The organism is Microbulbifer mixtoriginis (SeqCode), assembly GCF_052468275.1.
Window position 1 is genome coordinate 756,885 of record NZ_CP174341.1, and the last position, 114,285, is coordinate 871,169.

A 114,285-nucleotide genomic window follows, 5' to 3' on the forward strand; every position below is an offset into this window, starting at 1 on the left:
CGGACAGATAGGCCGGGGCCGCCATGGGTGCCGGGGCCTCTTCACGATCTGGCTGGTCGAGAATGCTCGCATCAACCAGGCCCTCTTCGATTTCACGCAGGGCGATAACCGTGGGTTTGTCGTTCTCTTCTGGAACCATCGGATCCTGTCCGCCGGTGGCAATCTGGCGGGCGCGCTTACTACCCACGATAACGAGTTCGAAGCGGTTGTCGACGTGCTCCAGGCAATCTTCAACGGTGATACGTGCCATAAACTTTCGGTTCCATTCACTGTGCCCGGGTGGGCGAATTCTGTTCGGGGGACCGGTTATTTTACCGGACCGGGGAGTGTACGCAATTCGATCAACCGGCTCAATGGCGCAACAGTGCCTGCAACAGTTCACCGTGGCGTTTCTGTTGCTTTTCCAGGCGTTGGCGCTGGGCGGTGAAGATGGAGCCAAGCTCTATTAGGGCCTGCTCGAAATCGTCGTTAATCACCAGATAGTCGGCTTCCACGTAGTGGGTCATTTCATCAATGGCCTGATCCATACGACGCTCGATCACACTTTCGTCGTCCTGGCCTCGACCTGTGAGGCGTTCGCGCAGGGCCTCCTGAGAGGGCGGCAAAATAAAAATACCGACGGTCTTTGGGTGCAGACGGCGCACTTGAGCGGCACCCTGCCAGTCAATTTCCAGGACTACATCGCGGCCACCAGCGAGAATTTCCTCGATACTGCCTTTGGAAGTACCGTAGTAATTATCACCGTATACCTGAGCGTGCTCGAAGAAGGCATCTTGCTCAAGCATTGCCAGAAACTCCTCGCGCGACACGAAGTGGTAATCGACACCGTTGACCTCGCCCGGACGCATGGAACGGGTGGTATGGGAGATAGAAACGGTGACCTGACTGTCGCTATCCACCAGTGCTTTGACGAGACTGGTTTTCCCTGCGCCGGAGGGGGCGGATACGGTATAGAGGGTTCCTGTTTGCACAACTGATCCTGTTCGGGGGCAAAGCGCGCATTATAACCGAAGCCGTTACCTGAGCGGTGACTGGCAATTGCGCAATTCCAGGAGAAAGGAGGAGGAAAAGGCTAAACCCCGGCCGGAATTGGGGGGTAAGTGTTGGGAGTTTCAGGAGGCGCTATAAACTGCCTTCTGAGCCCGGCCGGGATCGCCCAGCGGGAGATCACTCGATCACCACCAACATCCTGTAATCGAGGTTCACTCCTTGTTGCTAATCGCAAACGACAGCGACTGTATCCTCTTTGCAAGTGATTGCCAACCACCCCCAGGCCAGAGCGCTGATCGCAATATAAGCGCTAAAAATTGGGACAAATTGTGTGTTTAACAGCGGCAGCACCCCGCAGTAGAGGGCCAGGCGTAAGGGTTCCAGATATTTGGTCAGTGGATGGTTATCGAGAATTCGCCCATTGACTACCAGGCCAAAAACCAACAGTGCTACTGCCCCCAGCAGTAAGGGAATCTCCAGGCTCTGGTAGTACCACAGGAGTGCCAGGGTGGCAGCGGAATAGCACAGGTGCTGGCCCAGCGCGTAGTTGCGCCGGGCCCGATGAATCTGTGGGTTGTAACGCTGGAAAGATTTCAGGTTGGTGGAGGGGACTGGCATTGCCGCTTCGGCATCTGCGGGACGATAGCCGGTGGGGCGGAACCAAAGGGTAAATTTGTCCCACCAGTTTTTTGTATACCAGGCGTCTTGCGCCATGCGTTTCAGATGTTGCAGGTTTGCCGCCAGAGGATCGAAGGTATTAAGGGGTTTGCGCACACCGTAAATACAGGGCTCCCCCTCCAGCTCCTCTTGATAGGTACCAAATAGGCGGTCCCATAAGATCAGGATTCCGCCGTAGTTTTTATCTACGTACACCTTGTTCTGCGCATGGTGTACTCGGTGGTTAGAGGGGGTAATCAGCAGCCATTCCATCCAGCGGATTTTGGGAATTTTTTGCGTGTGTACCCAGAATTGGTAAATCAGATCTATGGCTCCGGCCACGATCACCATTTCCGCTGGCAAGCCAATCAGCAGCAGGGGTAAATAGAATACCCAATCCAACTGCAACCCACCGCTAGACTGGCGCAAGGCAGTGGTGAGGTTGTAATCCTCGCTTTGGTGATGCACCAAGTGTTCCGCCCAGAACACGTTGACCTCATGGCAGATGCGGTGCTTCCAGTAGTAACAAAAATCGTAGGCGAGTACAGCTAGTGCCAGGTGCCAGCCATTACTCATGGACCAGTCGAAGCCGACTGCTTGGTAGTAAGGCTGCAGCAGCTGGTATAGCGGGATATAAATGACTAGAAATAGGCTTTTATAAGTAAGCCCAAGTATGCGGCTTAGGATACCCGTACTCAAATTTCCCAGGGCATCGTTGAGGCGGTAAAGCCCCCAACCTTTCCAGCGGTCCAGTGCGAGTTCTGTGAGTACGGCGATCAGGAAAAAAGGGATGGCGAAGGTAATCAGATCCACGGTGACCTCTTATTGTTATTACTCGATACCGTTTCTCCTGAATGTGCCATAGGGGCTGCGCTGGTCAAATAACCGCAGGGGCTGGATTCCGAAATCCGTCAGCGTTTGTATAAGAGGCCGCTTATAATCGCCTTTTTCTCAACTTGTGGTCTGCACGCAGGCTGGGTCAAACAACTGTTCGATCATTTGCTCAACCGCAGCGCGGTCCGAGGTGGCGCGGAGATAAGTTCGCAGCCCAATCATTTGAACCTGCAACTGGCGAGCGAGCAGCGCCGAGTCTGTCTGTTTTGAAAGCTCTCCAGCATTCACCGCACTCTCCAGATACTGACGGAACTTTGCCCCATGTGCAGCCAGTAAAGCGCGGGCCTCGGCCAATAGTGCTTCTTCTCCTTCATCCAGCTCTGAGATGGCTTTAGCTAAAAGGCAGAGCTCGTTTGGGGCATCAACATCGTCACCTAGCAATATGTAATGGAAATAGGCACGCAAGCCTCCAAGGTTGCTGCCTTCGTCATTTATGCATTGAAGGAGTAATTGGTCACGATTTTGCGCGTAATAGCTTAGAACCTCTTTGAAAAGTCCAGATTTACTACCAAAAGCGGCATAAATACTACCAGGACGAAGATTGGTGGCCTGTTGTAGGTCACGAGTCGATGTGGCGTGAAACCCTTTTTGCCAGAAAAGCCAGGTTGCCCGCTGCAATACTTCCTGGCGGTCAAATTTCGCGGTATTCGCCATGTTGCCTCCACTTGAGCAATTGCTCAAATTTTACCCTTTCAAGAGATATCCGCCAATTACTCTTTATTGTTGATCGGTCGCTCAATATTGGTTAGTCTCACAATGCTTGATCGATCGCTCAAGTATTTAACCCAAACATTAAAGGTGAGTTCAGCGATGAAAGAGTTCCAGATTTACGATCTTGAAAGTGCACCGCAAGACAGCACACCCCTCCTCCAGAAATCTATCAAGGCCTTTGGCTCTATCCCCAACTTGCACGGGGTTATGGCAGAGTCGCCCCAAGCCCTGGCGGCTTACCAGGATTTACATCAGTACTTCCTGGACACCTCATTCAATGCCGAAGAAATGACCGTGATCTGGCAGAGCATCAATGTGGAGCATAACTGTCACTACTGTGTACCGGCACACAGCGCTATTGCCAAGGCGATGAAAGTAGCGGACGAAGTGAATGAGGCCCTTCGCAATAAGACGCCCCTACCTAGTGAAAAACTTGAAGTACTGCGGGATACCACCCTGGCGATTGTGCGTGAGCGCGGTGTGATTTCAGATGAGGTATCAGAGCGGTTTTACGCAGTGGGCTATAACCGCCAAAACCTGTTGGAGATTATTGTTGGGGTTGCGCAGAAAGTGATGAGCAATTACATCAATCATCTTGCAGATACGCCGGTTGACCGCCAATTTGCCGCGTTTGTTCGTTAGATTGCGTGGGCCGGCATGGGAAAGCTATAAGGCCGGCACTTGCCGGCCTTTCTATAAGATCCACAAGCGGTGGGGATATCAGTTACTGGCCGCTGCCACTGCCGCAGCAGCGTCGACAATGCCAGAGCCACAGCGCGAGCAAGAGGACGGGAAACTGCGCGCGGTGCTGGTGAGAATAGACTCTACCTGATCGGGTGTCACATTGGGGTTCACCGAATAGATCAGAGCTGCGGCACCGGCTACATGGGGGGTGGCCATGCTGGTACCGGGATAGTAAGCATAGGAATCCGTACCGGCTACAGTGTTGCCGCTGTTGAGAGTGGATAGCACACCATCACTGCTTATTACATTGGTCTCACCACCCGGTGCGGCTACGTCGACCACATTACCGTAATTAGAGTAGTAGGCGCGACCACCGGAGCGATCTGTGGCGGCAACAGTAATAACCCCCGAGCAGCTTGCCGGCGTGTAACGGCGAGCGTTGCGAGCGGAGTTGCCGGCGGCAACCACGACGGTGGCACCGAGGCTGCGTGCAGTATTGATGGCATTCTGCGTTGTGGTAGCGCAGCTGCCGCTCCCACCCAGGCTCAAGTTCAGTACCTGGGCGGGGTTGGCGTTGGTTGGGACACCGCTGACAGAACCGCCGGCGCTCCAGATGATGCCGTCGGCAATATCTGAAGTGTAACCGCCACAGCGGCCGAGTACTCGCACGGGTACGATCTTCGCTTTGGAGGCCACACCGGCTACGCCCATATTATTGTTGGTCACTGCCGCTATGGTGCCGGCGACATGGGTACCGTGCCAGCTGCTGTCCGCTTCCGGATATCGGGGGTCACCACAGTAGGTATTGGTATACCAGTCGCCGGGGTCGGTGGCATCGCTGTCGCGGCCGTCGCCATCCACAGAGACATCGGTATCGGAAATCATGTCGTAACCGGGCAGCAGGTTAGCAGCCAGATCTGCGTGGGGCAGGAAGCCGGTATCGATAACTGCAACGACCACACCCTCGCCCTGAGTGGTATCCCAGGCTGCCGGCAGATTAAGGCCACCGGTAGACTCAAAATAGTGCCACTGATCGTAATAGCTGGGGTCATTGGGTACGGCCATGGCCTTCATCATCAAGTCGGGCTCTGCATACTCGACATCGGGGTCCTGTTTAAGGCGGCTGATAATAGCCTCGAGCTCTGCTTTGTTTTTGCGTCCCTCCAGGCGCATCACCTGAGCACCTGTGGCCATACGGCGCAGGTGACGCATTTTATGGCCGGCGCGGCGGGAGGCTTTATCTACGGTTTCTGGAGCCAGTCTGGCCGCCTGCCCTATTTTAGCGCCCTGCTTGTATTTGACGATAATGCGGTCGGTGATTTGAGCGTTGCTGGTATCTTCGGCCTGGGCGGCGAAGGGGCTTGCACACAGCAGTGAAAATACGCCGGCCAGTGCGGACTTATGCAATAGATTTTTCAGTGGTGTTTTCATTATTGTTATCTCTCCGTGATGGATGGTTATCACCCTGGTCAATATTTAGCTGACAAGAGGGGAAATCCGGGTGCTTGGCTTTCGGTAGAACTGCAAAAAAGCGTGGCACCGTTAGAACACAGGCAAAATATGTGCCCGAAAAAAGTGCATTAAGGAATTTTGTCGATACAGCTGGCAAAGTTCGGGGTTGGTGCAGGGGTGCAGAGGCATGGCCTCTTACTTAGCCGCGTAACGCACAGCTCGTTATTTCCCTTTCCCGCGCCCCAATTGGGTGAGGTACTTTGGTTCTTTATTGCTAATCCGCACCAAAATACCTCTTCCGTGGCCGGAGCTTATGGCGCCGGCCTATGTCGTCAATTAGGGAGTGGTTTCAGCCTTAAGGGTGACGCCGCTGTAGGAGTCGTAACCGTAAACACTGACATACCAGGTACCCGAGTCAGGGTTGCTAATAGTACAGCTCTCTTCATTGCCCCAGAGGTAGGGGCGGCAATCGTACCGGCGCAGAGTGGGGTAGTTGGCATGGCGGACATAGAGGTCGACTTCGCCACTGCCGCCAGACATCTCTATATTCAAGCTTGTGGTACCCGCAGCGACTTCGATGGTGAAGTCGTTCCAACTGCCGGAGCTGCCGGAAAGGTTGGATTCGGTCCAGCTGACACCGCCGCCATTTCCGTTATCGCCACCGTTGTCTCCATCGCTACCGCCGCTCGCCATGGCCACAGCTGCTGTAGCATCGACAATACCGGCACCACAGCCGCTGCATGAAGATGGGAAACTGCGTGCGGTGGTGGTGAGTATCGATTCGATGTCGTCCGGGCCCAGGTCAGGGTTTACCGAATACAGTAGTGCGGCAGCACCGGCAACATGTGGGGCAGCCATACTGGTGCCTTGCATATAGACATAGCTATCGCTGCCCGCGACGGTACTGCCACTATTGTGGGTGGAGAGAATGCCGTTCGGGTCGTTAGCAAAACTCTGCGCTCCCCCCGGTGCCGCAACATCCACTACGTTGCCGTAGTTGGAGAAGTAAGAGCGGCCGCCATCGCGGTTCGTTGAGGCAGTAGTTATTACGCCATCGCAGCTGGCGGGAGTGTATTGGCTGGCGTTATCGGATTCATTACCGGCAGCGACTACGATAGTGGCGCCGAGGCTGCGTGCGGTGTTGATAGCATTCTGAGTTGTCGTGGCACAGCTGCCACCACCACCAAGACTCAGGTTGAGTACTTGTGCGGGGTTGGGGTTGGATGGCAGGCCGCTGACAGAGCCGCCGGCGCCCCAGATGATGCCATCGGCGATATCTGAGGTATAGCCACCACAGCGGCCGAGCACGCGTATCGGTACAATCTTGGCTTTGTAGGCGACACCGGCGATACCCATATTGTTATTGGTGACGCCCGCGATGGTGCCGGCGACATGGGTGCCGTGCCAGCTACTGTCGCTTTCCGAGGGGATGCGAGGATCATCGCCACAGGCTTTGTCCGTATACCAGTCGCCTGGGTCTGTGGCATCGCTATCACGGCCATCGCCGTCTACAGACACGAAAGTGTCAGAAATCATGTCGTAGCCCGGCAGAATATTGCCCACCAGATCAGGGTGTGGGCGGTAACCGGTGTCGAGCACCGCGACAACCGCTCCCTCACCCTGAGTGACATCCCAGGCCGATGGCAGGTTCAGACCGCCGGTGGACTCAAAGTAGTGCCACTGGTTGAGATAGCTAGAGTCATTGGGCACAGCCATTGCGCGCATCATCAGATCCGGCTCAGCGTACTCCACATCCGGATCCTGTTTCAGACGGTTGATAATCGCGTTCATTTCCGTTCTGTTTTTGCGACCTTCCAGGCGCATTACCTGAGCACCAGTGGCCATACGGCGCAGGTGACGCATTTTGTGGCCGGCGCGACGGGAGGCCTTTTCCACCGTTTCCCTGGCCATGCTGGCAGCCCGGCCAACCTTGGCACTTTCCTTGTATTTAACGATGATGCGGTCCGTCAGCAGAGCGTTGTCCGCTTGTTGTGCCTGGGCAGTGAAGGGTGCAGTGCATAGCAGTGTAAAAACGCTCGCTAGAGCCGTCTTCTGCCGAAGGTTCTTGAGTGGTGAAGTCATTATTATTTGCTCTTCGAAATTATTGTTATCCGACAGCCAGCCAATCAGCTGGTCTATCGGTCACTCCTGAAAAGATCTTTCACTGACAGAAATATATCTGCCAATAGAAAGTCCCGAATAGCCGCCAGAATAGGCATTTGGCGGTTAAAAAGACCAAAATTAGTACCAAAGTTTCACATTGGCACAGATATATAACGACTTTGAGATTATTGTCCTCAGCTGAGGAACCTGAAATTGTGTGGCTTATGACGACAAATTTATAATTTTTTAGAAAAAAGTCAGGTAATGAGAACTTGGTCAGTGAGAAGGTGTGTCTTAGTTCACGAGCTCAGTTGGCGAGGGGTGGTTATCGGTTTTGCAGAAAAAAACAGTAAATCACTGTTTGGCAGCAAATGATTTTATGCCTTTCTGGTGCGAGGTAATTTTAAGTATTTTTGTCACAGCGCATGCATTAATCCCCAGTGGTAGCTTCTTTCAGAGTTCGCGCTGAATACTGACTGGTAACTTTTCTGACATCACAATTACTTCAAAACAGCATTCAGCCGTCTGTACGAACTATGGCCGGAAACTTGTTTTTATTTTTTTGAGTGCACACAGAGAGCGGTCATCCGGCTCCCTGTGTGCCTGCTGTGAATTTGCTAGAGAAAAACTATGAATTTTTAGATACAGCTTGTCGGTCCGTAATAGGGTTGGGTGTGTGGGCCCATATTTTTGCAGCCATTATGCCAAAGAGAAAACCGAATAGATGCGATTCCCAGGAAATATACATTCCTTGTGGCAGCACACCAAAAATAAGCCCGCCATAAACCAATCCGACAAAAATGGATATCATTAGTCGAACAAACTGCTTGCTGATAAAGCCGGCCAGCAATAAGAATCCAAAATAGCCATAAATTACTGAACTTGCGCCCAGATGATTCCCGCCTCTAGCAAATAGCCAAACGGCAAGGCCAGTGGTGACAATAATCGTCAGAGTGACTTTTAGGTAGGTTTTCACTCCATATTGCAACAGCAAAAAACTGAAAACGCACAGGGTTACTATATTGGATAGAAAATGCCAGATGCTTCCGTGTAGCAATGGAGCGGTAAAAATATGGGGCAGATGATCGATGGATCTAGGAACTAGGCCGAAGTAATTCAATGAGCGGCCGGATAATATATTAATAATTTCAATAATGGTTACAGCTAAGAATATAGCCCCAACCCATTTAATATTATTTCGCATATAAAATGTATTTTAATGTTAGCTGGGTAAAGCAGCAGATAGTTTTTTAGCAGAACGTGAATACGGGGCTCTTATTTTGGTTTTAAAAAGCCCCACAATATGCTTACTCAATATTTTGTACTTGCTCACGCATTTGTTCGATCAAGACCTTCAGCTCTACTGCAGCCTGGGTGGTGTCGGTTACCACGGACTTGGAGGATAGAGTGTTGGCCTCGCGGTTAAATTCCTGCATAAGAAAATCCAAGCGCCGACCTATAGCGCCGCCTCCAGCGAGTACCCGGCGGGTTTCTACAGTGTGGGCATTTAGGCGATCGAGTTCTTCATCGACGTCGGCTTTTTGAGCGAGCAGTACAATTTCCTGTTCCAAGCGCTCCTTATCCAATTCTATAGAGAGCTCTTCCAGGCGGTTGCGCAGTTTTTCCCGCTGTGCCTCTAGAATCTGTGGTAGCAGTTCCCGCACTAGGGCGACTTGTTCTTCAATGCCTTTTAAGCGAGCTTCAATAAATTTGGCTAACTCCGCACCCTCACGCTCACGATTCGCGCGCAGTTGTTCTAGCGCTTCGCGAAACGCCTGCAAAATAGTGGCGGATTGCTGCTCAGTATCGGCTTCCGGTTCGCTAATAACACCGGGCCATTGGAGAATCTGCAGGGGGTTGAGTGGTTGGGCGCCTTCACCGCCGGTCACTTGTTTGGCGGCGTTAATCAATGCTTGTGCCAGCGGCTGATTAATTTCAAGCCCACTCGTTTCCACACTGTTGGGTTTTACTGTAAGCGTGAGTTCCACTTTTCCACGGGATAAACTTTTCCGCAAAATATCTCGTAACTGCGCTTCCAGAGGGCGGGCGACCTCGGGCAGACGGAAGTGCGGCTCCAGATAGCGATGGTTGACCGAGCGCAGCTCCCAAATGGCGTTTCCTGTGGCATAAGCGGCTTCGGCGCGACCGAAGGCTGTCATGCTTCGCACTTTGTTCTGTTCCCGGTTATTGGCCATTGCTCATCCCCTGCAGGCGTATTTATCGGCTCGGCATCATAGCACAGCGTTCGGATATCCATGTGGGGGTATATAATGCAGGGCTTTCATTCATTGACCGAGGTGAGCTATGCAGCGTCCCAGTGGCCGCGCGGCGGCGCAGATGCGCCAGATAAAAATTACCCGAAACTACACCCGCCACGCCGAGGGCTCTGTGTTGGTAGAATTTGGCGACACAAAAGTTCTGTGTAATGCCTCAGTGTCGAGTGAAGTACCGCGCTTCCTGCGCGGTCAGGGCAGCGGTTGGATCACCGCGGAGTATGGCATGCTGCCGCGCTCTACAGGTTCCCGCATGCCGCGTGAGGCAGCCAAGGGTAAACAGAGCGGCCGCACTGTAGAGATCCAGCGTCTGATTGGCCGCTCCCTGCGCGCAGCGGTGGATCTGGAAAAGCTTGGAGAGAATCAGATCACCCTGGATTGCGATGTTATCCAGGCCGATGGCGGCACACGCACGGCGGCTATTACCGGCGCTTGTGTAGCCTTGGTGGATGCGCTGCGCCATATGCAGCGGGAAAAAATTCTCGCTGAGGATCCGTTGCTCAACCTTGTCGCGGCGGTCTCTGTCGGAATTTATGACGGCGAGCCGGTTTTGGATCTGGACTATCCAGAGGACAGCGCGGCTGATACGGATATGAATCTGGTGATGGCGGCAGACGGAGGTATGATCGAAGTACAGGGTACCGCTGAAGGTAAGCCTTTTTCCGAGAAAGAGTTCGCGCAGATGCTGGGCTTGGGTAAAGCGGGAATCGATGAACTGATCGAGATACAGCAAAAAGCCTTGGATGAGTGAGGCTTTGTATTTTGCTGAGTTAGGACCGCTCCCGCTGTAAAGCGGGTCGGTTCGCGACAGGACTCGGCTCCCCTACTCTCAGCCGAAATGGGCCGAGTCCTCAACGGTTTATACTTCCAGGTCGTAATCCATCATTAGTGGTAGGTGGCTGGAGAAATTCACATTCTTGTTAATCGCACCGTACTCAATACGATTTTTCAACCCGTGTGAAACGATCTGCATGTCGGTACGCCAGCCATCACCTTCGCCTACGGTGCCACTCGGCCACCAGGTAAATTCATCGGTGTCTTTGACCACGCGGCGAAAGGCATCGACATAGCCAATTTCATTGAACAGCTGGTCCAACCAGCGCTGTTCGTGACGCATGAAACCAGGGTTATCCTGGTGGTCCTGCCAGTTCTGCACATCGGCACGGCGGTGTGCCATGCCCCAATTACCGCAGAAAATAAAATCGCGGCGCTTGCGGCTGATTTTGTGCAGGTGCGCTTGCATGTCGTCGAAAAACTGGACCTTTTTTTCCAGTGAAGCCTCGTCAGTGGCTATTGGCGCTAACAGAGAACCCACACTCAGGCGTTCAAAATCTGCCTGTAAATAGCGCCCATACATATCCTCGCCGTTGGCGAAACCCATACCGAAAATAATGGCTTTGGGCTGGTTGCGTGTATAGATCGCCACGCCGTTTTCATGGGGCGTTCCCGAATCGAAGAAGTAGCTGTAATAGCCATCGGGGTGGAATATGGGGTGGTCTAGCTCCGGCTCCAGAGAGCGCAGGTCTTGAAGGCAGATAATGTCTGCATCCTGCTCAGCTAACCAATCGTAGAGACCGCGCTGTGCGGCCTGATGAACGCCGTCTACAGACAAGCTTACTATTCGCATTATTAGCCCCTTACCAGCGGACTGTGTATCATTAGAAACATTATTTGCATGCCTATCCCCGGAAGAAATGCTACGGGGAGGTCTCCCTTCACCTTAGCTAATAGTTAACAATTTTCCATGCAGCAATATCAGCGCAATTTTATCCAATTGGCCCTGGATCATCAGGTGTTGTGTTTTGGTGACTTCACTCTGAAGTCAGGCCGTCAAAGCCCCTATTTTTTCAATGCTGGCCGCTTCCACACCGGTGCGGCACTAGCCGCACTGGGACAGGCTTACGCCGAGGCGATTATCGCTTCGGGAGTGGAGTTTGATGTCATTTTCGGACCGGCTTACAAGGGTATCCCGCTGGGTGCGGTGACTGCCGTGGCACTGGCTCAGAAAGGTATCGATAAGCCTTTCTGCTACAACCGCAAAGAGGCCAAGGATCACGGCGAAGGCGGAACCTTAGTGGGTGCGCCGCTTAATGGCAAGGTTTTGATCATTGATGATGTGATTACGGCTGGTACCGCGGTGCGTGAGGTGATGCAAATCATCGAATCTCACGGTGCCGAAGCGGCTGGTGTGGTCATCGGTTTAAATCGCCAGGAAAAGGCCAGCGAAGATTGTGAATTCTCCGCTATTCAGAAGGTCGAACAGCAGTTTAATATCCCAGTCATTAGCATTGTACAGCTGGATGATATAGTCAGTTTCCTCGAGCAGGAGTCTCAGGATAGTGAAACCCTGCAAAAAATTGTCGATTACCGGCAGCGTTACGGCGTAACGGGTTAAGTGAGAGGCCCGCTCGTTATAGCGGGCCGCATCAATTTAGTGAGAAGAGCGATGGCAATCGCCCCCATAAAATGTTTCCTGGTTCCTGCCATTTCGTTGTTTTGTACCCTGGCGAGTGCTGCCAGCGGTGAGCAGTTGCTCTATCGCTATACCGATGAGCAGGGCATCATGGTACTCAATGAAATGGTGCCGCCGGAGTACGTGGCTAAGGGCTACGAAATTCTCAACCTTTCTGGCCGTGTTATAGAAGTGGTTCCACCGCAGTTGAGTCCCGAGGAGTTCGAAGCGCAGCGCCGACAGGAAGCACGCGAAGAAGCGGACCGCAAGCTGCTCAAACGCTATAACAGCCTCGCCGATATCGAAAGTGCTCGCAAACGCAAGCTGGCAATTGTCGAGCAGGATATGGCGATCATGCACTCGAATATCACCAGTCTCACTCGTCAAATTACCCAGGAAGAGACACAGGCGGCGCGCACCCAGCGCGGTGGGCGCGAGGTGGCTCCGGAGCTCCTGAAGCGTATTGCCGATTTGCAAAAAGAAGTGGCAGTACTGCGCGAGCGCCTCAAACGGCGCGCTGACGAGGCCAGTTCTATCGGTGAGGAATTCGATAAAGCCGCCACGCGCTACGCAGAAATTACTAACAGATCCTGATAGTGCAGGACCATTAGCGCCTTTCTGGCTTCGTTACACGTGCGTCCTTCCAGTTATCTTTCACTTTCCATACCGCACAGCCAGTTACCTGGCTGCGGCGACGGTCTCGCGGAAAAAGCCGGAGGTCAAAACCGGCCATTGCTCGGCCCAGTACTCGGTGGGCTTGCGCTTAAAGCCGCTGCGTACATATTGCACGATACGGCCCTCGGCACTGGCCAATAACAAGTTGGCGGCACCGCCCAGGGGCAGGGTTGGACGCAGGTGTTCACGCAGTTCCGCTTCACGCAAAATCTGACGGATTTGGGTTTCCAGGCGATCGAACAACTGCAGGATACGCCCGTGCAAACGCTCGGTTTCGCCGGTCAACGCATCGCCAGTGAGAAGTCGGGTAATACCCGGATTGCGCTCACAAAAAGCCAGCAGAAGGTGCAGGATTCTCTGGCATCGCTCCAAAGCAGAGGGTTCTTCCTGAAGGATCAGCGCTATGCGACTGAAAATAGTCTCCTCGATAAACTCGATCAGGCCTTCGAACATTTTTGACTTACTGGGGAAGTGGCGGTATAGCGCCGCTTCAGAAAAGCCAACTTCCTTGGCCAGGGCTGCAGTTGTAATACGTGCGCCAGGACTGGCTTCCAGCATATGTGCCAGAGATTCCAGAATTTGCTGGCGCCGATTGATTTTTTCGCTGCTCATTGATTGCCTTTAGTCCACTTGGGGGGTGGACGGTGATTTTTGCTCTTGTCGCCTTAATATTTCGGCGGCGGAATCCTACCGATTCGTACGTCTGTCTTCAATTGCCAAGCGCTACAGTGCGATGGCTTTATGTCTCACTATTGGTAATCAAGGTGCCGACGCCGGTGTCGGTAAATATTTCCAGCAGGACCGCGTGAGGTACCCGGCCGTCGATAATATGGGCAGAAGTGACCCCGTCTTTTACCGCGTCGAGTGCACAACTGATTTTCGGCAGCATGCCGCCATGAATGGTGCCATCTTCAATCAACCCTTCCACCTGAGGCGTCGTCAGGCCGGTGAGTACCTCGCCCTGCTTATCTTGCAGGCCCGCAACATTGGTGAGCAGCATCAGCTTTTCTGCCTGCAAGCACTCGGCGACCTTACCGGCCACCAGATCGGCATTGATATTGTAAGAAACCCCCTCTTTGTCGACGCCGATAGGGGCGATTACCGGAATAAAGCCGCCCTGGATCAGCATATTGATGACATCGGTATTGACCTTTTCCACCTCGCCTACCTGGCCGATATCAATAATTTCTGAGGCGTGCAGGCCGGCGCTCTCATTTTTGCGGCTCAGTTTGCGCGCTTCGATTAACAAGCCATCCTTGCCGGTAACGCCCACTGCGCGGCCTCCGTTCTGATTGATCAGATTGACAATTTGCTTGTTGACCGTGCCCCCCAATACCATTTCCACCACATCCATGGTCTCGCTATCGGTTACGCGCATACCGTCGACAAAGTGAGATTCGATATTGAGTTTGTTCAACAGCAGGCCTATTTGCGGGCCGCCGCCGTGTACCACTACCGGGTTCATGCCCACCAGCTTCATCAGGATAATGTCGCGGGCAAAGTCGTTTTGCAGCTCGTGATCCACCATGGCATTACCGCCAAACTTTACCACCACGGTTTTATTGGTGAATTGCTGGATATAGGGCAAGGCTTCATTCAAAACCTGAGCAATACGCAGAGCGGACTTCTTATCGAGGGACATGGCAATTCCTTTATGGTGGGATGCGGCTGGATAGCTTTCCCGCTGTCCAGCCGCTGCTGTAGATACTGCGCGGTCGAGATTTTTTTGATTAAAGCACGGAGCGCTAGTCGGTTGCGGCACCTGCCTGTGCCGCACAGGTTTAAAATTGGTGCGCTAGTTGAGCAGTTCCCAATTGGGAACGACAACTGTGGGAGCAATTTTCTTGATCTGCGCCATGACTACTTTGCGAATACGCTCCAGAGCCTCTTTATTTTCGGCCTCGAAGCGCAGGGTCAACGCGCTGGTGGTATTGGAGGCGCGCACCAGCCCCCAGCCATCAGAAAATTCTATGCGCAGACCGTCGGTAGTATTGATATCGGCATTGTCAAAATTGCCTTGTTCGCGCAACTGCTCAATCAGGGAGAACTTCTCCTGCTCCTCTACGGGCAACAATATTTCCGGGGTGCTCTCCATTTGCGGCAGTGAGTCGAGGAGTTCATCTAGGCTCTGTTCCCGCAGGGCCATAATCTCCAGGAGCCGCGCCGCTGCGTAGATACCATCGTCGAAACCAAACCAGCGATCCCGAATAAAAATATGGCCGGATAACTCACCGCCAAGAATTGCCTTGGTTTCTAGCATTTTGTTTTTCATCGGCGCGTGGCCGGTCTTCCACATCACCGGGCGGCCGCCGTACTGGTTTATCAATTGAGCAAGGCTACGGCTGCTTTTCACATCGAAGACGATCGTCTCCCCTGGGTTGCGTGCCAGGATGTCTCTCGCCAGTAGCATAACCAGCTGATCGGCCCAGGCGATGCGCCCGCTGCTGGAAATCAGAGTGACACGATCACCATCGCCATCCAGAGCTATGCCCAGGTCTGCGCCGGTTTCCGCCACTTTGTCGATCAATGCTTGCAGGTTTTCCGGGCGCGTGGGATCGGGTGGATGGTTGGGGAAGTCCCCATCCACTTCACAAAACAGCGGAGTGACTGCGCAGCCCAGCTGCTCAAACAACCGGGGTGCCAAAACGGAAGTGGCTCCATTGCCCGCATCCACTACCAGGTGCGGTTGTCCGGCGAGGGCGACGTTGTTAAAGATCTCGTCGATATATTTGTCTTTAATATCCTGCTCGCGGTTACTGCCTTCCCCGCTTTTGAAGGGCCCCTGCTGCATAAGCTGGTGCAGGCCCTGTAGCTTTTCTTCAGAGAGGGGGCGGCCCTTGAGCACAATCTTGAAGCCATTGTATTCCGCCGGATTGTGGCTCGCGGTCACCATAACACCGCTGCTGGTGTTCTTGCCCTTGGCGCAGGCGTAGTAAAGCAGTGGTGATGGGATCAGGCCCAGATCGATACTGTTACAGCCGCTATCGAGAATCCCCTCCATCAGGCAGTTGCTGAGCAGTGCACTACTGTTGCGGCCATCGCGCCCCACTAGCAGGATTTGCTCTCCGGCGTGCTGTGCCAGGGTACCGAGGGCCTTTCCCAGCTGGTAAGCAAAGGGCTCATCAATTTCCTCACCGGCGATGCCGCGGATATCGTATGCGCGAAACACATGAGGGGGAAACTCGGTAGTTAGCGGATGTTGGGGCTTACCTGATTTGGTCGCAGACCTTGCCTCAGCGCGATTTGTCATATTCTGTTGTAAAGCTTCGGGAGCGATGCTGGGTGCCGATGCGAGCCCTTGGGGTAAAGCTTCATCCGCCAGCAGAGCATCCTGCTGCGACTCGGGCGCAGGGAATTTTTCACTTTCGCTTCTACCACCTTTCTCACCTTTCTGACTGCGCTCCCAGGGGGCACGGTTGTCTCGGGGCAGGAAGCGCAGAAGTACCAGCAAGGAGAACAGCAGGCCGGCGCCGGCTGTGAGATAGATCCACAGAAGTGGCAAGCTGTGTTGCTGGATAAATGCAGGGGAGGGGCTGAACTGCACCTGCAGGTAGCTATCCGGAATTGCTTCAGAATGGCTGAAGCCACTGCCCTGCCCGCCGCGCCAAAGGGGCTGTGCAATCGAATCGGGAAATTTTTGAAGCAGCTGAATCTGTCCCTGGTTTTTATCGAGCGTTTCCAGGGATGTTTGCAAAACAGCGAAGGGCTGGCTGATCAGAAGTTGTTGCCCCGCCAGGTTAACAGCATTGTGAAGCTGCCAGCTGTTGTCGGGGCCGGTACGCAGTATCTCTAGGGGCTGTTGACTGTCTTGTCGGGTACGCTTGAGCAGATCTACTAGCGCGAAGTTCAGGGTTGGCTTTTCACCTGCGCCCACGCGGATTTGTGCCTCTGAAAAGACCTGAATTCGCGATTGTTTCGGTAGTTGTGCTGTTTTTAGCTGTTCTTCAAGGGGTTGTCCATTGCGTTCAATTTGTTGCAGCTGCCGCGTGCGTTCGGCTAACAGAGACTCTACATCTTGCGCGAAGATTTTCCCCTGCGCCCGGGCTGCCTGTTGTACTTGCGCTTGATTGTGGGGGGTGACTATATGCTCAACGATTAGATAGGCCCCGCAGAGCCAGGCGACGGCCGCCAGCAACGAAGGCAGCAGCAACCCCTTGTGCAATAGTCCTTGGCTCTGATTTTTCTTGTTGAAAACCACTGATTTTCCTGCCTGTTAATCTTTATTTCTGCGCTTTGACGGCAATAATTTCTATTAACTGTCGCGCTAGGTCGGCCTTTAGAGCCTCGGGCAGTTGTGTATTGCCGTGGCGATCTATCACCGTGACGGCATTGCGGTCACTATTGAAGCCGGTTTCACTGCCACTGACGTCGTTGGCGATAATCATATCGAGGTTTTTCCGTTGCAGTTTGCTTTGCGCATACTGTTCGACTTGCTGTGTCTCAGCGGCAAAGCCCACGGTAAAGGGGCGTCGCTCGCTGCGCGCGGCGATGCCGGCGACGATATCCGGGTTTTTAACCAGGGTAATAGCGCTCTCGTCGCAGCCCTCGCGTTTCTTGATTTTTTGTTCCGCCACCGAGGTGGGGCGAAAATCGGCAACAGCGGCAGCGCTGATAAAAATATCGCAGAGGTCAGCCGCACGCTCGGCGGCATCGCGCATATCCCGCGCATCGATGACATCGACACGCTTCACATGTGCGGGAGTGGCTAAATTTACCGGCCCGGCGATTAGTGTGACCTCGGCGCCGGCCCTCCGGGCGGCCTCGGCCAGGGCGAACCCCATCTTGCCGGAGCTGTGGTTGCTCAGGTAGCGTACCGGGTCCAGGGCCTCGCGGGTTGGGCCGGCGGTAATCGCCACGCGCTTGCCGCGCAGACAGTCGTTAGAGCCGAACTGTGACTCGGCCTGCAGGGCCAAGTCAGCGGGCTCCAGCATGCGGCCGGGTCCCACGTCACCACAGGCCTGGCTGCCAGCCGCCGGTCCCCACAGCTGTACCCCGCGGTCACGCAGAGTTTTGGCATTGGCAGTGGTGGCTGGGTGGCGCCACATGGCCTGATTCATGGCGGGGGCCAGGGCCACTGGTGCTTCGCTGGCGAGACACAAGGTGGTGAGCAGGTCGTCGGCCATGCCGCAGGCCAGTTTCGCCATCACCTGGGCACTGGCGGGGGCAATCAGGATCAGGTCGGCCCACTTGGCCAGCTCGATATGCCCCATGGCGGCTTCAGCGGCTGGGTCCAGCAGATCGGTGTGTACAGGGTTGCCGGATAGGGCCTGGAAAGTCAGCGGCTGCACAAACTCGCGCGCGCCGGCGCTCATTACCACTCTCACCTGGGCACCGCGTTCTTTTAGGCGGCGTACCAGGTCGGCGCTCTTGTAGGCGGCAATACCGCCACTGATTCCCAAAAGTATGCGTTTATCGGCCAGTGAGGACATAGATACAGTTTCCGAATATATGCGAGCGGGTTAGATTAGCATTTCTGCGTCTGGACTTATAAGGCGCAGAATAGACGCGAAAATCGTGCTTGTGGTGAGTTGGGGAGAGAGTTCACAAAAAAAAGACAGTCAGGGAAGGCGAGAAACGATTATGAAGATCAAGGATTGGCCGGCGGCTGAGAGGCCCCGGGAGAAGCTGTTGGCGCAGGGTGCCGCGGCGCTGTCGGATGCAGAGTTGTTGGCGATATTTTTGCGGGTGGGGCTGCCGGGCGTTTCCGCAGTGGATTTGGCGCGGGGTCTACTCAGTGAGTTTGGCGGCTTGCGTGCCCTGTTGGAGGCCGGTAGGGAGCAGTTTTGTCGCGCTCGTGGATTGGGGGATGCCAAGTTTGTACAGCTGCAAGCGGCGCTGGAGATAGCGCGACGACACCTGGCAGAAACGGTGCGGAAGGGCAGTGCTTTGTGCAGTCCGGCGGCAGTGCGAGACTACCTGGCTATGCAGTTGCGCCATCGCCGCCGCGAGGTCTTTTGCTGCCTTTTCCTGGATACCCAGCACCGTGTTATCAGTTTTGAGGAATTGTTCGAGGGCACTCTGAATGCCGCCAGTGTTTATCCTCGTGAGGTGGTGCAGGCTGCTTTACAGCGGGGTGCGGCGGCAGTGATTCTGGCGCATAATCACCCATCGGGCATTTGCGAGCCTAGCCAGGCGGACATCTGGATTACCGAGCGTTTGGTACAGGCCCTGGAGCTTGTGGATATCAAGGTGCTGGATCATCTGATAGTGGGCGAGGGCCAGGCCCTATCCTTTGCAGAGCAGGGGCTGCTGTAGGCACTGCAATTGAGAAGCTGCGATTGGCGCAGAAGTACTGTACAAAACTTGCTCCCTACGGGCTCTTTTGGTATAAAACGCCGCTCTTTGCGGCCGGGCCAGATTCTGCACAGGTTCCGCCGCCATCCAGGAACCGGATTAGAATCCCGATTTTTATGTTCCCGCACACCCTTTTCCTCTTCAGGATTGGCGCCATGCGGGCACAAGCGTTTTGAAGAGGCCAACAGATGTCCAAGGTATGTCAGGTAACCGGTAAGCGTCCGGTAACCGGAAACAATGTATCCCACGCTAAGAACCGCACCAAGCGTCGCTTCGTGCCGAACCTGCACAGCCACCGTTTCTGGGTTGAGTCCGAGAAGCGTTTTGTGAAACTGCGTGTTTCCGCAAAAGGCATGCGCGTTATCGATAAGAAAGGTATCGACGCTGTCCTGACTGAGCTGCGCGCCCGCGGCGAAAAAGTTTAATTAGCTGTATTCAGCTAACTGATTGGAGATTGAGCAATGCGTGAGAAGATTCGTCTGAATTCCAGCGCCGGTACTGGCCACTTCTACACCACTACCAAGAACAAGCGCAACATGCCTGAGAAAATGGAGATCAAAAAGTACGATCCCGTTGTTCGCAAGCACGTTATGTACAAAGAAGGCAAAATCAAGTAATTGCCTTCCGCGTACTCGCAGAAGAGCCCGGTTCTTGCCGGGCTTTTTTGTGTCCGCTCCTCGGCTACAGCCATCGTGAGATGAGAAATGCCTGAACTCCCAGAAGTAGAAACCACCTGCCGTGGCCTCGCTCCTTATCTAGAGGGACAGTGGGTGCGATCGGTTGTGGTACGACAGGCGCGACTGCGCTGGCCTGTAGACCCGGACTTCGCCAAGCACATTAAAAATGCCCGTATTCTGAAGCTGGAGCGTCGCGCCAAATACTTACTGGTGCATACAGATAAGGGATGTGCCATCTGGCATTTGGGGATGTCTGGAAGCCTGCGCCTGGTCGAGCAGGAAGAATCCCCTGAGAAGCACGACCATATCGACTGGCGACTCGATAGTGGCCTGACCCTGCGCTACAGGGATCCACGCCGGTTTGGCGCTCTTCTGTGGACCGCAACAGACCCCCTGGCCCACGATCTACTCAGTCATTTAGGGCCGGAGCCGCTGTCGGAGAGTTTTAATGGTGACTACCTGTTCGCCGCTTCCCGCAAGCGTAAACAGTCGGTGAAAACGTTCATTATGGATGGGCGGATCGTGGTGGGGGTGGGGAATATTTATGCCAGTGAATCGCTATTCCTGGCAGGTATCCGCCCGGATCGTGAAGCGGGCTCTATTTCAAAAGCCCGCTATCTGCGCCTTGCAGAGGCGATCAAAAAGGTATTGAGTCGTGCCATTGCCCAAGGTGGCACTACCCTGAGGGACTTTATCGGTGGTGATGGTAAGCCAGGATATTTCGCCCAGGAACTCAATGTCTACGGCCGCGCGGGAGCACCTTGCCCCAGTTGTGGGAGCCTGGTGCGGGATATGGTTCTGGGCCAGCGCAGTACCTTCTTTTGCACTCGTTGCCAGCGTTGAGCTTACTTTGCGGTAGGGCATTGGCGGGAATTTACTACTAATATCAGAGTATTGCTGTCTGTGGAGATGGCCCGTGGTATTGGTACTGCCTTTTCTCACCGTTCTGATTGCAGCCTGGTATATATGGAAGCGCCGCCAGCGCGCGGCCACCGTGTGGTGGTTGTTGACTATGGTGATTTACATCATCTGGTTGATTTATCACTCGAACACAACGCTGGACCTCTCCTTCTAGCCGGGGTGCCGCTATGGTGTATATGGTCCGAAGGCTCGATGCCCTGGCTCTTCTCGGCCTCTCTGCGGTTCTCTGGGCGGCTTTTATCATCGAGCTTTACGAGCACCAACTGCCCTGCCCCATATGCCTGCTTCAGCGTGTAGCCTTTACCATGGCTGGCTTGGGCTTGCTGATGAACCTGCGATTTGGTGTACGTCCCGCTCACTACGGAATTGTTATCCTCTCGAGTATTGCCGGGCTGGCTGCTGCCGGGCGCCAGGTGTTGTTGCATATTCTGCCCAATAACCCCGGATTTGGAGAGCCCTTTCTCGGCTTGCATCTCTATACCTGGGCGGCCGTGGCTTTTTTTGGGCTGCTTACTTATTGCGGGGTCGCAATGATGTTGGGTTTCTTGCGGCGCAACCTGTCACCGCGTCGATTCACCTTTCCCGAGAAATTTATCGCGGTGCTGTTTCTCACCATTGCCATGGCGAACCTGGCCAGCACCCTATTGGAGTGCGGGCTAGGTCCCTGTACGAGAGGCTCTTTCGGCTATCACTGGCTGTGGCCTTGAGAGAATCATTGAATTGCTAGTCTCGCTGAATTTTTTCACAGTGGAAAATTGAGGGGATAGGGCAAATCCGTGGGAAGCTATATGCGTTTATTCAGTTTGCTATCGGTTCTTTTGCTCCTCTCCTGTGATCCTCTAGAAAAGAGCGTGGGCTTCATTCCCACAGCCAATCCCACCCCAAGCAAGCCCGCTCAGTTAATTGTCCGCAACGCCACTATTTATACCGCGGATAAAGCCCGATCTATTGCTGCGGCGATGGCAATCAGGGATGGGCGAATTGTCTTTGTCGGCACTGAGACAGGTGTTGAGGCTTATATTGGCGGGGATACTGAAATTGTAGATCTGAATGGTAAGCTGGTTTTACCTGGCTTTTTCCAAAGGGCAAAAATTCGAGGGGCGGCATCCAGAATCAACTTATTTTCTGGAGGCTCCATTGAAGATTACCGTTTTGCGGTAGCGCGTTATATTCTAGAGAATCCGCAACAGCAAGTAATTGTGGGTGATGGTTGGAATTTGCAGACATTTTCTGCTGAGACTCCGCATAAAGGAATTCTCGATCAAATTAATGACCTGATCCCGATTATTTTATTTTCTTCAGACCGAAACAATATCTGGACAAATTCAGAAGGTCTGGCTGCCGCAGGAATTAATAATGAAAGTGTGAATCCTCCTAATGGATTTATAGAAAAAAACGAACACGGCATTGCTACTGGTTGGTTGCGGGGTCCTGGCGCTGTCGCACTAATAGAGAAATTGATCCCGCAGGACATAAACGGAGATTACCGAAAAGACTTGCTCAGTATGCAAGATTTAGCGGTTAGTAATGGTGTGACAAGTCTCTATGATTCCGTTGTTGTATTAAAAGATGAGGAAGGCCAAAAGCGTTATTTTGATCAAATATCCAAAATTGAACCCATGGGTTTTCGCGTGCTGGCCTCAATGGCGGTTAGTACAGATTTTGCCGACAGAGATTTTAGTTCGTTGCAGCAAAAGGTTAGTCAAATAGCAATCGATGACTTTAGGCTGACTTCGATAAGTTATATTGGATGGTTGCCGGAAAATTTAAGGGTGTGGATCACTACAGAACCAATCTCAAGGACTTCTGGTTCGATTAAAGAGGTTATTAGCTTGGCGCAAAGGGCTAATGCTCACCAATTTCCCATACAGATTTTAGTCTCTGGAGAAGAGGAAACTGATAAAGCTTTAAATATACTGGAAAAGTTGGAGGGGGACGACACCAAAATACGCAATGCAATTGTTAATGCTTTTTTAGATAAAGAGTCCACTCTGGATCAGCTTTCCCAGATGCATAGTGCTGTATTTATGCAACCAAAAAATATTTTCCTCTTGCATAGGGGCCGAGAAGGTTCAACGGAGGGCAGAAGTTTAAAGGGCGGAGAAAAATATATTCCCATGAGTGTATCTTTATTATCTTCTGACCCCTCTCAGATTAGTGGCATGTTGGATCCAATGGCGGTTATTTATCGGGGGTTAAATCTAGGAATTTCTATTTATGACCTAGTTGAGGCTTTTACAATTAATGCTGCCTATTCCGGGGGCTTGGAAAAGGAAACGGGCAGTATCGAAAAGGGTAAGTGGGCTGATTTTATTGTTTTAGATAGAAATATATTTAATTTTTCTAAAGATCAGGTTGATGAAGCCAAAGTGATAAAGACTTTTTATAAGGGACGCTTGGTATTTGATCGAAAATATTTTAGAAATTCAGGCAGTGAACCAAGATCAATACAACTAGACACCTTCTGACCTTTGTTGTATTGAGTTAAATTCAAATATAAGAAAGATATTCAGCTTTATAAGTATGTTTTTCTATAAATTCTAAAAAATCTTTTGGCGGTTCCATTGCGCTGAGCCCAAGTTCAAAGATTTTCTTGCTGACTTTTGCGGCTGTATTTTGGGATATTTCTAAAATTTTTGATTGTGGCGGAAACAGACAGCCCTGCTGCAGCAGATCTTGACCGACTTGCTCAGCAACTCCACGGGCGGCCTCAATAAATAGTGAGTCGGGCACACGTTTAGCACTTGTTGCATAAATTGCCATTGCTACCGCGGGGAAGATATATAAATTATTCGCTTGGCCTGGCAAATAGGTTTTTCCATGCAGTGTGACCTTGGGGAATTGTACGCCGGCGGCATAGATGGCTCGGCCTTGGCTCCAACTGTAGGCCTGCTCCGCACTGCATTCGGCATGTTCGGTTGGGTTGGACAGAGCAAAAATAATGGGTCGCGGGTTGTGTGCGGCCATAGTTTCCACGACTTCCTGGGTAAATAATTGACCAACGGTACTGACGCCAATCAAGGTAGTTGGCTTGTGAGTTTTTATGGCCTCCAATAATTGTGAAGTTGGGGAGTGGTCGTGTGCGTAGGGGCGCTGGAAGTCGAAAAGGTCTTCGCGACTTTTTACCAGTAGTCCCTTTTCATCGAACATAATAATGCGGGCTTGGGCCTCTTCCCTACTGAGCCCCTCATTGACCAGTTCACTCACAAATAAATCCGCAAGCCCTATGCCGGCAGAGCCGGCACCGGCGAAGAAGATTTTTTCATCCTTTAACGAGCCCTGTTTGATTTTCAGGGCGTTGATCATGCCGGCCAGGGCAATGCCCGCAGTGCCTTGGATATCATCGTTATAGCAGCAGGCCCTGTCTCGATATCGTTGCAGCAGGTGGACGGCGTCACTACCGGTCCAGTCCTCAAAGTGCAGACAGCAGTGTGGATAGCGCTGCTGAACAGTGTCCACAAATTCATCCACAAAACGGTAAAGCGTCTCAGTATCCGGGCGTTTACGACGCAGGCCTACATAAAGAGGGTCTGTGAGTACTTGTTCATTATCGGTGCCGGCATCTAAAAAGAGTGGCAGTAAATGCTCTGGCGGTACGCCCCCGGCGGCGGTGTAAAGCTGCAGTTTACCAATGGGGATACCCATGCCATTCGCGCCGATATCCCCGAGCCCCAGAATTCGTCCGCCATTGGTGACACAAATAAATCGAATGTCCCGGTCCGGCCAGTGAGACAGGGAGTCGGCGATACTGCCCTTCTGTGCAATAGACAGATAGACACCCCTGACCCTGCGCATGATATGGCTGAACTTGGTGCAGGCTTCACCGATAGTGGGGTCGTAAATGATCGGAAGGAAGCGCACCGGATCGGACATCACCACTCGGTAAAAGAGCGTCTCGTTGGTATCCAGTAGACCGGTCAGGTAGACAAATCGATCAATATCCGAATGTTTGTGGCTCAGCTGCATCATCACCCGCTCTACCTGGGTTTCGATGGTTTCCAGAGCGTAGGGAATCAGGCCGTTAAGGCCAAACTTGTTGCGTTCCGCTTCTGTAAAAGCAGTGCCCTTATTGGTGCTGGGGTCGTGCAGGAGTTCGATGCCAGTAGCATCTACTTTGCGGTGGTCCAAGAGGGGCCCTCCAGTTGCGTTTTGGCTTACGCTAGTTAGGAGGAAGTATGGACCACTCTAAAGAAGGGGCACGCTATCCGGAAAGCTGGTTTATGAATGGCAGCTTTCTAGGGGGGATGGTTTTGAGGAGGCATATGCAATATGCCTCCTCCAGAAAATCAGTGCCCCAGCGCACTGCCTTCCCGGCGGGGGTCGGCACCGCCGTGGAGTGTATTGTTTTTTACCGCGATTGCATGAATGCCGCTGTTGAGATCGCGCTCGACGACCTCGTGCCCGCGAGCCCTGAGTTTATTGATGGTGTCCTGGCTAAAGAAACCGGGTTCAAGTTCGACACGCCGCCCGATAGCGCCAATGTTGCCGGCTGCGATGGCATCGGCAATGGGCATATTCAGCCCCAGGTGGTAGAGAATGGTGCGGGCGGTGTAGTCGATAATACGTGACCCCCCGGGTGAGCCCACCAGTAGGCGCAGGCTGCCATCTTTATTAAATACCACCGTTGGCGACATGGAAGAGCGAGGTCGTTTGCCGGCCTGGATACGATTCGCCACCAACTGCCCTTCGGCCGTTTTTGGGGTAAAGGAAAAATCGGTCAACTGGTTATTCAGCAGAAAACCCTTTACCAGCAGGCGAGAGCCAAAGCCCGTTTCGATGCTGCTGGTCATGCTGACGCCATTGCCGTAGCGATCCACAACGACCAAATGGCTGGTGTTGGGCATCTCAGGTGATTGGGCCGTGAGGCGCTTGGTCGCCCCAGTGTTCGGATTGCCGGGCTTGGCTATGCTGGCGCTGTCAGGGTCAATGAGTGTCGCACGTTCGCTCAAGTAAGCGGGGGATACCAAAGCCTTACTGGGCACACTGATGAAATCCGAGTCGGCCGAATAGGTGTTGCGATCGGCAAAGGCCAGTTCTGAGGCTTCGATAAACAAATGGGTGAGCAGGTCGTCCCCGGCTTCCATTTCAGCGATGGGAAAAGCTTGCAGCATGCCCAAAATACCGCCCACGGTGGTGCCGCCCGATGAGGGGGCATCCGCACCACAGACCTGGTATTCGAGAAAAGCGGAACAGAGAGGCTGGCGCAGTTTGGCCCGATAATTAGCCATATCCTCAAGGTTGAGCAGACCGGGGTTTTCAGTGTCGCCGCGAACGGCCTTGACGACCGCCTCGGCGATCTCTCCTTTATAAAAAGCGTTCGCACCATCGCTGGCAATCATGCGCAGGGTGCGGGCATATTCCGGATTCTTCAGCCGGTGGCCCACCGGCAGGGGCCTGCCGTCGCTGTCAAAGAAATAACTGGCGATCGCCGGTCTTGCATCTACATGGGGTAGCCTGCTCAACAATTTGTGCAGACGTGGAGAGACTTCAAAGCCGCTTTCGGCTAGCTGGATGGCTGGCTGGAATAAAACTTCCCATGGCAGTTTGCCATCGCGCTGGTGCGCCATTTCCAACATGCGGATGACGCCAGGGACGCCCACTGAGTAGCCGCCAATAACCGCCTGCATAAATGAACGCGGTCTACCGTCGTGCATAAAGTAGTTTTCATCCACCTCTGCCGGAGCGGTTTCCCGGCCATCGTAATAGCGCAGCTGTTTATCTTTGGCGTCGTAGCTCAGCATAAAGGCGCCACCACCAATACCTGATGACTGGGGCTCCACCAGCCCGAGCACCAACTGAGCGGTGATGGCTGCATCCACGGCACTACCGCCCTGCGCGAGGATTTGTTCGGCGGCGCGACTCGCGTGGGGGTTGGCGGTCACCGCCATATAGGATTTGGCCGTGGCAGACTTGATGGCACTGCGGCCGGTATCGACTTCCGGTTGCGGCTCATCGGCCATGGCCGGAGATAGAACAAGGGCGAGAGCGAGGAGAATGTGACGCACGAAACACTCCGCGGATTGTGGAAAAATCCGCTCGAGTGTATCAGAAATAACCAATTCGGGAGTTAGCGGAATTTCTCTTCCAGTGCCGCTTGTACAGCACTTGGAACAAATTTTGTGACATCTCCACCGAGAGAGGCAATTTCTCTAACCAAAGAGGAAGAAATATAGGACAAATGTTCTGCTGGGGTCAGGAACAGGCTTTCCATATTCGGCGCCAGTTGGCGGTTCATATTAGCCAGCTGAAACTCGTATTCGAAGTCGGATACTGCGCGCAGGCCGCGTAGAACCCCATAGGCATCCACCTGGCGCACCAGGTCAGCCAGCAGGATATCGAAGCCGATGACTTCCACATTGGGCAGGTGGCCGAGTACGCGCTGGGAGAGCTCCACCCGCTCATCCAGTGTAAATAAAGGATTCTTTCGATTACTGGCGGCTACGGCCACGATGACGTGGTCAAACAGGCGACAGGCCCGCTCCACCAAATCGAGATGACCATTGGTGATTGGGTCGAAAGTTCCGGGGTAGACAACTTTTTTCATACGCCAAGGATAAATGCGGGCTGAAAGGGATGCGAATGGTAAACAATTTACGGCTAAGGCTCAAAACCGAATGCGTTAACCTGATCCGTTGACCGGTCAGTGTTCAGTGGTTGCATCGGAGTTATTACTAAACAGTCGCATACAGACCTGACCAGCGCGCTTTTCCTTGATTAACGACCAGTCGTTCGCAGTAGAAATAACAGTGTCTCGGGGTGTCTCGATATAAATCAAAGCGCCTTCTGAGAGCCTGCCAGTGAGAGCGCCGAGACTCTCCTGCCACAAATCGTCTGCAAAGGGCGGATCGATAAAGACAATATCGTAAGGCTTGCCGCCACCGACCAAAAAATCTGCTGCCCGGCAGTTATGCACCTCGCCATCTGTGGCTTCGAGTAGCTGGAGTTGCTGGTTTAGGGTGCGTGCAGCCTGGGGATTCAGTTCGACGAAATCCACTGAGGCCGCGCCACGGGATAGAGATTCCAGACCCAGGGCGCCGGAGCCGGCGAAGAGGTCGAGGCATTGTGCGCCAGGCAGGTGAAACTGCAACCAGTTGAACAGGGTTTCGCGCAGGCGATCGCCGGTAGGTCTCAATCCCTCAACCGGGGCAAATTGCAATTTGCGCCCGCGCCACTGCCCTCCGATGATGCGCAATTGGGAAAGAGGCTGTGTGCTTTGCTTGCGCGATGAACTTCTGGCCAAGGTAACTCTCTACTGGGGGCTTAGCGATGCTAAGATTAGCGTCTTTCTGCAAGCGGTACACCCGGATAAACGAATGATCTTTGATTTCCTGCGCAAAAAGAAAAAGCGCAAGCCCGAACAAAGCGAGCCCCAAGGGGAGCAGGCCGAAGCGGTTGGCTCACCAGAGGAGGCCCCGGCGGAAGAGTGGCAGGAGCCATCTGTCACCGATAAAGAGCCCGCTCCAGAGATGGAACAAGCGACTGCTGATGTGCAGGAACCTTCCACAGAAGCTGTTGAGCCGTCGCCCGCTAGTACAGCCAATGCGCAGCCCGAAATTCCGTCTAGCCCTGAATCTGAGTTGCCAGCCGATACTGAAGCAGCAGCGCCAGAACCGGCTCCTCGGGTTCAGGAGCCAGCGCCCAAGCCCACCCCCGTGCAGGAAAAACCCGTAGCGAAAAAGAAAGAGGGTTTCTTTGCACGTATTCGCCGCGGGCTCAGCCGCACCAGCAATCAGTTTGTCGAGGGCATGGGCAACCTGTTCCTCGGAGCCAAAGAAATCGATGAAGATCTGCTGGAAGAGCTGGAAACCCAGCTGCTGATGGCAGATGTGGGTGTCGAGGCCACCAGTGAAATTGTTGAGCGCCTCACTGAGCGCGTCTCACGCCGTGAGCTGGCCGATGGGGATGCGCTCTATAAAGCGCTGCAGCAAGAGTTGGCAGAGCTGCTCGACAGTGTCGACGCGCCTTTAGTGTTGGATACCAGTAAAAAGCCCTATGTGATTTTGGTAGTCGGCGTTAACGGCGTTGGTAAGACCACCACTATCGGCAAGCTGGCGCACCGTTTCCTCGGCGAAGGCAAATCGGTGATGCTTGCCGCCGGCGACACTTTCCGCGCCGCTGCGGTAGAGCAGTTACAGGTTTGGGGACAGCGCCACGATGTGCCGGTGGTGGCTCAGCATACCGGTGCGGACAGCGCTTCGGTAATTTTTGATGCCGTGCAGTCGGCCCAGGCCCGTGGTATTGACGTGGTAATCGCCGATACAGCCGGCCGCCTGCACACCAAGTCCAACCTGATGGAAGAGTTGACCAAGGTGCGCCGTGTAATGGGCAAGCTGGATCCCAGTGCTCCCCACGAGGTGCTATTGGTGCTGGATGCCGGTACCGGCCAGAATGCAATTAACCAGGCTGCGCAATTCCGCGAGGCGGCCGGTGTCACCGGCCTGGTACTCACTAAGCTTGACGGCACCGCCAAGGGTGGCGTGATCTTTGCCCTGGCGCGGCGTTTCGGTATTCCTGTGCGCTTTATAGGTGTGGGTGAACAGGCTGAGGATCTGCAGCCGTTCCGCGCGCGCGAATTTGTCTCGGCGCTGTTTGGCCGTGATACCGCTTGATCGCCACTAAACCCTCTTAGGGAATAACAAGAACAAAATCGTGATCACCTTTGACAATGTGAATAAGCGCTATGCATCGGGGCAGGACGCCCTGGTGCGTATCAGCTTGGAAGTCCCTCGAGGCGATATGGTGTTTCTCACCGGTCATTCAGGTGCGGGTAAGAGCACACTTTTGCGGCTGTTGACTGCCATCGAGCGCCCCACTAAAGGCTCGATTTTGGTCGCAGGGCAGAATCTCAACCGCCTGCGCAATAGCCAGATCCCCTATTACCGCCGCAACCTGGGTATCGTTTTTCAAAACCACCAGCTGCTGTTTGATCGCAGTGTGTTCGACAATATCGCTCTACCGCTGGCAGTGGCCGGTTGCAGCAAACGCGAAGTGGGCCGCCGGGTGCGTGCCGCTCTAGACAAAGTAGGTCTTCTGGACAAGGAGAAACACAATCCCATTACCCTGTCTGGAGGGGAGCAGCAGCGGGTGGGTATCGCCCGCGCAGTAGTGAACAAGCCGGCGATCCTTGTAGCGGATGAGCCTACAGGTAATCTGGACCCTCAGCTGTCACAGGAGATCATGCAACTGTTTTCCGACTTTAATGCTGTGGGCGTCACTGTATTGGTGGCAAGCCACGACCTGGAATTGATAGCGCGCATGCGCCGGCGGGTATTGACCCTGCAAGCCGGTCAGTTGATCTACGACGGAGTCCCAAGCCGTGAAGCACACCCAGTCTAGAGTCCAGCGCCCGGCGAGCAGTGGCATTGAAAAGCGCCCGCGTAGCAGTGGCGCGGTGGCTGCTCGCACCGGTATTTCGGATCGCTGGCAGTCCTGGCTCGACCACCATCGCCAGGTAGCACGGGAATCCCTGCGCCGTTTTTTCGCTACGCCCATGGCTAGTGCTATGACCGCCCTGGTGATTGCTATCGCCCTGGCCCTGCCCGCCGCATTGCAACTTGGGTTGGCAAATTTTCAGCGCGCTGTGGCCGGCTGGGATGGTCAGCCGCAGATTTCAGTATTTCTCAATAAGAGAGCGCAGAAAACGGCAGTAGACTCCTTCGCCGCCAAACTGCGCAGCGACCCGGCCATCGCAGAGGTGACTTATATTTCTCCGGAAGCGGCGCTGGCGGAATTCGAGCAGGCATCCGGGCTCGGCGATCTCCTGGTGGGGCTCGATGCCAACCCTCTGCCGGCAGTATTGCTGCTGCGCCCGCGAGATACCCATAACAGCGAAAAATTGCAGCGCATTGTGGATAACCTACAGGAGCACGCCCTGAGTGACTCGGTGGTGCTCGATCTGGCCTGGGTGCAGCGCCTAACCCAGCTGACGGAGCTGGGGCAACGGATGTCCGCAGGGCTCGCGCTGCTGTTGGCGCTGGGGGTTATCCTGGTGGTGGTCAATACGATTCGCCTGCACATTGAGAGCCGTCGGGAGGAAATCCTGGTGGTAAAGCTTGTGGGTGGCACAAATGCTTTTGTGCGCAGACCTTTCCTCTACAGTGGTCTCTGTTATGGGGCTTTTGGCGGACTGCTGGCATGGGCTCTGTTACTGGGGGCGGTGTTGCTATTGTCCGGGCCGATCTCAGGCCTCTCCTCTAGCTACGGTAGTAATTACAGCCTAGTGGGGCCCGGTTTCAGCTATTTTGTTGGCCTTATCGGTGGCGCTGCTTTGCTTGGGCTGCTGGGGGCCTGGCTGGCGGCGGGCCGTCACTTGCGCGAGATCGAACCCTGCTGAGAAGAGTGTTTACACGCCTTGGTTTAGCCAAGAAGCGTAAAGCTGTAGCGAATTGGGGAACCTAGTCGGGATTTGGTCCCTCTAAACGGCTGCAATACAAGGGAATACGGCAGTTGGCGGCGGACTTTCTTAACCGCTCGTGCAAGTGCTACACTGAGTCCAGCCTGTTGCCGGATAAAGTGTCCGACGACAGCGGCCGCTGGAATCGGCCGACTAATAATGAGAGGAGAAACCTGAATGGGAACCAGCCTACAGCCAGTGCATACGCTGTCTCCGGGCGCCAACCTGGGAGCTTACATCCAGACCGTCAGCAGCTTCGATGTGCTGTCCGCGGAGGAAGAAAAGCGCCTGGCAGAAGACCTCTATTATCGCGAAGATATTAACGCGGCCCGCCAACTGGTCATGTCCCACCTGCGCTTTGTCGTACATATTGCCAAGTCTTATTCTGGCTATGGACTCAACCAGTCGGATCTGGTGCAGGAAGGCAATGTTGGTCTGATGAAGGCGGTTAAACGCTTTAACCCCGAGAAAGGGGTACGTTTGGTCTCCTTTGCGGTGCACTGGATCAAAGCGGAAATTCACGAATTTATCCTGCGCAACTGGCGCATCGTGAAGATCGCTACCACCAAGGCACAGCGCAAGTTGTTCTTCAACCTGCGTGGTCAGAAGAAGAAACTGGCCTGGCTGAGCAATGATGAAGCCAAGGCGGTGGCTAAAGATTTGAATGTGGATGTCGCCCAGGTCCATGAGATGGAGGGCCGCCTTGCCGCTCATGATGCCGCATTTGATGCGGGGGTGGACGACGATGACGACACCGCCTGGCAAGCGCCGGCACACTACCTGGAAGACCGCAGTTATGATCCGGCAGCTCAGTTGGAGCGGGATAACTGGCAGGAAACCAGCTTCAACAGTCTGGCCAATGCTATGGAGCAGCTCGACGAGCGCAGCCGCGATATTATCCAGGCACGCTGGCTGAGCGAGGAGAAATCCACTCTGCACGAGTTGGCAGATAAATACGGAGTCTCCGCCGAACGTATCCGTCAGCTGGAGAAGAACGCCATGAAAAAAGTGCGTGCGGCTATGGAGGCCTGATAGCGCACTTTGGCAGTTCGGAAAAAACCGCGCAGCAGCGCGGTTTTTTTATTTCTGCGATGCATGGACCCGCTTCGTCGGGCGCAAAAAAATGGGATAAGCCATGGTTAAAGTTTACCTTCTACTCGCCGCATTATTTGGCGCCAGTGGCGTTGCTCTCGGTGCCTTTGGCGCACACGGCCTGCGTGGCAAGGTCGCCGAGCCGCTATTGGAAGCCTACAAGACCGGTGTGCAGTACCAGATGATCCACGCCCTGGCGCTATTGGCTGTGGCGCTGCTGATACAGAATTGGGGAGAACGTCTGTCACTCACTCTGAGCGGCGCTTTCTTTGTATTTGGCTTGGTGTTTTTTTCCGGTAGTCTCTACGCCCTTACCCTGGGTGGGCCGCGTTGGCTGGGGCCGATTACACCGATTGGTGGGTTATTGATGATCGCCGGCTGGGTGACACTGTTTATTGCCGCCGTGAATACCCCCAAATAGCCGGGCTGTCGCCTATCAAAACCCGAATAAGAGAAAACCGTTTCGCATAAGAGGTCGCGAACAATGCAAGACGAATCCGCGGAAGAGTTTCCCTACCGCACCGAGTACAAGAAAAAATCTATCCGCAGCTACGTGATTCGTGCGGGGCGGATGACTGAGGGGCAGCGCCGCGCCTTTGATACTTACTGGGGAAAATATGGTCTGTCGCTCTTCGATGGCCCTCTGAATCCAGTTGAGGCATTTGGCCGTGAGGCTCCGCTTGTGTTGGAGATCGGTTTTGGTATGGGCGACTCACTGCTTGCCATGGCCCAGGCCGAACCGGATAAGAATTTTATTGGTATTGAGGTGCATCCTCCCGGTGTGGGTCGGCTGATTAACAATGCCGGTAAAGCCGGGGTTGAGAATCTCAAAATTTATATGGCCGATGCGGTGGATGTTTTGAATGACTGCATTGGGGATGGCATTTTGGACAGGTTCCAATTGTATTTTCCCGATCCCTGGCATAAGAAGAAGCACCATAAGCGCCGCATCGTGCAGCCGCAGTTTGTGCGCCTGATTTGCAGCAAGCTGAAAACCGGCGGTGTCATGCATATGGCTACGGACTGGCAGAATTATGCCGAGCATATGCTGGAAGTGTTGCAAGCGGAGTCACTGCTGGAGAATACCTCCTCCAATGATGACTATGTCGAGCGTCCAGAGTGGCGCTCGGAAACCAAGTTTGAGCGCCGCGGCCAGCGCCTTGGGCACGGTGTCTGGGATCTGGTGTACCGCCGCCTGCCCGGAGAAGCTCCCGCCCTGGCGTCGAGCGAAGAGACAGTTGAAAAGCCTTCCAAGCCGGCACCGGAGGTCGAATAACATCCAATTTTCCACTTGGAGAGTTTTAGCAATAAGCGCCGACTGTAAGTCGGCGTTCTCCCCCACCTACGGCAGTACCCCACCCTTTCTTTAAACGTACAGCTGCCAGTTCTTCTTGAAAGATTCCCAGCGCTGTTTGTCTGCGGTGATACGGATATTTCTTACCGAGTTTTCGTTGTAGTACATCCAATCCGATAACACGATATTGTTTTGGCTGCCGGCATAGTAGCGCATGCGGAAGCGGCGAATATATTGGTTGGGTATTGCCAGGAAGGCTACCTCACGACCGGGGGTGACGTTGGCGACCTCAACGCATTCATGTCCAGTTTTGTCGAACTCATAGACAAATCCGGCGATGGCTTTATCCACCCTGTCGGTTTGGTGCAGGTAGTAGTAACGCACCGGACAGTAAGTTTTGTTGTGCCAGGCAAAGCGCGCTACCACGTTGGGATCGTCAGTGCTGGATATCACCTGGCAGGAAGCGCCGCTACCGAGATGGGGGTCGTGGCGGTTGTTGTTATCCATTTTTGGAAAAAATCCCCCTGACTGCCACAGCATTTGCGGCGGCCGGGTATCCCCCCGGTACAGGCGCCCCGGTGTCATATGCAGGTTAAAACCCGAGCGGCTAAAACGATAACGATACAGATTGAAAGGGATGTCATTGTGGTTCTGAATATTGCCCAGAGCCAAAGGTTCTGACAATGCGGCTTCACTGGCCTGGCGATACCAGCAATAGGCGCCGCCCAGCAATGTGGTAATGGCGTTTTGACGTCGCTGTATTCCATCCGAGGTGAGCTGTTGTACCGGGTTGGAGGGATTGAAGCCGGTCAACCAGGTATACATTGCCTCTATAAGGCTTTGGGATGTGTTGGATATGCGGGTGTAATCCAGAGTCTGGATCAGTGCAGCCTGAGTCACTAACTGATCAATTCGGGTTAGTCCATCTTTACTGCGGCTGTACTTCCAACTGCAGCGAGAATTTTGTTGAAAATCGGTGGCGTATTCTCGAATAGTTTTTGGTGGGCGGCACGAAGTTTGAATCAACTCTGGGCGAACCAGGTTTCTTACGTAGTTATCTATGTTTGGCGCCAGCATCGGTTAACTCTCCGCTGTTTATAAGTATATTTTTTATTTCCCGTCTATGATTTTCATATTGGGCGCGGCATTAAATAGTAGTTTTATTAAAAATGCAGAACAAATAACACAAAGATAATCGAATTAATTTGAATTTAAAGTAGTTAATCAAATTAATAAAAATTGAAAGGGGGATGGTTTTAAAAAGATTTCGGTGTCAGTAATGGGTAAATGCCATACTTCAATTTCAATCCTCTGCGGTGCTGTGTTGCTTTTTTCTGTCAGCAATGTTTCGGCCGATTTTGTCGGTACCCTCAATCTCTATGCCAATGGCGGTAAATACTGGTTTAACAGTGACCGTTTAAACGGAACCCCTTTTCACGGATTGACTTTGCAGGATACCACCGGTGGTGGTGGTGGCCTGGGATTTAATATGACCAACTACTGGGCGATGGAGGGGGTGGTCGATTACTTTATTGTTGGAGTGGATGATTTTCCCGAAAAGCTCGAGATTTACAATTACCACCTGGACCTCCTCTACCAATTTGGTGGGCAATTCTGTGGTGATTTTTGTTGGCAGCCATATGTGGCTTTTGGCGTTGGCGAGATGCGTATTAATTATGATAAGGCGCCGAAAAAACGTTACAGGAGATATTACACGGACGAGGATGGGATAGAACGTTACGACTGTAAATATCGGTATAAACATGGTTATAAATATCCTGACTGGCACCCCTACCGGAGATATCTGTGCAACTGGCATGATCGCCAAACCATGGTCAATCTCGGTCTGGGGATAAAATACAGCCTCGGTCCCCGCTGGCAGGCCCGTGCGGATGTGCGACTTTTTCAGGGGGTGGATCACGGTGGGTTGGATGGTTTTGCCAGCGTTGCGATTGGCTACCAGTGGATCGAGTACCCGGACTTTTGGTACGACGAGGATGCGGACGGGATTATCGATGCAACCGATCAGTGCCCACAGACCCCGGTAGGTGTGGATGTTGGCCCCGATGGCTGCCCCATGGATATCGACTTTGATGGAGTGCCGGCCTATATCGATCAGTGCCCGAATACACCGGTCGGCACCGCCGTGGATGAATATGGCTGTATTCGCAGATAGCTAATGCCTTTTTAAGGCTTCCGGGGTAGCTCCTGGAGGGCGATAAAGATGCCCTCCAGGAGCTACTTTGATAGACAAACGGTCGAGTTACTCCCCGCGCAATTGCTCAAGTTGCTCAGAAATTTCCAACCACTCCATTTCCAGAAGGTCGAGAGCTTCGCGATATTCGGTTTGCTCTTTATTGAGGCGTGCAATTTCATCTTGCTGACCTCCCATGTAGAGTTGCTCATCGGCCAACTTGCCTTGAACTTTTTGAAGTTTTTCCTCTGTTGCGGCCATTTGCCGCTCAATATTTTTTAATTTATTGGTCAGGGGTTTTAGTTGTTCTCGCAGGGCGGCAGCGGCACGGCGTTGGGCCTTTTTATCTTCTGCAGGTTTTTCCTGATTATCACCGCTTTCTACTGATTTTTCCTCACGCCGCTTTTCCCGGTTAAAACCCAGTAGCCACTGTTTGTAGTCCTCGAGGTCACCGCTATAGGGTTCCGCACGACCATTTGCGACCAGAATAAATTCATCGGCGGTATTGGCGAGTAGATGGCGATCATGGGATACCAAAATAACCGCACCGGGGAACTCAGCCAGGGCCATGGTAAGAGCATGGCGCATTTCCAGGTCTAGGTGGTTGGTGGGCTCATCGAGCAGTAGTAGGTTGGGTTTTTGCCAGGCGAGGATCGCCAATGCCAGGCGGGCCTTCTCTCCACCAGAAAAGCCGGCTACGGTTTCAAAGACCCGGTCGCCAATAAAGCCGTATCCGCCGAGGAAGTCGCGCAGAGACTGCTCACTGGCCTCGGGACTCAGTCGTTGCAGGTGTAATAAAGGAGAGGCCTTGCCATCCAGAGCTTCGAGCTGGTGTTGGGCAAAATAGCCAATAGCCAGGTGTTCGCCACACTGGCGCTCCCCGCTCTTGGGGGCAAGCTCGCCGGCAAGGGTTTTAATTAGCGATGACTTACCCGCGCCATTGGGACCGAGCAGGCCGATACGGCGGCCGGGCTGAATACCCAGTTGTACTTTCCTCACGACCACTTTGTCGGCATAGCCGATATCAGTTTCGCGCAGATCGATCAGCGGATTGGAAGTTTTATCCGCAGATGGCAGGGTGAAGTGAAAGGGTGAGTCCACATGGGCTGGGGCGATTTGTGCCATGCGGTCCAATGCCTTTAAACGACTCTGCGCCTGTTTGGCCTTGCTGGCTTTGGCACGAAAGCGCCGCACAAAGTCTTCCATGTGGGCGCGTTCGGATTGCTGTTTTTCGTATTGTATTTGTTGCTGGGCTAAGCGCTCGGCGCGTGTGCGTTCGAAGGCGCTGTAGTTGCCGCTATAAAGCACGAGCTTTTGCTGTTCAAAACTGACAATGCCATCAACCACTGCATCGAGGAAATCGCGATCATGGGAAATAATTAACAGGGTGCCGGGGAAACGCTGTAGCCACTGTTCCAGCCAGAGGGTCGCGTCTAGATCCAGGTGATTGGTGGGTTCGTCCAGCAGCATCAAATCCGCGGGGCACATCAATGCTCTAGCCAAATTGAGGCGAATGCGCCAGCCACCGGAAAAGCTGCGCACCGGGCGCTGTTGTTCCGCGTGCGCAAAACCCAGGCCGTCGAGTAACTGTGCGGCACGCGCGGGCCCGCTATAGCCGTCGATGCTGGCCATACGCTCGTGCAGCTCGGCCAGTTTGTGGCCATCGGATTCCCCGCTGGTTTCAGCCTTTTTGAGCTGGTCTTGCAGGTTGCGCAGTTCCCGATCGCCGTCGAGTACATAGTCGAGGGCCGACTGATCGCTAGCCTCCACTTCCTGGGCCATATGGGCAATTCGCCAGCCGCCGGGGATATCCACCTGTCCAGCGTCGCTTTCCAGTTGACCCAGTAGCAACTTAAACAGTGTTGACTTACCACAGCCATTCGCGCCGATAATTCCCACCTTGTGGCCGGGGAATATACGGCAGTCTGCACCGTTTAGCAGGTCGCGCTCGCCTCGATGCAGGGAGACACCTTGCAAATTAATCACTGGAAAAAACCTCTTATGAACAGGCCGATGAATGCTAGGCTATTCGACGTATTTGTACGTATTCGCCGCCGCTTGAGCGCGCCGAACCGCAAAGGGCCTGGATTTTAACGTGACAGATAGCACACCTCCATCCTCTTCCAAGGAAAACCCACTGTGGCAGTTCAGTCTGGACTTCTATCGTCATCAAGGGGTTGAAGACTTCTTGCTCGACTGCCAGGACACGAAGGGGGCCGACGTGTGTTTAATGCTTTGGGCTAGCTATGCAGCGGTTTGTGGACACCAGTTGAGTGAGGAGGGGTGGCGTGTGGCTGATCGCGGTTTGGCACCGCGTCGTAGAATGATTATCAGTGTACGCCACCTGCGTCGCTTACTGGGGCGCTTTCGCCCTCATACAGTGCGTGTGTACGAAATGTGTAAGCGTTATGAATTGAACTTGGAACGCTTGCAGCTGGCGGCACTTTGGAAAATTTGCCTGGAGGCATGGCCGGGAGATAAGCCTGCGCTACAGCTTGCGGGGCAGCAATATGGGCTTTTACAAAAAGATCAGGTTCACTGGGCAGGTCTGATTGAGAGTTTTATGGCTTCGGTCGAAAATCTGGATGCCGTCTGAATTTTTCAGGCAGCGGCTTTAGCAAACACAGTGTGCTGCCAATAAAATTGGAAGGTTTCTACCTATAACCTACTAGCAATCCCATACTTCCAATAAATTACACCGTAATGGACTGGCTACTTGGCACCCACTTTAATAGAACTGGCCGGGTGCCAATGTTTACAAAATATTAGGAGTGCCTATTCGCCACGGTGACCCTCTGTGGAAAACAGGCTATTGGCCGGTGTAGTTGGCGTAATCGATGGTGCTGGTGGAGTTTGCTCCAGTGGTTTTTGCTGCTCATCAGAGGCCAGGTTCTTTGCTTCTTCAGTGGGTTTTTCCTGAATTTTGCCTTCACTGGGTGCGGCTTGCTTGAGTTTTTCCTGTTGCGGCTTTCCTTCTTTGGCCTTTACCTGCTCAGGTTTAGCAACTTCAGAAGTTTTTGTCGCTGTTGCGGCTTTAGTTGGGGTAGCTTTCTTGCTGGCGGGTTTTGCTACTTTTTGCTTGCTCGCGGTGGTAGTTTTTGCCGGCTTGGTAGCGGTTTTCTTTGTGCTACTAACAGCTGCCTTCTTTGATGGTTTAGCAGTGCTCGTCTTTTTCGCAGCAGCTTTCTTTTCGCTGGCCTTTGCTGCTACCGTCTTTCTCGTAGATTTTGCCGTGCCAGCTTTTACAGACTTAGCAGAGGTTTTACTGGTGGCTTGCTTAGTGGCGGTGGGTTTTTTCGCCTTAGGTTGAGTCTTAAGCAGCTCTTTTTCCGTTTTAGCTGCGACTTTACGTACGGTTTCCGCCGCTTTGAGCTCTGCTTTGGCTCTGGCTTGCAGATACTTGGCATCGGCAGCAGCTTGCTTAGCCTGTTGAAATACCTCGTTAAATTTCTCTACATTGCTTTTAGCGGTTTCCACACGCTTTAGAGCTGCGGGCGTCTTGGTGGTTTTCGCCTTAGCGCGGGCTTCACCCAGCTTGTCCTTTGCCTTACTCAGCTTGTCTTTTGCTGAGGTCAGGTTTTTTCCGGCCTTGAGTACCGCTTTGCCGGCATCGGTGATTTTCTTATTGCGGGCTTTGTCCAGTTTTGCGGCGAGTTTGGAAATTTGTGCTTCCAGCTCTGCAACCGGATTGACAGCTTTTGGTTTGGCAGCCATGAGTAAATGTCCTGACGTTTATTATCGATTGGCACTTCCGGATAGTGCGCTCTTCTTCCTTTAAATACGATGGATACCGCTCTAGCAAGAGATATGCGCACCGCGCACTGCCCCAAACTGAAAAGCACTTCAAACAGTCCAGAACAATAACCGGTTACTGGCCGATAATAGCGCTGTTTTTAAAAAAAATGTATGCCGTGTACTGCGAAAAAAGCGTTGTCTGCAGATTTTTTGTGAAGCGGCTGGAACCTGCAAGGGGAATGTGGTGTCCTGCACAGTGTGCGCGTCATCAGTATGCACTGGGAGTCGCCTTGGGTTAGACTTGGGCGCACTGGCGGAAACTGTGCGCCTGGTGGCTTAGGGCCGGAACAGAGTTGCTTGAAATACCGCTGTTGGCGTTGGACCAAGGTCAAGCGCGAATCTATAAACGCAATACGGACAAAGAGACAACACCCATGAATAAATACCCTTTGGCTGCAGCAATTGCCCTTGGCCTGGCGCTGACCGGCTGTAACGAACAGGGACAGAAGCAGGAAAAAGAAGTTGCCCTGGACACTCAGGAGAAGAAGGTCAGCTACATCATTGCCGAAGACATGGCTAAGCGCCTAAAGGCTCAAGATGTGCAGCTGGATCCCAAAGTGGTTGCGATGGCACTGAACGACGTTGCCAGTGGCCGCGAGGATCGCTTGTCCGATGAAGAAAAGCAGCAGACTATTGCCGCTTTCCAGGAGCAGATGCAGAAGAAACAGCAGGAAATGCTGGCTCAGCAGGAGAAAGAATTTAAAGAGAGCGCCGACAAAAATATGCAGGAAGGCAAGACTTTCCTCGAAGAGAACGCGAAGAAAGATGGTGTAGTCACCACTGATTCTGGCCTGCAGTATAAAGTGATTAAAGAAGGTAGCGGCAGCAAGCCAAGCGCTACCAGCACCGTTGAAGTTGATTACAAGGGCACCCTGATTAACGGTGAGGAGTTCGACAGCTCTTACGCGCGCGGTGAGCCGGTTCAGTTTCCGGTAAACGGGGTAATCAAGGGCTGGACAGAAGCTCTGCAACTGATGAAAGAAGGCTCCAAGTGGGAACTTTATATCCCCTCTGAGCTTGCTTACGGTCCCGGTGGTGCAGGCGGTAAAATTGGCCCCAATGCCACTCTGATTTTTGAAGTGGAACTGCACAAAGCAAATGTTGCTGGTGATGAGGGTTCCGAGAAAAAAGAAGAAAAGAAAGAAGAAGCTCCATCTGAATAATCTGACTTTTCGAACTTTACTGAAAAAGGGCGCCAATAGGCGCCCTTTTTTTGTGCTTGAATTTATTTCGCTTGGCTACCTGGTTTTATTTAAAGATTAAATGCATTCGCAGATATATTCCGGCTAACTGGTCGTCAGCCGGCGAGTGAAGGCGAGCAAAAAATAGGAGTCCCTGGGCAACGAAAAATTGCATGCAACAAGAGGCGGCTGTGCTAGGCGATCCGATTTTTGTGAGCGGTGTGTAACAGGGCGATCATTCTATCTTCGGAGCTAAAGCGGGTTTCTAGCGCCTCTCCCAGTTCGGACAGATCCGGTGCCAGGCTGGAAAGGTCGTCCGTCTCCAGATATTTATCGTTGAAATCAACGGCGATATCTGTAGTCCTATCGATATCATCGTAGAGTTCACAGGCTTTTTGCAGACCTTGTTTATCATCGAAGGCCTGCCCCTCACGCATCAGTTGTTCATAGACCTCAAAATGACCGGCTGACACATAGTCCACCAGCAGCTGGCACAGCTGACGGACACGGTCTTCAGTTTCGGGATCATCCTCACTGAATTCCTTTTTTTCGGATAGGTGGTAGAAACTCACTAATAGGTTTTGTCGTGACTGAAGCCAGCGGTCAATAATTTCGCTGACACCACCCCAGCGCTCCCGCGCCGACTTGCAATTTTCCAGCATCGCCAAGATGTCCTTTTGTTACTGTTGCTGCAGTGGCAGCTTATTAGCTTTTTGCTGATCTCGAAGGCCCTTAGGAAGATAGGAGATTCCCCCGCCGGCAGCAAGGAGTCAGGCGCAAAGTACGTCAGAATGCTGTGACGGCTGTGTAAATTTCACTGCTCGCGTCGGCAGGTGACTCAGGGGGCGATAATTAGCGGTAACAATAGCGCGCTTAAGGCGCCACAGAGTCCCATAGCGAGGGCGGCACAGGCGCCACACAGCGCACTGATTTCCAGTGCGCGCGCCGTGCCCACGGCGTGGGCATTGATACCGAGCACCACGCCGAGAATCCGCTCGTCGCGAATACCTAGGTGGCGCACCAGCGGTGGTCCGGCCAGGGCTCCTACCACGCCGGTGAGCACCACGATTGCTGCGGTCAGGCTTAAGCTCGCGTGAACTTTTTCGGCAATTGCAAGTGCGATGGGTGTGGTAATGGATTTTCCGCTAAGGGCGAGTAGTACAGACTTCCCCACTCCGAGTAAAAGTGCGATCCCCACAGCAATTGCTGGGGCCAACAGGGCTCCGACGGTGATGGTTACCAGCAGGGGCCAGCCAGCGCGGCGAATCACTGTCAGGTTTTGTTTCAGCGGTACGGCCAGCGCGACTACGGCCGGACCTAGTAAGGCGTAGAGTAGACCGCTGGCATCCTGGTAGTCGCGGTAGGGAATATCCAGGCTATAGAGAGCTGCGAAAACTAGCAGACTTGCGGTGATTATCGGGTGTAACAGTACCGTACCCGTGCGTCGGTACAGCAGTACCCCAAACCAGAAGGCACCGCAGCTCAATGGCAGGGCAAACAGCGGGCTGTGTAGTAACTCACTGTTCATTGTTGTGCACTATATCGGTTTTTCTGAGTAGGCGGCGCAGCAACAGAGTACACAGCGTAAGGCTGATCAGGGTGCCAAAAAGAATTGCGGCGAGCAGGCCCAGCCAATCGGATAAGGAGAGATCGCGCAGAAAGAAGACCCCAGTGGCGGCGGGTAAAAATAGCAGTGGCAATAAAAAGAGCAGCTGTGCACTGACTTTTGCCAGGCCGCGGGGCACGCTGCCGTAGACCATTAGGCCCACCAGTAGCAGCAACATCCCAACTACAGCACCCGGCACCGGTAGGGCGAGCGCCTTTCCGATCAGGCTACCGAGCCGTTCGCAGCCAAACAGGATTGCGATACCGAGCACCCAATGGGCTAGCTCGCGTGGGGATGGTGCTGTCATTGGCAAAGGGCGGCTCCGCTGAGCCGCGGTTTAGTGTCCGGTTGATTCAGGCTTTGCGAAATGCCTGCCAGCCGCCAAATAGGATCAGTCCGGCAAAACCGATAGCGGACCAGCCGGGGATACTGAGGCCCATCATGGTCCATTGGACCTCGGCGCAGTTGCCGTCGCCGGTGAGCAGTGCCTTAAGTACATCGGCCATAGGAAAGACCTCCATCATGTAGCTGACACTGGGTCCGCAGGCGGGCACCTGGCCCTCCGGCAGGCTCTGCAGCCACAGCTGGCGCCCGGCAAAATAGAGGCCGCCCAGAGCCCAAATGGAAACCAGCAACCCATAAACGCGCCGGCCGATCGTTGCAGGATTGTGTAGGAAGGCTATGAGAGAGACCAGTCCAATGCCAAGTAACATCACCCGCTGGGTAATACACAGCTTGCAGGGCTCCAGGCCCCGAGCGTACTCCAGATAAAAGGCGGAGCCGAGCAAAAAGACGACAATTAGAAATACCAACAGAAAGGTAATGCGCGGGTTGGGTAAGGTCATGGTTTATCGGATCCTGAATAGTGCTGCCGAAAGCGCTGGGCTTCGAGATTCAAGTCGGTTAGTAGTTTATTGAAATTGTTTTCCAGTTTTGCCCGCCCGCTACTGAGCTCAGGCAGTATTTCCTGCAGCGCAACCGGTTGGCGCAGGCGCTGTCCTACCCGCTCCAGGGTAAGGCCGATGATGCGTTCCTCGCGGTAACTCTGCAGTAATTTAATTTGCTCGGCACGGGCCATAAATGCCCGTGCCTGCGGCGGAATATACCGGCTGTGGCTGCGAAAGTCTCTCCAGCACTGGTCGCAAAATTCTTCCAGGCTCTGTGGATGCCACTCCTGCCAATGCTGTGCCAACAGATGGTCGAACCAGATATCCAGTGCGATACCGGCATAGCGGCGCCAGCTGGGGTCCAACTGCGCCAGGGCCTCACGATAAGAGGCATTGCTGTCGGTGCTGGCATCAATGCGGCGGTGCAGTTTGATACCGGCCTCAATGGCCTCCGGTCGCTCGCCTTTGAGTGGACCCTTCACAAAATCTCCGAGTAGCCCACCCAGGCGCCAGCGGGTGTCGGGACCAGAAAGCAGCAGGTGGGCGAGATAGTTCATGCGCTCAATCCCTATGGGCGGATATCCGGACCCTGCGCCGGTGCTCTGTGTTGCCAGGGCTAGCCCTGGCAACACATATATTGCGCGTAGTAGTGGCTGAGGAATTCCTCGAAGGAGCCCTTGTCTTCCGCTTCCACGCGCTTTTGTCTGAGCAGGGACTCCTCGGCTTCACGAGAGAAATCCCGCACCGACTCGCTGTCGAGAGGACGCTCGAGAAAGTAGCGGCGATGTTGCTCGGCTTTGTGCATAGCCCAATGGTAGAAGTTCAGGTTTTGCTCCTGCATTTCCGCCAGGATCTGCTGGGCTGGGGTGGGTATTTCCCCTTTGACCTTGGCGCGCTGAACTCCTACGGCACTGCGGTACTGGTCGCCGCCCCAAGCGCTGTCGAGTAACTCGGCTACAGTATCCACCTCCCCGAGTAGCTGGGAAGCCCACTCACTGAGCTCCCGTTCGCTTCCGTTGCTGCGCAGCTTGAGGCCGGGCTCGTGGCCGCGATAGACGATACGCTGTTGGTTTTCCTGGGTCGAACGGTAATCGACCTCATCGGTCTCCGGGCTCTCTGTCAGCAGGCAGTGCAGCAGGAAGCTGTCGATAAAGCGCATTTGTTGCGCATCGATGCCCAGCGGCATAAACGGGTTTAGGTCTAGGCAGCGCACCTCGATATATTCGACCCCGCGATTATCCAGTGCCGCCAGGGCGGTCTCACCGCGTTTGGCGGGATTTTTTGGCCTGATCGGTGAATAGAATTCATTTTCGATTTGCAGCACGCCGGCGGAAAGCTGCTGATACTGTCCATCGCTATCCTTGACTCCGAGCTCGTTGTAGGGGCCATAGGGCCGGCTAATCGCTGAACAGAGCGTGGACAGGTAGCTACGCAAGTTGTTGTAGCAAACCACCAGAGACTGCTGCACTTCGCTGTTGTAGCCCAGGTCGCCCATGCGCAGGGAGGTGGCGAAGGGAGCGTGTAGGGTGTGACCGTCGCCGTTAAAAGCTTCGAGCTTATGCTGGCGTCCTTCGACAAAAGAGGAACACACCGCAGGTGCGGCTCCAAACAGGTAGATCAGCAGCCAGTAGTTGCGGCGGAAATTACGGATCAGGTCGAAGTAGCGGCGGGTCTTGAATTCGCACAGGGCTTCACTGCTGCCTTCGAACTCGTGCAGCCACAGCCAGAATTCATCCGGCAGAGAAAAATTGTAGTGGATACCGGCGATGGTCTGCATGGCGCGGCCGTAGCGCAGGCCGAGTCCCAGCCGATAAATGGTCTTCATAGTGCCGCTATGGGAATCTCCGTAGCGGGCCACCGGGATATCGCTATCGGCGCCGATAACACAGGGCATGCTGTTGACCCACAGGCGTTCGTCTCCGATCTGGCTGTAGGTAAAGCGATGAATGCGGTCGAGAATCCGAAGGGCTTCCTCCGGGGTAGCCACCGGAGGGGTAATAAATTCCAGCAGCGCCTCAGAAAAATCGGTGGTGATGCTCTCGTGGGTCAGCGCGGAGCCCAGTGTCTGCGCGTGTGGCGTTTGCGCCAGGGTGCCGTCGTGGGCGACCCGCAGACTCTCTTTTTCCAGGCCGCGACGTATGCCCTTGAGCAGTTGCACGGGTTTGGCCTGGGATAGGGCAGCCAGGTGGGGAATAGGCACTCGAATCTCCTTGGTACTACCGGAACTCTTTCTTGTTGTCGCCGTTGGGGCTACTTGTGCCGGTGCTAAAAGAATCTCCGCTCAGGCGGCAGACTCCGATTCCGATTTGTGCTCGCCGGGTTGTGCGGGCGTCTCATCCGGGGTTTGTGCTGGCGCGACCTCAGGAGCCTGTTCCGGGGCCACTTCCGGCTCTGGCTGTGGTTCCAGCTCGGTGGGCTCTGCAGCCGGGATCTCCTCTGGTACACCGGGCTCGATCTCCGGATCCTCGGGCGCCGAAGATTGCTCAGCGAGAGCTTCTTCCGGTATCAGTGGCTGGGCCTTGGGGTTCAGCGCACACTGCAGCAATTCGATACGCAAGCCGACATCACGGGTATTGGCCTCGAACATCTGGTTGATGGCGACATCTTTATGCTCGCTGCGAAACAGTTTGTTGGGCTCGCGGCCATCAAGCCATTCGCCGCTTTTGCTCAGGAACTGCTGGTGCTGGTTTGTCAGCACATACACGTGACTCATTGTGTTGGGCAACTTTGATGCTGTGACAGAAAGGCAGTTTAGCGACGGGTGCTTTATGGCTCAAGAAGTCTGTGGGGGTGAAAGCGGCAAACGCCCGCCCCGAGAGGATAAGGCGGGCTTCTAGGGATGAATTAACCGGCCCTAGAGTGTTTGCAGCGGGTAGTTTTCGGGGTAAGGCAGGCGGGCACAGCCGCTGTCTACCGCTGCGCGCGCTACTGCGGCGGCAACTTCCGGAAGCAGGCGTGGATCCGTGGGTTTGGGCAAGATATAACTTGGGCCAAAGCTCAGTTCTACCCCGCCGTAGCCCTCGCGTACCGAGTCCGGCACCGGTAAATGGGCGATCTTACGGATGGCTTCAATTGCGGCCAGCTTCATCTCTTCATTGATACGCGCCGCACGCACATCCAGCGCGCCACGAAATATGAAGGGAAAGCAGAGTACATTGTTGACCTGGTTGGGGTAATCCGAGCGCCCGGTAGCCATGATCAGGTCGTCGCGTACGCTGTGGGCCAGCTCTGGTTTGATCTCCGGATTTGGATTTGAGCAGGCGAATACCACTGGCTTCGGCGCCATGCGCTGCAGCTGTTCGGCGGAGAGCAGATCTGGGCCCGATACTCCGAGGAATACATCGGCACCGGTGATAGCGTCATCGAGGGTGCGCATATCAGTATCCCGCGCCCACTCACCTTTATAAGCATTGATATCGGTGCGGCCGGAGTGAATTACCCCACGGCTGTCGAGCATGGTGATTTGATCTTTGCGCGCGCCGGCGGCCAGCAGCAGTTTGCAGCAAGCGGTGGCGGCGGCACCAGCTCCAAGGCACACCATGCGCACGTCGCTGATTTTCTTTCCCTGGATCTCCAGGGCATTCAGCATGCCGGCAACGGTCACAATTGCAGTGCCGTGCTGGTCGTCGTGGAATATGGGTACTGGGCAGCGCTCAATCAGTGCCTCTTCAATATGGAAGCACTCAGGCGCTTTAATATCTTCGAGATTGATGCCGCCGAAGGTATTGGCGATGGCGGCAACTGTCTGAATAAACTGCTCCGGGCTGTTGACGTCCACTTCGATATCCACCGAGTTGATATCAGCGAAGCGCTTGAACAGTAGTGACTTGCCCTCCATCACCGGCTTGGAGGCCAGTGGGCCCAGGTTACCGAGGCCGAGGATGGCGCTGCCGTTGGAAATGACCGCCACCAGGTTGCCTTTGCCGGTATAGCGATAGGCGGCCTCTGGGTCCTTGGCAATTTCACGCACAGGTTCCGCCACACCGGGACTATAGGCCAGCGACAGGTCCTCCTGAGTTTCAGCGGGGGTGGTCAGCTCGACTGAAAGTTTGCCGGGGCTGGGGAGTGCGTGGTAATCGAGCGCTGCCTGGCGCAATGAATCCGTCATTTGGGGGCTGTTCTCTCGAAAACGGGGGGCGACACTTGGGGCGTCATCCCGGTTACTGCGGGTTTCAGAGAATAACCGAGGGGTGCTTGCGGTCACAAGCTCACAGAGGCAATGAAACAGCTACTTATTACTATTTTGCCCTTAACATTTGGCCAAATTCAGGATGATCAGCCGTCTAATATTCAATTTGAAGGATAAATTTACTGCTAATAACGAATATATTAAGCGATACAAATCGATTTCGCCCCAGCGCTCTGGATCTGAGCAGAGCGCTGAATTTGCAGCACAAAAAAGGGCGCCGTGGAAAATTCCAGGGCGCCCTTTCTGAAGTACCAAAGTACCTCTTTATTCGGATTACTTGCCGATGCGGCTGCCGAAACGCTTCTTGAAGCGGTCCACGCGTCCACCGGTAGTAGCCTGCTTCTGCTTGCCGGTGTAGAAGGGGTGGCACTGGGAGCAGACGTCGATCTGCAGGTCTTTGCCCAGGGTGGAGCGGGTCTTAACAACATTGCCGCAGGAGCAAGTAGCGGTGATGTCGGTGTAGTTAGGATGGATATCTGCTTTCATGATTGCCTCTTTCCGAAACCGCCACCCGATCTGTTGCCGGGCACGGCATCGTCGTTGGAGCAGGAACCGGATTGGTTCCAGGCTGATTAAAAAGTCGGCGCATACTATCAGATTAGCGCCGGGGTTCAAGTCCAAATACAAGGCAGGGCAATGGTGTTATTCCGCGGCGGCGATAAGTTGCTGCAGGGCCTGCAGGTGCTTGTTCAGCGCCTCTCGCCCGCTCTCAGTGAGGCGGTACCAGGTGACGGGTTTACGCTCTACAAAGTCTTTGCGCAGAGCAATATAGCCCTGCTCTTCCAAGCGGCGCAGCTGCGCGCCGAGGTTGCCATCGGTCACCTGCAACTGCTCCTTGAAGAGAGAGAAGCTGATTTCCTCGTATTTCGCTAGCATCACACAAATTGCGAGGCGTACCCGGTGTTCGAGGACCGGGTCCAAGTCCGCAAGGGCTTTCATTGCGTCGCTCCATTAGCTTGCCTGGCCCGCTGTACCAGGCCGGTCCAAACAAGTCCAAAGCCGATCGCCAGGCCGCTCAGTACCCAGGCGTAGGGCGGTGTCAGCAAAATGATCAGCAGGTAACTGGCCAGCATCAATATACCGCTATAGAGCAGTGGACGGATCAGGTGGATACCGGCGAGGCTATAGGAGAGTCCGGCTAAAAGCAGAAATTGCTCCGGGCCAGCAGCGTTGGGCTTGGCGATCATTGTGGCCAATATCAACAGGAAACCGATCCCAGTTACCATCCAGTGCCAACCATACTTGCGACCAAAGGTACTGTTATTGATGCCAGTGCGGCGTGCTGTTCGCTCGCCCAGCCACCAGCTGAACAGTCCGCCGGCGGTACTCGCCACCAGAAAGTAATACACGGTAAGTTGCGGGGCCAGGTCCGCCAAAGCGAATCCGATAAAAATTAGTAGTCCCCACAAGAAATAGAGTGATGGAATGCCGTTCTCCACTTGGTTGCTGCGCACGGCATCGCTGGCAAAATCCAGGCTGTCTTTGAGTTTTTCCATATCGGTCATGGCTGTCTTCCTTGCTAACTTAGTGAACTCTAAATATTAGAGTTGATTTATAGAGTACTCTGAATTTTAGAGGAGGCAAGTAAAATTTGCAGTCTCTGTACCTTGTCGTAACAGCCAGTACACTAGCGCCTTTTACCGAGGTTATTGGGGGCGGGGTGCAGCAGACGGTACCAAAGACAGTGCAACAGGGAGTTATCCTGCGGTTGGCGGTGCCAGTGCCACTGCGGCGTCTCTTCGATTATCTGCCCCCGGAGGGCCTCAATCCCGCTGAATTGAAACCCGGCCAGCGCTTGTGGGTACCTTTTGCCGGGCGCAAATTGGTAGCCGTGTTGGTGGAGGTAGTGCTGGAGTCGCCGCAGGCACAGCTGAAACCGGCGCAGGAACTGATTGATAGCAAAGCCCTGTTCGACAGTGGCGCACGCAAACTTCTCAACTGGATCGCCGATTATTACCAGGCCCCGGTTGGAGAGGTTTACGCCGCCGCCCTGCCCGCCGCCTTGCGCAAGGGCAAGCCGGCTGATCATTGGGCTGAGCAGTGGTTGCAACTCACTACCGAAGGCAAGGGGCTACCGGAATCTGCACTGGCGCGGGCGCCCAAGCAGCAGGCCCTGTTGCAACAATTACTGCGCGCCGGCCAGCAGAGCCGCACCTACCTGAAAACCCAGGGGCATACTCCGGCGGTGATTCGCGCCTTGCAGGAGCGCCAACTGGTGGAGTGGGTTTCGGGTCCTACGGTGCCGCCGCCGATGCCGGCTGCGGAGGCCACTCCGCCACCGCAGCTGAATAGTGAGCAGCAGCAGGTACTCGCTGCGGTAGATTGCAGTTGCTTTTCCGCCACCTTGTTAGAAGGCACCACTGGCAGTGGCAAGACCGAGGTCTACCTGCGGTTAATGGAGCGGGTTCTGGCCGAAGGGCGCCAGGCCTTGTTGTTGGTGCCGGAAATCGGTCTCACTCCGCAGACCTTGCGGCGCATCGCCGCGCGCTTTCCCGAGCACAGTATCGCCGCCCTGCACTCGGGGCTGGCCGAGGGCGAGCGTGCCCAATCGTGGCTCGCCGCCTCTGAGGGCCAAGCGGATATCGTTATTGGCACCCGCTCGGCAATTATGACGCCACTGCCGAGACTCGGTGTGGTGTTAGTAGATGAGGAACACGACGCTTCATTTAAGCAACAGGATGGTGTGCGCTATTCCGCCCGTGACCTGGCGGTGGTTTTGGCGCGCAACAGTGATGTGCCGGTGCTGCTGGGTTCTGCAACGCCTTCCCTGGAAACCTTGCACAACGCCCTTAATGGTCGCTATCAACATTTGCGCATGCGCCAGCGCGCCGGCGAGGCGCGCCCGCCGCAGATCCACGTGGTGCCGACCCTACGCGAGCCCCTGGAAGAGGGTTTTTCGCCTCAGGTTTTACGTCATATCGGCGAGACACTGGCTCGCGGAGAGCAAGTGCTGGTGTTTATTAACCGGCGTGGCTTTGCACCGGCACTCAACTGTGATGATTGCGGCTGGATTGCCGACTGTCCGCACTGTTCCAGTAAACTCACCATGCACCGACGCCAGCGCCAGCTACGTTGTCACCACTGCGATTATCGCCGCCCCCTGGTGGATACTTGTCCGCAGTGCCACAGCCGCTCAATCTCTGCCCTGGGAGGCGGCACCGAGCGCAGCGAAGAGTTGCTGGCGCGGCGCTTTGCCGATTATCCGGTAATTCGCGTTGACCGGGATACCACCACCAGTAAGCAGGCTCTCGATCGCTTGCTGGCGCCGGCCCGCGATGGCGAACCCTGTCTGTTACTGGGCACTCAGATGCTGGCCAAGGGGCACCATCTACCGAGGGTGACCCTGGTGGTGATCCAGGATGCCGATGGCGGCTTGTTCAGTGCCGATTTTCGCGCGCCCGAGCGCACAGGCCAGTTGCTTGAGCAGGTGGCGGGGCGCGCCGGGCGCGGCAGCTTGAGTGGCCGCGTATTGGTGCAGAGCCGCTTCCCGGAGCATCCGCTGCTGCAAATGTTGTTGGAAAAAGGCTACGGGACTTTTGCGCGCCAGCTGTTGCGCGATCGTGCGGTGGCACAGCTGCCTCCGACCCACGCCATGGCACTGGTGCGGGCCGAGTGTGAGGAGCCCGCTTGGGCCGAGGAATTTCTGCATAATGCACGCCTATTTATGCAATCCCTAGTACCGCCCTCACCCCAGTTGCAATATCTGGGACCGGTGCCGGCGCTGCTTGAGCGCAAATCTGGTCGCTACCGTTTTTATGTTCAGGTGACCGCACAAAATCGCGCCCAGTTACAACCCCTGCTGGCCCGGGTATGTGCCTGGGCCGAGAGCAATAAGAATCGCCGCTTGCGCTGGGCGGTGGACATGGATGCGCAGGAATTGTCGTGAATTTTGCGGGAGAGCAATGCCCTTGTGTAAATTGGCGGTACAATTTGCCTGCTGAGTAGACTATCCAGGGAAGAATTCCACCATGAGCCGTCGCAACACGAAACGCCGCAGCAAAAGTGCCTCGGGCAAACCCGCATGGGTGTGGTTTGTACTGGGCAATGCCGTGGGTGGCTTTGCGGTGTTCTTGCTGCTGCAGTTCGGTGTGGCCGGCAATGGCAAAGGTGCCGCTGGTGACAGAGCTCCGGCAACCAAACCGACGGCGCAGGCGCCGTCCGAACCGCGCTTTGATTTCTATACCATGCTCAAGGAAAACGAAGTTTCGGTACCGCCACCCAAGGTAGCCAAACCCGCCATTCGTGGGGAGTCTTCCTCCAATAAACAAGGGGCTGCTGACAAGGTCAAAGCGCAGGTCTATATCTTGCAGGCCGCCTCCTTCCGCGAGGCGGCGGAAGCCGAGCGCCTGCGCGCCCAGCTCACCCTGGCCAATCTGGATGTCAAAGTGGAGTCTGCCAGTGATAGCCGCGGCACTTGGCATCGGGTCTTAGTTGGACCCTTCGACAACCGCTCGCGCATGGCCAAAGCCCGCCAGGTTCTGGCAGAACATCGCCTGATGCCGCTAGTATTGAAGCGACCTGCAAATTAAATCAACCGCTGGATTCCTCGTCTGGTGCCGCCAGTTTGCCCAGCAGACTTTTTATTACCGGTCTGATCAGTGGCGGCAATCCCAGTGAAATTATCCAGGCCAGTAACCAGGCCCGGCCCCATATCGGCAGAAATCCTTCGCTGAATCCCTGGTGGGAGTAGGTAATCGCCCCAGAGATTACTCCCGACATCACGCAGGTCATAACCAGGGTGAAAAGCGGCTTGAAGTAGCGGGAGGGAAGCAGAGCCAAGAGGCGAATCCGCAATGGATGACGGGTTCTCAGTATAGCAATTGGCCCTTCTCTTATTGAAATCGGTGCGCCTCGTCCTCACTTATCTAATCTGACTAATTTTCCCGGCGTGTAAGGCAACAGGCCTTGCATAGCCACAGTACACGCGTAATCCGAGAGGTCTCCATTGGAACAGTATCGCGGAACCACCATTTTATCCTGTCGCCGCAACGGCAAAGTTGTGATTGGCGGCGACGGCCAGGTGTCTCTGGGCAACACCATTATGAAAGGCAATGCCCGCAAGGTGCGCCGACTTTACAAAGATAAGGTTATCGCCGGTTTTGCCGGTGGCACCGCCGATGCCTTCACCCTGTTTGAGCGTTTTGAAGCCAAGCTGGAAGCCCACGGTGGCCAGCTGACCCGCGCTGCGGTGGAGCTGGCCAAAGACTGGCGCACAGACCGCGCACTGCGTCGCCTGGAAGCTCTATTAGCGGTGGCAGATGACAGCGCTAGTTTGATTGTGACCGGCAACGGCGATGTGATTCAGCCGGAAGATGACCTGATTGCTATCGGTTCCGGCGGCCCCTTTGCCCAGTCGGCGGCGCGCGCGTTGCTCGACAATACCGATATGGACGCGCGCTCGATCGTTGAGCAGGGCTTGAAAATTGCCGGTGATATCTGCGTCTACACCAACCACAACAACACTATCGAAGAATTGACTTACTGACCGGGCGCTCTCAAAAAAAGCGCCTGAGTCCAGCGGGCTGCAACCTGGCCCGCACAACCGTTTTGCAGGAATTTGTATGTCCCAGATGACCCCCCGTGAAATCGTCCATGAACTCGATCGCCACATTGTTGGCCAGCAGGATGCCAAACGCGCGGTAGCGATTGCGCTGCGCAACCGCTGGCGCCGTATGCAGGTGAGTGAGGATCTCCGTGCCGAAATCACCCCGAAGAATATCCTGATGATCGGCCCCACCGGTGTGGGTAAAACCGAAATCGCACGCCGTTTGGCAAAGCTCGCCAATGCGCCTTTCATTAAGGTTGAAGCGACTAAGTTCACCGAAGTGGGCTATGTTGGCCGCGATGTAGAATCTATCGTGCGTGATCTTGTCGAGATGGCAGTGAAGCAGGAGCGCGAACTGGCCATGGCTGGCGTGCAACAGCGCGCTATGGATGCGGCCGAGGAACGCATTCTCGACGCCCTGCTGCCACCTGCGCGTTCGGCTGAGCCCAACGACAAGGATTCCAGCACCCGCCAGCTGTTCCGCAAGAAGCTGCGCGAGGGCGACTTGGATAGTAAGGAAGTGGAAATTGATATGGCCGCCGCGCCTATGGGTGTGGAGATTATGGCTCCTCCGGGGATGGAGGAAATGACCAACCAGCTGCAGGGCATGTTCTCGAATATGTCCCAGGGCAAGACGCGCAAGCGCAAGCTGCCAGTCAAGCAGGCGTTGAAACAGCTTACCGATGAGGAAGCCGCCAAACTGGTGAACGATGAAGATATCAAAACCCGTGCGATTCGCGCTGCCGAACAAAACGGTATCGTTTTTATCGATGAGATCGACAAGGTGGCCAAGCGCCAGGAAAGCGGCGGTGCCGATGTCTCCCGTGAAGGGGTGCAGCGCGACCTGTTGCCGCTGATCGAAGGTAGCACCGTCAACACCAAGTACGGCATGATCAAGACAGACCATATTCTGTTTATCGCCTCCGGTGCCTTCCACCTGTCCAAGCCCTCGGACCTGATTCCCGAACTGCAGGGGCGTATGCCGATTCGCGTGGAGCTGAGCTCGCTGACTTCCGCGGACTTTGAGCGTATTCTCACCGAACCCTCCGCGTCTCTGACTGAACAGCAGAAGGCTTTGCTGGCGACAGAGGGTCTGGAATTGCAATTTACCGAAGACGGCATTCGCCGTATTGCCGAAGTGGCTTACGAAGTGAATGAGCGCACCGAGAATATCGGCGCGCGCCGTTTGCACACGGTGCTGGAGCGCCTGCTGGAGGAGGTTTCCTTCGATGCCGGTGACGGCGACAAGTCACTCAATGTAGATGCGGCTTATGTGGACAGCCACTTGGGTGAGCTGAGCCAAAACGAGGACCTTTCGCGTTTTATCCTGTAAATGAAACTGCAAAAAATCCGTTTAAATCGCGCAGAGAAAAACCTACTGCTGGTGTACACCGACGCTGAATACACCCTGCCGGCAGAGTATCTGCGTGTCTATTCCCCCAGCGCTGAAGTGCGCGGCCACGGCAATAGCCCCGCCCTGCTGGTGGATGGAAAAATCCATGTGGGTATCGACAGGGTCGAAGCTGCCGGTCGTTACGGTCTGAAAATCGATTTCGATGACGGCCACGACACCGGCATTTACACCTGGGAATACCTGCGTGAACTAGCCGAAAAACACACCGCCAACTGGGAGGCCTACCTGGAGCGCTTGCGCGCGGCGGGCAAGGGGCGCGACCCGGATGAAAGTGTGGTGAAATTTATCGGTTAGCTGCCAAGTGCGCCCTTCAGTGGCGCACTTTCCTTCCCTCACAAAGTATTAAAAAAGCGAGGAAAAACAATAATTTCCCGCATTATTTCGCAATACTGTAACAATTATATGGCTGTCTTTTTGCAGTTGTAACAAGAGTACAAATCTTTATGACAAAGAAAACGAGATGTTAATCGGCGCGTAATTCTTTTGTCATATTTCCGGACTCTAATGCTCGCCAAATTCACGAGTTCCGGAGGCCCACCGTGGCAAAAAAACTTGCCCGCGCACTCAGCGCCTTTTGTTTGATTCCTCTCGCTTCTGCAGTTTCTGCCGCGAGCCTGCCCGATTACCAAACCAATAGCGACTGGTTCACCGAGGCATCCGATCGCCTGGAAGAACGCACTTCCCTCTCCCGTGAAGCCAAAACTGCCAAAAACGTCATCCTGTTTGTTGGCGATGGCATGGGGATTTCCACCCTGACCGCAGCCCGTATCTTTGAGGGCCAGCGTCGCGGTGAACCCGGTGAAGAGAACAGCCTTTCTTTTGAGGAGTTTCCTCACAGTGCCCTGATCAAAACCTACAACACTAACCAGCAGACCCCCGACTCCGCCGGCACCATGACCGCGATGATGACCGGGGTGAAAACTCGCGCTGGTATGATCAATGTGGATGGCAAGGGCCTGGTGGCTGACTGTGCTGCGAGTAAGGAGCTGGGTTTGAACAGCTTCCTTGAGATGATGGAGAGCCGCGGCAAGGCTACCGGCATCGTCTCTACCGCACGCCTCACCCATGCCACTCCGGCAGCCACTTATGCACATAGCGCCAGCCGCAAGTGGGAACACGCGGCCGATGAGGGCTGTACCGATATCGCTACACAAATGGTGGAAATGAACATCGGCGATGGCATGGAAGTCATGCTCGGTGGTGGCCGCAACTACTTTACACCGGTGGCTGAAGGTGGTCTGCGTGAAGACGAGCGCAATCTAACGGGTGAATGGCTGCTGCGCTATGACGGTGAGCAGAATGCGGTTTACGTCGAAAATAGTTTTGAATTGTCGGCAGTGGATATCGCCAAAACGGATAAGCTGTTGGGTCTCTTTACCGAAGATCACATGAGCTACGATGCTGACCGCATCGCCAAGAACAGCGAAGAGCCCAGTATTGTCGAGATGACCACCACCGCTATCGATATGCTGCAAAAAGATGAAGACGGCTTCTTCCTGATGGTGGAATCCGGCCGAGTCGATCACGCTCACCATTCCGGCAATGCCTATAACGCACTGAATGAAGCGATCGAATTATCTGACGCGGTCAAGGCAGCGCTACAAAAAGTGAATCTGGAAGAAACCCTGATCCTGGTGACTGCTGACCACAGCCACGTAATGAATATGGCGGGCTATCCCACCAGGGGTAACCCTATCCTGGGCAAGGTGATCGGCAACGATGACAGCGGCGCGCCGAATCAGGCCGTCTCCCTGGCCGAGGACAATAAGCCTTACACCACCTTGACCTACACCAATGGCCGTGGCTTTGCCGATTTGGGTACTGAAACTGATGCAGACAAGCGCGATGACTACGATATCGCCGCCGGTCGTCATGATTTGACGCATGTGGATACTGAGATGCCTGGCTTCCATCAGGAATCCCTGGTTGCCCTGGGGGGCGAAAGTCACGGCGGTGAGGATATCAGTCTGCACGCGATCGGCGCCGGTGCTGAAAAAGTGCAGGGACATCTGGAACAGAATGCGGTTTTCCACATAATGACTGCCGCGACCGACCTGTCGCTGTCAGAAGAATAATTGGGGGTATTGACCATGAAACAGTTTAAAAAGACCCTGCTGGCCTTCTCCGTTGCCGTACTGGCCAGTGCCTGTAGCGACGATAACTCCAGCTCCAACAATGTTGCCGAAGTGCCGGATGCTACTGAAACACCGCAGCAGCAGAATTACTTAGGCCTTTCCTCAACCCAAAGTGAAAGCAGCTGGTTCGAAGATGGCCAGAAAGCGGTAGCTGCGGCGAGCGCAGAGAAAATCAACAATACGCCCGGTGCCGCGAAAAACATTATTCTGTTTGTGGGCGATGGCATGGGTATCTCCACCGTCACCGCCGCGCGTATCTTCGCCGGCCAAAAACTGGGCCTCGACGGCGAGGAATACCAGCTGAGCTTCGAAAAGATGCCCTTTGCCGGATTGGTAAAAACTTACAACACCAACCAGCAGACTCCGGATTCCGCTGGCACCATGACCGCTCTGGTTACCGGTGTGAAAACCAAGGCCGGTATTCTGAGTGTGGCCGAAGATGTCGCTCGCGGTGACTGCGCCGCCAGCCTCGAACGCCCCCTGACCACTTCCCTGGAACTGGCCGAGGAACTGGGTAAGAGCACGGGTATTATCAGCACCGCGCGTATTACCCACGCCACACCCGCAGCTACCTATGCCAAGGTGCCCGAGCGAGAGTGGGAATACACTGCTCCGGATGGCTGTCGCGATATCGCCACCCAACTGGTTGAATTGGAGGCCGGTGATGGTATCGACGTGGTAATGGGCGGCGGACGCCGCAACTTCCTGCCAGCGGACTTCACCGATGCGGAAGGCAAGACTGGTAAGCGCACCGATGGGCGAAATTTGATTGAAGCGTGGAAAACTCGTTACAACGATGGCGTAACCACCGCGCAGTACATGGAAGACAAAGCCGGGTTTGACCAGCTGGATGTGACTAATACCGATAAGCTATTGGCATTATTCAATTCCTCTCATATGCGCTATGAGGCCGATCGTGGCAACGATGTTGGCGGCGAGCCTTCCCTGAGTGAGATGACTGCCAAGGGCATCGAGATGCTGCAGCAAAACGACAAGGGTTATTTCCTGATGGTGGAGTCCGGTCGTATCGACCACGGTCATCACGCCAACAATGCCTACAATGCTCTCAGCGATGCGGAAGAGTTTGCCAAAGCCGTGCAGGTAGCCCTAGAGAACACCAGTGCCGAGGATACTCTAATCGTTGTTACCGCGGATCACAGTCACGTGATGACCATTGCCGGTGGGACTACCCGTGGCAACCCAATCCTCGGTAAGGTAGTTAAAAATGACAAGACCGGTGTGGCTGAAGAGATGCCCAAGCTGGATAAAACCGGCTTGCCTTACACAACCCTGAACTATGCCAATGGTCGCGGTTTTGCACATTACGGCGACAATACCGATGCTGATGACCGCTACTATGACGATATTGTTCAAGGGCGTCAGGATCTTACCGATGTGGACACCACCGCTCCCGGCTTCCACCAGGAAGTTCTTGTTCCTCTTTCCGGGGAGACCCACGGCGGTGAAGATGTAGGTGTCTGGGCCCGAGGACCCGGTGCGCACCTAGTAAGCGGCACCAATGAGCAGAACTATCTGTTCCATGTGATGGCCCGCGCCGGCGGCCTGCTGGAGCAGAGCGCCAAATAAGTTGGCGAGTTTAAGGCGCGGGAAACCCTCCTGCGCCTTTTTAGTTTTTTGGTGAGTAGTTTCAGCGCCCTCTGTGCCAGCATCACTTAGATCACAAGTGTTTTGTGGGCAAAGAAAATGGCGCAACCGTCTTCTATTTTCCTGCGCAGTCGCATCTTGTGCCAGTCCCCCATCTCCAATAGCTTGATTAACTCTTCCCCTAATGGCTCTCCGACCGTGATGGCAAAGCGACACAGTAGGTATAGATCACGCCAGTCCCCTAGTAATTGCGCGAGTTGTTTGAGCGGTTCACAGCGCAGCGCTACAGATTGGGGGTGCCTCTCTCTGAGTAGGCGACAGTGGTACCAGTGATCTTTTACCCTTTTACGCAATTGATGCAGTTTATGGGCGTTGTCTCCTTCGCGCGTTTCTAGCCAGGTTTTGTGCGCGCGTTGGTAGCCGCGTAAATATCCCACGTCGATATCTCCCCAATCAGTATTTTGCAGGGGCCAACACTCAATACTCTTTTGTGCCTCATGCAGTAACCCTTCGACCCGAATAAGGCTCTCCTCGTCTCGCAGCGACCGCTGTAATTGGTGCAGTACTCTATGCATTTTTTCAAAGTGGTTGGGGGGAGCTAGGGTAAGTAGAGCGGTGCGTATGGAGACCAGATCGCGGCCCGCCGATAGGGATCGCGCTAATTTCCGGTAGCGATCGTTCTCGAGTTGGAAGAGTGAATTTTCTTTCGGAAAAATCAGTCGCAGTAGAGCACGCAGTTTCTTGCAGTGTTTACGTAGCTCATGAACGGCATGTTCACCTGGCAGAAGCCGGGCATTATCATAGATGGCGCGTATTTCTGCGTGAGCCGCAGTGCGCAGACTCAGTGCAGCGGGCATGTCGCTGTCGAGTCGGTAATCCATGAATTGGCCCTGGACTCAGTATTTTCTCTAGTGTGATTTAATTTTAGTGAGTTGCCACTGGGGGAATCATGGGCACTGTTCCGCCGGCTTGGTCGATGTACAATGGCGCACTGAATTTGGCTCAGCAGGCAGCACAGCATGAAGGATCGCAAGACCACCCACTTCGGCTACCAAGAGGTCCCGGTGGAGGAAAAGGCCGGTCGTGTGGCGGAAGTGTTCCACTCAGTGGCGGCGCGTTACGACGTAATGAACGACTTGATGTCCGGGGGTATTCACCGCCTCTGGAAGCGTTTCACCATCGAATTGTCCGGTGCGCGGCCGGGACAGAAAATTCTGGATATCGCCGGGGGCACCGGTGATCTCACCGCGCGTTTCTCGCGTATTGTGGGCGCCAGCGGTCAGGTGGTGTTGGCAGATATTAATGAGTCGATGCTTAGGGTCGGCCGCGACCGCCTGCTCGATCGTGGCATTGCCGGCAACGTAGTGCCGGTACAGGCGGACGCCCAGTACCTTCCCTTTCCGGACAACACCTTCGACTGTATTACCATCGCTTTTGGTCTGCGCAATGTCACCGATAAAGACTTGGCGCTGCGCTCCATGTTGCGGGTACTGAAACCCGGTGGGCGCTTACTGGTACTGGAGTTCTCCAAGCCGGAATCGAAACTGCTGGAAAAAGTCTACGATCACTACTCGTTCCGCCTGCTGCCATTTATGGGGAAATTGGTGGCCAACGACGCGGAGAGTTACCGCTACTTGGCGGAGAGCATCCGCATGCATCCGGATCAGGAAACGCTCAAGCAGATGATGGTGGATGCTGGATTTGTCGATTGTGAATTTCACAATATGACCGGTGGCATTGTGGCGTTGCACCGTGGTATCAAGCCCTGAGAGGTGCCCGTCGTGATTGACCCCCAAGTGATGGCACGAGGCCAATAACCACCATGAGCGATCCCACCTATCGCGCGGGTTTTGACGCCGCGCTGGAAACCGCTATTAATACTGCCTTGCAATACGATCCCGCGACCCGAGCACGCCTGCAGGAGTTGGACGGCAAAACCATGGCGCTCGACCTGACGGCTCCAAAGTTGCAATGCTGCTTATGTATTGAGGGCGATCAGGTGCGCGTGCGCCAGCACTGGGAGGGAGATGTAACGACCACCATCAGCGGCTCGGCTATTTCCCTGGTGCGATTACTAAAGGACCCCGATGCCACGCCTGCGGCACTGGGTGTCTCTATCAGCGGCTCCAGTGCCCTACTGGCCGAGTTGCAGTGGATCATGAGCGATCTGGATATCGATTGGGAGGCACCACTTGCGCAAGTGTTTGGCGATATTCCCGCCCACTCCATCGGCAATGTGCTGCGCAGTGCTAGTAGCTGGTTAAGTGCCAGCCTTAGTCGCGCGCCGGTTGCGGCCGCAGAGACGATCAGTGAGGAATGGCAGTTGACGCCACCACAGGCACAATTTGAAGCTTTCGCGGATGACCTCGCCGAGTTGTCCCTGGCCACCGAGCGCCTGGAGGCGCGGGTGCGCCTGCTGCAGGAACAGTTTTCCCGCGGGGAGGCTGAGTAGTCTTGCCTATATCCCGTACTGTTACCATCGCGCGGGTTTTCCTGCGCCATCGCTTAGATCTGTTATTACCAGCCGAACGCCGCCCCCTGTGGCTGCGCGGATTACTGGCTCCACTCAAACTGTTGCCGCAACCAAAGATGGAGCGCGGCGAGCGACTGCGTCGCGCCTTGGAAGAGCTGGGACCGATCTTTGTGAAATTCGGCCAGCTGCTCTCCACTCGGCCGGATTTGTTGCCGCCGGATGTGGTTGAGCAGCTCGACTATCTACAGGACAAAGTACCGCCCTTCCCCAGTGATCAGTGTCGCGCATTGATTGAGGAAGCCCTTGGCGCTAGTGTCGATGAAGTCTTTGCCAGCTTTGAGCACGAGCCCCTAGCGGCAGCTTCGGTGGCACAGGTTCACGCCGCCGTGCTTAACAGCGGCGAGTCAGTCGTGGTCAAGGTGCTGCGCCCGGGCATCGGCGAAGTGATTCAGGAAGATTTGCGCCTGTTGCGGGTGATTGCCCGGGCTATCGAACGCTTCGTGCCAGAGGGCCGCCGTCTGCGCCCGGTGGAAGTGGTGGAAGACTACCGTCATACCATCGAGGGTGAGTTGGATTTAACCCGCGAGGCGGCCAACGGCACCCAGTTGCGGCGTAATTTCACTGATTCCCCACTGCTATATATCCCCCAAGTTTACTGGGATTACACCCGCGAAAACGTGCTGGTACTGGAGCGTATCAATGGTATTCCTGTCACTGATTTAGCGCAGCTGCGCGAGCAGGATACCAATATGCCGCTGCTGGCCGAGCGCGGCGTGGAGATCTTCTTTAAGCAGGTTTTTGAATACAACTTTTTCCACGCGGATATGCACCCGGGCAATATTTTTGTCTCCCGGGAACACCCGCAGCGCCCGCAGTATATTGCCATCGACACCGCCATTGTCGGCAGCTTGTCGCGAGAAGATCAGTACTACCTGGCGCGCAACCTGCTCGCCATGTTCCGGCGCGATTACCGCATGGTGGCGGAGCTGCACGTACAGAGTGGCTGGGTTCGTGCGGATACCCCTGTAAATGCCTTCGAGGCGGCAATTCGCGCCGTGTGCGAGCCGATTTTTGAGAAACCCCTGGGGGAGATTTCCTTTGCGCGGGTATTGATCAGCCTGTTCCAGACTGCGCGACGCTTCGATATGGCGGTGCAGCCACAACTGGTGTTATTGCAGAAGACCCTGTTGAATATAGAGGGTTTGGGACGCCAGCTTTATCCGGAATTGGATCTGTGGAAGACTGCTCATCCATTTTTGGAGCGTTGGATGCGTGAACGCATCCACCCCAAAACACTGGTGGGCGAGATCAAGCGCTACGGTCCCGAGTGGCTGGAGAAGTTTCCACAGATGCCTCAATTGGTCTATTCAGCCCTTGAGCAGTCGCGGGAATTGGCGCCACAACTGGAAAATATCGGTGAAAAACTGGCGAGCAGTCAGCGCCGTGGGCGCTGGCAGTATTTGCGTCGGCTCGGCGGGGTAGTGCTCGCTTTAGGTGCTCTGGTCTTAAGCCGGCCGCAGTGGCTGGAGCAGTTGCCACCCTCTGGTTGGGTATTGGGCATCGCAGCCCTGATTTTACTGCTCTGGCCCTAATGACACTGGCGGCAGTATTTTGCCGGCGTCGCGCCGGCCTACACTTGGAATTCTGATGGAAGAGACATTGACTCAAGCTGTGCCAGCAAGCGGCTTTATTGATCAGGTCAGCTGGAACAACGATGGCCTGGTACCCGCCATTGCCCAGGATTTTAAAAGCGGTCGCGTGCTGATGATGGCGTGGATGAATCGCGAGTCTCTGGCACTGACCGCTAGCGAGGGCTATGCGGTCTACTGGTCGCGTTCCCGCAAGGGCCTGTGGCGCAAAGGGGAGTCATCCGGCTTCCTACAGAAAATACGCGAGATTCGCCTCGACTGTGACGGTGACACCGTACTGTTAATGGTTGAGCAAGAGGGTGGAATTGCTTGCCATACGGGCCGTAGCAGCTGTTTTTACAACCTCTTGCAGGACGGTGAATGGCGCGTTAGCCAACCGGTATTGCAAGACCCCAAAGCCATCTACAAGTGAGCCCGGAAATGAGTGACCTGCTGCAACAACTCGATGCGGTACTAGAGAGCCGCAAGTGCGCAGAGGATGCCGATAAATCCTATGTGGCTAGCCTGCATAGGAAGGGGCTCAACAAAATACTGGAAAAGGTGGGCGAGGAAGCCACCGAAACAATTCTCGCCGCCAAAGATGCGCAGGCCAGTGGCGACAACCGGGATATGATCGCCGAGACGGCGGATCTCTGGTTTCACTCATTAGTGATGCTTTCGCACCTGGGAGCGGACTCCCAGGATGTAGTGCGTGAACTGGGTCGACGCTTTGGCCTCTCTGGCCTGGAGGAAAAGGCATCCCGCAGTAAAGAGGGATAAGAATTCAGTTGGAAGGACTGGCGTAACAGTCCTCTGATAATTTGTGGTTTTACCCAAGGTGGCCAATGGCAATGCAAATCGGCTGCCGTATTAAATGACATGGAGACAATTATGGGATTCGGTGGAATTAGCATCTGGCAGCTGTTGATTATCTTGGTTATTGTCCTGCTGCTTTTCGGAACCAAGCGCTTGAAAAACCTCGGTGGTGATCTGGGCGGTGCACTGAAAGGCTTCCGCAAAGCGGTGAAGGACGATGATAAGGATGAGGACAAAGATAAAGGCAAAGACCCTGAGCGTCTTCAGCACGATGAGGAAGAAAAGCCGCAACAGGGCAGCACCTCGAAAGAAAAAGACAAGCAGTCCCAGGACAAATAATTCGGCACTGTTAACGCGAGTAATGCCCCGTGTTTGATATTGGCTTTTTTGAACTACTACTGGTCGCGGTAGTGGCACTGCTTGTGGTGGGCCCGGAGCGCCTGCCCGATGCCATCCGCACGACAGCGCGCTGGTGGTCTGGCCTGAAGCGAACCTTGCAAGGTGCGCGTGAGGAACTGGAACGGGAAGTCGGTGCCGACGATATCCGCCGAGAACTGCACAATGAGCGCATCCTCAAGGAGATCGAAGAGAGTCGCCGGGAAATGGAGCGTACCTTCAGTGAGGCTAACCGCGAGGTGAATGAATCCCTGCAGCAGCAGGAGGAGCCCCAGCCCAGCGAGTCGGCCAAACCTAAGGAAAAAGCTCCAGCCAAAGTGCCCCAGGAGCCCGATCATCCGCGCGCGGAAAAAGAAGACTATTTACCGGAGCAGGATGAAACCGTTGAAGAGTTGCAGGACCCGGAATACCCAGAGCACTGGCACGATTTAGGTGATCCCGAACTGAATCCGGAGCACCCGGAAAATACGCCTAAAAACGTAGAAAAAGAGTCGCAACAGGAAAAAGACAAGCAACCATGAGCGATCAATCACAAGACAGCCATCAGCCCTTTATCGATCACCTGATCGAGCTGCGGGATCGGCTGCTGCGCACGTTACTGGTTGTAGTGGTTTTGTTCGCCTGCCTGGTACCCTTTGCCTCGGATATCTACAACTTTATTGCCAATCCGCTACAGGAGCGTTTGGTCGGCGATGCAGGCATGATTGCCACAGAGGTGACCTCCACCTTTCTTACGCCATTTAAGACCACCTTTATTGTATCGTTTTTCATCGCCATTCCCTTTGTGCTCTATCAGGCCTGGGCTTTTATAGCTCCCGGTCTTTATAAAAATGAAAAGCGTATTGCGATTCCAATCTTGGTCACCAGCGTATTTTTGTTTTACGCCGGTGTGGCCTTTGCCTATTTCGTAGTGTTTCCTATTTTATTTGATTTCTTTGTTGGCTCGGCCCACGCAGATATCAAAGTTATGCCGGATATGCGCAGCTATCTGGATTTAGTATTGAAGTTGTTTTTTGCCTTCGGCTTCGCTTTCGAGATACCCATCGCCACGGTGTTATTGATTTGGAGTGGCGCAGTGGATGCCAAAACCCTGGGGAGTAAACGTCCCTATGTGATTGTGGGCTGCTTCCTGATCGGTATGCTGCTCACCCCACCGGATGTTATCTCCCAGTCCCTACTGGCCGTACCCATGTGGTTGCTGTTTGAGGTGGGAATCTTGTTTGGTCGCTGGATTACATCGCGCCGGTCAAAAGAGCAAGCCGAGCAGTCTTGATTTGCGGATTTTTAAAAATTACATTTCCGCCATCAGTTAAACGGCTCGAAGTAGTTTTTCAAATCAACATTTTGCTTGCGCAATAAAATGCCCCGACTGCTTTCGCAGCCGGGGCAGTCGCCCTGTTGTTTTACCTGCCCTAACCAAAATCCAACGCCGTGCTCTCAAACAGAGCTGGTTGTGGGTAGACAGTCTGCGTTCCATGCAATAAAAAGCCGAACGATATTGGTTTTTGCGCCACTACTGGCAAGCCCCCATCGCAACAAAAACCAAACGGTCAGCTGAGGAAATTAGCGATTAAGATCCGAAACTCCTGTTTCTTAAAATAACCGCCTGCGCCGCAAAAAACTTGCGGCAATGGTACTACCCTGAGACCCCAGGTATTAGCGAGATGCAGCCGCCGTTTTATTGACACGTGTGGCTGCAGCGCGCTCTTTCTTTTCCTGCTCCGCTACTGCTTTTTCCACATTGTTGCTAACCAGTCGATAAAAATAGAATGCCATCAGGAATATAAACCCGATTACGGCCAGACTGAGCAAGCCGGAAAAGCTGGTAAATAGATCAATTAAGGCATCCATCTTTCTCTCCAGTACGCCAATGCTTCAGTTATGCAGTGTATGGCGTTGTGCTACAAACCTCTTGACCTAAATCAACTGGGCTTGAGTTACTGGAGAAGAGGAGGTTCGGTGGTCTCTGGCTGGGCGTATATAAGCCGATACCAAGTGCTGGTGTTCTTAGGGGGCTACTTTTCCTAAAGGAAAAGGTACAGTACTGCGACTGACCGGTATTTTGCTTGGTAGAGTTAGCTAGGTTCATATATGCGCTTTAGAGCATAGGGAATTTTTTCATCAGTGCAGCACAAAACTTAATAGCAGGCAGGCAAGTGCTGCGCCCCATAGTAGATATAACTCCTGCTCCTGGCGCCAGCGAGGGAGAAGCAGCATGAGTGCCAAGGGAGGTATAAAAAGAGCGAGGAATCCAGCTATAGTGCTGTCGTCAAAGCACACTTTCACTAATCGCAGCCATGCAATGGCGGCAAAAGCCAGGGCAAATACTGTCAGAACCGCGCTAACTGGCATCATGCTATAACCCTTAGAGGCTATTGAAGGGGAAGAAAAGGCCCTGGCCAGATCACATTAAAATGACAATAGGAAAGGAAGTGTATAGCAGATTGCTTGTCACGGGCCTGCCAAAAAAATGGCTTAATTTGCGCTTATGGCTGCTTATCATCCCACTGTATTTGGCGGGGTGTGAAACCGTCGGGTATTACGCCCAAGCAGCTTCCGGCCAGTGGCGTATTTTGTCTGGGCGTCAGCCGATAGAAAAAGTCATTAATGAACCGGGTACCAGTGAGCAATTACAACAGCAGCTACAACTGGTATTGCAGATTCGTGCCTATGCAGCTGAAGTTTTGCAACTGCCGGTAGGTGATGCCTATAACGCTTATGTACAGTTAGATGACACCTACCCGATTTGGAATGTCCTGGCAGCGCCGGAGTTTTCCCTTGAGCCTAAGCGCTGGTGTTACCCTATCGCTGGCTGCGCCAGCTACCGAGGTTATTTTCGCAAGTCTGCGGCAGAGGCAAAAGCGAATCAACTGCGTGGACAGGGCTATGATGTATATCTGGGCGCGGTGCCCGCTTACAGCACCCTCGGTTGGTTTAACGACCCAATATTATCCAGTTTTGTTAATTGGTCTCAGGAACGCCTAGCCGGTCTTTTATTTCATGAGCTGGCCCATAGAAGGGTTTATATCTCCGGTGATACCCAGTTCAACGAGAGCTTTGCCACCGCCGTCTCAGAAATTGCCCTACCCGGCTGGCTCAGTAGTCAGGGCCTGGTCAGCTCCGCAGCTCAGGCCCGCGCAGAAACCTTGTCTGTGCGTCAATTGATGGCAGCCGCACGCAGCCAATTACAAACAGTCTATCAATCTTCACAGCCAGATGATTTAAAGCACGAACAAAAAGCCCGAGTTTTATCCCGATTACGTCAATGCTATAGAAATCTATCTGCAAACTGGCCCAATCCTGCCCGCTATCAAAACTATATAGAAAAAACCAACAATGCCACCCTGGCTCTAGCCGCCGAATATGAATCCCAAGTGCCGGCCTTTAAGCAGCTTTATTTGGATAGTGGTAGTTGGGAGGCTTTTTATGATGCGGCTGAGAGATTAGGTGAGCTCGACAAGGAGGGAAGAGAGGAAAGTTTGTTGAGGCTGGCTACTGATTACAGACGGAAAAATAATGTATCGAAACTGATAGTTGATATTGATATGAAAGCTTGTATTCATAACGATCCTTAAATAGGCTTTAAGGATCTTGGTTTCGGATAATAAGTGCAGTTGGCAAGGGAAGGCCGCTAGTAATATCGGGTCTCACCTGACTAAAAAATTCAATGGCGAGCTACTATCAACATAACTAGAAGGATCGATACAGATTTATAGTCTGAGAAAACTGGGTACTCTCAGAGAGCAATTATAGAACTGTTGGAGAAATATCTCTCGACGATCAGTTGCGCAACAGCTTTGTGAGGCTATTGTCTATGGTGAGTGAACCTCAAGTGTCAGCAAGAATATAAGGAATAAAAGGTGGCTGATTACGTGTGGCAATAAATGTGAACTCTAACCCCGGAAGAGTTACATCCTCAGTAAATAGTTAGTCCTTTAAAAGACATACTGGTTATTGTTATATCACGAGAAAATCTACCGGATTTTTTTAATTTCGATTAAAAAATCGTGGATACTTATATAAATATCTTAAGGTTGTATCAAAGGCCTATTGCAGGCGTTATGGTAAGTGTAGTCGATGCGGAAAGATCAAAATAGAGTAACTATATAGATAAGCGGTCAGTTATTGTTGACTGAAAAAGTCGGATAGTTGACTAAGAAGATGATGTTGTTATAGGTAAGGGGTATGGTTGAATACTTCTGATTATGATCAAATGCAAGAGTTACTTATTGTTAGATTAATAGGTAAACGATCAGCTTTATTGGTGGTTGAAGTAGTGATTACAATGGACTTAGAAATCGATATTTATTTTGTTCGCTCATATTATCTCTGAGAGACGGTACTAATAATACGAGTTGTAGATTCAATTGATCAGTGCAACACCTCTGTAGGAATATGGCCTATCGGGGGATCATTGAATGAAGCGCATATTTACAGCAGAAGAAAAAGTGGATTTTCGACGCTTGGAAAAAGGGCATTGGTTTTAGTGAAATTGCCATTGCCATAGATTCTAAGCCAGGAACCATTTTTACTGTTTTGAGAGATACTGGCGGAATTAAACCAATACCCAGAAAGCCATCTCCTCAACACCTCACATTAGCCGAACGCGAGGAAATACGTGCAGGTCTTTCTGCAAAACAAAGTATTCGAGCAATCGCTCGCTCCTTGAATCGGAATCCATCCGCAATCTCGTGTGAGATTCAGAGAAATCGGGAGCGACGATACTCAAACAACCGTGCAAAACGGATGGCAAGGCGTCCTAAGCCGTATTTGCTGGAGCAAAACCCGAGGCTAAAGAAGCTTGTTTTGGAAAAATTAGAGTTAAACTGGTCACCAGAGCAGATATCGGGTTGGTTACGGAAGACATATCAGGCTGATGAATCAAGGAAGATATCAGCAGAGGCTATCTATAAAACACTGTACTTCCGTGTGCGTTCAGCACTTCATCATAAGCTAGTAAAGCATTTGCGTCGGTCTCACAGTCTTCGTCACAGCAAACAACATTCACGTAAAGGCGAGCGCGGTACTATCAACATCGTCAACGGTACATCGATAAGGGAGCGTCCTCAGGAGATACAAGAACGATGTGTTTTAGGTCATTGGGAGGGTGACTTAGTGTCAGGTTCAAATAACACTCATATTGCCACGCTTGTTGATCGAAAATCGCGGTATACGATCATTCTTAAGTTGAAAGGGAAAGATGCGAATTTTGTGAACCAGACGCTTGTTGCTAAGTTTAAAAAACTGCCAAAAGAGCTTTGCCAATCACTGACGTGGGACCGAGGAATGGAGCTGGCGAAGCACGCTGAATTTACGGAAAAGACGGGTGTTCCTGTCTTCTTCTGCGATCCTCAGAGCCCCTGGCAAAGGGGAACGAATGAGAATACCAACAACTTAATCCGTCAGTACTTTCCAAAAAAGACATGCTTGGCGCAGCATACTCAGAGGAAACTCAATCAAGTTGCTAACGAGCTTAATAGCAGGCCAAGAAAAACACTGAGCTTTGCGACACCAAAGCAGGTTATTAAACAGGGTGTTGCCTTGACAGGTTGAACCTACAGTGGCCTATTTCGGCAGTATTTCTTAAAGGATGTCAACATCCAATAATGTAATAGACGAGAAGCTTCAATTTGTAATGTATCGCCTAGAAGTAGGCCAAGGCTGAGCTAGGAGGAAAGTCACCGAGTGAGTTGTTCATGGGGCTGTAAGATGATGATTGTATTATTAGGGAGTTTAAATTGCTCCTTGAAACCAAGCTTGATTGAGATGATCCAAGAGGTTGTTTTAAGTTTCAATTATAGATTTTTAAATAAAATGTAATAGTTTCAGTTTGGCTGCATATATGCCATCGACAGTTTCTCTCTTTATTGGTCTAAGCTGCAAAGTGGGAGATTTGTAATGCACCTATTTAGAGTGAATAGGTGCATATTTTTTGTTGGAGAAGTTATTTAGATACTGTCAGTGCTTGTGAGGTTTCGTAATCATAAACTCTAACTTCTCCAAGAAAGGTTGAAATATAGGTTAACCCTGTATTGGGATCTACAATAGCCTTATTTTTTGTGCTGGCATTATTTGAGTACCTATATTCACGATTTCCTGTTTCAATATCTACATAAATCATCGGTTGATCACCAGAAACTTTAGAGCTATTAACAATTAATTTGTTTCTAGTGGAATCAAGTCGCATATTAAATGGCCCGGCTAAAGATGGCCCTTCGCCAACATCGTCACTCGAAATTATTTCTCTATATCCTGTTGTAAGATTAACGAGGAAAATTGAATTTCTAAAACGGTCAGCAACATAAGCAAAGTTCTTATTTGAGCTCAGTACCATGCCACTTGGGTCTGACCAATCGGGGCCTTTATAATCATGACCATAACCCTCAAAAACCCGGCTGATTACAGTTCGGTTTCCGTTTGAAATATCGACACTAAACAAACCCCTATCACTTCGACTGAGAACGTATAGTATCCCTTTTTCTTCATCTATTTCGATATCTGAAATTGGTCCAAATGGAAATCCAGTTCCAGTCCCAAGTCCAGAAATTATAGCTCTGTCGCCTGTAGCCCTATCTACTTCTACAACATAACCATACGACTCAGGCTCTTCAGGATCGTACCAGGAATGGGTGATAAAAATACGTCCATTTTTTGCATCCAGGGCAAAATCGTAATAGCTTTCTGGTGAGATTCCAGATCCTATAATATCACTAACAATTATTTTTCTATCACCACTTACAGGATCAATTTCCATTATCTCAGGCATATAAATTGGGGCGGTTTCGTTAATGATTAGTATTTTATTGTTAATGCTATCAAATCGTACAGATGAGGCATCCCCTATGGGAGGTCCATCACCTCTTTTAGATTGTGTTATTTGTTTGCGAACACCCGATTCAATATCAATAGATATTAATTGATTTGATGAACAACTTAGATAGACTGATTCGTTAGCGCTATCAACAGTTAAGTGGATATTTCTCCCGAAAACCAAGTTGTCTTTAAGGTAAGTTTTTTTTTCTGATACTAGTCTTCTTTCGCCTGTAGAAATATTGACTTCTATTAACTCATCGGATGAATCACCAATATATGCGAATTCTGCGGTGTCATCGACGGTAAAGCTTATACTCCGATTTAGAGGATAACCAGTCCCATAAATACCACCGCTGATTATGGATCGCTCACCGGTATTTAGGTCAACTTCTATTAAATAACCAACCTCCGGATAAGGATATGTTTTTCTGGTAATGGCAAAAAGTCTCCCGTTCCTGGCTTCTATTCCTGATATGTGATGAAAGTCGTCTTCGCTACCTGTCGATTTATCAGCAATGATTTTTCTAGCTCCACTACTTAAGTCTACGCTAGCAATATACCAATTATAAGGGTCATCTGTATCAGATATGTAGAGCATATTATTGCTGCTATCTATCGTAATTTCTCCAGGTGTTAGGCTAACTCCATTTGTCTCTTGTTCAGAAATAGTAATTGGTACAAGGTTAGAATAGTCGAATAGTACTATGTTTCCGTCATAGTCCATTCCGTATAGGTGTTTTGTCAGGGTGTTGTAAGTGGGCCTCCAAATATCAAAATCAAATGGAGTGTGTGTTTGATTCCCTGTGTTTAAGTCAGTTTCTACGATATCCGGATAGCTGCCTATCACTCTGTGATTTTCCGGATCATAAGATATTTTTCCGCAAGCATTATAATTATTAGGTATATTGGCGTTGACTATTCTAGTTGCCGCAGCTTGTGAAATGTTCCCATTTACATCTTCTACTTTTACAGTCAGTGTATTTTTCCCAAAACTCTCTAGAGGTACTTCCGCTTGCCAGCTGCTAAAATTAACGTTGGAAGTTGAATCTGCCATAACTCCATTTACTGATACACTTTTTACAGCCTCATTATCACTTGCGGAGCCTCTTATTATAATATTTCCTTGCCTTGTAACTAACCCATCTATATGTGGGAAATCAATTGTTGCAGTTGGATAGGTACTATCGTTCGAGCCTCCGGTATTGTTGTTACTTGCATTGCTGCCATTAGAGCTACCGTCTCCTCCTTCGCAACCGCAAAGAATTATTATTATAAAAAGGTAGCTTGACAACTTTTTTAAATCTGAGAGGGTAAACAAAACAAATCCTTGTGTGTTTTTTATGAGGTTAAATGATTTGACACATAATCAAAAATATGATTATAAATCAATACTTGATTATGTATATGAGATGAAAAAACGTTATTAGGGGAAGGCGTCCTAACTATTCATGTTGTATCAGTAATTTGCAGCCGAGTGAGGCATAGATAATCTTTAGGTTATTTTTGCTAAATCCAACATCCGATTAGCAAACCCCCACTCATTATCAAACCAAATCAATATCTTTACTAATTTTCCGCCGGCAACCCGTGTCTGACTGGCATCAATAATTCCCGAGCGCGGGTCGTGATTAAAGTCGCAGGAGGCGAGGGGTTCTTCGGTGAAGCCGAGTACGCCTTTAAACTCGGTCGCAGCTGCGGATTTTAGTAAAGCGTTGATCTCACTTTGACTTACGTCTTTTTGTAATTGAACCGATAGATCAATAGCGGAGACATTGACAGTGGGTACGCGCATAGCCTGGGCTTCGAACTTTCCAAATAAGTGCGGCAATATGCGCTCGATGCCGCGGGCGAGTGCGGTGTCGACGGGAATAATTGAGGTAACGGCGGAGCGTGTTTTTCTTAAATCGGTGTGGTGATAGGCATCGCTTACCGGCTGATCGTTCATGGCGGAGTGGATGGTGGTCAGCACGCCCGCTTCTATACCAAACGCCTTGTCGAGCGCTGCGATTACCGGCACGCTGCAATTGGTGGTGCAGGAGGCGGCAGAAATAATAGTTTCATTGCCGTTCAGGGTGTGATCGTTAACCCCATAAACAATGGTGGCATCCACATCGCGGCTGGCGGGCTGGGAGAATAAAACTTTTTTTGCCCCTGCGGCCAGGTGCAGTTCGGCACAGCGCCGCTCTTTAAAACTACCGGTGCATTCCAGCACAATATCGACATTTTCTTCGCGCCAATTCAGGTCTTCCAAACGCTCGAAATGCGTAACTGCGATGGAATCGCCATTAACTGTTAGTGTGTCATATTTCACTGAGACATCACCGGCGAAGCGACCGTGTACCGAATCGTACTTGGTAAGGTGGCCGATGGTAGCGCAGTCTGCCAGCTCGTTGATGGCGACAATCTGTAGGGTATCGCGGGCGCCGGATTCGTACAGAGCGCGCAGAACGGAGCGGCCGATACGGCCATAGCCATTAATGGCGAGTCGGGTGGTCATAGCGGTACATGCCGGATAGGAATTGAAGGCGTAGCCGAGACGTCCCTCGCGATATTGTGTGCAAGGGGCGCCCGGCTAGAGTGCTGAAATTAGTTCAGCACTTTCTCGACGGTTTCCACCACATTTTCCACGGTGAAACCGAAGTGACGCATCAGCTCGCCGCCGGGGGCGGACTCACCGAAGCTGCTCATGCCGATAATAGCGCCGTCAAAGCCTACGAACTTATACCAGTAATCCTGGTGGCTGGCCTCTACCGCCACGCGTGCGCGCACGGCGGAGGGCAGTACCGATTCGCGGTAGGACTCGTCCTGCTCCATAAAGGCTTCGGCGCAGGGCATGGAAACCACACGCACCTTCTTGCCCCCGAGCTTCTCTTGGGCGGCCATGGCCAGTTCCACCTCAGAGCCGGTGGCGATAATGATCGCTTCCGGGGTGCCGTCGCAGTCGGACAGTACATAGCCGCCCTTCTCTACCTGGGCCAGCTGTGCGGCGTTGCGCGGTTGCGGCGCCAGGCCCTGACGGCTGAATACCAGGGTGCTGGGGCCATTTTTACGGGCGATAGCCATTTTCCAGCTCACTGCGGATTCGGTGGCATCGCAGGGGCGCCAGGTGTGCAGATTGGGGGTAGAGCGCAAAGCACTTAGCTGCTCAACCGGCTGGTGAGTGGGTCCATCTTCACCAAGGCCGATGGAGTCGTGGGTGTAGACAAAGATCACGCGCTGCTTCATCAGTGCGGCCATGCGCACGGCGTTGCGGGCGTATTCCATAAACATCAGGAAAGTGGCGCCATAGGGGATGAAACCGCCGTGCAGGGCGATGCCGTTCATCATGGCGCTCATGCCGAACTCACGCACGCCGTAGTAGACGTAGTTGCCGGAGGCATCTTCTGCGCTGACGCCCTTGGAGCCGGACCAGATGGTGAGGTTGGAGCCGGCCAGGTCGGCGGAACCACCGAGGAATTCAGGCAGCAGCGGACCGTAGGCGTTCAGTGCATTCTGGCTCGCCTTGCGCGAGGCGATTTTCTGCGCATCGTCCTGGCACTGCTGAATATAGTCATCGGCCTTTGCAAAAAAGTCTGCGGGCAGTTCGCCGCGCATACGGCGCTCGAATTCGGCAGCCAGCTCGGGGAACTCTTCGCGGTAGTCGGCGAAAATGTCTTTCCACTCGTCTTCCTGGGCTTCACCTTTGGGTTTGGCGTCCCAGTCGGCATAGATCTCCGCGGGGATTTCGAAGGGGGCGTGGGCCCAGCCGAGGGTTTCGCGTACAAGGGAGATTTCATCGTCACCCAGAGGTGCGCCATGGCATTCCTCGCGGCCCTGCTTGTTGGGGGAGCCGAAGCCGATCACGGTTTTACAACAAATAATGGTTGGCTTATCGCTGTTCGCGCGGGCCTCTTCGATGGCGGCTTTAATGGCGGTGGCGTCGTGGCCATCCACATTGGGGATTACGTGCCAGCCATAGGATTCAAAGCGCTTGGGCGTGTCGTCGGTAAACCAGCCTTCTACTTCTCCGTCGATGGAAATGCCGTTGTCGTCATAGAAGGCGATCAGTTTGCCCAGGCCCAGGGTGCCGGCCAGGGAGCAGGCTTCGTGGGAAACACCTTCCATCAAACAGCCGTCACCCATAAATACATAGGTGTGGTGGTCGACCAGCTCGTAACCCGGGCGGTTGAACTGTGCCGCCAATACTTTTTCTGCCAATGCCATACCAACGGCATTGGTAATACCCTGGCCGAGAGGGCCGGTAGTGGTTTCTACGCCCGGCGCATAACCGTACTCCGGGTGGCCCGGGGTTTTGGAATGCATCTGGCGGAAATTTTTCAGCTCGTCGATCGGCAGGTCGTAACCGGACAGGTGCAGCAGCGAGTACAGCAGCATGGAGCCGTGGCCGTTGGAGAGCACAAAGCGGTCGCGGTCGGCCCACTCGGGGTTGGCTGGATTGTGCTTCAGGTAGTCATTCCACAGCACTTCGGCGATATCCGCCATACCCATAGGCGCACCTGGGTGGCCGCTGTTGGCTTTCTGGACGGCGTCCATAGACAGGGCACGGATAGCGTTGGCCTTGTCTGTGCGAGAGGGAGTAGAAGACATAGGAAGAACTCTCTGATTTTCGAATGGCTACGGGGTGCTCTACAGGCTTTTCCCATAGCGACAAAATGGGGGCGTATTTTCCCGTAAAGGTGTGTCTCACGCAAAGGCTTGCGGAGGGAAATTGCTATTAAGTGAAGCAACAATTGCCTGGGTCTATGTGCAGATGGTGGCCACAAGCACCTACATCAAAATAATTTTATGAAGCTATATCAAAGTTCTTTGATATAGTGCGATGTGCCTGATAGACTCATCCGCATGCCTGAAATCCAGCCCATTACTCAATCCGGCACCGGCGCGGAAATCCCCCAACTGGCGGCGACCCTAAAAGCTGCGGGGGATCCCCTGCGTCTGGAGATATTGCGTCTGCTCAGCCAGGACTCCTACAGTGTGCTGGAACTCTGCCGAATATTTGATCTGCGCCAGCCGGCCCTGAGTCACCACTTAAAGGTACTCGCCCAAGCGGGGTTGGTGAGCAAACGCCGCGAGGGCAACAACCTCTTTTACCGGCGCACAGGCAGCACACCGCTGCTCGCACAGCTGTTCGCGAACCTGGACCAGTTGTCGTTATCAGACGCGCGGGCTCAATCGGTGGCGCGTATCTCGGAGGAGCGCGCCGAAGCCTCGCGTCGCTTCTTTGCGGACTACGGCAATCGCTTTCGCGAGCAGCAGGAGTTGATCGCCAGTTACAGCGTGTATGGCCCGCAGGTGGCACAGCTGCTCAACTCTGGCCGCCATGCCCTTGAAGTGGGGCCCGGCGAGGGGGAGTTCCTACAGGAGTTATCCCTGCGTTTTGCCACTGTCACTGCGCTGGATCTGTCCTCGGCTATGTTGGAGCGCGCGCAGGCATTCGCCGATGAGCAGGGCCTGGCCAATATCGAATTTGTCTGTGGTGACACCCGTGCTACATCGGCACGCCCAGCCAGTGCGGACAGCATTGTGGTGAATATGGTATTGCACCACACCCCCGACCCCGCACAGATTTTCCAGGACTTACAAGGCGCACTGAAAAGTGGTGGCCAGTTACTGGTGGCAGAGCTACAGGAGCACGGTCAGGACTGGGCGCGGGAAGCCTGCGGTGATCTATGGCTGGGATTTGCCCCCGAACAGCTGAGCCAGTGGGCACAAACTGCCGGTTTAAGGGACGGCCGCAGTGTCTACAGTGCGCTGCGCAATGGCTTTCAGATTCAGATCAGAGAATTTGTAAAACCCTGACAACTGCAGTCGATTGTCAGGCCCAGAATTTTGCTAACCGCCCGCGGCGGAACACATGGAGACTCTCACATGAGTGAATACAAACTGTTTACCTCGGAATCCGTGTCTGAAGGGCACCCGGATAAAATCGCCGACCAGATTTCCGACGCGGTATTGGATGCTCTGTTGGCTCGTGACAAGCAGGCGCGCGTTGCCTGTGAAACTCTGGTAAAGACCGGTATCGCGGTTATTGCCGGGGAAATCTCCACCTCCGCCTGGGTTGACCTGGAGGAATTGGTGCGCAAGGTGATTACCGATATTGGCTACACCTCCTCCGACGTGGGTTACGATGGGGAAACCTGTGGTGTGATCAACGTTATCGGCAAGCAATCCCTGGATATTGCCCAGGGTGTCGACCGCGCCAAGCCAGAAGATCAGGGTGCTGGCGACCAGGGCCTGATGTTTGGCTACGCCACCAATGAAACACCGACTTTTATGCCGGCGCCTATCTATTATTCCCACCGCTTGGTGGAGCGTCAGGCTGAGGCACGTAAGTCCGGTCTGCTGCCCTGGTTGCGCCCGGATGCCAAGAGCCAGCTTACTTTCCGCTACGACGACCAGGGCCGTCCCTGCGCTATCGATGCGGTGGTGCTTTCCACTCAGCACAATCCCGATGTAAGCCAAGCCGACTTGCGCGATGCGGTGATGGAGTTGATCGTACACCACACCCTGCCGACAGAGTGGCTACACAAGGACACCAAATTCCATATTAACCCCACCGGTAATTTTGTGATTGGCGGCCCCGTCGGTGACTGTGGTCTGACCGGGCGCAAAATTATCGTGGATACCTACGGCGGTTCCGCGCGCCATGGCGGCGGTGCCTTCTCCGGTAAGGACCCGTCCAAAGTGGACCGCTCTGCGGCCTATGCCGGTCGCTATGTGGCCAAGAATATTGTCGCCGCAGGCCTGGCCAAGCGCTGTGAAATTCAGGTGTCCTATGCCATCGGCGTTGCCGAGCCTACCTCGGTTGCCATCAATACCTTTGGCACAGGCGTGGTTCCCGAAGAGAAACTGGTGGAGCTGGTGCGCGAGAATTTCGATCTGCGCCCCTATGCCATTTCCAAGTCCCTCGATCTGCTGCACCCCATGTATCAGCTGACTGCAGCCTACGGCCACTTTGGTCGCGATCCCTTTACCCACACCTATAACTGGGTGGATGGCAACGGCCAAGCGCGCAGTGAAACTTTCACCGCCTTCCCTTGGGAGAAGACTGACAAAGTCGATGCGCTGCGTGCGCAGGCGGGTCTGTAATCTACTGGATAAACGCGGCTCTATATCGTGAGTTGCTATCAGGAGGCGCTGCGGCGCCTCAGTGAGTGAAAAGAACATTACTGGAACTCAAAAGAATGAATCAAATGAGCACTGAATTTAAAGATTTTAAGATCGCGGATATTTCACTGGCCGAGTGGGGCCGCCGTGAAATCGAAATTGCCGAAGGTGAAATGCCGGCGCTGATGACCCTGCGGGAGAAATACCGCGCGGAACAGCCTCTCGCCGGTGCGCGTATTATGGGCTGTATCCATATGACCATTCAGACCGCGGTACTGATTGAAACTCTGGTTGCCTTGGGTGCTGAAGTGCGTTGGTCTTCCTGTAATATTTTCTCCACTCAGGACCACGCTGCTGCCGCGATCGCCGCACGCGGAATTCCTGTGTTTGCCTGGAAGGGTGAAACGGAAGAAGAGTACGAGTGGTGTTTAGAGCGTACCGTGGGTGCCGATGTTGCCGGCTGGCAGCCGAATATGATTCTCGATGACGGTGGTGACCTCACCGAACTGCTGCACCGTAAGTACCCCGCCGTCCTGAACAATTGCCACGGTATCAGTGAAGAAACCACCACCGGCGTACATCGTCTGCAGGACATGTTGCGTGAAGGCACCCTTAGAGTTCCGGCGATCAACGTCAACGACGCCGTAACCAAGAGCAAGAATGACAACAAATACGGTTGTCGTCACAGCCTGAACGATGCAATCAAGCGCGCCACAGATCACCTGCTGGCGGGTAAGAAAGCGCTGGTTATCGGTTACGGTGATGTTGGTAAAGGCTCCGCCGCTTCGCTGCGCCAGGAAGGTATGATCGTCAAGGTTTCTGAAGTGGATCCCATCTGTGCCATGCAGGCCTGTATGGATGGTTTCGAGCTGGTTTCTCCCTACATTAACGGTATTAACACCGGCACCGCCGAATGCATTAATAAAGAGCTGCTGGCCAATACCGACCTGATTGTCACCACTACCGGCAATGCCAATGTCTGCGATAAGCATATGCTGGCGGCACTGAAGAGCGGCGCTGTAGTTTCCAATATCGGTCACTTTGATAATGAAATTGATACCGCCTTTATGCGCGAGAACTGGGAGTGGCAAGAAGTGAAGCCCCAGGTGCATAAAATAGTGCGCAATAGTGAAACCAATGACCACCTGCTGTTGTTGTCCGAAGGCCGTTTGGTAAACCTGGGCAACGCCACTGGTCACCCCAGCCGTATTATGGACGGGTCATTTGCCAACCAGGTTCTCGCGCAAATTCACCTGTTTGAAGAGAAGTTTGCCGACCTGGCCTCTGATCAAAAAGTGTCTGCACTCTACGTCAAGGTACTGCCCAAGCACCTCGACGAGGAAGTCGCACGTTATATGGTGGAAGGTTTTGATGGGGTAATTACCCGTATGACCGAGGAGCAGGCCAAATACATAGGTGTTTCTGTCGACGGTCCATTCAAGCCCGAAAGCTATAAATATTAATCCCTCATAAAAGATGCCGGCCGTGCCGGCATCTGAATTTCGGAGGGCCTGGAAAATATAATGAAAAATCCCATTCGCATCAGTTTCGAATTTTTCCCACCCAAAACCCCCGAAGGCCGCGTCAAGCTGTATAAAACCCGCGAGGCTTTACAGGCGTTTAATCCAGAATTCTTTTCAGTCACCTATGGTGCCGGTGGTACCACGCGTGAAACTACCGCTAATATTGTTACCAATATGCGCAAAGATGGTATTTCCATCGCGCCGCACCTGTCATTTGGTGGAGACAATGAAGAGATCATTCTCGGATTATTAGATATATATAAAGAGGCCGGTGTAAATCGTATTGTGGCCCTGCGTGGGGATATGCCCTCTGGAATGGGTGCGGTGGCGCAACTGGTCTACGCGAATGAGTTGGTGGCTTTTATTCGCCGCCATACTGACGATCACTTCCACCTGGAAGTTGCCGCCTATCCGGAAATTCATCCGGAGTCCAACAGTTATGATGATGATATACGCTATTTAAAAGGAAAGTTTGAGGCGGGAGCGAATAGCGCCCTGACTCAATACTTCTATAACCCGGATTCATATTTTTATTTCATAGATCAGTGTGAGAAAGCCGGTATCGATGCACCGATCTATCCGGGAATTATGCCAATTATTAACTTCGATAATTTAGTGCGTTTTTCGCGTAACTGCGGCGCAGAGATTCCGCGCTGGCTGAAAAAACGTATGGAAAGTTATCGCGACCCGGAAGATATCCGTAAGCTGGGTCTCGAAGTAGTTACCGACCTGTGTGAAACTTTATTGGAGGGGGGCGCACCGGGATTGCATTTTTATACGATGAATCAGATTGGTGCCTCAGAGAGTATTTTAAAGGACTTGGGCCTTGAGGCTCGCTAGTCCTCCTTGATATTTTATAGTGCCACGGGGTGTGGGCATTAGCATTTAACAGGTTGTAAGAGTTAAATAATGCGTAAATATTGCCCACCAACCGAGCCTTTTTTATCGGTCATTTATCAGGATTCCTCCCTTCTTATTTTAAATAAACCCAGCGGTCTCCTCAGTGTGCCAGGTAGAGATCCGGCCCATAAAGATAGTCTGGCAAGCAGGGTACAAAAAAACTACCCGGAAGCACTGATAGTACACCGCTTGGATATGGATACTTCGGGCCTATTGGTAATGGCGCGGAGTCCTGAAGTTCACCGCAAACTCAGCACACTCTTTCAAAATCGCAAGGTCGATAAAACCTATCTTGCTAGAGTGTGGGGGGGACACACTGCGGACTCAGGTGAGGTGAATCTGCCTCTAATTTGTGACTGGCCAAACAGGCCAAAACAAAAAGTAGATCATGAGGTGGGTAAGCCATCTCTCACGCGTTGGGAAAAAATATCTAGTACAGCAGACAGCAGCTTACTGCGCCTCTTGCCGGTTACAGGCCGTTCTCATCAGCTGCGGGTGCATATGCAGGCGATGGGGCACCCGATATTGGGTGATCCATTCTATGCACACTCAGAAGCCTTAGCTGCGGCCCCGAGATTATTATTGCATGCGAGTGCTCTGGAATTTTTGCATCCAGAGACCCAAGAGCGCCTGAGTATTACCAGTGAATTACCAGAGGTATTCTCAGCTGAATAATCGTTAATGCTAGTTTTACAACCGGCTTTGATTTTTCATTAAATAAAAAAGGGCGATCTGGTGATCGCCCTTTTTTGTTGGTCCGCAGTATTATTTTTTATTCTTCATTGCCGCCATTAACAGATCGCCCATGCTGCCACGGCTATCCCCTTGGCCGCCCTTCTGTTGCCGATTGCCTTGTTGCTTGTTATAGCGCTGGGCCTGGCGGTTTTCACGCTGGTCGCCTTTGTTGATACTGCCGCTGCCCTGCTCGCCGGGCTCGTCGGAGAGGCGCATGGAAAGACCGATGCGCTTGCGCGCGACATCCACTTCCATCACTTTTACTTTGACGATATCGCCGGCTTTAACCACCTCGTGGGGATCTTTCACGAACTTTTCTGAAAGCGCGGAGATATGGACCAGTCCGTCCTGGTGCACGCCGATATCCACAAACGCACCGAAGTTGGTGACGTTGGTAACCGTGCCTTCCAACACCATGGCCGGGCGCAGGTCTTTGATTTCCTCAACGCCCTCTTCGAAGCGCGCAGTACGGAATTCCGGGCGTGGGTCGCGGCCGGGTTTTTCCAGCTCGGCGATGATATCGGTAACGGTGGGCACACCGAATTTTTCATCGGTGTAATCCGCCGGGTTGAGGCGGCGCAGGAAGGCGGAGTCGCCGATCAGGCTGTTGATCTCGCGGCCGTTTTTCTCGGCGATGCGTTTCACCACGATATAGGATTCGGGGTGTACGCCGGATTTATCCAGCGGGTTTTCACCGTTATTAATTCGCAGGAAGCCGGCGGCCTGCTCAAAGGCTTTGGGCCCCAGGCGCGGTACTTCCATCAGCTGTTTGCGGTTTTTAAAGGCGCCGTGTTGATCGCGGTAGCTGACGATATTGCTGGCGATGGAGGCAGTCAGGCCGGAAACCTTGGCCAACAACGGCGCTGAGGCAGAGTTCAATTCGGCACCGACACCGTTTACACAGTCCTCTACTACAGCGTCGAGGGAACGCGCCAGCTGAGTCTGTGAAACGTCATGCTGATACTGGCCGACACCAATGGATTTAGGCTCGATTTTTACCAGCTCAGCCAGCGGGTCTTGCAGGCGACGGGCAATAGAGATGGCGCCACGGATGGTGACATCCAGATCGGGAAATTCCCGCGCGGCGAATTCGGAAGCGGAGTACACGGAGGCGCCTGCCTCGTTTACCACCACCTTTTGCGCATTTAATTTGTATTGCTTAATGGTCTCGCCGACAAATTTATCGGTCTCGCGACTGGCTGTGCCGTTGCCGATGGCGATCAAGCCTACATTGTATTTATTGCATAGGGCGGCAATAACCGCGGCGGATTCCTGATGACGGTTTTGCGGCGGATTGGGGAAGATGGCGGTGTGGTCCAGTATCTTGCCGGTGGCATCCACCACTGCAACTTTCACACCGGTACGCAGCCCCGGGTCCAGGCCGATAGTGGCCTTGTGTCCGGCAGGTGCGGCTAACAGCAGATCTTTGAGATTGCGGGAGAAGACCTTGATGGCTTCCTCTTCCGCTTTCTCGCGCAGCTCACCCAACAGGTCAGTTTCCAACGCGGTAAGCAGCTTGATGCGCCAGGTCCAGCGCACCACTTCGCCGAGCCATTTGTCCGCCGGGCGGCCTTCGTCGCTGATATCGAAATGCCGAGCGATCATAGATTCACAGGGATGGCTGGCGGTGGCTGGAGTACCTTCCTCTTCTGGTAATCCAACACTGATGGCGAGGATGCCCTCGTTGCGGCCGCGGAAAATCGCCAGGGCGCGGTGGGATGGCACCTTGGACCAGTCCTCGGCGTATTCGAAATAGTCGCGGAATTTGGCTCCCTCTTCCTCTTTGCCGTCGAGCAGCTTGGATTTAACCTGGCCATCGCGCTTGAGGAAGTCCCGCAGTTTACCCAGCAGTTCGGCATCTTCGGCAAAGCGTTCCATCAGGATAAATTTGGCCCCGTCGAGGGCGGCCTTGATGTCTTTTACCTGTAAGGAGGCGTCTTCGTGATCGGTGTTGAGGTATTGCTGTGCTTCTGCGGTGGGATCGAGGGATGGATCGTTAATCAGGGCGTCGGCGAGAGGTTCGAGGCCCGCTTCGATGGCGATCTGCCCTTTGGTACGACGTTTGGGTTTGTAGGGCAGGTAGAGATCTTCGAGGCGGTTCTTGGTGTCGGCACCGTTGATTTGCTGCGCTAATTCTGCGGTGAGTTTGCCCTGTTCATCAATACTCCTGAGGATGGCTGCGCGGCGCTCTTTCAGTTCGCGCAGGTAGCGCAGGCGCTCTTCCAGTGTGCGCAGTTGGGTGTCGTCTAAAGCTCCCGTTACTTCTTTCCGGTAGCGGGCAATAAAGGGCACCGTGGCGCCTTCGTCCAGCAGGGATACTGCGGCAGTTACCTGTTGGGAGCGTACGTTGAGTTCTTCTGCGATGCGAGCGTTGATATCCAGCATTTGATGTCTATATCCGTTTTCCGGGGGTTCGTACCTTAAGGAGCGGCGTTTGACCGGGAAATAGCCTATCGGTTTCCTTGGCTTTGCGCGGCCCGTTGTCTCTCCTGCAACGGTAAATTGGGGCGGGCATTATGCGTTACCAGGGGCCAGCGAGGAAGGTTTGCGATAAAGCACAAACTCCTGCGGCGACCTGCATCCGAATCGACTCTTATCGGCGTCGAACTCCAGTAGAATGCGCGCTAATTAAAATTTGACCAGTATCGGTCACAGAATGGGGTAGAGGGTGCCTGTGAAAGTGTCGAGCAAGAACAAGCTTTTATTTACCGTTTTGGCTATCGGGGCGGCCGCCATTACTGCGGTGGTGCTATTGAAGCCGAAGCCGGAAGAAAAACCACCGGAGGCGGTGGTACCGCCGGTGGCGGATGTCCTGTATGCGGAGCCGGGGCGCCAGACTTTGTTGGTACCGAGCCAGGGCACCGTGCATGCTCGCCATGAAATTGAGGTGGTGGCCCGTGTCGGCGGTGTGATTGAAGGTGTGGGCGAGGCCTTTGTGCCCGGCGGCTTCTTTGCCGAGGGGGAATCATTGCTGCAGCTCGAGCAAGCCGACTACATCCATAAAGTGACACGTGCCGAATCACAGCTGGCCGATGCCAAGTCCGCCCTGGCTCAAGAGCAGGGTCGCGCCAAGCAGGCCAAGCGCGAGTGGCGCAATCTGGGCAGCGAAGCTGCCAACGCCCTGTTTCTGCGCAAGCCACACCTTGAAGCCGCCGAGGCCGCAGTGGCCGCAGCGCGAGCGGATCGCGACCAAGCCAAACTCGATCTGGCGCGCACCGCAGTGAAAACGCCGTTTGCCGGGCGCGTAGTGGAGACTTATGTCGATCTGGGCCAGTACATCACCCCCGGCACGCCTCTGGCAAAAATCCACAGCACTGGCATCGCCGAAGTGCGCCTGCCTCTGACCGATCAACAGCTGGCACTGCTCGATCTGCCTCTGGGTAAATCCTTCGAACATGGCCCCGAAGTACGCCTGCGGGCGATGGTAGCTGGGCTTGAGCGTGAGTGGCGTGCCCAGCTGGTGCGCACCGAGGCCAGCATCGATACCAATAGCCGCTTTATTTATGCTGTGGCTCAGGTACAGAACCCTTATGAGGGCGCTGTTCCCCTGATGAATGGCCTGTTTGTGGAGGCCGATATTGCCGGTCGCACATTGGACGGCATAGTGGTTTTGCCGCGCCAGGCTCTGCACGAGGGCGACCACCTGCTGGTGTTGGATGAAGAGAGCAAGCTGGTGTTCAAAACTGTGGAGCTGTTGCAGAGCATTGGCGACGAGGTGTGGTTGCGCGGTGATATCGCCGTTGGTGATCGCGTCGTGGTGTCCAGCCTGGGCTACTCCCGCGAGGGCATGGCACTTACCGCTAATCCTCTCAACGAGAAGCCTGCCGGTCTGATCGATAGCGTTAAGAGCGATGCCGAAGCCGATTCCAGTACCTCCGGTGAGACCGCAGCCACGAATAGCGCTGCCCACGGAGGCCACTGATGAACGGCATTATTTCCTGGTTTGCGCGGAACAGTAAGGCCGCCAACCTGTTGATGATTATGATCATCATCGGCGGCTTCTTCGGAATCAGTGGGATTGATCGCGAGGTCTTTCCAGCGATTCAGCCCGGTATTGTCGAGGTGGAAATCTCCTACCCCGGTGCCGGCCCGGCGGAGGTCGAGCAGCAGGTAACCGTGCGTGTGGAAGAGGCTATCTCTGAGGTGAAGGGCATCAAGGAGGTGAACTCCGCCTCTCGCCGCAGCCACGCCTCTATCGAAGTTCAAGCAGTGGATGGCTACGATGAGCTGCGTCTGCTCAACGATATCAAGGTGCAGGTGGATAGTATTAACACCTTCCCCGAGGGTATCGAGCGCCCGGTGATTCGCCTGCAGGAGTGGGATACCCAGCTGATGATGATCGCCATTGGCGGTCCGGTTTCCGAGCGTCAGCTTAAGGAGACCGCGCTGGACCTGCGCGACAAACTCACTCTGATTCCCGGTGTGCGCCGTGTGGATATCTGGGGCGAACGCCCGGATGAGCTGTCCATCGAGGTTTCCGAGCTGGACCTGCGCCGCTATAACCTGAGCTTCAATGACGTAGCCAATGCGGTGCGCCGCTCCTCCCTCGATCTGCCCGCGGGTATGGTGCGTTCGGATCGCGGTGATATCCAGGTGCAGACCCGTGGTCAGGCCTATACCGCCGAGGACTTCGAGCGTATTCCGGTAGTCAGCCGTGCCGACGGCTCTGTGCTGCTGCTGCGCGATGTGGCCACCGTGCGCGATGGCTTCGAGGAGTACAACAACGTCATTCTCTTTAACGGCAATCCGGCTATGAACCTGCGTGTGGTTCAGGGGGAGCCGCTGGATGTGGTGGCTACCGCCGAGCGTATCAAGGCGTTTATGGCGGAGGCGCGCACCCAGTTGCCGCCGGGTATGGAGTTCGACGTCTGGTTCGACTTCTCCAAGGCTTTTGAAGGCCGCATGAACCTGTTGACCACCAACGCCTTAAGCGGCTTCGCCATGGTCTTTATCATGTTGATGCTGTTCCTGCGCCCGGCGCTGGCGATGTGGGTAACGGTGGGCATTATTGTGGCCTTCCTCGGTGCTTTCTGGTTGCTGCCGATTACCGGGGTCAGCCTGAATATGCTGTCGCTGTTCGCCTTCCTGCTGATTCTCGGGATTGTGGTGGACGATGCGATTATTGTGGGGGAAGCGGTGCATGCGGCCCACGATCGCGGTGTTACCGGTCTGGCCGCCGCGGAAGAGGGTGTGAAGCAGGTCTCCGCGCCAGTGATCTTCGCCGTGACCTCCACCATGGTGTTCTTTATCCCCATGCTGTTCCTGCCCGGTTATACCGCGCAGATGATGTTGGCACTGCCGGTGGTGGTGCTCTTGTGTCTGGTGTTCTCCCTGGTGGAGTCTCTGCTGATTCTGCCGGCGCACCTGGTGGGTATGAAGCCGGAGCAACCCGCCAAATCCGCCCTGGGTATCAAGTTGCAGAAGCTGCGTGGCCGCTTCGCCGGAGCCATGAAGACCGCCGGTGACAAGTACTATTTGCCGCTGCTCAAGAAGTCCCTTGGCAACAGCCGCACCACGGTAATGGTCTTTTTCATGGCGCTGGTACTTTCCATCAGTGTCTTTACCAGTGGTTATGTGGGTTCTTCCTTCTCGCCACAGGTACCGTCGGATCTGTTGGAATTGCGTGCCAGCATGGCCGATGGCGAGCCTTTCCATGAGGCCGAGCGCGTGATGAATCAGGTGCTGGAGGCCGCAGATAAGCTCGCTACCGATGAGGAGATGCTGAAGCTCAACGACGGCGAACCCTTCGTAATGAACTCCATGGTGTTCAACTGGCGCGGCAACATCTTTGTGATCTTGCAGCTCACCGACGGAGAGATGCGTGATGTGACTTCCAAAACCCTGTCGTTGCGCTGGCGCGAGCTGATCGGTGAAATGCCAGCCAGTGTTGAAGACCTCAATATTGATGCCACCATCAACGATGGCGGCAACGGTATGAGCTTGAACCTGAGCACCGCTTCGGGGGATATGGACGAATTGCGCGCTGCCGCCGATGCGGTGAAGAAGAAGATGAACAGCTATGCCGGTGTTTACGATGTGCGTGACAATCTCACCAGTGCGCGTCGCGATATCGAAATTCAGCTGAAGCCCCACGCCACCACCATGGGTATCAACTTGGCGGATGTGGCCAGGCAGGTGCGCCAGGGTTTCTATGGTGAAGAGGTACAGCGTATTCCCCGCGGTCGCGAGGACGTTAGGGTGATGGTGCGCTACCCGCAGGAAGAGCGCGCCAGCGAAGAGCAGATGGACCGCGTGCGTATTCGTACGGCGGAGGGAGAAGTGCCCTTCTCTGCGGTGGCCGATGCGGTCTATGTGCCCGGTTACACCACCATCCGCCGCAACAACCGCGAGCGCACCGTGCGCGTGTTTGCCGAGCTGACGCCGAATACCTCCACTGCGCAGGAAATTCTCAAGGATATGCGCGAGACCCTGGTGCCTGAGCTGGAGCGCCAGTTCCCCGGTTTCTCCCTGAGAACCGCCGGTGAAATGCAGGAGGAGGAGGAGTTCAACGGTGCGATCCTGGCGTTCTTCGTGCTGTCTCTGTTCGCCATTTACGCCCTGCTGGCCATCGCTTTCCGCTCTTACTCGCAGCCGCTGTTGATCCTCACCGCAGTACCGTTCGGCTTCTTCGGTGCGGTAGTAGGCCACCTGTTGATGGGCCACGATATCAGCATCATGTCCATGCTCGGCTTCCTCGCCGCAGCGGGGGTTGTGGTGAACGATAACCTGGTATTGATGGATCGCATCAACCAACTGCGCGCCCAGGGTTGGGCGGTGATGGATGCGGTGGTACAGGCGGGTCGCGATCGTTTCCGCCCGATTATCCTCACCTCTATCACTACCTTCATCGGGTTGGTGCCGATCATGTTCGAGCGCTCTATTCAGGCGCAGTTCCTGATCCCGATGGTGATCAGCCTCGCCTTTGGCGTCCTGTTTGCCACCGCGGTAACCCTGGTACTGGTGCCGAACCTGTACAAGGTGATCGAAGTGCTGCGTCCGAAAGGCAAGCGCCAGGAGCAAACTGACACTCCGGTGTCTCTGGAAACTGCCTGATCGCGATTTTCACGCCGGGCAATGGTGGGGGTTTTCCGCCATTGCCTGGTCTGTGCATTAGTGCCTAAACTACCCGCCTGCAAAATGCCGACATCTCTGTCGGCTTTTTTATAGTGCTTTACAGGATCTTTACCCATGCGCATTCCGCGTATCTTCTCCCAGCAGGCCCTGGCCGGTGTTTCGCAAATCGAGTTGGATGAGGGCGCTTCCCGGCACCTGGTAAAAGTCCTGCGCCTCGGCGCCGGCCACCCGATGACTCTTTTCGACGGTTTGGGCGGCGAGTACAGCGCGGAATTGCTGGCAACGGGTAAGCGTGCACAAGTGGGTGTTGGTGCATTTCGCGAAGACAATCGCCAGTCGCCTCTGGCGTTAACCCTGGCAATTGGCATCTCCCGCGGTGACCGATTCGACTGGGTGATACAGAAGGCTACCGAGCTGGGGGTGGCGGCTATCCAACCGCTGTTCAGCGAGCGCTGCGAGGTCAAACTATCCGGCGAGCGCCTGCAAAAAAAACTTGCTCACTGGCGCAAGATTGCCATCAGCGCCTGTGAGCAGTGTGAGCGCAATCTGTTGCCGGAAATTGCCGAACCGGTAAAACTACAGCACTATCTGCAGACCTCAGCACAACAGGGTGCACCGCAAACCAAGCTGGTATTACACCACCGCACCGAGCTGGATCTGCGCCGCTGGGAAGCGGACAATGGCAAGCCGGATTCGGCCCTGTTGATGGTGGGGCCAGAAGGTGGATTGTCCCAGGCGGAGATTGATTTGGCCTTGGGCCACGGCTTTATGCCACTGCGCCTGGGACCGAGGGTTATGCGCACCGAAACCGCGCCTATCGCTGCACTGTCAGTATTACAGTTCCAATGGGGTGACCTATAGGAGCCGGCGCAAGCCAAAATTGGATAGGATGAAAACCAGGAAGGGAAACTATGATTCGAGTGATTGTAGGGTTATTGGGTATCGCGATTGTCTTGTTATCACTGGCGGTTATTGCCAAACCCAAGTTGGCGCAAACCATCAGTGAGCGATTAAGCGAAACGGGCTATTTCTTTTCCGCCTGGCTGCGCATCTTTATCGGTCTCTTCCTGTTGTTAATCGCCGACACGCGTCACTGGTATATCCTCTTCAACGCCCTGGGCGTATTGGTGCTGCTGAGTGGCGCCTATATGCTGCAAATGGGTTTTGAGCGTGGCAAGGCGCTGGCCATCAAGATCTCCCAGGGCAATGAAAACTTCCTGCGTATCAGCGGCATACTTGGTGTGGTCATCGGTATTATGCTGCTTTCCGCGCGCTGATTTTACGGGGTCCCATGTCTTCCATAGATTTGATCATTTTTGATTGCGACGGTGTGTTGGTGGATAGCGAGAGTATCGTCTGCCGCATCCTGGCTGAAGAAATGAATAAGTTGGGTATGGCCACCACTGCGGAGGAGCTGGATGAGCAATTCAGCGGCCGGCCCGCCAGGGACTGCCTACTGGAAATCGAGAAGCGTTTCGGCGGCCCCCTGCCAGACAATTATTTTGGCAATACCGAGCGCCGTATTCGCGAAGCATTCCACGCTGAGTTGGAACCCGTAGTCGGTATTGAGGGCTTGCTCGATCACTTACAGCAGATCGGCATGCGCAGTTGCGTGGCCTCATCGGGCTCTCACCAGAAAATGCATCTCACCCTAAATAAAACCGGTCTCTACGACTACTTCGACGGCAGGATCTACAGTGCTGAGGATGTTTCCCGCGGTAAACCTTGGCCGGAGTTGTTCCTGCATGCGGCCACCAGTATGGGGGTGAAGCCGGAGCGCTGTCTGGTCGTGGAGGACTCCAACGCCGGTGTGGAAGCCGCGGTAGCCGCCGGCATGCGCGTGGTCGGCTACAGCACCCATAGTCAGAGAGCGCCACAGCTGGAGCAGCGCGGTGCCCGGGTAGTTAGCGATATGATGTCGGTGTTGAATTTCCTCTAACGGCTAGATATCTCCTGCCGCCGGCAGCTTGTTCTACACTGAATTTGACGTCTGCAAACCGGAAGTTTTGTCTATGGCGGGCAAGCCTTTATTCGTCTGCTATCTCGCCCTGCTGGTGCTATTACTTGCCGGCTGTCCCACCCCCGATCCCAATAGAAAATATGCCCTTGAGCCTCAGTCTGCGGTGCAGTCCGGAGACAGTGAGAAAGAGGCGCGGCAGGCGGCTCCCTTTGCCGATGATTTAGTGCGCTTTTTACGCGGAAATTCCCGTAAAGATGGGGATACTTTTAGATTGCGCCTGGAGTTTGACCCCGGTGGCTTTGCCCCGCGTATGGATAGCATCGCCGATCTGGAGGCGCTATTGGTGATCATGCGCGATTTCCCCGAGATGCGTATTACGATTGAGGGGCACACGGATAATGACGGTGACCCAAAGAAAAACCTGCACCTCTCTCAGTGGCGCGCAGATTGGGTACGCAATTTTTTGATAGAGCGCGGTATTGATGGCGACCGCATGCGTGCACAGGGCTATGGCGATACAGATCCTATCGCTGATAATGAGAGCAAGGCAGGGCAAAGGGAAAATCGACGCCTGGTTATCCGCGTCTTGAACTTCGACCGAATGCCGAGCAGATTGCCGCGATTAAATACATCTCCGAGCCCATAAATTAAATAAAAACCCGGCATTGATTGCCGGGTTTTTATTATCGCAGTTGCCGAATAAGCGTTATTACCGACAAATCAGGTGGATGCTTTGCCTAGCGCCTCACCATTATTTGCCGGTGTTTGAAAAGGCTGCCCACTAATAACCTGGCGCATCAACTTCGCCCCCTGGCGCAAACCGAGAATACTTTGAGCGGTTAATACTCCCGAGATCATTGCCCCGGCGACACCGCAACTCATCACATCCTGGCCGGTGAGATAGAGTCCATTGAGTCGTGTCTTGGGTCTCAGCCAACGCTGTTCAAAACGTTTGGGATCGTGGTCTAGGCCATAAATTTCACCGCGTGGATAGAAGCAGAAATAATCTGTCGACAGCGGTGTGGATAACTCGTAGTAATCGATTTGCCCGCGCAGATGGGGGAAATGTTTGTAAAGGTGCTCCAATAAACGCTGGCTGAAGGCCTCTTTCAGGGCTTCATAGTCATCACCGCGCTTGCCCCAGGGTTTGTCATGCCACTGGGCGAACCAATCGTAATTGGCTGGTGCAACGATTTCGATAGTGGCGCGCCCAGGATAGCGCTGGGTAAAGGTGGGGTCCTTGGCCGAGGGGAAAGAGATATAGGCTAGCGGAATATCTTTGTCGCTATCCTGCAGGAAGGCCTGCATATCCTCCTCGTAGTTCTCACTGGTATAGAGCCAGTAATTGGTTTTCGGTAGCTGTAGTTCTTCGGCGGTCTTTTCCAGGCCGATATACAGGCACAGGTGAGACATAGATGGAGTGACGGTTTTTAGGTCGCGCAGGTAACCTAGGCGCTCACTGGCACTCTGGGGCAGTAATTTTTCGAAAGTATTGAATACTCCCGCTCCGGAAATCACCACGGGCGCCTCAATTTCGGTGCCATCGCTCATGCGCAGGCCGCGAACCTTATTGCCATCTAACAGAATGGTTTCCACCTTGGCATAGGTAAATACATCGCCGCCACTGGCCTGAATTTGCGGAATAATGGTCTCGGAAATCTTGCTGGCACCGCCCACGGGGTAGTAACCCCCATACAAATAATGTTTGGCAATCAGGGCGTGAATAATAAAACTGCTCTGTGCCGGCGCCATGCCGTTGTCGCCCCACTGGCCAGTGAGTACGGAGATCAGTTTCTCGTTGTTGGTGATTTCAGCCAGCACTTCGTGGGTGGTTTTGTTCAGCCAGGAGGGGTCGCGCAGTTTACGCCAAAGCCGCAGGAGAGGGCCGCACCAGCCGGGAAACAGCTTCTCCATCGCAATGCGTTGCATGGATTTGGCCACCTCGTTGAGGCGGCCCAGATAGCGCTCGATATTTTCCCGCTCGTCGGGAAAATGTTTAACCAGTTCATCGATAAACGTTTGGCGACCGGCGCGCAGATCAAACTGCTCTTCGCCGATACAAATGCGATCGTAGGTGTCGTCCATCGGCGCCCAATGCAACTTACCCCCGCTGATAAAGTCGAAAATCCGGCCTGTCATGGTCGGGTGCTCGCCCACATCGCCAATGTAGTGCACGCCGACATCCCACTCGTAGCCATTGCGGTCGTAGGCATGGGTATAGCCGCCGGCGGTGTAGTGCTGTTCCAGGACCAGTACCTTCTTACCGGTGGCACTCAGCATAGCCGCAGTAGTCAGGCCGCCGATTCCAGAGCCGATTACCAGGGCATCGTAGGGGCCGTTCAAGCGACTGGCACGGTAACGCTGGCCAATACGCAGGCGGCTGGGCTTGGGGGCACTGCGTTTCTTCTCGGTGGTTTCGGACATGGTGGCCTCATCACTATTGTTTTTATCTCTCAACCATATCGTTCAAATATTGACTATGCAACAAGTTGCATATTTTTGATCTTGCTGGTCGGCTTGTACTTCTAATGAAAAGAAATATACACTTTGTATATGAATAATATATGCGGTGTATAAAATGGGTATCGTTAAGATCTCGGATGAATTACATGATGAAATCCGTAAAGCGAGTACAACATTGGCGCGTTCTATTAACGCCCAGGCCGAGTATTGGATAAAGATCGGCATGTTGGCCGAGCTGAATCCAGAGCTCAGTTACAGCCAGTTGTGCAAGAAACTACTGCGCACCGAATCATTTACTCTGGAAGAGCTCACTCGTGAATAACATAAAAATAAAGACCGCCAGGGAACAGGCGTTGATGCGTAACTCCGGTGAATTATTGAGCCGGGTGTTCGTCATGCTCGATGGTATTGTGAAGCCGGGTATTACTACCATGGAAATTAACGACCGGGTGGAAACGTTTATTACCTGGGAGTTGCAGGCGCGCCCGGCCAGCAAAGGGCAATACGACTATCCCTACTCTCTCAATACTTCGATTAATGAGGTAGTTTGCCACGGCATGCCTCGGGAGGGACAGGCGTTGCGCGATGGCGATATCGTCAACGTGGATATAACCCTGGAAAAGTCCGGTTATATCGCCGATTCCAGCAAGATGTATATGATCGGTAATGTGACTCCCATTGCCAAAAAACTGGTGCAGTGTTGCTACGATGCCATGTGGGCCGGTATTCACACCGTAAAGCCCGGCGCGACTTTTGGTGATGTGGGCCATACGATTCAACAGTATGTTGAAAAGCGCGGGTTCAGTGTGGTGCGTGAATACTGTGGCCATGGTATTGGCCGTGAAATGCATGAAGAACCTCAGGTAATGCACTTTGGCCGAGCGGGCAGCGGAGCTGTTTTACGCGAGGGAATGACATTTACGATTGAGCCCATGATTAATCAGGGTAATCGCAAAACCAAACTCAAAAAAGACGGTTGGACCGTGGTGACCAAAGATGGCAGGCTCTCCGCGCAGTGGGAACACACAGTACTGGTTACGGCGGATGGATATGAAGTGCTGACTTTGCGGGAAGAGGAAAGATAAAATCGATAAATAATATATATCTATTTTGCAAGAAAAACATTATCAGCCAACTTAAATATTGGCTGATAATATTGTTAAATCTTATTGCAATTTAATTACGGAACAGCTTGATGGCTTTACCTATACGCTCATATTCCTTTCTGAGATCTAGTAAATCTTCCGTTCCTCTATAAACATGTCCACCTTGCTCAAAAGAAGCCCACATGAAAGGATAAATCGCGATTATTTTTTCATTTTGGGTGGCAAAGTCATAGGCTTGTCTGGCACGATTGATTAGTTGTTCCTCGGTCATGCTAGTATAGTGAGTTTTAGATTCAAAGGCTTTTGGGATAATATAATAGTCTGCTAAGTGATTTCGTGTGATATGCATAAGATCATTAACAACATCCTCCTGGAAGTCGATATGTTCGTAATAGTCTGCTCCGAATAAGTTATAACTATCTGGTATATATCCTTTACAAATCCCTCTAAATGTACATTCACGTGGATCATACGGGTAGTCTTTGCCGCTTTTTTTAAATTTACCTACAGATTGTTTGTTTAGAGTTATTGCCCTTTTGGCATTTGGAAAGTCTGATTCCAATAAGTAGCCAATATCATTTAGGTAGTCCGCTATTTCATAGTCAGACATATCTGCCCAAAGAAACGGTTCATCAATAGGGTCTAGTGCATAAATAATATCTTCATAAGGCTTCATCTGTGCTTTGACCACTTGCCACCGCTCATAAAAATCAGCTCTTTTCTTTTTGTCTCCATTGAAGAAAATAGGACCTAACTCAACCCAAACTTTAACACCATTATTCTTTGCGATTCTTAACTGCTCAGTAATATTCCCATTAAAAATTACAGTAGTAAAAGTAGAAAATTTTGCTACTTCAGGAATATTATCTTTATTCCAGCCCGAATGATAAAAGCCAAACTCTTTAATATGATTGGGCACTACATTTCCGGGTGGAACTATCAAGGGAGTGTTAACCTCGCCATGTAGTATCACCATCAATGGGTCTTTAAGATCGGCTGCCTTTGTTGCAGGAATTTCCTGAGCAAAAAGACCGCTAGAGCTCATTAAGGTCAAAATTGAAAAAAAACAAGTGCTTTTAATTTTATCAAACATAAAAATCCCTCTTTGTTAATGCTTGTGAGTATTATTATTTTCGTAGGTCAATGGAGGCTGCAGATAGGCAATCATTGATATCCGTATAACTATAGATGTTCACTTTTTTCTCAGAAACTAGAGCAGTGGTTGCTAAAGTAAATGATCTCTGAAAGGTACCCTCTGTTCCTGACTGATTGAGTTGAACCTTGACCTTTCCATTGCAGTGATCATTTGATCCACCTGTATACCAAATCCAAAAAGCATCCTGTTTATTTGAGGTAGAACTTACTTTGACGACTTGGGCATTTTCAACAATAAAGCCACCTGCAGCGAAAGAATTAAATGAAGCACTTAAGCAGAGAAATGAAAGCGCGGCGGTAATGATCTTTTTCATAAAATAGCTCTTACTGATTTTCTTCCCTATGAATTCTCTCAAGAGTATTATCTACAGTCAACGTGTTAATTTTTCTAAATTAATTATTTAGTTGGCTCCTTTTGAGAATGCCGAAGCTGCATAAAAAATATATCCATTAAAAGCGGAAGGCTTGCAATAGATGGGACCTTCGTACTATAAATATTATGTTTAATTCTAGCTGTAAGCGTTGATTTCTAGCATCAATTAAGCAAAGATAAAATCTTTTGAATAATAGTGGCAGGAGTGAGCGGTAGTGGAGCTATTAATTGTATTTGTGAAACTTTAATGGTCTTATAAGTTACTCTTCTCTCATCAAATATAAGCCTTGATTTCAAGTAATAACCGTAATTCCTTATGCTACGCAGATCATCTTGCAACCCATTAAATAACTCGCTCGGTGACCTGCCGCCCCAGCTCGTTCTGGGTCTACTATTCAGGCAATCCTTTACAAATTGAACCTGCTCGACTGTTACTTTATTAAAGTCGGTATCCTTTTCATTTTATCAACAACCGCTGGCCGATTATCTATGCTCTCTCTGTTTCTGATCCTTCCGCGCCGAACATACTTACCGCAGCGTTTGCGATAGGGTTTTGATGCAATCCTAAGATGCTTGTATAGGTCTTCAACATTAATCTGATCTAAAGGAATCATCTGGTAGATCGTCTCGTGATGTAACGATACGCTCGTATGTCTCTTTAAATAGCCGGCTGTCTGCTGAGGACTTAACTCTTTCCGAATTAGCCGCAGGCCATCAGCCACTCTCTGTACCTTATACGCATGGCAGCGCCTTAGATCCGCATGCTTATTTGTATGCCTTGGGCGATATCCTTGCAAACCAATATTGCGTTGTAGCTCTCGATTGATCGTCCAGAGATGTCTCTCCAAGAATTTTGTGATTACTTTTTGAGAGTGTACGGATTTTCTCAGACTGTAAATCTGATATCGTTCCTTCTCACTCAGTTGGTAGTAGCTCATCAGTACCTTATCTCCCGGTTGGGTGAGATACCGACTATACTAGCTGAGCACTCCCTTCCCAATTGCACTTATTATCCGAAACCAAGCTTTATCTATTTTTCAATTATCAATTTTTATAGGGATATTCTAGCTTAGAATTGTGGTTTTTATAGCTAAGTAGAAAGAAGAAGCCGAAATAGCTATGGGGCCCAGATGGAAAGGATTTAGTGATTTAGGTTATGTATCAAAATCTTAGAAATAGAAAGCGACTTACACTCAATAAACTTTCCATCCGTTATCATTGCCCTCCAAGACTCAGATTTGAAGGTAATAGGGTTTTAGGATAAGTAGGCTGAATGATTTTATTGACTGTTAAAGACCTGTTGAACATAGAGAGAATTATAAATAAAATACAAAGGGTACACGGCAAGGATATTGTGAACGAAGCAGGATAAGATATGAAAAAATTTTCAAGAAAACATACCTTGAATATCGGAAAATCCATTTTGTTGGGGTTTTTTTTGCCTCAGGAAGCGTTTACTCCGCTAATCCAGATTGCACTGGTAAGGTAACCACAGTCGAGGTTGCAGCAAACGGAAGCATTTTCGCAAGTATAAAAGATAGTACTATAGGTACCAATTTCCACAGTGTCGGAATCTGCAGAATTACTGAAGATGTGAAAGATTTTAAGCAAGATTCTTGTAAAGCAGTATTCTCCCTCTTAACTACCGCACATGCAACTGGAAAAAGTGTGACACTTTGGTTCCATGAGGAGCAGTTCTCTTCCTGTACACAATCATGGGGAGAAATTTGGTCTAAAGGACTATATCATCTTCGTATGAAAGAAAGTTAGCGGAACCAGAAAGTTTCATTTTTAACACTTTGAAAGAAACTTGGTGTATTAAAGTGTGTTTTCATTACTTTGTTGGCCACTTTAGTACACAAGTATTCCCGATTTGATTAAAATATAGATCTCCTTAATTATATATATTTGAGCGTTGATTGTAGTATATTCGGTTTCGCATTGAAAAATATATTTAGAACTTACTAAGTACGACATTAATTTTTAAAAACAAATAATCTTTTTCCAAAGTAGAAATAAATTAAAAAATTCTGCTGAGAATTTTAAGGGCTGATTTAGCACTATATTTTTCGGATTAAAGCTCAATGAGTTTGTTTGATGCTCACTTGGTTACCTATAGTGACCTAAAAGCAAATTTATAACCTATGAATCCCTTGTCAGCCGAAATTAGGTTAGCTGACAAGGAAAACTTATTTGAAATTTATTTTATTCTCGGAACAACTTGATGGCTTTACCAATACGCTCATATTCCTTTCTTAGTGTTGGTAAATCCTCTGTGCCTACATAAGAATGCTTACTATCTTCAAAAGAAACCCAAACGAAGGGGTAGATGGCAACTATTCCTTCATTTTGGGTGGCAAAGTCATAGGCTTGTCTAGCCCGATTGACTAGTTGTTCCTCTGTCATATTGGTATAGTTAGTAGATTTAAAGGCCTTAGGGATAATATAATAATCGGCTAAGTGATTGCGTGTGATATACATAAGATCATTTACAACATCCTCCTGAAAGTCGACATGCGCATAATAATCCGCTCCGAATAAATTATAACTATCTGGTAAATATCCTTCACAGATTTTTCCCATTACTCCAGCGAAACGACATTTATTTGGATCATATGGGGCGTCTTTACCTGACTTCTTAAATTTGCCTACAGAGTCCTTGGTAAGAGTTATTGCTCTCTTAGCATTAGGAAAATCCGATTCGAGCAGATAGCCTATATCATTTAGATAATCTGCCATTTCATAGTCACTCATAGGAGTTTTGTGAAATGGCTCATCAAGAGGATCAAGCGCATAAATAATATCTTCATAAGGTTTTAGTTGTGCTTTGACTACTTGCCATCGCTCATAAAAATCATCTCTCTTTACTTTGCGGCTAAAAAAGGTTGGGAATAACTCAATCCAAACCTTGACCCCATTTTTTTTGGCGGCCTCTAAATTCTCGGTTAAATTTCTATCAATCACTAAGTTGACAAAAGTAGAAAATGGTGCGCTGTCAACAATTTTATCAGTTGAAAACCAGCCCGAATGATAAAAGCCAAATTCTTTAATATGATTAGGTACTACATTTCCGGGTGGAACCACCAAGGGAGTGTTAACCTCACCATGTAGTATCACCATCAATGGGTCTTTAAGATCGGCTGCCTTTGTTGCAGGAATTTCCTGAGCAAAAAGACCGTTAGAGCTCATTAATGTCAAAATTGAAAAAAAACAAGTACTTTTAAGTTTATCAAACATAAATATCCCTCTTTGTTAATGCTTGTGAGTATTATTATTTTCGTAGGTCAATGGAGGCTGCAGATAGGCAATCATTACTATCCGTATAACTATAAATGCTCACTTTTTTCTCAGAAACGAGAGCAGTGGTTGCTAAAGTAAATGATCTCTGGAAGGTACCCTCTGTTCCTGACTGATTGAGTTGAACCTTGACCTTTCCATTGCAGTGATCATTTGATCCACCGGTATACCAAATCAAAAAAGCATCCTGTTTATTTGAGGTAGAACTTACTTTGACGACTTGGGCATTTTCAACAATAAAACCACCTACAGCGAAAGCATTAAATGATGCGCTTAAGCAGAGAAATGAAAGTGCGGCGGTAATGATCTTTTTCATTAAATAGCTCTTAATGATTTTCTTTCCTATGAATTCTCTCAAGAGTATTATCTACAGTCAATGTGTTAATTTTTCTAAATTAATTATTTAATGGGCTCCTTTTGTGGATGCTGGAATTGCATGATAAATATATTCATTAAAGGTGGAAAGTTAGCTATAGGTGGGACCTTCGTGCTATAAATATTATGCTTAATTTTAGCTGTAAGCATTGATTTCTAACATTAATTAAGTGACTATAAAATATTTTGAATAATAGTGACAGGAGTGGGCATTTTTGAGGGCTGCACTTATTTGATGATTATCTTTTTTGTCAGCAGTTACGAATGCTGACAAGGTTTTCACTGGGAAAATTAAGTCACTGCATATGGGGCCTCAATACCAAGGCAGAGTATTTATAGAGATGATGGAGCTCCAACTAGGCAGGTTGCCAGTGATTATGATTCAAGTAATAGTTTTCACTACTCTTTTAGCTACCACTGAACAGGGACAAATATATTTAATTGCTGTCTTAGTTGCCTATACTGCACAGAAAGCTGTAGTGATAGAAAGTTATGATGCTTGTAATATTTATTCAGGAGATCCCAGATCTTAGAAATTTCATTTTAAATTGATTGTCTATTAATTGGATCAAAATTTTTCAGTAGAGCTATTAATTATATTTATGAAGCTTTAATGATTTTCATAAGTTGTATATTTTCATAAAATATAAGTCTTATAATATCGCCTTTAAAGGTGATTTATGAGTGCTTAGGCTCTGAATAGAAGTTATTTCATAATATTTTTAACATTCAATATACATGTAGTATAGGGAAAGTCTTTGTAAGAAGAGAAATAGTAACCCTAACCACCAGCTAAGCGATGGTAGCTTCCTCGCCATACGCCTCATATACCTTTTAAGCCTTCTGTCATCTTCTTTCGAGGGCTTTTTTCTGTACTACGGTGAGATCAAATCTGGTTAATTTTACGACGGACCAAGCTGTATTGAACGGGGCCGAATCTATAGACTTGTCGTATATAAGGCATCGAATTTTATTTTATACAGGTAATATCTAGTAGTGTGTGACATAGTCTTACTTCTGCAGATGATGCCGAATTTACGGTACCCCTAATGGAATGTTTTCGCCCTTGAGCATCACCACCCACTTAGTTTTTCTGACTTCAGCCTCCCTTTTCTTATTGAAGCAAAGCTGATATACAAAAAGAGTTCTTCTCAGTTAAGCTGAGATCTATGATTGAGCTATTATGAAAATTTTGCCAAGTCTATAACTAATCAGCCTTGATCTTTTCAAAACTGTAGCCTGCTCCTGCAAGTGCTCGTTTTGGGGTAAGATGAAGGGAAGTCCTTCCATCGTGCTTTAGTATGTAAAATCTAGAATATACCCTTGAAAACAAGCAAAATTATCAATGGATTTTGATTACCTTTTCCAGGTATGAGCTGGGGAAGACGAGGCTCAATCAATTTCCACTGTGAATCAGTTAATCCTGACTTAAATCTGCTCACACTTACTACTCTCATCATTCCATGAGACCGTAAGAATAACAGACTTCAAGTTATGAAACTTATTCAAGACTCCGTGTAATATTTACAACTTTAAATGTATAAATTGGCGAGAGAGATAGGAGTGCCAGGCATTTTCAATAGGAAATTAACACTAAAAATATACTAATTTATATTTTTATAAGTGAATTTTTAGTAGATCTGGAACTGTTGCCAGAAAAATAAATTCTTATTGCACGTAAAGAATAATTCCCTACGTGCCTATAGCCTGATCTAGCGTGTATTCAGGATACCTGTCCTGAAATCCCTTCACTGTCAGTGGAGGTTTCCTTTGCTACCCAATCGAGCAATTTTTTAGCGCGTGATCGAACCTTGTGATTGTGGGACCAGGCCAGAGTTCTCTCCAGAAATGGTTTTGCAAGCTTTGGCTTTTTAAGTTTTGCGAGGTGGAAGCCAATAGCGCTATTTATTTCAATACTATTTGGATTCTTCTGATAGGCCGCCATCATGGTTTTCAGTGCGGCCACACTTTCGCCTTTGTACTGCTGAGCCATCCATTTGTACTGGTAAGCCGATAGGGAAGCTGGATTTAGCGCTATAGCCACATCTGCATAATGCACCGTTTTGGTATAGCTCCCCTCATCCCATTGCCGCGATTCAAGCGTATCATGTAAGCTATATAAATGGTAAACAGATAGATTCGTTGCCGCTGTATGGTTCAAATCAGATATTTCTGATAATTCCTGAAGTAAAGCCTGTGCCGCAGCCTCCTGCTGATTGTGCATTAATAGATTCGCTTTCAGAGCGATAACTCCTGGTAACTTGGCAGCATCTTTTTTTACTTTATTCAGATAGCTTAACGCCTGATCATATCTTTCAAGGTCAACCGCTCGCTCCGCCAATAATAGGGATTTTTCATTATGGTTCAGTTTGCGCTTTTCGATTTTAAAGACGTTTTTGGTTAGATTAACCTTGTAGCCCGACAGACGCCGTTCTTTTAGGTAGCGAGTTAATGCGATATCTAAATCTTCCTCTCGGATATCATAATGTTGTGTAAAGAGATCTAGTGGATCTCCTCCATTATTGATATCCGCTAGGTAATTTTTGGTTTTTTCATGGTATGCATTTTCTCTGGCATCTTCGCTGAAAAATAAATAGTGTAATAATAACCATGCACTGGCGTAATACTGACTGCTATGTTTCCAACCCTTTCTACTGTAATCCGGCTGAAGAATTTCCCTGGCTTTCAAGGGACCCTCTTCCAAATCGTAAGCTCTCCACTCAGGGAAGTTGCCGATGGTGATGGAATCCTGATCAATAGTCGCTCTGGCTAGTAACTCTGCGAAGCCTTCTGAATACCACCTGGGGTAACGCATGGAACCGCGCTCACGCATAAGATGGTGAACATATTCATGAAACATGATTGCTTGGCCGTTCAATATGCCACGTTTGTTTTCCTGGGAAAAAATTAAGGGGCCATCGATGGTATTGATGTAGAAGCCTGCGATACTTCTTTTTCCGGAGAATTTTTCAAATTCTCTAGACTTATTAAAGTGATAGACCCTAAGCCTAGAGTTTTCAGGACGATCTTCCATGCCTGTTACCATAAGTGAGGCGCTGCGAAATTTTTCCAGCTCGCGCAATAAGGCCTCAGCTTTTTTCGGTGAAACATCGGAGTAGACGGTAAAGTTAGTGCTTTTATATTCCCGCCAATCTCTGGCGTAGGCTGATACCGTTAAGACGGATAGCAATAGAAAGGATATAAGGCAGTAAACTCTGCTTTTCATGGAATATCTCTAATAAAAGTGCGGAGAGGCTTGAGCCAATTAAAGGGGCGGGATTTTATAGAGGCATATACGTTTAGTACATGCCAAATCATATGGCCATTTGGTATAGGTGTTGTCCACCCTGCTTTCCTTGGCCTATGGCGACAATATGTTTCTCAGTTTGTGACGTTGGCTTTTATAGTGTCTTTATCTGAGATTAAATTGTTGACGAATATCATGAATCAGTATTTGCCTCGAACTCTTGTGCCGCTCATGGGGTGCGAAAAGGCTGCTGGCGCTCTCTAGCAGGTCAACAGCCCTCTGTAATTTTTGTAGGCCTATTCTGCTGAGATTGCCCTCTTTTGTTAACTCCTTGATCACTAGAGAGGCCAGCTCTTTACGTGCTATATCTTCGGGGAGTCCGCTTTTAGTACATAGCCCATAAGTACCATCAATAAAGTGTTTCCATTCGCTTTCAATATGTGTGGTAAGCCCCTTGTTCATTTTTATGTCAGAACAGCTATGGCCAATAGAGTTTAACTGATAGATTGTATCCGTGTATCTTGTTTTAAATAAATCAAAAATCTGTTTTGGATTATTTTGTAGCCGAAGGTCTTTTAACCAGGATACATAACCTTTGGCGTAGAACTCCTGGTTATGGGATTCATTATGGGTGCCGAAGAATGAATGGCATTGCAGGCCCAGTACCAGCGTGTAGGAAGCTTTAGGCATAACAAGGGCATTCTGGTAGTTTACAAATTCTTCCTGCCTTAAACCGCTTAGCGATAGCAGCTCCTCTTTACTATAAAAGTGACTCTGTAAATATTCTATTAATTCCATAAGTACACACCCGAATGTGCCGTTGCGATTGGATTGGCAGTGCAGCTTGACATAAACCTTACGGCAACACTTCGATGGAGGGCGTAGTATATAAGTCGGGCTATAGATTATATGCAGCGACTTTAGGGAAGCTCTAAGTAGCGATTTATTGTTATTTAAGTTCGAGACGCTTCCCTGCGACTGAATGCTTTATTAAGATTTTTTAAATAAAATTGTTAACCCTGTTAATCAATCCTGAAGAAATAATATATCTGTACGAATAATATATTTTATTCCACGAGTAATTGGCGTTGAGCTGTGGATCCTATGCAAGGGGTGCATACCATGGGGGAAACACAGTACGGATCCAGCGGGGGTTCTTACATCAATATCCATCATGGAGTCCCGGCTGGGCTGTTGGTAGGGGTTATCTGCATTGACACGAAAACGTGTGGCACCGCCGTCAAAATCTTCACTGAGTAAAACTAGAAAAGTCATTTCGCTAAAACGGTCTGGAAAACCATTAGCGACCAACTGGCCATCTATGATTCGGCTGCCCGGCCAGGCTCCATCGGTGTGAAATTGAAAGTAATCACCTTCGCCGTAACGATAAAAGCGAAAACGCTGATTGAGTCCCACTGGCTCCCGCCCTTCAAAGTAGCCATTGGGGTCCTGCATAAAAGCGCTGCACCGCTGCCAGATTAGCCGTTCGGTAGTTTCATCTACCACCCAGGTAAGGCTGTCGTTATGGCGTACCTCCCTAGGCAAAGAAACGGCGGCATCTGGCAGATAACCGATATTTTCAGTGATATCGATGAGACGCTGGCATTCCTCACTGGAAAATACATTGAGTAATTGAAAAGCACCGGGCACCTCAGCAATCTCTCTGCGCTGAACCAAAGACGGGGCGCTATCTTTGAGTGAGGCTGGGTTTTCCAGTCGTGCGGCCCAGGTGGGCAGAGCAGGATGCTCCGCACCGGGTTCCCTGGCGATAATAAATAAATCCTGCTCAAGGCTGCTGTTGGCCTCAGTTGATGGATTTATCGCAATGTCTGGAGAGCTTGGCATAATGATTTCGTCCAAAATATCTGCACTCGGATTTTTTAATTAATGATTAATAAGGGTGAGCTGGGCAAATTGTCGGTGTCCCTCAGCCCCGCCGTGGTAGCCAAAACCACTCTGTTTGGCACCTACCCATGGTGTCCCACCGGCACCCTGGTTAATACCAATCATGCCCGCCTGTAGTTGATTCGCGACTTCCTGAGCATCCGCTTTGCCAAATACCACGGCGCCCAAGCCGTATACAGAGTCGTTGGCTCTGTGAATCCCCTCTTCAATGGTGCTGAATCGGTCTATTGCGACTACCGGGCCAAAAGTTTCCTCGTCCTCAAGTTGCATACCCGGTTTGATACCACTGATGACCGTGGGAGGAATAAAAGGAAGCTCGGGGGATTTTTCTCCCAGCAAAAGCGTTGCGCCCTTCTCTATGGCGTCATGAATATGCTGAACCACTTTTTGATGCTGACGGGGATTGACCAATGGACCTATATCGACATCCCCTTCTGGCCAACCACCGGTGCGATAATTTTTTGCAATGGCAACTACTGCTCGCTCAAACTGGTCCGCGATACGCTCGTCTACATAAACACGTTCAGTTGAAGTGCACATTTGTCCGGCATTTTCAAAGCTGGAAGCCACGGCGAATTGTGCGGCGCGGTGAATATCGGCGCTGGCCAAAACCAGCATGGGATCATTGCCGCCCAACTCCATGATCAGGCGTTTTAATTTGGGAGCGGCATTGGCCATGATGGCCTGTCCGGTTGCACGGGAGCCGGTGAAAGCAACCATATTGATGTCCGCTTTGACCAGGGCTTCTCCGGTTTTTCCATCTCCATGGGCAATCTGTAATACTCCGCTGGGCAGCGACTGGTTCAGGGTTTTTACCAGGAGGTCTGCAACCAGAGGGGTTTCTTCGGAGGGTTTTAAAATCACGCTGTTGCCGGCAATCAGTGCCGGTACGATCAGGTTATTGGCCATCGCCAGAGGGTAATTCCAAGGGGAAATAACCGCGACCACGCCCAACGGACGATATTGAATTTCACTATTACCCTGGCGCTGGCTGCGCAGGGCCTCACCGGAATCTCCGGCCAACCAGGGGCCACTGTGAATGGCACCACCCGCCTCGTAGTTGGCCCGCCGCGCATCTTTGCCCATCTCACGGCTGATCAGTTTTGCCAATTTCGCCTGTATGGGTTCAAGCTGCTTATAGGCTTGTTGTACAAGCTGTACACGCTGCTGAATGGATTTTTTGCCCCACTCAACCTGTGCCTGCTTTGCCTGCTGCAGCAATCCTTTTAAATCGTCTTCATAACAAATAGCGACGCTGCCGATAACTTCGTTATTTAAAGGATCTATTGAGTTCAGGGTTTTATTCATGGGGTTTTGATCGATATTTCAATTTATTTAATGTTTAAACAACGCGATAGTGCGAATTTCCAGGCTGGTACGCCGGGGGGCATTTTCGCTTTCCGGTAAGTCGAAGGCGCTATGGGGGCTGCCGGTAATCACATCGCTGTGTTCGCTATCAAAAACCCGCAGTAGCAACCCTTCGCCGGGGCGCATATCACTAAACCAAATCCAGCGGTGTTGAGGGTTGGAGCTAATGACAGAAATCTGCCCTTCCCGCTCTGGGTAAATCAGGCGCATCTTGTGGAAATCCGCTGCTTCCACGCTGCGCAGATCCGCCATAGCCAGAGGGGACTCTTCAACCCGATGCAGCAGCGGCAACCACAAGTTCACAAACTTAAACCGGGGATAATCGCCCGGATTTAAGCCGTATTCCGGTAGTGTCTGCTTGAGCTGGCGTTGGGCAGACCAGGGCGTGTAATCGTTGTGCGCGATTTTTACCGGGGCGCGGCGACTGCGGCTCTGCTCAGCGATGGCGTCTGCTTTAGTCTGAGCGCGCAGTGTGTGATCGAAGGTCACAACCTGGTCCGCGCCCAAATAAGCAGCCAGCCATCGCTCAATCGCCGGATACCACTGAGCACGGATCAAGGTGTCTCGGGATTCTGGCGAAAGCACTGTGCTATTGGCTGAAGGCTTGTTGCTATCCAGCGCTTTTAAAGTGTCATCCAGCTGGTGCAGGTCGATATCGAGACTGGGCTCTACCAGCTCAAACCCCTGTTCGTCCAAATGGAAGGTCTCCCCCGCAGCCTGCAATTGCCTGCCGTCATGAACTGTCACTTGGTGAGGGATTACCTGATCGATCAGGCTAGCGGGGCCGGGGCCTGTATGGCGCTGGTCGTAGACCAGCTCCGCGCTGGGGTCCGCGTAGTTGATACTTGCCCGCATTAAGCCCAGTGTCGATGGTTGCAGAGTCGCGCCTGGCATAGTGGGTTCCTCACTCATGAAGGTCTATGTATCGGCAATGCTAGGCTGGAGCAGATACAATGAAAATCAAGTAACGATTGTGAGTGATACAGGTTTGGCTAGGGGCAACAGAGACGATCGCCTGGATCGGCTGGAACTAAAGCAACTGCGGTTGCTGCAGGCAATTCTGCGCGAATTAAATTTATCCCGGGTGGCCGACCAGCTCGGTGTGACTCAGCAGACCGTGAGTGAACAGCTCAAGCGACTGCGGGAAATCTTTGGCGACCGCTTATTTATTCGGACCAGCAACGGAGTGGTAGCCACTCCCCTGGCAGAACGGCTGGCACCGAGGATCGATAGCGTTTTAAACGAAATCGCCTCACTGTTGCGAGGGCACGAATTTCTGCCGGCCGAGTACACCGGTATTTTTACTATCAGCGCCACCGACTTTGAACAGCGAGTGGTATTGCCGGGTCTGCTGAAAAAACTGCGTGAACAGGCTCCGGGTCTCAAAGTGGTTGTGCTCAAGCTGGAAATCGACCGCATGGCGCAGCAGCTGCAAACCGGCGAGGTAGATTTGGTTTTTAGTACACCCGGTTTTGTGCCGGACAACTGCCCGACAATGCTGCTGTATCGAGAGCACTATGTTTGCGTGTGCTGCCGGCATGCAAAAATACCCGGCCAGTTAACAGGAGAGACTCTGGCATTGGCACAGTTGGCGGCGCTACCGCAATTGGTGGTGTCTCCCTCCCGCGGAGAACTGCGTGGCATGGCCGATACCTGGTTCGAAGAGTTTGGCCTGCAGCGCAATGTGGTGTTGTCGGTTCCCTCTTTCGCCGCTGCAGCCGAATGTATCGCCTCCACCAATACCGTGGCTTTTCTGCCGTCGCGCCTATTGCCCGATGAACGCCTGAGTACCCTGCCGATTGCCGACCAGCCCCCCGGTTTCGATGTGATCGCCGCCTGGCACAGTCGCAGCGGGCAGGACCCGCTGCATAAATGGATCAGGAAGTTATTGGCGCAGCAATTTGCTCCAGCCACGGATCATCAGTAAAAACGCGCAAGAGTATTCTTTAGCGGCCTCGCTATTAGATAAAGCATTGGTGTTGAATGTGGGTAAACAGGCCGTAGTATTTTTAGAGTGGTGAACGATCTATCCCTTGCCCTTTTCCACTAGGGATGCACGGTGTCATCTTTCTGCAACCGCTCTTAACAATCATTGCCTGGGATTGCGTGATCGCCCTCACTTGATCTGACTAAAGAGTTTTACTCTAGAGTTGCAGGATACTGGTGGCTTTCCTTTTGGGTGCCGAGTTAATGAATTTGAATCTGGTAATTCTCGTATGAATTATGGTTCCAATGTTTACCTGTTCAGGATGGTGGAATCCCTGGGCCTGTTGATGCGCACCCGTCTGTGGATGCAAATCCTGTTCGCTATGGTGCTGGGGCTCGGTATTGGCCTGCTGCTGTCGCCGGAAGGGGCTGGGCTGGTCGATGAGAATCTCAGCGTAATATTGGCCAGCTGGTTCAAGCTGCCCGGTGCCCTATTCCTGAATATGATCCAAATGGTGGTGATTCCACTGGTGGTCTCCTCCATTATCCTCGGGCTCTGTGGCAGTGGAAATGTATCCCAGCTCAAGCGGGTTGGCCTGCGTATAGCGCCCTATTTTATTGCCACCACCACAGTAGCGGTGATTATCGGCATAGTCCTGGCCCAATTTATTCAACCGGGTAACTATATCGATGAGGCTCTGCTCACCGCGGCTACTGAACTACCAAGTAGCGCACCGCCACAGATGCTGGAATCCAAGCCGCTACCGGAGCGCATCGCCGAACTGATACCGGCCAACCTGAATCAGAGCATCGCCATGCGCAATATGCTGCAGCTGGTGGTCTACGCGATTTTCACCGGAGTGGCAGTGATGTTACTGCCGCAAAAGCAGCGTGAAACTGCAGTCTATGCCTTCGGCATAGTGCAGGAAATCGCCCTGAAAATAGTCGGTTGGGCCATGCTGTTCGCGCCGCTGGCGGTATTCGGATTATTGGCGGATATTGCCATTCGCGTGGGCTTAACCGCAATCGTGGGGATGTCTGTCTATGTAGGCACGGTTATTCTGGGGCTACTGATTCTACTGCTGTTTTATCTGTTGATTGTCGCACTGGCCACGCCAATGCGGCCTCTGAGCTTCCTGCAGCGCATCAGCGGCGTACAGCTACTGGCCTTTTCCACTTCCAGCTCCGCGGCCGTAATGCCGCTTTCAATGCGCACTGCCGAGACTTCCCTGGGAGTGAAACCTTCTATAGCCAAATTTATTGTGCCTCTTGGCGCTACGGTGAATATGGACGGCACTGCCCTCTATCAGGTAATTGCGGCGATTTTTCTCACCCAGGTTTATGGCATTGACCTCAGCACGGCACAACTGGTGGGACTTACCGTAACTACTGTGGGCGCTTCAATCGGTTCCCCAAGTACACCGGGCGTGGGGATAGTGATTCTCGCCAGTATCCTGGCTGGGATAGGTGTCCCACCAGAGGGTATTGCACTGATTCTCGGTGTGGACCGCATACTCGATATGTGCAGGACCGCCGTAAACGTCACGGGCGATCTCACCGCCTGTCTGGTGATGGATAAACTACTGGGCAGCGACAGTCTGGAAGAACCTGAAACCCAAACTGCTTAAGTGTTTTTTCGGGAGGTTTGGGGCTAGAGGTTAATGGAAGCTTTGCAGGATCTCCAGGGTGCGGGGGTCCTGTTTGCCCTCATAATATTTCTCTAAAACCTGCATAAATAGATTATCAGCGCCACCCGCAGCAAGGGCGAACAGGGTCATACTGGATCTGACCTTGATCGCATCAAGACTACCGAATATTTCCAGGGCGCTGAGATCTTGCAGGTTTAATAACTTCTGACAACACTCCCGCAATCGTGGCCCAAGCTGTGGATGTTTCAGGTAAGCATGCGCCTCCTCCAGGCTTGTCACTCCATATCGTTGTGAAGTAGCACTGTGTCCCAGTCCCTTGAGCTGCGGAAAAATATACCAAATCCAATGGCTGCGTTTGTGCCCCTGCCGCAACTCCTGCAAGGCCTGTGCATAAGAGTCGTTTTGTGCCTGGCAGAACCGCTCCAGGTCAAAATAATCACTCATAAACATTTTCCCGTAAAAGGTCATTGATGTTTTACAGAAAGAAAAGCGTAGCATGAATATTCATGCGCGAGGTTATAGCGGCCATGTTCTGGCAGGAGTAGTAAAGTGGTAGTACTTACCCTCTAAGCAGTTGCTTTTTTGACATGTGTACTCGTGGTGATCAAACCCTTGTCTATTACGCCCTGTTTAACGGTAAAATTTTTCAGGATCAGTTATTTGAAAGACGGGGTTAACCGTCTTTTTGAATGAAGAAATCCAATTTAAGCGGTGGGCAATAAAGCCCGTATATCATCAGGTACCGGCATGGATTTCCCAGCCTGTTGGTCTACCCAAACAATCTTAGCTTCACCGGTGGTGTAGAGTTTATCGGTGTTATCCGCATCTCTGATCTCGTAATAGCTATTAAAGCTACTACGCCCAGGAGTGCCGCCATACATACTAACAGTAATGTTGGCTGGAAATACCAAAGGTAAATGAAAATTGGCCGAAGCATTGAGTAGTACTGGGCCATCTCCTTGATTACTGCTTACCGCGCCGGAGCGTTTAATAGCCGCTAACCAGCTGCAGCGGCACTGCTCAAAGTAGGTGAAGTAGGTAGCGTTGTTGATATGCCCTAAGGCGTCCATATCACCCCAGCGTACAGCTAAGGTTTCCTGATGTAGAAGGTTACGGGGGGCTTCACTCATTGTCATTACACTTAAATCAAAACAGTAAAGCGGTTAATTGTAATGGGCCGTCGAGGCTGTGAGTAGGGTTATATTTTATATTCTTAAGTTAATGCAAAACTGCAAGAAAACATCAATATTACTTTTGTCTTTTCTGCTTACTCCTACGTTGCGGCGGTTGATTAGTAGTAAGTGCCAGCAAAAAATAGTTGGCATCAAATAGTTACTTGCTGAGCCGCTTCCGCAAACTGGAGCCGGGAAACCCATGGGAATGTTCGCAAGAAATCACTACGCCGTATTATTGAGGCCGCCGAAATACAGTCTCCCTGTGACAACGAACACCGCCAAGCTCGTTAGTATTCCATGGAATATCCAGGAGAGAATGTGAAGTCAAAGAAAGTGACTTCTTTTTCGCAGGCGTTTAATGGTCGTGTGGTAAATTATAAATGGCTCTTGTATGTAGTGGACATGTAATCTTTATAGTTTTGTATCTTTGTTATAGGGCTGAATGGTTTTTTAATTTCAGATTTACAATTTATGGCTGCTTTGAAAGTAGTAGCCTTTTAGGCAGGTGAGAGTTTTTAAATATTATTTTAGTGGGAGGTCTCACTTACATGATGCACAGGAGTTAATATCCAGTGCATCATGATTGATTTTCTAAATTATTTTTGCTGCTTTATTCGGCTTCAACGGTAATTCGTAGTGTTCCAGAAAAGGGGGCCGATGCCTGATTGGGCTCCCACTGATTTTCGGGGATAATAATAACAAAAGTGGCGTTATCATCCGCGCAGTTGGACGCTTGAAGGACATTGTTGGTGATGGCTTGTCCAGCTGGGGCCGGTTCAGGAAGTGCACCATCATTCTGGTAGACCACATCGTAACTAATTGAAGTCCCGTCAGATCCAATTAAGCTATATGTAGGGTCAGCACCATCATTTTCAAAGGTTATGCCATAAAGTGAAAAACCATTTCCGGCAACACAAAACCTGTCGTCGGCTATTGCGTCATTTCCCGGTGTGGGGTTTGAAATAGTGACTGGATCAACATTATCTATTGTGATAGTTGTATCAAATTGGAGGGTTATCAAACTGGTTGCACTATCTGTGGCTTGGGATAGCGCGGATGGAGTAAAGCCAATGGCTAATCCGGTAACTACTATGGGTGCCAGAAAATTTGCTGTAACAATTCTCATTGTGAACTCCCTTTCACATTAGATCACACAATATCTGTAAATCAATAACGACAAAACCAAATGAGAATGAGTGGTTCCTGTATTGAAATATTAGTCGTGAATTTTCTGTGGAATCTTGCTGGGCGGTTATCTAATTATTTTAGAGAGATAACTACTAGTTTTAGAGAGAGGTTTCTTATTTTTAGGTTGGGGCTTTGGCGGTTAAGTTGCCTTTGTAAATATTCTAGTGAAGCTTTTTTTGAGGTTTATGGGTCTTTAGGCCTGTTGTTAGGCGGCGGTTTCAATTTTTCGGCGCCGGAAAATTTAAATCTGATAGGCTCAAGTGACCCCAATCACTAAGCAGACCGTTACCTAAAAGGGCAAATAGGGAATATTCACGAATCATTGGCCAAGGTCCGCCAAGCTATCAAAGTAAAAGACGGCGGCGAGGTCTGGCTAAGCAGTGAATTTTTAAATGTGCTGAAGGTATTAGAAGATTTAATCGGCGTAGTGTCGGCCCTGGCCGGCACACTCACTTCGCAATGGAAAAAACCTGACCAGGATGCGGCAATCAACGGCAACAAAAGCTGCGCGGATAGTTTGGAGTCTCAACTTAAGCCAATAAGGGCCTAAGTTTTTTATTGTGTTAAAGGATGTTTTTTATGGGAAAGAATATAATCAGATACGCAATTTTTGCTGAGAGAGTCCACCTGATGAATGGTGGCGCAAAGAGCTTTAGGGGTTCCGCGCCTACTGAAGAGGCGGCAATGGAGCTGGCAGAAGAGATTGCGAAATCTAAGAAAGCCGAGTTTTATTCTTGGTTGCAAATTTTGGATATTGTGACCGAGACCTATACAGAGTACTCGATTAAATGGGGAGGGGTATTGGTGGAGAGGGTGTGATTATCCTAAGTAGTGCGGTGCCTGTTTTGACAGGCACTTTGTTACTAATTATATTATTTCGTGAGTGTAAGAGTTGTAGAGATGGCTTCTAAACTTTTGCTTTTAGTGCTTCAACTAGTGCTGTTATTTGCTCTTGTATCATTTTTTTCTTATCATTAAGCCTCCTCTCTAAAATTTCACCCCTCCCCGTCAGTTCTCCGTAGGCTGTAGTTCCAATTGCGTTAATTTCACTATCAATTTCTGCTTGAGCTTCTTGTAAGGTGGATATCATTCTCAAAATGTCGGCTCTTTCTGTCAGAATGGTAATAGTTTTATTCTTTTCGGATAGAGCTTTATTTTTTGATGTCCTGCAATATTCCAGATCTCTTTCAATGGATTTTATTTTATAGTCTAAGCCATTCATATCTCCTTTTTCTGACAGGCAAATATTAAGCCGGTTTTCAAAAAGCTCAGCTTCTGCATAGGTAATGGATAGGTCTTTTTTTAAGTTTAAGTATGTATCTGAGGTTCTAATGTCTTTTTCTACAGCTTCAATTTTCGCCTTTAATCGGATATTTTCTTCTCTTAACGGTTCTAACCTAGATTTGTCATATAGGGCGAGCATTCCGAGAATTGCTCCAGGTGCACCAGCTAAAAATCCTACCACCATCCCTATGGTTACCATTGGGTTCCACCCTTTTTTAGGGTTTTTTTCATCTTTTGTTGTCGATTCAGAATTGAAGATTTCGTTGCTCATAGTGCTGTTTTCTTTCCGATTTCCTTGCTGAGACTTCTCTATCTAAATCTGTACAGCTCTGAATCGCCGCGACGACTGCTTTTGAGCTGGCTTTCGAGTATCCACCACCACCTAGTATAACGGTGGGTATAGCGCGCTCGCTAAGAGCATTAACCGTTGATCTTTCTCTCTCTGCTATATCCTCGATAGTTAAGCAAAGCCCCCCAAGTTTGTCATTGATAAGGGGATCTGTGCCGGCAACTACAAAAGCTATTTTGTAGTCATCATCTAAATTTTTTATTGCTTCTCTATATCGTTTCAAATATTCCTGGCCCTCTGTGCCTGGCATCAGAGGAACAGAAATATCTACACGATCACGTGTATAACTCGATGTAGGGTAAATACCAGTATTATAAACATCTAAAAGCGTTACACTTTCATTATCCATAAACGTGTAAGCATTTCCGTTACCGTGATGAGCGTCTGTATCGATTATTAATATTTTTTCTTCGGGTTTGAGTAGTCCGCTATTTATCAATTGTTGATGACAAATACCTATGTCGTTATAGATGCAGAATCCTTCCATGTTCTGCTGCATAGCGTGATGGTATCCACCGGATAGGTTCCAGTAGATGCCACCATTTTCAAGGGCGGATTTTGCTCCAAGGATAGTCCCCGCTACTCCCCAGCGCATAGGAGAAAGGATTTTTTTATCTAATAGTGAGAAGCTAACCAGAGGGATTCTAGGGATCTCAAGTGCTTGAAAAATTCCATTTTTATTGCGCACTCTATGTCTCATGATGCTTGATAGAAAATTGTCGATAACCTCCATGCTGACGGGAGATTCCGGCTCTAAAAAATCTATCTCTTTATTGCCCTTTAGTTGCTGGTGAATCTTTTGGAACTTATTTCCATCAAACGGGTGTAGGTAGTTCAATAAGCCAAGATTTATATTGTAATGTTTACTGTAGATGACATTCATGCGAATTCTTTTCCATATGCTGAGAGCTCTCTTGCATATCTTAAAACTTCATTTGGAGTCCATATGCCTCGACCAAGAACCTTTCCAAACTTGCTGTAGTCATGTGCGCTAGGATGAAAGCTGGGGGGAGTGTTACAGGCAACTTTTAGGCACTCTGAAACTACATTCGAACAGTTGTAACGAGCAATTTGATATCTGGGAATATTTGACCTTAGATCTGCAATAAAACGTGATAGCTTTTCTTCATTAAATTTTAAAATAGTTACAGTGATAGGTTGGCGATTTCCTTCTGCGACTATATCTTCTTGCAGCGCAGCCATAAAATGACCGGGCTGGCTTGTTTTAATTTTTAAATCTTTTTTCCCTGCTTCATCTTCTGGCCAGAAACTAACGTAGTTATTTCCGAACGATAATGAGGTGTGTCCTACCATATTACCGTGTGGGGGCCAAACGTGAACTTTTAACAAAATGGTCTCCTTTACACCAAATGTTACTTTTTCATTTCCTTGTTAGCACAAAGCATTTTTATTGAAAGATATTTAATTAAAGCGGTTACAGATACCCGTGTATATACAATTGGTTAACTGTGCCAAGATTTCAAATATGTTCACAAGCTTGTGTCATCTTTTTAAAGCTACCACGAAGGCTTTTCAGAATTAAACACCTTTAAAAAAGCGCAATTGCTGAGCTGGAAGAAGTCGCAGGTTGTTTTTTGATCAGCAAAAATTGCTGCCGGTCACTCCTCCCCACGCCTGCCGATTTTGGGCACTCTTTTAGTTGATGAAATTGAATGTGGGATGAGGTCGTGAGCTGGTGCGGGCTTAAGAGCTAACCAGGATTTCACAGAATGAACACTTTGGAACACTTTTGAAGCCGGGGTTCACTAAAGCTGAAGCGGGGCAATTGTGCCCACCGGGGGGAACGGCTCTGGGCCAAAAAATTTCTATGTGGACACTTTAGTGATTTTCGGCGTTTATTGGAACATGGTAGAGATAATAAAAAAC

The 114,285-nt window shown here is 51.7% G+C and carries 109 protein-coding genes and 1 pseudogene (1 of these 110 cut by a window edge); 54 read left to right on the forward strand and 56 right to left on the reverse strand.

All coding sequences use genetic code 11. From position 1 onward, the window contains the following. The 4 genes from rpoZ to ACJJIC_RS03380 all read right to left on the reverse strand — a co-directional run. Positions 1-250 carry the 5' portion of a DNA-directed RNA polymerase subunit omega gene (gene rpoZ, locus ACJJIC_RS03365; RefSeq protein WP_252086044.1) on the reverse strand. The gene continues 14 nt to the left of window position 1, outside the view, so the window shows 250 of its 264 coding nt (coding positions 1-250); its start codon is at positions 248-250; its stop codon lies beyond the left edge, outside the window. Positions 251-350: 100 nt separating this feature from the next. After that, the gene (gene gmk / locus ACJJIC_RS03370; protein WP_444910842.1) at positions 351-971 is read right to left on the reverse strand and encodes a guanylate kinase; all 621 of its coding nucleotides are present in this window, start codon (positions 969-971) and stop codon (positions 351-353) included. A gap of 244 nt (positions 972-1,215) precedes the next feature. Beyond that, positions 1,216-2,460 carry a sterol desaturase family protein gene (locus ACJJIC_RS03375; RefSeq protein ID WP_444910841.1) on the reverse strand — a complete coding sequence of 415 codons (1,245 nt, stop codon included), beginning with the start codon at positions 2,458-2,460 and terminating at the stop codon, positions 1,216-1,218. 138 nt (positions 2,461-2,598) lie between these two features. Then, positions 2,599-3,195 (reverse strand): TetR/AcrR family transcriptional regulator, encoded by a 597-nt coding sequence (locus ACJJIC_RS03380; RefSeq protein ID WP_444883206.1) that lies wholly within the window; start codon positions 3,193-3,195, stop codon positions 2,599-2,601. A 156-nt stretch (positions 3,196-3,351) separates the two neighbouring features. Between ACJJIC_RS03380 and ACJJIC_RS03385 the strand changes: the two genes are divergently transcribed. Further along, on the forward strand, positions 3,352-3,894 hold the full coding sequence (locus tag ACJJIC_RS03385) for a carboxymuconolactone decarboxylase family protein (protein WP_444910840.1): 543 nt from the start codon (positions 3,352-3,354) through the stop codon (positions 3,892-3,894). Positions 3,895-3,972: 78 nt separating this feature from the next. Here ACJJIC_RS03385 and ACJJIC_RS03390 read toward each other — a convergent pair whose 3' ends face one another. From ACJJIC_RS03390 to ACJJIC_RS03405, 4 genes are all read right to left on the reverse strand, one after another. Beyond that, a complete protein-coding gene (locus ACJJIC_RS03390) occupies positions 3,973-5,367 on the reverse strand; it encodes a S8 family peptidase (protein WP_445356457.1) in 1,395 nt (464 codons plus the stop codon). Positions 5,368-5,724: 357 nt separating this feature from the next. Beyond that, a complete protein-coding gene (locus ACJJIC_RS03395; protein ID WP_444910838.1) occupies positions 5,725-7,470 on the reverse strand; it encodes a S8 family peptidase in 1,746 nt (581 codons plus the stop codon). 649 nt (positions 7,471-8,119) lie between these two features. Then, on the reverse strand, positions 8,120-8,695 hold the full coding sequence (locus ACJJIC_RS03400; RefSeq protein WP_444883202.1) for a rhomboid family intramembrane serine protease: 576 nt from the start codon (positions 8,693-8,695) through the stop codon (positions 8,120-8,122). Positions 8,696-8,798: 103 nt separating this feature from the next. Next, positions 8,799-9,686, reverse strand: coding sequence for a YicC/YloC family endoribonuclease (locus ACJJIC_RS03405; RefSeq protein WP_444883201.1), 888 nt, complete (start codon positions 9,684-9,686; stop codon positions 8,799-8,801). Between the two features lie 109 nt (positions 9,687-9,795). On the opposite strand from ACJJIC_RS03405, the gene rph reads away from it, so the two are divergent. After that, complete coding sequence (rph, locus tag ACJJIC_RS03410) at positions 9,796-10,515, forward strand: ribonuclease PH (RefSeq protein WP_252083885.1); 720 nt, start codon at positions 9,796-9,798, stop codon at positions 10,513-10,515. Positions 10,516-10,623: 108 nt separating this feature from the next. On the opposite strand, the gene ACJJIC_RS03415 is transcribed toward rph, so the two are convergent. Next, entirely contained in the window at positions 10,624-11,391 is a 768-nt protein-coding gene (locus ACJJIC_RS03415) for an exodeoxyribonuclease III (RefSeq protein ID WP_252083884.1), read from the reverse strand. Positions 11,392-11,508: 117 nt separating this feature from the next. Between ACJJIC_RS03415 and pyrE the strand changes: the two genes are divergently transcribed. Together pyrE and ACJJIC_RS03425 are read left to right on the forward strand one after the other, a co-directional pair. Further along, positions 11,509-12,159 (forward strand): orotate phosphoribosyltransferase, encoded by a 651-nt coding sequence (pyrE, locus tag ACJJIC_RS03420; protein ID WP_444899476.1) that lies wholly within the window; start codon positions 11,509-11,511, stop codon positions 12,157-12,159. 51 nt (positions 12,160-12,210) lie between these two features. Then, complete coding sequence (locus ACJJIC_RS03425) at positions 12,211-12,810, forward strand: hypothetical protein (protein ID WP_444910837.1); 600 nt, start codon at positions 12,211-12,213, stop codon at positions 12,808-12,810. 84 nt (positions 12,811-12,894) lie between these two features. Here the strand turns inward: ACJJIC_RS03425 and slmA are convergent, their stop codons facing one another. The 4 genes from slmA to coaBC all read right to left on the reverse strand — a co-directional run bounded on the left by slmA (position 12,895) and on the right by coaBC (position 18,320). Continuing rightward, positions 12,895-13,503 carry a nucleoid occlusion factor SlmA gene (gene slmA, locus ACJJIC_RS03430; protein ID WP_252083881.1) on the reverse strand — a complete coding sequence of 203 codons (609 nt, stop codon included), beginning with the start codon at positions 13,501-13,503 and terminating at the stop codon, positions 12,895-12,897. 127 nt (positions 13,504-13,630) lie between these two features. Continuing rightward, entirely contained in the window at positions 13,631-14,533 is a 903-nt protein-coding gene (gene argB / locus ACJJIC_RS03435; RefSeq protein WP_252083880.1) for an acetylglutamate kinase, read from the reverse strand. A 153-nt stretch (positions 14,534-14,686) separates the two neighbouring features. Further along, positions 14,687-17,089, reverse strand: a complete 2,403-nt coding sequence (locus tag ACJJIC_RS03440) for a phosphomannomutase/phosphoglucomutase (RefSeq protein ID WP_444910836.1) — start codon at positions 17,087-17,089, stop codon at positions 14,687-14,689. A 22-nt stretch (positions 17,090-17,111) separates the two neighbouring features. After that, positions 17,112-18,320 carry a bifunctional phosphopantothenoylcysteine decarboxylase/phosphopantothenate--cysteine ligase CoaBC gene (gene coaBC, locus ACJJIC_RS03445; RefSeq protein ID WP_444910835.1) on the reverse strand — a complete coding sequence of 403 codons (1,209 nt, stop codon included), beginning with the start codon at positions 18,318-18,320 and terminating at the stop codon, positions 17,112-17,114. 151 nt (positions 18,321-18,471) lie between these two features. On the opposite strand from coaBC, the gene radC reads away from it, so the two are divergent. The 7 genes from radC to ACJJIC_RS03480 all read left to right on the forward strand — a co-directional run bounded on the left by radC (position 18,472) and on the right by ACJJIC_RS03480 (position 23,251). Further along, the gene (radC, locus tag ACJJIC_RS03450; RefSeq protein ID WP_444887576.1) at positions 18,472-19,146 is read left to right on the forward strand and encodes a RadC family protein; all 675 of its coding nucleotides are present in this window, start codon (positions 18,472-18,474) and stop codon (positions 19,144-19,146) included. 227 nt (positions 19,147-19,373) lie between these two features. Then, positions 19,374-19,610, forward strand: coding sequence for a 50S ribosomal protein L28 (rpmB, locus tag ACJJIC_RS03455; RefSeq protein WP_020413982.1), 237 nt, complete (start codon positions 19,374-19,376; stop codon positions 19,608-19,610). Between the two features lie 36 nt (positions 19,611-19,646). Further along, positions 19,647-19,802 carry a 50S ribosomal protein L33 gene (gene rpmG, locus ACJJIC_RS03460; RefSeq protein WP_020413983.1) on the forward strand — a complete coding sequence of 52 codons (156 nt, stop codon included), beginning with the start codon at positions 19,647-19,649 and terminating at the stop codon, positions 19,800-19,802. An 87-nt stretch (positions 19,803-19,889) separates the two neighbouring features. Further along, positions 19,890-20,705: a bifunctional DNA-formamidopyrimidine glycosylase/DNA-(apurinic or apyrimidinic site) lyase gene (gene mutM / locus ACJJIC_RS03465; protein WP_444910834.1), complete on the forward strand. Its 816-nt coding sequence runs from the start codon at positions 19,890-19,892 to the stop codon at positions 20,703-20,705. 73 nt (positions 20,706-20,778) lie between these two features. After that, a complete protein-coding gene (locus ACJJIC_RS03470; RefSeq protein WP_444903461.1) occupies positions 20,779-20,937 on the forward strand; it encodes a DUF5993 family protein in 159 nt (52 codons plus the stop codon). A 13-nt stretch (positions 20,938-20,950) separates the two neighbouring features. Continuing rightward, positions 20,951-21,490 (forward strand): disulfide bond formation protein B, encoded by a 540-nt coding sequence (locus tag ACJJIC_RS03475; RefSeq protein WP_252083874.1) that lies wholly within the window; start codon positions 20,951-20,953, stop codon positions 21,488-21,490. Between the two features lie 81 nt (positions 21,491-21,571). Continuing rightward, positions 21,572-23,251, forward strand: a complete 1,680-nt coding sequence (locus tag ACJJIC_RS03480) for an amidohydrolase (RefSeq protein WP_444910833.1) — start codon at positions 21,572-21,574, stop codon at positions 23,249-23,251. Between the two features lie 22 nt (positions 23,252-23,273). On the opposite strand, the gene ACJJIC_RS03485 is transcribed toward ACJJIC_RS03480, so the two are convergent. The 4 genes from ACJJIC_RS03485 to rsmD all read right to left on the reverse strand — a co-directional run bounded on the left by ACJJIC_RS03485 (position 23,274) and on the right by rsmD (position 28,023). Further along, positions 23,274-24,911 carry an NAD-dependent malic enzyme gene (locus ACJJIC_RS03485; RefSeq protein ID WP_444910832.1) on the reverse strand — a complete coding sequence of 546 codons (1,638 nt, stop codon included), beginning with the start codon at positions 24,909-24,911 and terminating at the stop codon, positions 23,274-23,276. Positions 24,912-25,069: 158 nt separating this feature from the next. Further along, a complete protein-coding gene (gene ggt / locus ACJJIC_RS03490) occupies positions 25,070-26,788 on the reverse strand; it encodes a gamma-glutamyltransferase (RefSeq protein ID WP_444910831.1) in 1,719 nt (572 codons plus the stop codon). Positions 26,789-26,850: 62 nt separating this feature from the next. Beyond that, entirely contained in the window at positions 26,851-27,327 is a 477-nt protein-coding gene (gene coaD, locus ACJJIC_RS03495; protein ID WP_252083870.1) for a pantetheine-phosphate adenylyltransferase, read from the reverse strand. Positions 27,328-27,423: 96 nt separating this feature from the next. Further along, positions 27,424-28,023 (reverse strand): 16S rRNA (guanine(966)-N(2))-methyltransferase RsmD, encoded by a 600-nt coding sequence (gene rsmD, locus ACJJIC_RS03500; RefSeq protein WP_444889044.1) that lies wholly within the window; start codon positions 28,021-28,023, stop codon positions 27,424-27,426. A gap of 226 nt (positions 28,024-28,249) precedes the next feature. On the opposite strand from rsmD, the gene ftsY reads away from it, so the two are divergent. The 6 genes from ftsY to trmB all read left to right on the forward strand — a co-directional run bounded on the left by ftsY (position 28,250) and on the right by trmB (position 33,544). Continuing rightward, a complete protein-coding gene (gene ftsY, locus ACJJIC_RS03505) occupies positions 28,250-29,392 on the forward strand; it encodes a signal recognition particle-docking protein FtsY (RefSeq protein WP_444910982.1) in 1,143 nt (380 codons plus the stop codon). A 40-nt stretch (positions 29,393-29,432) separates the two neighbouring features. Continuing rightward, a complete protein-coding gene (gene ftsE, locus ACJJIC_RS03510; protein ID WP_252083868.1) occupies positions 29,433-30,119 on the forward strand; it encodes a cell division ATP-binding protein FtsE in 687 nt (228 codons plus the stop codon). Then, positions 30,100-31,116: a permease-like cell division protein FtsX gene (ftsX, locus tag ACJJIC_RS03515; protein ID WP_444910830.1), complete on the forward strand. Its 1,017-nt coding sequence runs from the start codon at positions 30,100-30,102 to the stop codon at positions 31,114-31,116. Before ftsE ends, ftsX begins: the two co-directional genes overlap by 20 nt. 237 nt (positions 31,117-31,353) lie before the next feature. Continuing rightward, positions 31,354-32,208 carry an RNA polymerase sigma factor RpoH gene (rpoH, locus tag ACJJIC_RS03520; RefSeq protein WP_252083866.1) on the forward strand — a complete coding sequence of 285 codons (855 nt, stop codon included), beginning with the start codon at positions 31,354-31,356 and terminating at the stop codon, positions 32,206-32,208. A gap of 103 nt (positions 32,209-32,311) precedes the next feature. Next, positions 32,312-32,689 carry a DUF423 domain-containing protein gene (locus tag ACJJIC_RS03525; protein ID WP_444910829.1) on the forward strand — a complete coding sequence of 126 codons (378 nt, stop codon included), beginning with the start codon at positions 32,312-32,314 and terminating at the stop codon, positions 32,687-32,689. Between the two features lie 63 nt (positions 32,690-32,752). Continuing rightward, positions 32,753-33,544 (forward strand): tRNA (guanosine(46)-N7)-methyltransferase TrmB, encoded by a 792-nt coding sequence (gene trmB, locus ACJJIC_RS03530; RefSeq protein WP_444910828.1) that lies wholly within the window; start codon positions 32,753-32,755, stop codon positions 33,542-33,544. A gap of 90 nt (positions 33,545-33,634) precedes the next feature. Here trmB and ACJJIC_RS03535 read toward each other — a convergent pair whose 3' ends face one another. Beyond that, positions 33,635-34,639 (reverse strand): hypothetical protein, encoded by a 1,005-nt coding sequence (locus tag ACJJIC_RS03535; RefSeq protein ID WP_252083863.1) that lies wholly within the window; start codon positions 34,637-34,639, stop codon positions 33,635-33,637. A 202-nt stretch (positions 34,640-34,841) separates the two neighbouring features. Between ACJJIC_RS03535 and ACJJIC_RS03540 the strand changes: the two genes are divergently transcribed. Then, positions 34,842-35,738 carry an outer membrane beta-barrel protein gene (locus ACJJIC_RS03540; protein WP_252083862.1) on the forward strand — a complete coding sequence of 299 codons (897 nt, stop codon included), beginning with the start codon at positions 34,842-34,844 and terminating at the stop codon, positions 35,736-35,738. 87 nt (positions 35,739-35,825) lie between these two features. Here the strand turns inward: ACJJIC_RS03540 and ACJJIC_RS03545 are convergent, their stop codons facing one another. Further along, complete coding sequence (locus tag ACJJIC_RS03545) at positions 35,826-37,742, reverse strand: ATP-binding cassette domain-containing protein (RefSeq protein ID WP_444910827.1); 1,917 nt, start codon at positions 37,740-37,742, stop codon at positions 35,826-35,828. 109 nt (positions 37,743-37,851) lie between these two features. Between ACJJIC_RS03545 and ACJJIC_RS03550 the strand changes: the two genes are divergently transcribed. Beyond that, on the forward strand, positions 37,852-38,352 hold the full coding sequence (locus tag ACJJIC_RS03550; RefSeq protein ID WP_252083860.1) for a TIGR02444 family protein: 501 nt from the start codon (positions 37,852-37,854) through the stop codon (positions 38,350-38,352). A gap of 179 nt (positions 38,353-38,531) precedes the next feature. Here the strand turns inward: ACJJIC_RS03550 and ACJJIC_RS03555 are convergent, their stop codons facing one another. After that, the gene (locus tag ACJJIC_RS03555; protein WP_445356458.1) at positions 38,532-39,470 is read right to left on the reverse strand and encodes a hypothetical protein; all 939 of its coding nucleotides are present in this window, start codon (positions 39,468-39,470) and stop codon (positions 38,532-38,534) included. 455 nt (positions 39,471-39,925) lie between these two features. Here ACJJIC_RS03555 and bamJ point away from each other — a divergent pair, with 455 nt between their 5' ends. Then, on the forward strand, positions 39,926-40,714 hold the full coding sequence (bamJ, locus tag ACJJIC_RS03560) for an FKBP-type peptidyl-prolyl cis-trans isomerase (RefSeq protein ID WP_252083858.1): 789 nt from the start codon (positions 39,926-39,928) through the stop codon (positions 40,712-40,714). 212 nt (positions 40,715-40,926) lie between these two features. On the opposite strand, the gene rsd is transcribed toward bamJ, so the two are convergent. The 11 genes from rsd to ACJJIC_RS03615 all read right to left on the reverse strand — a co-directional run bounded on the left by rsd (position 40,927) and on the right by ACJJIC_RS03615 (position 48,919). Next, positions 40,927-41,394 carry a sigma D regulator gene (gene rsd / locus ACJJIC_RS03565; RefSeq protein WP_252083857.1) on the reverse strand — a complete coding sequence of 156 codons (468 nt, stop codon included), beginning with the start codon at positions 41,392-41,394 and terminating at the stop codon, positions 40,927-40,929. A gap of 176 nt (positions 41,395-41,570) precedes the next feature. Beyond that, positions 41,571-42,260 carry an LrgB family protein gene (locus ACJJIC_RS03570; RefSeq protein WP_444910825.1) on the reverse strand — a complete coding sequence of 230 codons (690 nt, stop codon included), beginning with the start codon at positions 42,258-42,260 and terminating at the stop codon, positions 41,571-41,573. After that, positions 42,250-42,645 carry a CidA/LrgA family protein gene (locus ACJJIC_RS03575; RefSeq protein ID WP_444889052.1) on the reverse strand — a complete coding sequence of 132 codons (396 nt, stop codon included), beginning with the start codon at positions 42,643-42,645 and terminating at the stop codon, positions 42,250-42,252. Before ACJJIC_RS03575 ends, ACJJIC_RS03570 begins: the two co-directional genes overlap by 11 nt. 46 nt (positions 42,646-42,691) lie before the next feature. Further along, the gene (locus ACJJIC_RS03580) at positions 42,692-43,183 is read right to left on the reverse strand and encodes a disulfide bond formation protein B (protein WP_252083854.1); all 492 of its coding nucleotides are present in this window, start codon (positions 43,181-43,183) and stop codon (positions 42,692-42,694) included. Next, the gene (locus tag ACJJIC_RS03585) at positions 43,180-43,782 is read right to left on the reverse strand and encodes an acyl carrier protein phosphodiesterase (RefSeq protein WP_252083853.1); all 603 of its coding nucleotides are present in this window, start codon (positions 43,780-43,782) and stop codon (positions 43,180-43,182) included. Before ACJJIC_RS03585 ends, ACJJIC_RS03580 begins: the two co-directional genes overlap by 4 nt. Positions 43,783-43,841: 59 nt before the next feature. After that, positions 43,842-45,425 carry a glutamate--cysteine ligase gene (gene gshA / locus ACJJIC_RS03590; RefSeq protein WP_444887562.1) on the reverse strand — a complete coding sequence of 528 codons (1,584 nt, stop codon included), beginning with the start codon at positions 45,423-45,425 and terminating at the stop codon, positions 43,842-43,844. A gap of 81 nt (positions 45,426-45,506) precedes the next feature. After that, a complete protein-coding gene (locus tag ACJJIC_RS03595; RefSeq protein WP_252083851.1) occupies positions 45,507-45,938 on the reverse strand; it encodes a hypothetical protein in 432 nt (143 codons plus the stop codon). Positions 45,939-46,079: 141 nt separating this feature from the next. Further along, entirely contained in the window at positions 46,080-47,333 is a 1,254-nt protein-coding gene (locus ACJJIC_RS03600) for a malic enzyme-like NAD(P)-binding protein (protein ID WP_444883178.1), read from the reverse strand. Between the two features lie 354 nt (positions 47,334-47,687). Next, complete coding sequence (gene rpmE / locus ACJJIC_RS03605; RefSeq protein WP_083922744.1) at positions 47,688-47,900, reverse strand: 50S ribosomal protein L31; 213 nt, start codon at positions 47,898-47,900, stop codon at positions 47,688-47,690. 156 nt (positions 47,901-48,056) lie between these two features. Further along, a complete protein-coding gene (locus ACJJIC_RS03610) occupies positions 48,057-48,353 on the reverse strand; it encodes a winged helix-turn-helix domain-containing protein (RefSeq protein ID WP_444883177.1) in 297 nt (98 codons plus the stop codon). Next, positions 48,350-48,919 (reverse strand): hypothetical protein, encoded by a 570-nt coding sequence (locus ACJJIC_RS03615; RefSeq protein WP_445356459.1) that lies wholly within the window; start codon positions 48,917-48,919, stop codon positions 48,350-48,352. Before ACJJIC_RS03615 ends, ACJJIC_RS03610 begins: the two co-directional genes overlap by 4 nt. Positions 48,920-49,005: 86 nt before the next feature. Between ACJJIC_RS03615 and ACJJIC_RS03620 the strand changes: the two genes are divergently transcribed. Together ACJJIC_RS03620 and ACJJIC_RS03625 are read left to right on the forward strand one after the other, a co-directional pair. Next, positions 49,006-51,300: a primosomal protein N' gene (locus tag ACJJIC_RS03620; protein WP_445356460.1), complete on the forward strand. Its 2,295-nt coding sequence runs from the start codon at positions 49,006-49,008 to the stop codon at positions 51,298-51,300. 82 nt (positions 51,301-51,382) lie between these two features. Continuing rightward, the gene (locus ACJJIC_RS03625; RefSeq protein ID WP_252083843.1) at positions 51,383-51,943 is read left to right on the forward strand and encodes an SPOR domain-containing protein; all 561 of its coding nucleotides are present in this window, start codon (positions 51,383-51,385) and stop codon (positions 51,941-51,943) included. 1 nt (position 51,944) lies between these two features. On the opposite strand, the gene ACJJIC_RS03630 is transcribed toward ACJJIC_RS03625, so the two are convergent. Beyond that, entirely contained in the window at positions 51,945-52,193 is a 249-nt protein-coding gene (locus tag ACJJIC_RS03630; protein WP_252083842.1) for a DUF2798 domain-containing protein, read from the reverse strand. A 166-nt stretch (positions 52,194-52,359) separates the two neighbouring features. On the opposite strand from ACJJIC_RS03630, the gene hslV reads away from it, so the two are divergent. The 5 genes from hslV to ACJJIC_RS03655 all read left to right on the forward strand — a co-directional run bounded on the left by hslV (position 52,360) and on the right by ACJJIC_RS03655 (position 58,095). Further along, positions 52,360-52,899 carry an ATP-dependent protease subunit HslV gene (gene hslV, locus ACJJIC_RS03635; protein ID WP_252083840.1) on the forward strand — a complete coding sequence of 180 codons (540 nt, stop codon included), beginning with the start codon at positions 52,360-52,362 and terminating at the stop codon, positions 52,897-52,899. Between the two features lie 76 nt (positions 52,900-52,975). Then, positions 52,976-54,292 (forward strand): ATP-dependent protease ATPase subunit HslU, encoded by a 1,317-nt coding sequence (hslU, locus tag ACJJIC_RS03640; RefSeq protein ID WP_445356461.1) that lies wholly within the window; start codon positions 52,976-52,978, stop codon positions 54,290-54,292. After that, positions 54,293-54,667 (forward strand): gamma-butyrobetaine hydroxylase family protein, encoded by a 375-nt coding sequence (locus tag ACJJIC_RS03645; protein WP_252083838.1) that lies wholly within the window; start codon positions 54,293-54,295, stop codon positions 54,665-54,667. Between the two features lie 245 nt (positions 54,668-54,912). Then, complete coding sequence (locus tag ACJJIC_RS03650; RefSeq protein WP_445356462.1) at positions 54,913-56,448, forward strand: alkaline phosphatase; 1,536 nt, start codon at positions 54,913-54,915, stop codon at positions 56,446-56,448. A gap of 15 nt (positions 56,449-56,463) precedes the next feature. Further along, the gene (locus ACJJIC_RS03655; RefSeq protein ID WP_445356463.1) at positions 56,464-58,095 is read left to right on the forward strand and encodes an alkaline phosphatase; all 1,632 of its coding nucleotides are present in this window, start codon (positions 56,464-56,466) and stop codon (positions 58,093-58,095) included. Positions 58,096-58,181: 86 nt separating this feature from the next. On the opposite strand, the gene ACJJIC_RS03660 is transcribed toward ACJJIC_RS03655, so the two are convergent. After that, complete coding sequence (locus ACJJIC_RS03660; RefSeq protein ID WP_445356464.1) at positions 58,182-58,994, reverse strand: CHAD domain-containing protein; 813 nt, start codon at positions 58,992-58,994, stop codon at positions 58,182-58,184. Positions 58,995-59,132: 138 nt separating this feature from the next. Here ACJJIC_RS03660 and ubiE point away from each other — a divergent pair, with 138 nt between their 5' ends. The 8 genes from ubiE to tatC all read left to right on the forward strand — a co-directional run bounded on the left by ubiE (position 59,133) and on the right by tatC (position 64,699). Continuing rightward, a complete protein-coding gene (ubiE, locus tag ACJJIC_RS03665; protein WP_252083834.1) occupies positions 59,133-59,882 on the forward strand; it encodes a bifunctional demethylmenaquinone methyltransferase/2-methoxy-6-polyprenyl-1,4-benzoquinol methylase UbiE in 750 nt (249 codons plus the stop codon). Positions 59,883-59,935: 53 nt separating this feature from the next. Further along, a complete protein-coding gene (locus ACJJIC_RS03670; RefSeq protein ID WP_444883169.1) occupies positions 59,936-60,565 on the forward strand; it encodes a ubiquinone biosynthesis accessory factor UbiJ in 630 nt (209 codons plus the stop codon). A 2-nt stretch (positions 60,566-60,567) separates the two neighbouring features. Continuing rightward, a complete protein-coding gene (gene ubiB / locus ACJJIC_RS03675) occupies positions 60,568-62,178 on the forward strand; it encodes a ubiquinone biosynthesis regulatory protein kinase UbiB (RefSeq protein ID WP_444910819.1) in 1,611 nt (536 codons plus the stop codon). Positions 62,179-62,233: 55 nt separating this feature from the next. Next, positions 62,234-62,647, forward strand: coding sequence for a phosphoribosyl-AMP cyclohydrolase (hisI, locus tag ACJJIC_RS03680; protein ID WP_444910818.1), 414 nt, complete (start codon positions 62,234-62,236; stop codon positions 62,645-62,647). A gap of 8 nt (positions 62,648-62,655) precedes the next feature. Then, positions 62,656-62,994: a phosphoribosyl-ATP diphosphatase gene (locus tag ACJJIC_RS03685; RefSeq protein ID WP_252083830.1), complete on the forward strand. Its 339-nt coding sequence runs from the start codon at positions 62,656-62,658 to the stop codon at positions 62,992-62,994. 111 nt (positions 62,995-63,105) lie between these two features. Next, complete coding sequence (gene tatA / locus ACJJIC_RS03690) at positions 63,106-63,369, forward strand: twin-arginine translocase TatA/TatE family subunit (RefSeq protein ID WP_444910817.1); 264 nt, start codon at positions 63,106-63,108, stop codon at positions 63,367-63,369. Between the two features lie 29 nt (positions 63,370-63,398). Then, a complete protein-coding gene (tatB, locus tag ACJJIC_RS03695; protein WP_444910816.1) occupies positions 63,399-63,947 on the forward strand; it encodes a Sec-independent protein translocase protein TatB in 549 nt (182 codons plus the stop codon). Continuing rightward, positions 63,944-64,699: a twin-arginine translocase subunit TatC gene (tatC, locus tag ACJJIC_RS03700; RefSeq protein WP_252083825.1), complete on the forward strand. Its 756-nt coding sequence runs from the start codon at positions 63,944-63,946 to the stop codon at positions 64,697-64,699. Before tatB ends, tatC begins: the two co-directional genes overlap by 4 nt. A gap of 383 nt (positions 64,700-65,082) precedes the next feature. Here tatC and ACJJIC_RS03705 read toward each other — a convergent pair whose 3' ends face one another. Together ACJJIC_RS03705 and ACJJIC_RS03710 are read right to left on the reverse strand one after the other, a co-directional pair. After that, the gene (locus ACJJIC_RS03705) at positions 65,083-65,277 is read right to left on the reverse strand and encodes a DUF3149 domain-containing protein (protein WP_252083824.1); all 195 of its coding nucleotides are present in this window, start codon (positions 65,275-65,277) and stop codon (positions 65,083-65,085) included. A gap of 270 nt (positions 65,278-65,547) precedes the next feature. Beyond that, positions 65,548-65,781: a hypothetical protein gene (locus ACJJIC_RS03710; RefSeq protein ID WP_152455765.1), complete on the reverse strand. Its 234-nt coding sequence runs from the start codon at positions 65,779-65,781 to the stop codon at positions 65,548-65,550. Between the two features lie 77 nt (positions 65,782-65,858). Between ACJJIC_RS03710 and ACJJIC_RS03715 the strand changes: the two genes are divergently transcribed. Then, positions 65,859-67,001, forward strand: coding sequence for an aminopeptidase (locus ACJJIC_RS03715; RefSeq protein ID WP_444910815.1), 1,143 nt, complete (start codon positions 65,859-65,861; stop codon positions 66,999-67,001). An 843-nt stretch (positions 67,002-67,844) separates the two neighbouring features. Further along, positions 67,845-68,979: pseudogene (locus ACJJIC_RS03720) on the forward strand (IS30 family transposase). 391 nt (positions 68,980-69,370) lie between these two features. On the opposite strand, the gene ACJJIC_RS03725 reads toward ACJJIC_RS03720, so the two are convergent. The 3 genes from ACJJIC_RS03725 to tkt form a co-directional block, all read right to left on the reverse strand. Next, positions 69,371-71,557, reverse strand: coding sequence for a hypothetical protein (locus ACJJIC_RS03725; protein WP_445356465.1), 2,187 nt, complete (start codon positions 71,555-71,557; stop codon positions 69,371-69,373). A gap of 174 nt (positions 71,558-71,731) precedes the next feature. Next, the gene (gap, locus tag ACJJIC_RS03730; RefSeq protein WP_444910813.1) at positions 71,732-72,736 is read right to left on the reverse strand and encodes a type I glyceraldehyde-3-phosphate dehydrogenase; all 1,005 of its coding nucleotides are present in this window, start codon (positions 72,734-72,736) and stop codon (positions 71,732-71,734) included. 89 nt (positions 72,737-72,825) lie between these two features. Beyond that, on the reverse strand, positions 72,826-74,826 hold the full coding sequence (gene tkt, locus ACJJIC_RS03735; protein WP_445356466.1) for a transketolase: 2,001 nt from the start codon (positions 74,824-74,826) through the stop codon (positions 72,826-72,828). Positions 74,827-75,081: 255 nt separating this feature from the next. Here tkt and ACJJIC_RS03740 point away from each other — a divergent pair, with 255 nt between their 5' ends. From ACJJIC_RS03740 to ACJJIC_RS03760, 5 genes are all read left to right on the forward strand, one after another. Beyond that, entirely contained in the window at positions 75,082-76,038 is a 957-nt protein-coding gene (locus tag ACJJIC_RS03740) for a metalloregulator ArsR/SmtB family transcription factor (RefSeq protein WP_445359701.1), read from the forward strand. A 69-nt stretch (positions 76,039-76,107) separates the two neighbouring features. Continuing rightward, positions 76,108-77,328, forward strand: coding sequence for a methionine adenosyltransferase (gene metK / locus ACJJIC_RS03745; protein WP_445356468.1), 1,221 nt, complete (start codon positions 76,108-76,110; stop codon positions 77,326-77,328). A 95-nt stretch (positions 77,329-77,423) separates the two neighbouring features. Then, a complete protein-coding gene (ahcY, locus tag ACJJIC_RS03750; protein ID WP_444910811.1) occupies positions 77,424-78,809 on the forward strand; it encodes an adenosylhomocysteinase in 1,386 nt (461 codons plus the stop codon). 60 nt (positions 78,810-78,869) lie between these two features. Continuing rightward, a complete protein-coding gene (metF, locus tag ACJJIC_RS03755) occupies positions 78,870-79,709 on the forward strand; it encodes a methylenetetrahydrofolate reductase [NAD(P)H] (RefSeq protein WP_444910810.1) in 840 nt (279 codons plus the stop codon). A gap of 69 nt (positions 79,710-79,778) precedes the next feature. Beyond that, entirely contained in the window at positions 79,779-80,444 is a 666-nt protein-coding gene (locus tag ACJJIC_RS03760; protein ID WP_445356469.1) for an RluA family pseudouridine synthase, read from the forward strand. Positions 80,445-80,534: 90 nt separating this feature from the next. On the opposite strand, the gene ACJJIC_RS03765 is transcribed toward ACJJIC_RS03760, so the two are convergent. Then, a complete protein-coding gene (locus ACJJIC_RS03765; protein ID WP_445356470.1) occupies positions 80,535-82,889 on the reverse strand; it encodes a Tex family protein in 2,355 nt (784 codons plus the stop codon). A gap of 289 nt (positions 82,890-83,178) precedes the next feature. Between ACJJIC_RS03765 and ACJJIC_RS03770 the strand changes: the two genes are divergently transcribed. The 6 genes from ACJJIC_RS03770 to ACJJIC_RS03795 all read left to right on the forward strand — a co-directional run bounded on the left by ACJJIC_RS03770 (position 83,179) and on the right by ACJJIC_RS03795 (position 90,184). Then, entirely contained in the window at positions 83,179-84,426 is a 1,248-nt protein-coding gene (locus ACJJIC_RS03770; RefSeq protein WP_445356471.1) for an efflux RND transporter periplasmic adaptor subunit, read from the forward strand. After that, positions 84,426-87,557: an efflux RND transporter permease subunit gene (locus tag ACJJIC_RS03775; protein WP_444899515.1), complete on the forward strand. Its 3,132-nt coding sequence runs from the start codon at positions 84,426-84,428 to the stop codon at positions 87,555-87,557. Before ACJJIC_RS03770 ends, ACJJIC_RS03775 begins: the two co-directional genes overlap by 1 nt. A gap of 135 nt (positions 87,558-87,692) precedes the next feature. Continuing rightward, positions 87,693-88,439, forward strand: a complete 747-nt coding sequence (locus tag ACJJIC_RS03780; RefSeq protein ID WP_445356472.1) for a 16S rRNA (uracil(1498)-N(3))-methyltransferase — start codon at positions 87,693-87,695, stop codon at positions 88,437-88,439. Positions 88,440-88,489: 50 nt separating this feature from the next. Continuing rightward, a complete protein-coding gene (locus ACJJIC_RS03785; protein WP_252083806.1) occupies positions 88,490-88,855 on the forward strand; it encodes a hypothetical protein in 366 nt (121 codons plus the stop codon). Positions 88,856-88,869: 14 nt separating this feature from the next. Then, positions 88,870-89,517: an HAD family hydrolase gene (locus ACJJIC_RS03790; protein ID WP_445356473.1), complete on the forward strand. Its 648-nt coding sequence runs from the start codon at positions 88,870-88,872 to the stop codon at positions 89,515-89,517. Between the two features lie 73 nt (positions 89,518-89,590). Beyond that, positions 89,591-90,184 (forward strand): OmpA family protein, encoded by a 594-nt coding sequence (locus ACJJIC_RS03795; protein ID WP_444883153.1) that lies wholly within the window; start codon positions 89,591-89,593, stop codon positions 90,182-90,184. 74 nt (positions 90,185-90,258) lie between these two features. On the opposite strand, the gene ACJJIC_RS03800 is transcribed toward ACJJIC_RS03795, so the two are convergent. Continuing rightward, complete coding sequence (locus ACJJIC_RS03800; protein ID WP_445356474.1) at positions 90,259-91,962, reverse strand: phytoene desaturase family protein; 1,704 nt, start codon at positions 91,960-91,962, stop codon at positions 90,259-90,261. A 154-nt stretch (positions 91,963-92,116) separates the two neighbouring features. On the opposite strand from ACJJIC_RS03800, the gene ACJJIC_RS03805 reads away from it, so the two are divergent. Beyond that, a complete protein-coding gene (locus tag ACJJIC_RS03805) occupies positions 92,117-92,323 on the forward strand; it encodes a ParD-like family protein (protein WP_152455728.1) in 207 nt (68 codons plus the stop codon). Next, a complete protein-coding gene (gene map / locus ACJJIC_RS03810) occupies positions 92,316-93,086 on the forward strand; it encodes a type I methionyl aminopeptidase (RefSeq protein WP_445356475.1) in 771 nt (256 codons plus the stop codon). The genes ACJJIC_RS03805 and map overlap by 8 nt, the downstream gene beginning before the upstream one ends. A 91-nt stretch (positions 93,087-93,177) precedes the next feature. Here map and ACJJIC_RS03815 read toward each other — a convergent pair whose 3' ends face one another. From ACJJIC_RS03815 to ACJJIC_RS03860, 10 genes are all read right to left on the reverse strand, one after another. Next, the gene (locus ACJJIC_RS03815; RefSeq protein WP_444910801.1) at positions 93,178-94,200 is read right to left on the reverse strand and encodes a hypothetical protein; all 1,023 of its coding nucleotides are present in this window, start codon (positions 94,198-94,200) and stop codon (positions 93,178-93,180) included. 34 nt (positions 94,201-94,234) lie between these two features. Beyond that, positions 94,235-94,576: a DUF5992 family protein gene (locus ACJJIC_RS03820; protein WP_444910800.1), complete on the reverse strand. Its 342-nt coding sequence runs from the start codon at positions 94,574-94,576 to the stop codon at positions 94,235-94,237. 490 nt (positions 94,577-95,066) lie between these two features. After that, entirely contained in the window at positions 95,067-95,573 is a 507-nt protein-coding gene (locus tag ACJJIC_RS03825; protein WP_445356476.1) for a helix-turn-helix domain-containing protein, read from the reverse strand. 1,267 nt (positions 95,574-96,840) lie between these two features. Next, positions 96,841-97,872 (reverse strand): hypothetical protein, encoded by a 1,032-nt coding sequence (locus ACJJIC_RS03830; protein ID WP_445356477.1) that lies wholly within the window; start codon positions 97,870-97,872, stop codon positions 96,841-96,843. 34 nt (positions 97,873-97,906) lie between these two features. Next, positions 97,907-98,248 carry a DUF5992 family protein gene (locus ACJJIC_RS03835; protein WP_444910797.1) on the reverse strand — a complete coding sequence of 114 codons (342 nt, stop codon included), beginning with the start codon at positions 98,246-98,248 and terminating at the stop codon, positions 97,907-97,909. A gap of 1,782 nt (positions 98,249-100,030) precedes the next feature. After that, positions 100,031-101,533: a tetratricopeptide repeat protein gene (locus ACJJIC_RS03840; protein ID WP_445356478.1), complete on the reverse strand. Its 1,503-nt coding sequence runs from the start codon at positions 101,531-101,533 to the stop codon at positions 100,031-100,033. Positions 101,534-101,719: 186 nt separating this feature from the next. Next, positions 101,720-102,352 (reverse strand): DUF6058 family natural product biosynthesis protein, encoded by a 633-nt coding sequence (locus ACJJIC_RS03845; protein WP_444910795.1) that lies wholly within the window; start codon positions 102,350-102,352, stop codon positions 101,720-101,722. Positions 102,353-102,580: 228 nt separating this feature from the next. Further along, on the reverse strand, positions 102,581-103,399 hold the full coding sequence (locus tag ACJJIC_RS03850) for a prolyl hydroxylase family protein (protein ID WP_444910794.1): 819 nt from the start codon (positions 103,397-103,399) through the stop codon (positions 102,581-102,583). Positions 103,400-103,438: 39 nt separating this feature from the next. Continuing rightward, a complete protein-coding gene (locus ACJJIC_RS03855; RefSeq protein WP_445356479.1) occupies positions 103,439-104,767 on the reverse strand; it encodes an aldehyde dehydrogenase family protein in 1,329 nt (442 codons plus the stop codon). Between the two features lie 27 nt (positions 104,768-104,794). Then, positions 104,795-105,721, reverse strand: a complete 927-nt coding sequence (locus ACJJIC_RS03860; RefSeq protein WP_445356480.1) for a CmcJ/NvfI family oxidoreductase — start codon at positions 105,719-105,721, stop codon at positions 104,795-104,797. Positions 105,722-105,800: 79 nt separating this feature from the next. Between ACJJIC_RS03860 and ACJJIC_RS03865 the strand changes: the two genes are divergently transcribed. Further along, positions 105,801-106,754: a LysR family transcriptional regulator gene (locus ACJJIC_RS03865; protein ID WP_445356481.1), complete on the forward strand. Its 954-nt coding sequence runs from the start codon at positions 105,801-105,803 to the stop codon at positions 106,752-106,754. A 289-nt stretch (positions 106,755-107,043) separates the two neighbouring features. Further along, positions 107,044-108,381, forward strand: coding sequence for a dicarboxylate/amino acid:cation symporter (locus tag ACJJIC_RS03870; RefSeq protein WP_445356482.1), 1,338 nt, complete (start codon positions 107,044-107,046; stop codon positions 108,379-108,381). A 30-nt stretch (positions 108,382-108,411) separates the two neighbouring features. On the opposite strand, the gene ACJJIC_RS03875 is transcribed toward ACJJIC_RS03870, so the two are convergent. The 3 genes from ACJJIC_RS03875 to ACJJIC_RS03885 all read right to left on the reverse strand — a co-directional run bounded on the left by ACJJIC_RS03875 (position 108,412) and on the right by ACJJIC_RS03885 (position 110,703). Beyond that, positions 108,412-108,846 carry a DUF1810 domain-containing protein gene (locus tag ACJJIC_RS03875; protein WP_445356483.1) on the reverse strand — a complete coding sequence of 145 codons (435 nt, stop codon included), beginning with the start codon at positions 108,844-108,846 and terminating at the stop codon, positions 108,412-108,414. Positions 108,847-109,106: 260 nt separating this feature from the next. Further along, positions 109,107-109,532 (reverse strand): acyl-CoA thioesterase, encoded by a 426-nt coding sequence (locus ACJJIC_RS03880; protein WP_444883142.1) that lies wholly within the window; start codon positions 109,530-109,532, stop codon positions 109,107-109,109. A gap of 655 nt (positions 109,533-110,187) precedes the next feature. After that, positions 110,188-110,703 (reverse strand): hypothetical protein, encoded by a 516-nt coding sequence (locus ACJJIC_RS03885; RefSeq protein ID WP_444910789.1) that lies wholly within the window; start codon positions 110,701-110,703, stop codon positions 110,188-110,190. Positions 110,704-111,087: 384 nt separating this feature from the next. On the opposite strand from ACJJIC_RS03885, the gene ACJJIC_RS03890 reads away from it, so the two are divergent. Continuing rightward, positions 111,088-111,315 carry a hypothetical protein gene (locus ACJJIC_RS03890; RefSeq protein ID WP_444910788.1) on the forward strand — a complete coding sequence of 76 codons (228 nt, stop codon included), beginning with the start codon at positions 111,088-111,090 and terminating at the stop codon, positions 111,313-111,315. A gap of 29 nt (positions 111,316-111,344) precedes the next feature. Beyond that, positions 111,345-111,584 carry a hypothetical protein gene (locus tag ACJJIC_RS03895; protein ID WP_444910787.1) on the forward strand — a complete coding sequence of 80 codons (240 nt, stop codon included), beginning with the start codon at positions 111,345-111,347 and terminating at the stop codon, positions 111,582-111,584. A gap of 88 nt (positions 111,585-111,672) precedes the next feature. On the opposite strand, the gene ACJJIC_RS03900 is transcribed toward ACJJIC_RS03895, so the two are convergent. The 3 genes from ACJJIC_RS03900 to ACJJIC_RS03910 are packed head-to-tail and all read right to left on the reverse strand — an operon-like array spanning position 111,673 to position 113,748. After that, entirely contained in the window at positions 111,673-112,320 is a 648-nt protein-coding gene (locus ACJJIC_RS03900; protein WP_444910786.1) for a hypothetical protein, read from the reverse strand. Continuing rightward, entirely contained in the window at positions 112,295-113,281 is a 987-nt protein-coding gene (locus ACJJIC_RS03905) for a histone deacetylase family protein (protein WP_444910785.1), read from the reverse strand. The genes ACJJIC_RS03900 and ACJJIC_RS03905 overlap by 26 nt, the downstream gene beginning before the upstream one ends. After that, positions 113,278-113,748, reverse strand: a complete 471-nt coding sequence (locus tag ACJJIC_RS03910; RefSeq protein ID WP_444910784.1) for a hypothetical protein — start codon at positions 113,746-113,748, stop codon at positions 113,278-113,280. Before ACJJIC_RS03910 ends, ACJJIC_RS03905 begins: the two co-directional genes overlap by 4 nt. Between the last annotated feature and the right edge of the window lie 537 nt (positions 113,749-114,285).

Coding starts and splice junctions, on each gene's coding strand:
- ACJJIC_RS03380 (WP_444883206.1), bottom strand. CDS start 3,195: ATGGCGAATACCGCGAAATTTGACCGCCAGGAAGTATTGCAGCGGGCA.
- ACJJIC_RS03385 (WP_444910840.1), top strand. CDS start 3,352: ATGAAAGAGTTCCAGATTTACGATCTTGAAAGTGCACCGCAAGACAGC.
- ACJJIC_RS03390 (WP_445356457.1), bottom strand. CDS start 5,367: ATGAAAACACCACTGAAAAATCTATTGCATAAGTCCGCACTGGCCGGC.
- ACJJIC_RS03395 (WP_444910838.1), bottom strand. CDS start 7,470: ATGACTTCACCACTCAAGAACCTTCGGCAGAAGACGGCTCTAGCGAGC.
- ACJJIC_RS03400 (WP_444883202.1), bottom strand. CDS start 8,695: ATGCGAAATAATATTAAATGGGTTGGGGCTATATTCTTAGCTGTAACC.
- ACJJIC_RS03405 (WP_444883201.1), bottom strand. CDS start 9,686: ATGGCCAATAACCGGGAACAGAACAAAGTGCGAAGCATGACAGCCTTC.
- rph (WP_252083885.1), top strand. CDS start 9,796: ATGCAGCGTCCCAGTGGCCGCGCGGCGGCGCAGATGCGCCAGATAAAA.
- ACJJIC_RS03415 (WP_252083884.1), bottom strand. CDS start 11,391: ATGCGAATAGTAAGCTTGTCTGTAGACGGCGTTCATCAGGCCGCACAG.
- pyrE (WP_444899476.1), top strand. CDS start 11,509: ATGCAGCAATATCAGCGCAATTTTATCCAATTGGCCCTGGATCATCAG.
- ACJJIC_RS03425 (WP_444910837.1), top strand. CDS start 12,211: ATGGCAATCGCCCCCATAAAATGTTTCCTGGTTCCTGCCATTTCGTTG.
- slmA (WP_252083881.1), bottom strand. CDS start 13,503: ATGAGCAGCGAAAAAATCAATCGGCGCCAGCAAATTCTGGAATCTCTG.
- argB (WP_252083880.1), bottom strand. CDS start 14,533: ATGTCCCTCGATAAGAAGTCCGCTCTGCGTATTGCTCAGGTTTTGAAT.
- coaBC (WP_444910835.1), bottom strand. CDS start 18,320: ATGTCCTCACTGGCCGATAAACGCATACTTTTGGGAATCAGTGGCGGT.
- radC (WP_444887576.1), top strand. CDS start 18,472: ATGAAGATCAAGGATTGGCCGGCGGCTGAGAGGCCCCGGGAGAAGCTG.
- rpmB (WP_020413982.1), top strand. CDS start 19,374: ATGTCCAAGGTATGTCAGGTAACCGGTAAGCGTCCGGTAACCGGAAAC.
- rpmG (WP_020413983.1), top strand. CDS start 19,647: ATGCGTGAGAAGATTCGTCTGAATTCCAGCGCCGGTACTGGCCACTTC.
- mutM (WP_444910834.1), top strand. CDS start 19,890: ATGCCTGAACTCCCAGAAGTAGAAACCACCTGCCGTGGCCTCGCTCCT.
- ACJJIC_RS03475 (WP_252083874.1), top strand. CDS start 20,951: ATGGTGTATATGGTCCGAAGGCTCGATGCCCTGGCTCTTCTCGGCCTC.
- ACJJIC_RS03480 (WP_444910833.1), top strand. CDS start 21,572: ATGCGTTTATTCAGTTTGCTATCGGTTCTTTTGCTCCTCTCCTGTGAT.
- coaD (WP_252083870.1), bottom strand. CDS start 27,327: ATGAAAAAAGTTGTCTACCCCGGAACTTTCGACCCAATCACCAATGGT.
- ftsY (WP_444910982.1), top strand. CDS start 28,250: ATGGAACAAGCGACTGCTGATGTGCAGGAACCTTCCACAGAAGCTGTT.
- rpoH (WP_252083866.1), top strand. CDS start 31,354: ATGGGAACCAGCCTACAGCCAGTGCATACGCTGTCTCCGGGCGCCAAC.
- ACJJIC_RS03525 (WP_444910829.1), top strand. CDS start 32,312: ATGGTTAAAGTTTACCTTCTACTCGCCGCATTATTTGGCGCCAGTGGC.
- trmB (WP_444910828.1), top strand. CDS start 32,753: ATGCAAGACGAATCCGCGGAAGAGTTTCCCTACCGCACCGAGTACAAG.
- ACJJIC_RS03535 (WP_252083863.1), bottom strand. CDS start 34,639: ATGCTGGCGCCAAACATAGATAACTACGTAAGAAACCTGGTTCGCCCA.
- ACJJIC_RS03540 (WP_252083862.1), top strand. CDS start 34,842: ATGGGTAAATGCCATACTTCAATTTCAATCCTCTGCGGTGCTGTGTTG.
- ACJJIC_RS03555 (WP_445356458.1), bottom strand. CDS start 39,470: ATGGCTGCCAAACCAAAAGCTGTCAATCCGGTTGCAGAGCTGGAAGCA.
- bamJ (WP_252083858.1), top strand. CDS start 39,926: ATGAATAAATACCCTTTGGCTGCAGCAATTGCCCTTGGCCTGGCGCTG.
- rsd (WP_252083857.1), bottom strand. CDS start 41,394: ATGCTGGAAAATTGCAAGTCGGCGCGGGAGCGCTGGGGTGGTGTCAGC.
- ACJJIC_RS03570 (WP_444910825.1), bottom strand. CDS start 42,260: ATGAACAGTGAGTTACTACACAGCCCGCTGTTTGCCCTGCCATTGAGC.
- ACJJIC_RS03575 (WP_444889052.1), bottom strand. CDS start 42,645: ATGACAGCACCATCCCCACGCGAGCTAGCCCATTGGGTGCTCGGTATC.
- ACJJIC_RS03580 (WP_252083854.1), bottom strand. CDS start 43,183: ATGACCTTACCCAACCCGCGCATTACCTTTCTGTTGGTATTTCTAATT.
- ACJJIC_RS03585 (WP_252083853.1), bottom strand. CDS start 43,782: ATGAACTATCTCGCCCACCTGCTGCTTTCTGGTCCCGACACCCGCTGG.
- ACJJIC_RS03595 (WP_252083851.1), bottom strand. CDS start 45,938: ATGAGTCACGTGTATGTGCTGACAAACCAGCACCAGCAGTTCCTGAGC.
- ACJJIC_RS03600 (WP_444883178.1), bottom strand. CDS start 47,333: ATGACGGATTCATTGCGCCAGGCAGCGCTCGATTACCACGCACTCCCC.
- rpmE (WP_083922744.1), bottom strand. CDS start 47,900: ATGAAAGCAGATATCCATCCTAACTACACCGACATCACCGCTACTTGC.
- ACJJIC_RS03610 (WP_444883177.1), bottom strand. CDS start 48,353: ATGAAAGCCCTTGCGGACTTGGACCCGGTCCTCGAACACCGGGTACGC.
- ACJJIC_RS03615 (WP_445356459.1), bottom strand. CDS start 48,919: ATGACCGATATGGAAAAACTCAAAGACAGCCTGGATTTTGCCAGCGAT.
- ACJJIC_RS03625 (WP_252083843.1), top strand. CDS start 51,383: ATGAGCCGTCGCAACACGAAACGCCGCAGCAAAAGTGCCTCGGGCAAA.
- hslU (WP_445356461.1), top strand. CDS start 52,976: ATGTCCCAGATGACCCCCCGTGAAATCGTCCATGAACTCGATCGCCAC.
- ACJJIC_RS03645 (WP_252083838.1), top strand. CDS start 54,293: ATGAAACTGCAAAAAATCCGTTTAAATCGCGCAGAGAAAAACCTACTG.
- ACJJIC_RS03655 (WP_445356463.1), top strand. CDS start 56,464: ATGAAACAGTTTAAAAAGACCCTGCTGGCCTTCTCCGTTGCCGTACTG.
- ACJJIC_RS03660 (WP_445356464.1), bottom strand. CDS start 58,994: ATGGATTACCGACTCGACAGCGACATGCCCGCTGCACTGAGTCTGCGC.
- ubiE (WP_252083834.1), top strand. CDS start 59,133: ATGAAGGATCGCAAGACCACCCACTTCGGCTACCAAGAGGTCCCGGTG.
- ACJJIC_RS03670 (WP_444883169.1), top strand. CDS start 59,936: ATGAGCGATCCCACCTATCGCGCGGGTTTTGACGCCGCGCTGGAAACC.
- hisI (WP_444910818.1), top strand. CDS start 62,234: ATGGAAGAGACATTGACTCAAGCTGTGCCAGCAAGCGGCTTTATTGAT.
- ACJJIC_RS03685 (WP_252083830.1), top strand. CDS start 62,656: ATGAGTGACCTGCTGCAACAACTCGATGCGGTACTAGAGAGCCGCAAG.
- tatA (WP_444910817.1), top strand. CDS start 63,106: ATGGGATTCGGTGGAATTAGCATCTGGCAGCTGTTGATTATCTTGGTT.
- tatC (WP_252083825.1), top strand. CDS start 63,944: ATGAGCGATCAATCACAAGACAGCCATCAGCCCTTTATCGATCACCTG.
- ACJJIC_RS03705 (WP_252083824.1), bottom strand. CDS start 65,277: ATGGATGCCTTAATTGATCTATTTACCAGCTTTTCCGGCTTGCTCAGT.
- ACJJIC_RS03710 (WP_152455765.1), bottom strand. CDS start 65,781: ATGATGCCAGTTAGCGCGGTTCTGACAGTATTTGCCCTGGCTTTTGCC.
- gap (WP_444910813.1), bottom strand. CDS start 72,736: ATGACCACCCGACTCGCCATTAATGGCTATGGCCGTATCGGCCGCTCC.
- tkt (WP_445356466.1), bottom strand. CDS start 74,826: ATGTCTTCTACTCCCTCTCGCACAGACAAGGCCAACGCTATCCGTGCC.
- ACJJIC_RS03740 (WP_445359701.1), top strand. CDS start 75,082: ATGCCTGAAATCCAGCCCATTACTCAATCCGGCACCGGCGCGGAAATC.
- metK (WP_445356468.1), top strand. CDS start 76,108: ATGAGTGAATACAAACTGTTTACCTCGGAATCCGTGTCTGAAGGGCAC.
- ahcY (WP_444910811.1), top strand. CDS start 77,424: ATGAATCAAATGAGCACTGAATTTAAAGATTTTAAGATCGCGGATATT.
- metF (WP_444910810.1), top strand. CDS start 78,870: ATGAAAAATCCCATTCGCATCAGTTTCGAATTTTTCCCACCCAAAACC.
- ACJJIC_RS03760 (WP_445356469.1), top strand. CDS start 79,779: ATGCGTAAATATTGCCCACCAACCGAGCCTTTTTTATCGGTCATTTAT.
- ACJJIC_RS03765 (WP_445356470.1), bottom strand. CDS start 82,889: ATGCTGGATATCAACGCTCGCATCGCAGAAGAACTCAACGTACGCTCC.
- ACJJIC_RS03775 (WP_444899515.1), top strand. CDS start 84,426: ATGAACGGCATTATTTCCTGGTTTGCGCGGAACAGTAAGGCCGCCAAC.
- ACJJIC_RS03780 (WP_445356472.1), top strand. CDS start 87,693: ATGCGCATTCCGCGTATCTTCTCCCAGCAGGCCCTGGCCGGTGTTTCG.
- ACJJIC_RS03785 (WP_252083806.1), top strand. CDS start 88,490: ATGATTCGAGTGATTGTAGGGTTATTGGGTATCGCGATTGTCTTGTTA.
- ACJJIC_RS03790 (WP_445356473.1), top strand. CDS start 88,870: ATGTCTTCCATAGATTTGATCATTTTTGATTGCGACGGTGTGTTGGTG.
- ACJJIC_RS03795 (WP_444883153.1), top strand. CDS start 89,591: ATGGCGGGCAAGCCTTTATTCGTCTGCTATCTCGCCCTGCTGGTGCTA.
- ACJJIC_RS03800 (WP_445356474.1), bottom strand. CDS start 91,962: ATGTCCGAAACCACCGAGAAGAAACGCAGTGCCCCCAAGCCCAGCCGC.
- ACJJIC_RS03805 (WP_152455728.1), top strand. CDS start 92,117: ATGGGTATCGTTAAGATCTCGGATGAATTACATGATGAAATCCGTAAA.
- ACJJIC_RS03815 (WP_444910801.1), bottom strand. CDS start 94,200: ATGTTTGATAAAATTAAAAGCACTTGTTTTTTTTCAATTTTGACCTTA.
- ACJJIC_RS03820 (WP_444910800.1), bottom strand. CDS start 94,576: ATGAAAAAGATCATTACCGCCGCGCTTTCATTTCTCTGCTTAAGTGCT.
- ACJJIC_RS03825 (WP_445356476.1), bottom strand. CDS start 95,573: ATGAGCTACTACCAACTGAGTGAGAAGGAACGATATCAGATTTACAGT.
- ACJJIC_RS03830 (WP_445356477.1), bottom strand. CDS start 97,872: ATGTTTGATAAACTTAAAAGTACTTGTTTTTTTTCAATTTTGACATTA.
- ACJJIC_RS03835 (WP_444910797.1), bottom strand. CDS start 98,248: ATGAAAAAGATCATTACCGCCGCACTTTCATTTCTCTGCTTAAGCGCA.
- ACJJIC_RS03840 (WP_445356478.1), bottom strand. CDS start 101,533: ATGAAAAGCAGAGTTTACTGCCTTATATCCTTTCTATTGCTATCCGTC.
- ACJJIC_RS03845 (WP_444910795.1), bottom strand. CDS start 102,352: ATGGAATTAATAGAATATTTACAGAGTCACTTTTATAGTAAAGAGGAG.
- ACJJIC_RS03850 (WP_444910794.1), bottom strand. CDS start 103,399: ATGCCAAGCTCTCCAGACATTGCGATAAATCCATCAACTGAGGCCAAC.
- ACJJIC_RS03855 (WP_445356479.1), bottom strand. CDS start 104,767: ATGAATAAAACCCTGAACTCAATAGATCCTTTAAATAACGAAGTTATC.
- ACJJIC_RS03860 (WP_445356480.1), bottom strand. CDS start 105,721: ATGCCAGGCGCGACTCTGCAACCATCGACACTGGGCTTAATGCGGGCA.
- ACJJIC_RS03870 (WP_445356482.1), top strand. CDS start 107,044: ATGAATTATGGTTCCAATGTTTACCTGTTCAGGATGGTGGAATCCCTG.
- ACJJIC_RS03875 (WP_445356483.1), bottom strand. CDS start 108,846: ATGAGTGATTATTTTGACCTGGAGCGGTTCTGCCAGGCACAAAACGAC.
- ACJJIC_RS03880 (WP_444883142.1), bottom strand. CDS start 109,532: ATGAGTGAAGCCCCCCGTAACCTTCTACATCAGGAAACCTTAGCTGTA.
- ACJJIC_RS03885 (WP_444910789.1), bottom strand. CDS start 110,703: ATGAGAATTGTTACAGCAAATTTTCTGGCACCCATAGTAGTTACCGGA.
- ACJJIC_RS03895 (WP_444910787.1), top strand. CDS start 111,345: ATGGGAAAGAATATAATCAGATACGCAATTTTTGCTGAGAGAGTCCAC.
- ACJJIC_RS03900 (WP_444910786.1), bottom strand. CDS start 112,320: ATGAGCAACGAAATCTTCAATTCTGAATCGACAACAAAAGATGAAAAA.
- ACJJIC_RS03905 (WP_444910785.1), bottom strand. CDS start 113,281: ATGAATGTCATCTACAGTAAACATTACAATATAAATCTTGGCTTATTG.